Below are 115,343 nucleotides of genomic sequence, written 5' to 3' on the forward strand. Positions count from 1 at the left end.
CACATAATAAAAGAGCCAATTTAATCAACAATTCTGAGCTGAATAAAATTAAATACCAAAGCCATTTTTTTGATGCAGAGGTTTCAGGTAAATTCAATGAAAACGCTTATCCAAATGACGAGAAATTAGAGTTAAAAGTTGGTGCTCAAGTAATGTTTATCAAAAATGATTCATCACAAGAAAAAAGATATTTTAATGGTAAAATAGGAATTGTAACCGATATTTCTAGAGAAAATGTTACTGTACAATGTGCCAACGAAATAGATGAAATTGTTACAGAAAGAGAAAATTGGGACAACGTAAATTACTCAATTAACGAAGAAACCAAAGAGATTAAAGAAGATGTTATTGGTTCTTTTTCTCAAATTCCTTTGCGTTTGGCTTGGGCAATTACCATTCATAAAAGTCAGGGTTTAACTTTCGAAAAAGCCATTATAGATGCAGAAGCTTCATTTGCGCACGGACAAACGTATGTAGCTTTAAGTAGGTGTACTTCTTTAGAAGGGTTGGTTTTAAAAACGCCAATTACTAGCAACGCAATTATTAACGACCAAACTGTAAGTGTTTTTAATGAAAGTGTAGAAGAAAATCATCCTGATGAAACTGTTTTAAATGCTTCAGAAAAAGAATTTCAACTCAATTTAATTTCAGAATTATTCGATTTTCAACCATTTTTGTATCCATCAACTAGGTTAATAGACATTTTTTATAAAAATCAAACCAGTATTAAAGGTGATGTTATTGATCATTTACAAACCATAAAAGATGATGGAGTTGTAGCTTTAATGAAAGTTTCTAACGGATTTAAAAATCAATTAAATAAAATTTCGGAAGACAATGTCCTACCAGAAAATAGTTCTCAAATTCAAGAACGATTTACAAAAGCTGTAGATTATTTTTTAAATCAGACTAAAAATAACATTTTAAAACCATTAAATACAATTGAATTTTCTTCGGATAATAAAGCTGTAAAAAAAGATTTTACCACTCAGTTTGATTCTTTACAAGAAAAATTACTCGAAAAGTTATTTGCTTTAAATAAAATGACAAACGGATTTAAGGTTCAAGAATATTTAAAAGTTAGAGCTAAAGCTGTTTTACAAAAATCTGCTCCAACAGTTAAAAAGAAAAAATTATCTACCAGAAAAGATCCTTTGTTAGCTTTAAAATTACGTGAATTGCGTGATGAAATTCGAATAAATGAAAACATACCCGCTTTTCAAATTTTTACTCAAGAAACTCTTTATGCAATGTGTGATGCTTTGCCAAGAACAGAACAAGAGTTGCTAAAAGTTAAAGGAATGGGTAAAACTCGTGTATCTAAATACGGAGAAGAAATTTTAGAGGTTATTGAACAATATTGCAAAGAAAACGGAATTAATAAATTTAATGAGCAGAAAAAAGAAGATAAAAAACCAACCAAACAAATTAGTTTTGAGCTTTTTAAATCTGGCTTATCTATAAAAGAAATTGCCAAAGAGCGCAGTTTAACAGCAGGTACCATAGAGAGTCATTTGGCGAGTTTTATTCCTTCAGGCGATGTTGATATTTTAGAATTGATAGATATTAAAAAGTATAAAAAAATCTTGAAATCAATTGAAGAAACTGAGTTTAAAAACCTCACAGAACTCAAAGAAAAAGTAGACAACTCTTTTAGTTTTATGGAGTTAAGAATGGTTTTGTTGTCTATGGAGAATTAGAATTATTAGTAGCTATTTCCTGCTTTTCATTATATCTTTTTTTGTGAAAAACAAAAAAAGGATACCATTACAATCAGGGCTAAACTTTTTTGCCAACTATTTGTACCCCCTAAAAAACAAGTAATTACAAAAGATTTTCTTAACTTTAAAACATCAACCAAAAACTATAAATATGAAATTAGGTGCATTTTCTAGCAGTTTAGCTGTAAAAGACATTCATAAATCAAAAGCGTTTTACGAAAAATTAGGCTTTTCTGTTTTTGCAGGCGAAATTGAAAAGAATTATCTCATTATGAAAAATGGCAATGCTTTAATTGGTCTTTTTCAAGGAATGTTCGAAAACAATATTATGACGTTTAATCCTGGTTGGGATGAAAATGCCAACAAGTTAGGTGAATTTGATGATGTAAGAACCATTCAAAAACACTTAAAACAAGAAGGTGTAACTTTACAAACAGAAGCAGATGAAACAACTTCAGGACCAGCAAGTTTTGTAGTTTTAGATCCTGATGGAAATGCAATTTTAATAGATCAGCATGTTTAGGATTTAATTTAATTAAAAATAATTATTCTTCTAAAATTAAGGGTAAGAAGGCTAATAAAATGATAAAACTTGTAATTATTAAAGAGATAATTAAAGGTTTTGTAATACTTTTTGATTTATAATTCAAATCTTTGTTTAAGTTTTTATTCCAAAATAAACCTGTTAAAATAGAAGCTCCAAAAAGATTTAAAGTTAAAGACAAAAAGAATTGTATGTGTATAGTGTTTACAATAATGTAGATTGCAATTGTGTAAAGAATTCCAAAAATAAGCACTTGAATTCTTGCCTTTGGTTTATCCATTAGTTTTAAATTGTACATCATTAAAACTGCACCAAATATTACACTAAAAAATATCGAAAACCCTTTTATTGCATTTTTAGAATACAAAACAGGTAGTTCAAATTCATCAAAAACACTATCAGTTCTAATGTTTTCTTCTTTTGCTACTACAATATTTTCTTGTGACTTTTGATCAACAACTGCTTCGTTGATAGCACCAGCGTTTTCAGAGATTATTTCTCTTTTTTCGAGTTCCCAAATTACTGCTTGGATTGCTGCATCTGTATATTTGTATTTGTTTTCTAAGATGTTTTCTAATTCAGCATTAGATTTTTCACTAAATTTTAATGAGAAATTATTCTTTTTCATAAGTTTTTTTATCCTGTAACTTCAACCAATTTATTTCTGTAAGCAGTTAATAATTTCGATTTAGAAATAAATCCAACATAAGTATTGCCTTTAATTACAGGCAAATTCCAAGCACCACTAACTTTAAACTTTTTCATTACTTTTTCTACAGAATCTGTATGATGAATAATTTCTGGAGCTGCTTTCATAAAGGTTTGCACAGTTGTTGTAGTGTACATTTCTTTATCGAACATAATGGGTCTAATATCGTCCATTAAAACAATTCCTAAAAACTGATTTTCTTCGTTTATCACCGGAAAAAGATTTCGTGTAGATTTTGCAACCGCTTTTTTTAGCATATCACCCAATAACATATCTGGATATACCTTTTTAAAATTGGTTTCAATTAGGTCGTCAATTTGCATCATCATCATTACATTTTTGTCTTTGTTATGTGTAATGAGTTCTCCTCTTTGTGCTAATTTGTAAGTGTAAATTGAATTAGAGATAAAGTATTTGGTAAAGGCAAAAGAGATGGCTGCAACTAACATTAAGGGAACAAACAAATCATAACCACCAGTAATTTCTGCAATTAAAAATATGGCTGTTAAAGGCGCATGTAAAACTCCAGCCATTAAACCTGTCATACCAATTAAGGTAAAATTGGCTTCAGAAACTTGAAAACCTAAACCCATATTATTTATGATCTTAGCAAAGGCATTTCCAAGCGCACTTCCCATAACCAAAGTGGGTATAAAAATTCCGCCAACTCCACCAGCTGCAAAAGTGGTACTCATGGCTATTGCCTTAAAAAAAGTAATTAGTAATAATAGAATTATAACAATCCAAATATTGCTTTCATCAAAAGAAAAAGGTGTGTTACCAATAGCAGCAATGTGATTGCCTTTTAATAAATTATTGATTAAACCATAACCCTCACCATATAAAGAAGGCATCAGAAATAAAATAAAACCGATAATTAAACTACCAATAATTAATCTTTTAAAACGATTATCAAACTGATAAAAAAACTTTCTAATTAGAAAATATACTTTAGAGAAATACACAGAAATAATGCCTGTAAAAATTCCGAAAATAGCATAAAAACCTATTTCACTAATATCAAATTCATCATTTAGCTCAAAACCTAATAAAACATCAGAACCTAAAAAGAAATATGATGTTATAATTGCAGAAACAGAAGCTAATAACAAAGGCACTAAAGAAACAAAAGCAATATCTAAACTAAAAACCTCTAAAGCAAAAACAATGCCTGCAATTGGGGCTTTAAACATAGAAGACATAGCACCAGCAGTTGCACAACCAATTAACAACATTCTTGTTTTGGTGTTCATATGAAACAGCCTAGAAGTATAAGAAGCTAAAGCTGTACCAGCACTAACTGCAGGGCCTTGCAAACCTACAGAACCCCCAAAACCTACTGTAATAGGTGCAGTTATTAAAGAGGCAAAAATGTTATATTTTGGTATAATTCCTTTTCTTTTAGAAATGGCATATAGTGTTGTAGAAATTCCATGGCCAATATGTTTTTTAAGCCAAGTTTTTTTGATGATGGCAACTATAAATAAACCAATAATTGGAAAAATAAAATACAGTGAACTTTTGTAACTTTTAAAAAAATCTATAGATAAAAGCAGTTGAATATAATGCGTTAAATTTTTTAAAGTTACTGTACCCAAACCAGCTAAAAAGCCAACTAAAATACTTAAGATATATACAAACCTACGCTCTGAGATATTTTTATATCTCCAAAGTAAAATTCGTTTTAGGTATTTGTTTTTGGTTGGCATTGTTGTTAGAGCTAATGTGCTTTAATTTAAATACAAAACTACGGATATTTAATTTTGATTTTATGAGAAAAGACAGCTTTTAAAAAACTAACTTTTTACATATACTAACGATTTCTATTGCTTTACGTTCATTTGTAACCTCTAACTAAACATATGTTTCTATAAATTCTCCATTTTTACTGAGATTTTTTTAAGCTATATGCATATGATAATACTTATAATCATTTTTAAACGACTACAATCGTTTACAACCGAAAGTAATTGCTTTGTAACCGAATAAAATTTGTGATCTATTGCACCTTTGCAGTGTTGAATGGAACTAATGAAATTCGACACAATTTAAAACTTATCTTATGAATACGTTAAGAAACAAAGTACAGTTAATTGGTAGACTAGGTCAAGACCCAGAAATAATTACTTTTCAAGATGGTAATAAAATTGCAAAATTCTCTTTAGCTACAGATGATAGTTACAAAGATAAATCTGGTAATAAAGTAGAACGCTCTTATTGGCACAATTTGGTTGTAAAAGGAGGTTTAGTAAAAGTTGTAGAAAACTATGTAACAAAAGGAAAAGAAATAGCTATAGAAGGTAAATTAACAAATAGATCTTATGAAACTAAACAAGGCGAAAAAAGATATATCACAGAAGTTTTAGTGAATGAGCTGTTAATGTTAGGTAGTAATTAATCTTTTCAAAAAAGCCTTGATAGTAACATCAAGGCTTTTTTTTAACTCACTTTTTCTAATTCTAATTCAAGTTTAATTACCATTAACAATTCAGATTCATCAAAATAAGTTACAGAATTGGCAATTTTAAGAGCAGTTTTTAAAATTAAACTTTTAATACTCTCAGTAAATAAAGAAGGATGCTCATTTTTAAAATCTAAAAATTCTTGATAACAAGAATTAGAATCAAAAAAACCTTCATTATTTAACCAATCAAAAACAGTTTCTATTTGATAGGCTGCATCAGAATGATAATCATCATTTACAGCATCAATTTTTGTCCATTTATTTTTTACAATTTTCTTTAATGCCTTAAATTCAATCTCTTCAACTACATTATCTGCTGCTGCAATAGCATAAAATAATTTACCTAAGTTTTCATAAAAAGAGATAATTGTATTTTTTGCTGGTTTCATCATAATAATAAACTTTAATACTGCTTAAAAACTAATAAGCTGTTGTTTTAATAGTTTAAAATTAATCTGTTTTTTTCTTTTTTAATCTGATAAAAATCATTGTAATAAATTCTTATAAGTTGTATTTCGTTGTTTTAAAAGCTTCGGTTTGCAGCAATAATTTGTTAAAAACATCTTAATTTTTTTTGATTTAACTTTAGTATCATATTCAAAAAATAATTTTTAGTAACTTACAACATCAATTTAAAAAAATCACTTTCTATGCCAAATTATAAGCTACATATTAACGGAAAACAACGTTCTGTAACAGCTGATGAAGACACACCTTTACTTTGGGTTTTAAGAGACGAACTTAATTTGGTAGGTACAAAATTTGGTTGTGGTATTGCACAATGTGGTGCATGTACTGTACATATAGATGGCATTGCAACAAGAAGTTGCCAAATGCAGGTTTCTATTTTAGAAGATGTAAAAATCACTACAATAGAAGGTTTGTCTGATGATGGTAAACACCCTGTACAAGAAGCTTGGGCAGAGATTGATGTTCCACAATGTGGTTATTGTCAAGCTGGGCAAATAATGACAGCAAGTGCATTTTTAAGCGAAAATAAAAACCCTTCTTCAGAAGAAATTAGAGAAGCAATGCATGGTAACATTTGTAGATGTGCATCTTATAATAGAATTGAAAAAGCAGTAAAAGTGGCTGCTGATAAATTATCATAAACCATCTAAATCTGAAAAAAATGAAATCTCAATTGAATACAAATTTTAGTAGAAGAAATTTTTTAAAAACATCAGCTTTAGCAAGTGGAGGTTTATTAATAGGTTTTAATTTTTTAACAGCATGTAAGCCAGAAGCCAAAATGCCTGTAGATATTAATAACCTTAATTTTAATGATTTTAATGCTTTTATTAAAATTTCTGATGAAGGTTATGTAACTATTTTTTCTCCAAATCCAGAAATTGGGCAAGGTGTAAAAACGGCTATGCCAATGATTATTGCAGAAGAATTAGATGCTGATTGGAGTAAAGTAAACGTAACACAAGGCGCTCTAGATACTAAAAATTTTAGCAGACAACTTGCAGGGGGTAGTCAATCCATTCGTTTTGGTTGGGATGCTTTAAGACAAACAGGTGCAACAGCAAAGCAAATGTTAATTAATGCTGCTGCTATAAAATGGAATGTAGATGCAGCATCATTAAAAACATCAAAAGGAGTAATTACCAATGCAAAAGGAGCACAATTAACTTATGGAGATGTTGTAAAAGAAGCAGCTTTATTAGAAGTGCCAGAAAATGTAAAACTAAAAGAAACAAAAGATTATACCATAATTGGTAAAGATGCCATAAACGTAGATATTCATAAAATTATAACTGGTAAACCTTTGTTTGGCTTAGATTATAAAACAGAAAATATGATGATTGCTTCTGTTTTAAGACCACCAGCATTTGGTCAAAAATTGGTTTCTTTTGATGCAGAAAAAGCAAAACAAGTAACAGGTGTAATAGATGTTATAACAATAGGTGATAAAGTTAGAGAGTTTAATAATTCAGGTAAAAATAGTTGGACTTTTCAAATGTCTGAATCTGATAAAGTTGTTGTAATTGCAAAAAATACTTGGGCTGCCATAAAAGGTAAAAAAGCACTTTCTGCAAAATGGAAAACAGATTCTGAAGTTGAAAGTACAGAAAAGCATGATAAAATTTTGACTAAAATTTTAGATGGCAATAAATTAAATACAAGAAGAGAAGATGGTAATATTAAAAGTGCTTTTGCTAAAGCAGATAAAATAGTTGAGAAAATCTATCACTCCCCATTTTTACCTCATAATTGTATGGAGCCAATGAATTTTTATGCTGATGTTACATCTGAAAAGGTTCATTTAGCAGGGCCAGTACAAACACCAGAAGCTGCAGAAGGTGTTGTTGCAGATATGTTTGGTGTAGATAAAGAAAATATTCATGTAGAAATGACAAGAATGGGAGGTGGTTTTGGTAGACGTTTGTATGGCGATTTTGTTTATGAAGCTGCAGAAATATCTAATGCTATTAAAAAACCTGTAAAATTAGTATCTACCAGAGAAGATGATATGACAACTGGTGTTTATAGGCCAGCAATTAAATATAGAATAAAAGCAGCTGTAAAAGATGGTAAAGTAACTGCTTATCATTTAAAAGAAGCTGCCATTAATGGAAATATGTATGGTTTAATTCCTAACTTTTTTCCTGCAGGTTGTATACCAAATTACAAAGTAGAAACTGCAAATTATAAAAGTAACATTACAACAGGTGCTTGGAGAGCTCCTTATACAAATTTTTTAGCCTATGCAGAGCAAAGCTTTTTTAGTGAGTTAGCACAAGAAATGGGTAAAGATCATCCAGAATTATTATTAGAATTATTACAAAATGTAAAAAATACTACAGATAATAAAATTCAATATTCTGGTCAAAGAATGGAAGACACTATTAAACTAGTAAAAGAAAAAGGGAATTGGGGTAAAAGAGAAGAAGGAGTTTACCAAGGTTTTTCAGCTTATTATAGTCATAATACTCATGTTGCAGAAATTGCAGAAATTGTTTTACAAGAAGGTTTACCAGTTATTAAAAAAGTTACTGCTGCAGTAGATTGTGGAATTTTAGTAAACCCAACAGGTGCAAAAAATCAAGTAGAAGGTGGTGTCTTAGACGGAATTGGCCATGCAATGTTTTCTGATTTTTCTTTTAAAGATGGCAAACCAGAATATAAAAACTTCGATAAATATAGGTTGATAAGGATGCAAGAAACACCAAAAGTTGAAGTTCATTTTGTGCAAAATAATTTATCGCCAACAGGTTTAGGAGAACCAGGTTTACCACCTGCAGGTGGTGCAGTTGCAAATGCTATTCATAATGCTTTAGGTAAACGTTTATATAGCCAACCTTTTATAAAAGAATTAAAAAAGAGTACTATTTTAGGGTAAAAAGTAGTTTTTGATTTAAAATATAAAATTGCCAAAATAATTAAACTTTGACAATTTTAATTGAATTACTTTGGGGGAAGCAATATTGTTTCTTTGTTAGGCGTACAAATATAGTTGGATAGTTGATTTTGAATTTTCTATTTTCGTTAAATTGAAGTATAAACTCTTTAATTTGAAAAAAGTAATCGTTAAAAGAAAATTTCTTGAGCCAGTCTAAAAGTATTAGAATGTGCATCAACAATTATATTAATGTCTTTTGAGTAACCACCACCCATAGAGCACATTACAGGTGTTTTTAAGTCGAAACAGGTTTGTAAAACAAAACGATCTCTTTCTTCACAACCTTTAATAGTTAAAGATAATTTACCTAGTTTATCAGATTCTAAAATATCTACACCACATAAATAATAGATAAAATCTGGTTTTTCTTGTTGGATTAGTTTTGGTAAAGTGTCTTTTAATATCGATAAATAAATACCATCTTTTGTATCATTTTCTAAAGCAATATCTAAATCAGATTTTTCTTTTTCAAAAGGATAATTGCCTTTTCCATGCATAGAAAAGGTGAAAACAGAAGTGTCATTTCTAAAGATTTCTGCAGTTCCATTTCCTTGATGTACATCTAAATCAACAATCAAGATTTTATCTATTAAACCTTTATTTTGAAGGTATTTTGCGCCAATTGCTTGGTCGTTTAACAAACAAAAAGCTTCACCTCTGTTCGAAAATGCATGATGTGTACCACCAGCAATATTCATAGCAATTCCATTTTTTATTGCAAATTCAGAAGCTTTCATTGTGCCATTAGCTATTATCATTTCGCGTTCTATGAGTACTTCTGATAAAGGAAAACCGATTTTTCTAGCCGCTTTTTGATTTAAGGTAATGTTTAATAAATCAAAAAAATATTCGGGTTCGTGTACTGTAAAAAAATGTTTGTTATTTGGTATTTCAGGTTCAAAAAAGTTTTCTGGTTTGCAAGTTCCTTCATACAATAATTGTTGAGGTAGCAAATCGTATTTTTCCATAGGAAAACGATGCCCTTCTTTTAAAGGATGATTGTAAATAGGATGGTATGCTATTTTTAGCATAAAGAATTTTAATTACAAATATAAAATCAATTTTCACAATGATTTTCTTGCTAAAATTATAACAAGAAAATCATCATCAAAAAAGTATAAAATTTATTTTCTAACTAACAGCCTGCCCATTTTTAACAGCTTTTTCAGGCTCAACAAATGCTAGTTTTCCATCAGGAGTATCTGTCATTAAAATCATTCCTTGGCTTTCTACACCTCTAATTTTTCTTGGTGCTAAATTCACTAAAACAGAAACCTGTTGACCAATAATGGCTTCAGGAGAAAAGCTTTCTGCAATACCAGAAACAATAGTTCTTGTATCTATACCAACATCAACTTTTAATTTTAAAAGCTTTTTAGTTTTAGCAACCTTTTCTGCTTCTAAAATGGTTCCAATTCTAATATCTAATTTTGTAAAATCATCAAACTCAATAGTTTCTTTTTGTGGTTCTACTACTTTATTTTCTTGTTCATTAGCCAATTTTGTAGCTTCTAATTTTTCTAATTGAATTTCAATTGTTTTGTCTTCAATTTTAGAGAATAATAATTCAGCTTTATTTATTTGATGATTCGCAGGAATTAAAACATCTTCTTCAGTTACATTTTCCCAAGAAACATTTTCATCAAGATTTAAAATTCCTTTTAATTTTGTTGATGTAAATGGTAAAAATGGCTCAGAAACAATAGCTAAAGCTGCAGAAATTTGCAAAGCAACGTACATAATTGTTTGTACACGTTCAGCATCAACTTTTATCACTTTCCAAGGTTCTTCATCTGCTAAATACTTGTTTCCAAGTCTTGCTAAATTCATTAATTCTTGGCTAGCTTCTCTAAATCTGTATCTTTCAATAGATTTTCCAATTACATTTGGAAACTCTTTTACAGCAGCTAAAACATCTTCATCTACTTCTGTAAAATCGTTTGGAGTTGGTACAATTCCTTGATAATATTTGTTGGTTAAAACCACAACTCTGTTAATGAAATTACCGAAAATGGCAACCAATTCACTATTATTTTTAGTTTGGAAATCTTTCCAAGTAAAATCGTTGTCTTTACTTTCTGGTGCATTTGCAGTTAAAGTATAACGTAAAACATCTTGCTGATCTGGAAATTCTTCTAAATACTCATGCAACCAAACTGCCCAATTTTTAGAAGTTGATAATTTATTACCTTCTAAATTCAAAAACTCGTTAGCAGGTACATTATCAGGTAAAATATAATCTCCATGTGCTTTTAACATACTTGGAAAAATAATACAGTGAAAAACAATATTGTCTTTCCCTATAAAATGTACCAATTTTGTATCATCTTTTTTCCAATAATCTTCCCAGTTTTTTCCTTCTCTTGCAGCCCATTCTTTGGTAGATGAAATGTAACCAATAGGTGCATCAAACCAAACATAGAGTACTTTTCCTTCTGCACCTTCTACTGGTACAGGAATTCCCCAATCTAAATCTCTTGTTACAGCTCTTGGTCTTAAACCATCTTCTACCCAAGATTTTACTTGTCCGTAAACGTTAGGTTTCCAATCATTTTTATGCCCTTCTAAAATCCATTTTCTTAAAAAATCTTCGTGTTTGTCTAAAGGTAAAAACCAGTGTTTAGTCTCTTTTACAGTTGGTACATTACCAGTAATTGCAGATTTTGGGTTGATTAAATCTGTTGCATTATGGCTTGTACCACAGTTTTCACATTGGTCTCCATAACTTTCTTCGAAACCACATTTTGGGCAAGTACCAATTACAAAACGATCTGCTAAGAACTGATTGGCTTCAGCATCGTACAATTGTGCTGTAACTTCTTCTACAAACTCACCATCATTATACATTTTTGTAAAAAACTCTGAGGCAGTTTCATGATGAATTTTAGATGATGTTCTAGAATAATTATCAAAAGAAATACCAAAATCCGCAAACGATTTTTTAATTATTGTGTGGTATTTATCAATAATATCTTGAGGAGAAACACCTTCTTTTTTAGCTCTCATTGGTATAGCAACTCCATGCTCGTCAGAACCACAGATGTACGCAACATCTTTGCCAGTTAAACGCAAATAACGTGCATAAATATCTGCAGGTACATACACACCTGCTAAATGACCAATATGAATTGGCCCATTTGTATAAGGTAAAGCTGCTGTAATTGTATATCTTTTTGGAGTATTCATCCTATATTTCTTAATTTTAAGTACTTATTTTTGAAGTGCAAAAGTACGAAAAAGCAATTTTTAAATTGAATTGAAATTAATACATTTACTTAAATAAAAAAATTGCTTATTTTGAAAATGAAATCTCTTCTTATTATGTTTCTATTGTTGATGTTCTCACCAATAAATTCACAAGAAAAACAAGATTCTATTAAGGTAAAAAAGAATCCCATTGTTTTTGCTGATTTTTTTTTAGGATATACTAATGGGTATGTTAAAGGTCTTGGAGTTGGTGGTACTTTGCAATATCAAAATAAAAATAATTTATACTCTTTTAGAGCTTTTGCAACATTTGATGATAGAGAGGTAGATTATAGAATTATTGTGCCTATTTCTGGTATAAGTAAAACTTTAGAAGAGTATGCTTTTTTGTATGGTAAAAGATTTATAGAAGACGGTTTTTCGTATCATTTTTCTGGAGGAATTTCTTATAACGTATATCAAGAAAAAGATAGAACCTTTATCTTTGATGAGGAACTTATACTAAAAGAATCTTATGTAGGTTTTCCTTTAGAAATAGGATTAAATTGGTTTAAAAATAAGAAAGAGAGATTTGGCGTTTTTTATGGGTTAATTCCTGTTGGAAAACCCACAGGATTTGCACGTTCTATGGGGTTAAAATTATATGCAAATATTGCTAAAAAATCATATGTTGGCTTGGGTTTAAGTTTTGGTTTAGGTTGGCATAAAATTTATGATAATGAAAAATAGTATTGTGTTTTTATTATTGTTGATGGTTTTCTCATCAACAATTGCTCAAGAAAAATTAGCAACTCCACCTTATTTAAAAACGGGGGATACAATTGCGATTGTTGCGCCTGCAGGTATTTTAAAACCAGGTAGAAAAGCTGTGGTTTTACAAGCTAAAAAGTTAGCAGAAAGTTGGGGTTTAAAAGTGGTTTTGGGTAAAAATATGTTTAATCAAGGGAATCATTTTTCTGGTACAGATGATGAACGTTGTCAAGATTTTCAAGAGGCTTTAGATAATAAAAACATTAAAGCAATTTGGGCTGCAAGAGGTGGTTATGGTTCTGTAAGAATTTTAGATAAATTAGATTTTACAACCTTTAAACAATACCCAAAATGGATTATTGGTTATTCTGATATTACTGCATTTCACAACCACATTCATAATTTAGGTGTTGAATCTTTACACGCAATGATGGCAACTAGTTTAGAAGAAAAACCTCAAGAAATTAAACAAACCATTGCAACTTTTAAAAAGGCAATTTTTGGTGATGAAATTTCTTATACTTTTCCAACATCAAAAGAGAATAGAGTTTTATCATCTAAAGTAATTGAAGGACAAATTATTGGTGGTAATTTGGCAATTTTAACTTCGATGTTGGGTTCTGAAAGTCAGTTAAACACAGAAAATAAAATTTTATTTATCGAAGAAATTGGCGAGTACAAATATTCAATAGACAGAATGTTGCAAAGTTTAAAACGCGCTCGTTATTTTACCAAAGTAAATGCAGTTGTTGTTGGTGATATGTCTTTAATTAAAAAGAATTCTACAAAATGGGGGAGTTCTATTGAGCAATTAATCTTAGAAGCTATTCCAGAAGATATTCCAGTTATTTTTAATTTTCCTGCTGGTCATAATGCAGACAATAGAGCTTTAATTTTTGGTAGAAATGCTCAAATAAATGTTGATGGAAATCAGACAGTTTTAAAGTTTAAATAACTGATTAAAATGGCAGAGCACAATGAACTTGGTAAAAAAGGAGAACAATTAGCCATCGATTTTTTAATTAAAAACGATTATAAAATCTTAGAAAAAAATTACAGATATTTAAAAGCTGAGGTTGATGTTATTGCTCAAAAAGGCGACATTTTAGCAGCTATTGAAGTAAAAACTAGAACATCTGCTTATTTTGGAAACCCAGAAGAGTTTGTAAATCCGAAGAAAATAAAACTATTAATTTCTGCAATCGATAATTATGTTGTAGAAAGAGATTTAGATATAGAAGTTCGTTTTGATATTATTGCAATTATCACCAATAAAAAAGAAACAAAAATAGAGCATTTAGAAGACGCTTTTTTACATTTCTAAATGCTAAAAATTGTAATTATTGTGTAATTTGTTTTATTAAGATTAAGAGAAATATCATCTCTATACGTATCAAAAGCTTTATAGAGATAATATTTTTTTGCCAAATTTTAAATTATTTATCTTTTAAAAACTCTTTAACATCGTTAATTTCATTAGGTTTTGCAATAATCTTTTTGTTCTTATCTAGAACAAAATAAGAAGGCGTAGAAAAAACTTGATAAGTTTGTGCGGTTTCATTTTCCCATTTGTTTAAACCTAAAACATTATGCCAACCTCTTAAATTACTTTTTTGATAATTATCCCAAACAAAAGTGTCTTTTTCTAAGGCAAAAGCAATTACTTTTAGATTAGGTTTGGTTTTCATATAAGTATATAATTCAGGAATTTCTCTTAAACAATGAGAACAACTTGTGCTCCAAAAAACCAAAACATAAGATTCAGCATCGTTTAAAGTTGATAGTTTAAATTTCTTGCCATTTTCTGTCCAAGAAAAATCTGGAGCAATTCTGCCAACTTCTGCAGCAAATAAAGCTTGTTTTTCTTCTTTAAATTTTGCGTCTTGTAAACTTGGAGATAGTTTGTTGTATTGGCTTTCAAATAAATAATCTATTATGTCTAAATTTTTTGCAGATTCGAACTGTTCTATTAAAAATTCTATAATATCTCTTTTATAAGACTCACTTTTAATTTTAGAAAGTATTGTTTCTATAGCATTTTTATGTAAGATTTGTTGTTGCTGTAAATCTTCTGAATAATTGATGTAAAATATATAATCTAAAATTCTGTTGGTTAAAAATGATGAATTTACCAAAGCCTTATTAGAAAAATCTAGTTTGTTAAAATAAGTGCCTTTAATGTTATCTAAATAAGCAGTAACTGAGGTTAAAATTTCTGAAGGATTATTTCTAGAACTCGCTTTTATAAATGGCGCAATAAACATGTCTTTAGCATCTTCAACATATTTATTTTGAATAGAATCTACATTTTTATAAGCTTGCTTATAAGAATCTTTTAAGTCTAAACTTGGGTCTTGTAAAACCGCAACTTGAGTAGAATCTAATTTTTGTTGTGCAGCTGTAATATCATTTAAATAATTGGCATAAAAAATGTTTTCTGAAGATTCAGAAAAAACAACAGATTGCTGTGGATACTCAGGATTAAAAATAAAAGAAACATTTTCTTTATTGTAAAAAAAGTCTATAAAACCTGCACCTTCTAAGTTATAAGTTGCTCTATAAGCACCTGGTTTTGCAGAAGAAGGTAATCTAATTTGAAAGCTACTAACAACTTCTTTTTTACCGCCAATTAAAACTGAATCTGTTTTAATTGTAGTGTTATTTACAAAAACTTGTTTTGTGCCTTCTAATTTGTATAAAATAAGCCAATCTGTTTTTATTTTCGGACTCATTGTACCTTTTACAATATGTTGCCCAAATGTAATTGAAGAAATTAAAAGTAACAGGAATAGTATTTTTTTTGTCATTTTATTCAATTTTTGTCTATAAACACTTTTTCAAGAAGTGTACCAAAAATACAGTTTCTCTATTAAAATGGGTATATTGTAACGTTAAATTAAACGATTATGTCTTTTAATGATAAAATTATCTGGATAACTGGTGCTTCCTCAGGAATAGGAAAAGCATTAGCTATTGAATTGTCTAACCAAAATGCAAAACTGATTTTATCATCTAGAAAAAAAGAAGGTTTAGAATTGGTAAAAAATCAATGTAAAAATAAAGAGGACGTAAAAATTGTTATTCTAGATTTAGAAGATTATTCTAATTTACAGCTAAAAGCTGATGAAGCTATTGCTGCTTTTGGTAAGGTTGATATTCTAGTAAATAATGGAGGTATTAGTCAGCGTTCTTTAATCTCAGAAACAAATATAGAAGTTGATAAACGTATAATGGATATTAATTTTTTAGGAACTGTGGCTTTAACAAAAGCTATTTTACCACATTTTATCAAAAATAAAAAGGGTCATTTTGTTGTAACTACAAGTATTGTTGGTAAAATAGGAACTCCTTTACGTTCTAGTTATGCTGCTAGTAAACATGCTTTACACGGTTTTTTTGATAGTTTACGAGCAGAACAACATCAAAATAAAATTAATGTAACCTTGGTTTGCCCAGGTTTTGTAAATACCAATGTTTCTAAAAATGCATTAACAGGAAATGGAACTCCTCAAAAAAAAATGGATGTTGCTACAGAAAACGGAATTCAGCCAGAACGTTTTGCAAAACTTATGGTAAAAGCTATTAAAAATAAAAAAGAGGAAGTTTATATTGCTGGTGCAAAAGAGAAATTAGGTGTTTATGTAAAACGTTTTTTGCCTAAAATATTCTCTGTTATGGTTCGTAAATTGAGTGTTACTTAATCTATAGTATATTAATTGTATTTATAAGTTAAAACCAATTATATAACTTTTGTTTATGTTTGATATTCTGAAGTAATTTATTACCCACAATTTTCTTTATTTATTTTCATTTTAAAGTTTTTCTGAACGAATTTTTAACTCTTTATTCATTTGTTCAAAATCCTTTTTTGTTTTTTCTAAATTTTTTGAAAACAAATTAACCAATATCCCTGTAAAATTTTCACTTTGCTCAAAAGTTGTAGTTCCGTTTTTATTATCAATTAGTTTAAATTTATGTTCGCCATCAAAAAGACCTTTAAACCAAAGGTAACCAAGCCATTTTAATTCTGTATTTTTATTAAATATTAATACAACAGGTTTAAAACTTAATCCTTGTAGTTTTATTTTAATTTGTTCACCAACTTTTACTTTTCCAGTAACTGATGTAATAAAGGAATTCCATTCGTGGTAATTCTCAAAATCTGTAAGTATTTTCCAGATTTTCTCTTTATTTGCATTTATTGTTATCGAAGTTTTTATTTGTTTTGCCATAAGAATTTATTTATCAGGCAAAGTTCGTGTCAAATTAAATTATTACTCTTGATAAAAATCAAGAATTTTTTTTATTTCTAATTCGACTAAAAGTTTCAGGAGACATTCCTAGCATTGATGCAATATATTGTAATGGAACGTGATTAAAAAGTTCTTTATGATTCTCGAAAAGCTTGTTATAACGTTCTTCTGAATTAAGAGATAAATGACTAAATACCCTATCTTCTAATTGAACAAAACAGCTAGCAATAAATTGTTTTTCCATTTCTGGCCAATTAGGTACTAACTTATTCAAAAGCTTATAATTTTCTTTTTCTATTGTGTAAAGTTTACAATCTGTTAAAGCTTGAATATTCCATTTTGCACGTTGTTTAAAATTAAAACTGTACAAATCTGTTATAAAATATCCTTTTGTTGAAATCCATTGAGTAATCTCTTTATTGTTTGCATTGGCATAAACTCTAATAAAACCACTTTGAACAAAACTCAGTTTTTCACAATAATGACCAGATTTTATAAAATATTCTCCTTTTTTTAGTTCACTTTCTTTGAATAAGGATGTTATATTATCCATATACTGATTTGTAATCCCAAAATAAGAAGTAATATATTTTTGTAATTCTGTCAATTTCTTAGAGTTCTTTTTTTCAATAAATTTAATATTGGATTTTGGCTAACTAAAATATTCTAAACTTTCAAAATAAGTTACAATAGCTTCTTTCATTAATACAGTTTGTTCGCCAGGTTTTAAATTAGGTAATTCTGTAAGTGTTTTATAATGTGGCCAGCCATCATCATCAAAATAATCGAATTCATAATAACCATAAGGTTCTAATAATTTACAAATGGCAATGTGCATCAGATTCATTTTTTCGTCTTTCTTAAACGCTCTATGACCTTGCCCTAATTCTTGAACACCAATTAAATAGATAATTCCATCTACATTTAACTCATCACCTTCAGAAAAATCTGTAGTTAATTTATTAACCAAAAACGACCATTTTTCTTTTAAATTACTCTCTTTAGACATATAAATATTTAAAGTGTAAAGATACAATCTGCATTTTTAATTTGTAAAAATTAGATGTAGATTTACACAAATTATTTAGAATGAATGTAATAGACATTGTAATTGCTGTAATATTAATTTTTGCTGCTGTAAGAGGTTTTATGACAGGTCTTTTTTCTTCAATTGCATCTTTAGTTGCTATTGTAGCTGGTGTGTTTTGTGCTATACACTTTTCTTATTATGTAGAATATGAATTGAATGATTCTGTTTTAGAATGGTCTCATCAAACTAATAAAATTGTAGCCTTTGCAGTTACTTTTCTGTTTGTAGTATTGGCAATAATTTTTGTGGGTAAATTGCTTACTAAGTTAGCAGATATTACTGCTCTAGGATTATTAAATAAAATTTTAGGAGCAATTTTTGGTGCTTTGAAATGGTCTTTATTGCTAAGTGTTATTTTTTTGTTGTTCGATAAATTTAATAAAACAATACCATTTGTAGATAAAGAAATGTTAGATAGTTCTGTACTTTACCATCCTGTAAAATCTATTGTACCTACTTTGTTTCCTGCAATTTTAGATGACGATAATCCGTCTTTAAAGTTTATAAAATAAGTTTCTATACTAAAAAAGGCTTGCAATTATTGCAAGCCTTTTTTATACTGTAAATTAAATTTATAGTAAAGTAACTTTTCCACTACTTAAGTGATAAACACCACCTATAATTTTAATTTCACCATTTTCTTCCATTTCTTTAAGAATAGGGCTTTTTTCTCTTATTCTGTCTATTGTTAAACTAACATTGTTTTCTATTGTTTTGTTTACAAAATCAGAATTAGAAGAATCATGCTTTCCTTTAATTTGAGATTCTGATAGTTTTACTGCAGGTTGAATATTGTCTAACAAAGAAGTTATATTTCCTAGTTCTACATGATCGCAAGCTGCTTTTACAGCTCCACAACTTTCATGACCTAAAACCAAAACTAATTTGCTTCCTGCAACTTTACAAGAATACTCCATGCTTCCTAAAATATCAGTATTTTCGAAATTACCTGCTACTCTTGCTACAAATACGTCTCCAATAGTTTGATCGAAAATTAATTCTACAGGTACTCTAGAATCTATACAAGAAAGTACAATTGCTTTTGGATGTTGCCCCTCTACAGTTTGTGAGATTAATGCTTTATGGTCTATAGTATGTACTTCGTCTCTAATAAAACGAGCATTACCTTCTATAAAATCTTGTAACACTTTCATTGGTGTTAATTGATCTTGTACTTCTTTTGTTATGGCTAAATTTCTATGTGGCATAATAAGTTTTTTTAATTTAATTCGTAATTTGTTTTAACTTAAACTGATATTAGACTTTGGGTTTTCATTAAAAAACTTAAAAAAGCTTTCTGGGTTTTCTAAAACACCTCTTTTAGACACTAATTTAATATCAATATTTCTTTCTTTTGCTTTAAAAAGAAAATCATCTAAAATTTCTATAATATCATTATCCAAATATCTTGTAGCTATTAAGTTTATTTCTAGATAAGTATCTTTTGGTAAACTATCTAATTCTTTTAAAATAGCACCTTTGTTAAAAAAGGTAACTTCTTCTGCAAGAGTCATTTTAATTTTATGTTTTCCATTACTCTTATCTTCAATATGTAAAAAGTGTGAGTTTTGGTAACTCTTTATTAAAATAACAATTATACCAACTAATAAACCTAAACCAATTCCGTATAATAAATCTATAAAAACAATACCTAAAACAGTTATTGTAAATGGTATAAATTGTTTCCATCCAAGATCGTACATTTTTTTAAATAATGCTGGTTTTGCTAATTTAAAACCTACAATAAATAAAATTGCTGCTAAAACAGAAAGAGGAATTTTATTTAAAAGTGTTGGAATTAAAATTACTGAAATTAATAATAAAAGACCATGAATAATCGCTGCTAATTTTGTTCTACCTCCAGATTGTATGTTAGCAGAACTTCTAACAATTACTTGTGTTATTGGCAAACCACCAATAAGACCAGAAATTATATTACCTGTACCTTGAGCAAATAATTCTCTATTTGTTGGTGTTACATTTTTATGCGGATCTAATTTATCTGTAGCTTCTACACACAATAAAGTTTCTAAACTAGCTACTAGAGCAATTGTAAAGGCTGTAACCCAAATTGTAGGGTTTGTAATTGCAGAGAAATCTGGAAAATTAAATTGACCTAAAAAGCTGTTAAAATCGTCTGGTACAGGAACAGCAACTAAGTGATCTGCAGAAATATTCATATTACTGTCTTTGGTAAAAATATAAAAGATTATACCCACAGCAACAGCAACTAAAGGTCCTTGTATAATTTGAAAAATCTTTCCTTTTTTAGATAATACATTAGACCATAAAAGTAATATTAACATAGATATTAATGCAATAACTGTTGCACCAATACTAACATTACCACTAATTAAAGCGTTTATTGCTTTTAATAGTTCTGTTAAGGTGTTTTCACCATCTATTTGTAAAAAGGCAAAATCTCCTTGAGGATCTTTGTCCATACCAAAAAAGTGAGGTATTTGTTTTAAAATGATAATGATTCCAATACCTGTTAACATTCCTTTTATCACTGATGATGGAAAGTAATACCCAATAATTCCAGCTTTTAAAAGACCAAAAATTAATTGAATTACTCCACCTAAAACTACAGCAACTAAAAAACTTTCGTATCCTAAATTTTGTATTGCAGTAAATACGATAGCAGCTAAACCTGCTGCTGGTCCACTAACGCCAATTTTAGAGCCAGAAAGTGCACCTACTATAGTACCACCAATAATTCCAGCAATTAAACCAGAAAATAATGGGGCTCCACTTGCTAATGCTATACCTAAACATAAAGGTAGTGCTACAAAAAACACTACAATACTTGCAGGTAAGTCATTTTTTAAATATTTAAACATTGTATAATATATTATTTCTAAATTTTATTATTTAGATAGATTTGTTAAAAAAAAAAGATAATGATGTAATTGTTCTATGAAATTAAAACAATTGTTTTGGTGGTGGAGTATTTACTTCTAAGTATTTAGAAGCATATTTATGAAAAGAAACAATAGTTTTGCTTCTTTTTAAGTAAATTTTTTCTGAAAACGTAGGTTTGTTTTCAGAGGTATTTATCTTAATTTCAAAATCTTTGGTAGCTTCTTCTTTGTTTTCTTCTTCTTCGTTTAAATCAATAAATATAGCAACCTCCTTACTATCATCTATTAAAGAAATAAGAGATGGTACTATGAGATAGCCTAAAAGAATGGCTGTAAAAAAATATACAATTAAAGATTTCAATGAAATAGCCTTTATTTTTATGCAAGATAGTAAGAAAAATAAAATGTATTGTTAAATAAAGAACAAAATTAGTTGAGGTCTTTTACCTCGTCAGCAATAATCCAACCGAGTTTACCATCTGCTATTTTAATTTTTTTCCAATCATCTATAGCGTCTAAAACCACAACTTTTGTGCCTTCGTGTAAAGTGAAAACTTCTTCAGAATTTAAAGTGGGTGCATTTCTTATCTCTGTTTTTTCAGCAAAAATAATTGCTACTTTATTGTTTTTGGCAAAAGTATATTGGTTGTAAGTTATAAAAAAAGAAAATATTAAGAAGATAAAACTCAATGAACTCGTTATAAAATAAAAACGTTTTTTTGATGGAGTTGATGCAAAATAGAAGAACAAAAAGAAAATACCACCTAAAAAAGAAAATACTATTGCAACTATTGCCCATTGATTGTAAGACAGTTTCTGCAATATATTAATGTTAATTTTCTGAAATACAGTTTTAGGAAGCTCTTCAATATTATCTAAAGCCAATCGTTTTGCAAAAACTAGATTGTTCTGTACATCTTCATTTAAAGGGTTTAAAAGTAAAGCTTTTTCGTAATAATAAATAGATGGTCCAACTTTGTTAAGTTTATAGTAAGCGTTTCCTAAATTATAAAATAATTCGGATGACACTAAACCTTGGTTTTCTATTTTTTTATACAATTCAACAGCTTCTGCTAATTGCTCGTTTTTGTATAATTCGTTTGCGCTTTTAAAAAGTTCTTCTGTGTTTTGAGCAACCACAGAATTGGCAATTATCAATAATAAAAAAAAGATTTTTTTCATCTTATAACTGTTTATCTAATTCAACGATTACTTGTTTAGCTCTTTCAAACTCTTGCTTCATTTCTGTATCTGTTACAGGTGTATAACGTGCAAAATCAGAAGCTTTTAAAACATCTATAAATTGCTTAATAGTTGTTTCATCTATATTTTTTTCTGCTAAAATTTTAGTTATATTTTCTTTACTGATGTCACTCGTTTCAATATTTAACTTTGCTTTTAAATAGTTATGTAAAGCACGCTCTAAAGCTTCATAAAAAGCCTCTTTTTTACCTAACTGCTTTTGAGCTTCTGATAAATATTTTCTAGCTAATTTTTCTGCTTTTCTTAATTTAATTCCAACAACATCACTATTACGCTTTTCGTTGTTTCTGGCTATTAAAATACCAATAGGAATCATTAACAAAGGCAATAAAAGTAAGATGTAAAACAAGTAAGATTTGTAAAAATCTTTGGTTTCATTGGTTACAAAATCACTCTGTGTTTGTATGTATCTAAAGTTTTTACCTGTAGAAACTACTGCTTTTTTATTTACAGAATTAGAGTTACTTGTTACTAGTTCTTTGCCTTCTGTAACATCAACATATAAATCGTCTGTATTTATTATTTCGTATTTTTTAGACTTAGGATTAAAATAAGAAAAACCAACACTTGGCAACTTGTATTTACCTTTATATTGTGGTACAACAGTATAGGTGTCAGTTACAGAACCAGATAAACCATCTGTAGCAATTCTTACATTTTCTTTTCTTTCTGGTTGATATTTTTCTAATTCTGTAGGTGTTTCTACAGTTGGTAATTCAAATAATTTAAGGTTTCCTTTACCAGAAACTGCCACTTTTATTTGCGAAGATTCATTTGCTTTTAATACTTCTTTACTTAAAGAAACATCAAAATTAAATTGACCAACAGCGCCAGTAAAATTCTCTGGTTTGCCTTCTAGAGGTAAACTTTTAGGGCTTATTATTTTTTTAGCAGATGCAAATTCTTTCCTTATGTTTTTTGTAATTACGTTTCCAAAAAAATCAGCTCTACCTGTAGGAACTCCAATTACAATATCCATTTTCATTGGATCTAATGAGAGTTTACCTGTTTTAGTAGGTATTAAAAGCGCTTTTTGAAGTACAATATATCTATAATCTTCGCCATTGTATTTTCCCATTTTTACAGGAAAACCATTTACTTTTATTTCTTGATTCCAAAAACCATTGTACTGAGGTGCTTCTGTTACAGAAGTATCGTAAACACTTACGTTTTCGCTAACATACAATCTGTATTCTACATAAATACCTTCGCCTACATAAGGTCTAGATTTAGATATTTCTGCAACTAAATGAATATTTTGTTGCGCAATGTAATCTGGGTCATTTGGGTTTTCTGGTATATCTATTGGGTCTAAAACAATAATTTTCATCATTTTAGAATTAATAGTAGCACCATTGTATTTTATGCTTGCTGGGCCAATAATAAGTTCTCCTTTTCTTTTGGGTTTTAAGATGTATGTGTACGATTTAGAAAAACTTACTTTACCATTTACCCATGATTGATTAATAAGGTGGCTAGGCCCTTGAATAACTTTAAAATTGGTAAATTTTGGTGGTGTAAAATCGTCTGCACCTTGTTTATTTACAGAAAATTCTATTCTTAAACGTTGGTTTAACCCTAGTTTGTTTTTACTAACATTTACTTCTAATTCCGTGTTTTGGGCATAGAAAGAAAAGGTTAGTAAGCTAAAAAGTAAGAGTAAAAAGCCCTTTCTAACTCCACCAAAAGCGAAGAAAGTTTTATTTAAAAAAAGCTTCTTAATATAATTTTTATAATTCATAACAGATTCTCAAAAGTATGATTTTTCTTCTCTTTAAATAACAATTAAAGAAAGGTGTTACCAATCTTTTTCTTGTTTTATTTTTTTGCCTTTTGCTTTTTTGGCATTCATTTTCTTTTGTGTCTTTTTTTCCTCGTTGTTTAAGCTTTCTAACAACTGCTTAATTTGTTGAGGAGACATTTTTCCTTGTTGTGGTTTAGGCTTTTGTTGCTGATCTTTTTTATCATCTTTATTAGGATCTTTGTTTTTGTCTTTATCCTTATCGCCTTTACCATCTTTATCCTTGTCGTCTTTATCTTTTTTGTCTTTATCATCATCACCATCCTTCTTATCTTTATCTTTGTTTTTGTCGTCTTTATCCTTATTATCCTTGTCTTTTTTGTCCTTATTGTCTTTGTTATCTTTATTATCGTCTTTGTTATCCTGGTTTTGTTTGTCTAACAATTTTTGAGCAACTGCCAAATTATAACGAGTTTCATCATCATTTGGGTTGTTTCTTAACGAGTTTTTATAAGCATCTACTGCTGCTTGATAATTTTTGGTTTCCATCATAGAATTACCTAAATTATGGTAAGCTTCTGCTTTAGAAGATTTATCCTCGGCAGTTTTTGCAGAAAGTTCGTATTGAGGTGCAGCTTCTTTAAAGTTTTTATTTTGATATAAAGCATTTCCTAAATTGTAGCTTGCTTTATCGTAACTAGCATTATTACCTAGCGCTTTTTGATAGGCAACAGAAGCGTCTGTAAATTGTTTTTGTTCGTACAATTTATTGCCTTGTCTTACCATTTTTCTTGCCTTACGTTGCTGGGCAATTGAATCTTTTTGTGCTGTAATTTCTTTTGATGAAAACAGCATTAAGCAAATAACGAGTATGTTTAAAAATATTTTCATTTTAATTATTTTTTTGTTTTTTCATCATTAAATAAATCTACTTTTCTTACCCATTTTGTTTTTTTATCAAACAAGAAAACATCTAAGAGTAAAAACAGTATAGCAATGGCTAAAAACCATTGAAATTGATCTTTATAATCAGAAAACTGTTTTGTTTCAAATTCACTTTTTTGAGCATTGGCAATAATTTCTGTAATCCTTTTTACAGGTTCTTCAGTAATATTACCATCAATATATCTTCCATTAGCAGCATCAGCAATATCTTCTAAAACTTCTGGTGTACGTTTTGTAATTACGGTTTCGCCTTTATTGTCTTTTTTGTAGCCAATCATAGAGCCATTTACACGCATAGGAATTGGCCCTCCTTTTTCTGTACCTACACCAATTGTATAAATCTTTACACCTTCATTAGACAAATTTTGTGCCACTTGTTTTGTTTCTTCTTGATGGTCTTCTCCATCAGAAATAATAATTAAAAAACGATTGGTTTGTTCATCATTATTATAATAGGTTTTTGCTAATTCTAAAGCTTCATTTATGGCAGTTCCTTGGCTAGAAACCATATCTGGATTTGCATTTTGCAAAAACATATTTGCTGCTGCATGATCTGTAGTAATTGGTAAAAGCGGATAAGAATTACCTGCATAAATAATTACACCAACTCTATCTGAGCCTAATTGATCTATAATTTTAGAGATTATCTGTTTTGCTTTTTCTAATCTGTTAGGTGCAATATCTTCTGCTAACATACTTTTAGAAACGTCTAAAGCAAAAACAACATCTACACCTTCTCTTTTAACAGTTTTTAGTTTAGATCCCATTTTAGGATTTACTAATGAAATAACTAAAAAAGCGATACCTAAAATTAGCATTACCAGTTTTAGGGTGTTTTTAAATACTGATGAATTTGGTGCTATTTTCTTTAATAACTCAGGATTAGAAAATTTACTTTGTGTTCTTTTCTTCCACCATAAAACCAATAAGTAAATAACAATCATTATAGGTATGATTGCTAAGGCGTAAAAATAAATTGGTTCTTCTAAACGATACATAAAAGTGTGTAATTGTTGTATTTTGTAACTTTTTTAACTACTTATTTTGCGTTTTTAGATATTTATCAATCTAAATAAAACTCTTAAATAACGTGTTTCTTAACAAGAATTCTAAGATTAATAAACCAATTGCTAAAAAGACTAAATCTCGATACATTTCTTGGTAATTATAATATTTAAATTCTTCTATTTTAGTTTTTTCAAGCTTATCAATTTCGTCATAAATTTCTGCTAATTTATCGTTATTGGTTGCTCTAAAATATTTTCCATTAGTTTCTGATGCAATTTCTTTTAACAGAGCTTCATCAATTTCTACTTGTTGTTTTCTAAAATTTAACTGACCTGTTCTTGGATCTTTACTCCAAGGAAAATCTGCCATTCCATTTGTACCAATTCCAATAGTATATACTTTTATGCCTAATTCTTTGGCTAATTCTGTTGCAGTTCTTGGGTCTATATTTCCTGAATTGTTTACACCATCAGTCAATAAAATAATAATTTTACTTTTGGCTTTACTTTCTTTTAGTCTGTTTACACCAGAACCCAAACCCATTCCTATTGCTGTTCCTCCATCTAATTGGCCCCACTGTAAACGATCTATTGTTCTTTTTACAATACCTTTATCGCTAGTAATTGGTGTTTGTGTAAAGCTTTCTCCTGCATAAACTACAATTCCAATTCTGTCATTAGGTCTTTTATTTACAAAAGTAACTGCTACTTTTTTTAGTGCTTCTAATCTATTTGGTTTTAAATCTCTAGCTAACATACTTGCAGAAACATCAATTGCCATAACAATATCTATACCTTTATTGGTTTTTGTTCTTTTGCTAACAGAAACATTTCTAGGTCTTGCTAGTGCAACTATAATTGCTGCTATAGCTAACAATCTTAACACATATAAAATTGGTTTTAATTTTGATAAAAGCGATGATTTTGCTTTAAAACCTTTTATGCTAGGCACTGTTAATATTGCAGCATCTTTTTTTCTGGCAAAAAAATACCAAATGGCTAAAAGTGGAATTAACACTAACAACCAAAGAAACTCTGGATTTAAAAATTCAAAATTATTCCAATTCCTCATCTTTGCTTATTGGTTTTGGTTTTAAATTATGTACAACTTCTTCTGCATCTTTTCTATCTTCTTCAATTTCTAAAGCCATAGGCTTAGATTTTGCAAATTTCACTAAATCTGCTTCTTTAAATAATTCTTTAAGTTTTTTAATGTTTTCTTTAGTTGTATTTATGGTATCTGCATCATGAAAATCATTTAATACTTCTATAATTTCATCAGAAGTTTTTTCTAAAGCAGGTACTTTTAATTCACGTTCTATATAACCACGAATAATGTCTGTTAATTCGCTATAATATTGTTTTACTTGATTGTTTTGCCAAAGTAATTTTTCGTCTAACTCATTCAATTTGTACATAGCTTCTTCATAAGGAGCCAATGCAACATAAGTTGGGTCTTCTTCTTCAACTTTTCTTTTTCTGATAACAAACCAGTAAATCCAGAAACCAATAATTAATAAAGCTGCAATTAATAAATAGATGTACAATTTATAATCATCGAAAACTAAAGGTTCTTTTTTAATCGATTTTATTGGATATTTTTTGACCACTGTTGTATCTATAGCAACTGTAGCTACATTTACTAATAGAGAATCTGTTAAATAGGCTTGATTTCTAACAAAAACTTGTTGCTGAGGTATGTAAAACGCACCACTATCAAAACCTGTTAAAACATATTTTTGAATTAACATATAGTTAAGCGTATCTACTTTTGCAGAGTCTATTACCTCTAAACCTTTTAATTGTAGTTTTGGTAGAATTACGTTTTCTACATCTTTAACTGTAATTCGTAAATTAAACTGTTCACCAATTCTAATATTAGAAGTTTCTATTTGCGCTTTTACAATTGGGTCTTGGGCAAAGGCAACTGCTGAAATCAACAAAAAAATATGTAAAATGTATTTTCTCATTATCTTCCTTTATGTTTAAAATATCCTAATAATTTTTTCACGTAACTTTCGTCTACTCTTGTGTTTATGGTACCTGCACCACTTTTTCTAAAAGTACTGGTGTAATAATTTGTTAATCGTAAAGCGTTGGCTTTATAATTTGTTCTGATGGTTTTAGAGGATGTGTTTATCAATTGTACTTCTCCAGTTTCTGCATCTAACATTGGTACTACACCTAAATTCGGAATTTCCTCATCGTGTTTGTCATAGACTCTAATTCCTGTTAAATCGTGTTTACTACCTGCAATTTTTGCGCTTTTTTCGTAATCATCATCCATAAAATCAGATAACATAAAAACGATTGCTCTTTTCTTTAAAACACTAGATAAAAACTTTAAAGCAGCATCAATATTTGTTTTTTTGCTTTTTGGTTTAAACTCAATTAATTCTCTAATAATTCGTAAAACGTGACTTTTTCCTTTTTTTGGCGGAATAAAAAGTTCCACATCATCAGAAAATAAAACTAAACCTACTTTATCGTTATTCTGAGTTGCAGAAAAAGCAAGTGTTGCAGCAATTTCTGTAATAGTATCTTTTTTAAATTGGGTTGATGTACCAAATAATTCTGACCCAGAAATATCTACCATTAACATCATAGTTAATTCACGTTCTTCTTCAAAAACCTTAACATAAGGTTCATTGTAACGTGCTGTAACATTCCAATCTATAGTTCTAATATCATCACCAAATTGATATTGGCGTACTTCAGAAAAAGTCATACCTCGTCCTTTGAAAGATGAATGATATTCACCTCCAAAAATATCATTAGACAAGCGTTTTGTCTTAATTTCTATTTTACGAACTTTTTTAAGTATTTCTTTAGTATCCATTTTTGTAAGTATGCAGTTTGCAGTCTTCAGTTTACAATCAAAAAAAATCAGTTTTAAGCAGGTTTTACCTTTTAAAAACGGATTTAACTGAAAATTTCTATGGTACTTCTACTTCGTTTATAATTAGGTTAATTATTTCTACAGAAGTTACATTTTCTGCTTCAGCTTCATAAGTAATACCAATTCTATGACGTAAAACATCAAAAACAACAGCTCTAACATCTTCTGGAATTACATAACCTCTTCTTTTAATAAATGCATAACATTTTGCAGCTTTAGCTAAATTGATACTTCCCCTAGGTGAAGCTCCAAAACTAATTAAGTCTTTTAAATCTGCTAAGTTATATTTCTCTGGATAACGAGTTGCAAAAATAATATCTAAGATATATTTTTCGATTTTCTCATCCATATAAACTTCATTTACAACTTCTCTTGCTCTATTAATTTCTTCAACAGAAATTACAGGATTTACTTTAGCAAAACTACCAGATAAATTCTGACGCATTATAATTTGCTCGTCTAATAATTTAGGGTAATCAATAATTACCTTTAACATAAAACGATCTACTTGTGCTTCTGGTAAAGGGTAAGTACCTTCTTGTTCTACAGGGTTTTGAGTTGCCATTACTAAAAATGGTTCGTCTAATTTAAAGGTAGTATCACCAATTGTGGTTTGGCGTTCTTGCATTGCTTCTAAAAGTGCAGATTGTACTTTTGCTGGTGCTCTGTTAATCTCATCAGCCAAAACAAAATTTGCAAAAATTGGCCCCTTTTTAATTTCGAAGCTATTTTTTTGCATATTGTAAATCATTGTTCCAACAACATCTGCAGGTAATAAATCTGGTGTAAATTGAACTCTACTAAAAGAACCTTGTACTGCTTTAGATAAGGTGTTGATAGCTAGTGTTTTTGCTAAACCAGGTACACCTTCTAATAAAATATGTCCATTACCTAACAAACCAATTAACAAACTTTCTATCATTTGTTTTTGCCCAACAATAACCTTACTCATTTCTAGAGTAAGAATATCTATAAAAGCACTTTCTCTCTCTATTTTCTCGTTAATAGCTCTAACATCTACATCCATTGTGTGTAATAATTTAATATTAAATTTTTCAGATAAACAAAGCTACAATTTTAACAAAATTAATCTGTTAAAACAAGGTTAAAGATAATTCGTTATTTTTTTTTACATTAGAGGTTATTATTAAACGTGATATGAAAAAATTAACTGATAAATATATTTGGAAATCCTTAAAAAAAGGAGATTTAAATGCGTTTTCAGTTCTTTTTGAAAGTTATTATTCAAAACTTTATAATTATGGCTTAAAAATTTCAAAAAACGAGACTCTTACAGAAGATTCTTTACAAGATTTTTTCTTGTATGTTTATGAACATAGAGAGAATTTAAGCGATTTAGAAACTATTGCACCTTACCTTTTTTTATCATATAAACGCTTTTTAATGAGAATGATGAAAAAAAAATCAAGATTTAAATATTCAGATATTTCTAATGAAAATGTTGTTGATTTAGAGTTTACTGCTGATGAATTAATAACAAATCAAGAAACTGTAGCGTTTAATAATGCAAATCTAACGAAGTTATTAAACAACTTGCCTAAAAGACAAAAAGAAGCAATTTATTTAAAGTATTATAGTGGTTTGAAAGCAAGAGAAATATCCGAAATTATGAATATAAATTATCAAAGTGTAGTAAATTTGTTGCACAAAGGTATTAAGAGTTTAAAAGAGGATGTTTCTATTGCAAAATTATTTAACTAGCCTTTAACAGAAATTAAAGAGTATAAAAAAACAAAAGTAGTCTTATTATAATTATGAAGGATATTATGATTACAATGGATTGTTATTAAGATGACTAAAAGAAAATACAATGATATAAATGATTTTTTAGAAGATGAGTCTTTTGAAAACTGGGTATATCAAAAAAATGGTACAGATATTAACTTTTGGGAATTTTGGATAGCCAATAACCCAGATAAAAGTGATTTAGTAAACTCTGCTAAAGATTTAATTTTGGGTATATCTTTTAAAAATAATAATGTTTCTGAAGATAAAGTAGCATTAGAATGGCAAAAGTTACAATCTAAAATTAAGGCTAAAGAAGCAAAACCTAAGCAAAAAGTTATATTATTAAAAAAATTTAGTGTTGCTGCTACAATCTTAATAATTGTAACAACTGGGTTCTATTTTTTAAATAGAAACTCAAAGATTACACATAAAACACATTATGGAGAAATTTTAAAAGTAAAACTACAAGATGGTAGTGACGTTACTTTAAACTCCAATTCTAGTTTGTCTTATTATAAAAATGAAAGTAGAAAAGTCTGGTTATCTGGAGAAGCTTTTTTTAAGGTTGATAAAAAGAAAGTTACCAACGCAAAGTTTTGGGTTATAACCCAAGATTTATCTATACAAGTATATGGTACAGCTTTTAATGTAAGTACCAAAAAGAAAAAAACAGATGTTTTTTTAGAAGAAGGCGATATTTGGTTGTCGCTTAAAAATGGTGAGAAAAAACAAATGCTTCCAGGTAATTATATTTCTTATTCTGCCAAAGAAAATAGAGTTTTGGAAGATAAGGATATAGATAATTCTTCGCTAAAAACTTCCTGGAAAGATGGTACTTTGCTTTTTGAAAAGTTATCTTTGGAAAAAGCTATGGAAAAAATAGAAGAATCTTATGGCTATTCTGTAGTTTTTAAAGATGATAAAGCTAAAAATACTTTAATTACTGGAGCTGTGCCTTTAACAAATATAGATATTTGTATTGAGGCTATAGAAAAATCGGTAGATGTAACTATTATTAAAAAAGACAATAGTTTAATTATTAGCAAAAAATAGGTGTAACTTTATCTTATTAGATGATAAAAATAAATGTTCATAAAACTCTTTTATCATTTTTATTAATACTATTTATCTGCTTTAAAATAACTGGGCAAAATCAAGAGCAAAAACAAATTCCTTTATCTGTATTACTAAATAAAATTAGTAATAAACATAAAATATTTTTTACCTATAACGTAAATTTACTTTTAAATAAATTCATTTATGAAGAGGGTTTTAAAGATCTTTCTTTAGAACAATCTATTTCTTTATTAGAAAAAATAACTCCATTTGTAATCGATGATTTAGGTAATAACTATTATGTTGTATACTACAAAAAAGATGCAGAAAGTGCAAAGAGTAGAGAAAAAAATAAACTTATTTTAAGAAAAAATGTATCTGTAGATACCATTTATAAAGAGCAAAAAATTAAAGTAAAAGGCATTGTTTTAAGTTCGGATAATACACCACTTACTGGAGCAACTTTGCAAGAAGAATATTCTTTAGTTGGTATTACTACTAATAAAGACGGAATCTTTGAATTCGATATTCCAAAAAATAATTTAATTAAAGTTAGTTTTTTAGGACACGAATCTAAAAAGCTAACACTTACCGAAAATAAGTTTCATACAATAACATTATTAGCAGGTCAAGAATTAGAAGAGGTGCAGATTGTTGGTTCTAGAAATAAAAATAGAGTAGCAAATGACTCTCCTTTTGCCATAGATTTTATAGATTTAAAAAAAACAGCTTCTAAGAACAGTCAAGTAGAAGTAAATCAATTTTTGCAATATGTAATTCCTTCATTTAATGCAACAAAACAATCTGGTGCAGATGGCGCAGATCATATAGATCCTGCAACCATAAGAGGTTTAGGGCCAGACCAAACCTTGGTTTTAATTAACGGTAAAAGAAGACATCAAGCATCATTAGTAAATTTATATGGTACAAGAGGTAGAGGGAATTCAGGTACAGATTTAAATACAATACCAATATCTGCAATTAAAAGAATAGAGCTTTTAAGAGATGGAGCATCTGCACAATATGGTTCTGATGCTATTGCAGGTGTTTTAAATATTGTTTTAAAAGATTCAGACAACGAATTAAATGTAGGTTCTACAATTGGTTTTTACAATGCAGATACAGAAAGTATATTGCCAAATAAAACAGATGGATTTCTCTACAAATTAGCCTTAAATTACGGAACAAAAATAAATGAGGGTGGTTTTGTAAATATTACTACAGAAGCACTTTCTTCTGAAAAAACGTATAGAAAAGGTACAGAAATTAGAGAGAATTATGGGCAAGCAGGTATAAAAAATGTAAGTCTATTTTTTAATTCAGAAATACCAATTCATAATAACGCTAAGTTTTATGCAAATGGCGGTTTTAACTATAAAAATACAGAGGCTTTTGCATTTACACGTAAGGCTAATAGCGAAAGAAATGTGCTCGAAATTTATCCTGATGGATTTAATCCATTAATAACATCACAAATTGTAGATAATTCTTTTTCCTTTGGATTGATTACAAGTTTTAAAGATTGGAATATTGATGCCAACAATACTTTTGGTAGAAACAATTTTCAATATTTTATTAAAAATACTTTAAACGCAACTTTAGTCGAAAACTCCCCAACAGATTTTGATGCTGGTGGTCATCAATTGATGCAAAACACAACAAGTATTGATTTTTCTAAATATTTCCTAAAGGATAAATATGGATTTAATATTGCTTTAGGAGTAGAGCATAGGCTTGATAAATATAAAATATTTGCAGGTGAAGAAGCTTCTTATGAGTCTTATGATATTAATGGAAATGTTATAACCCCAGACACTCAATTTTCAGAATACCAAATGTTTAATGGAGTAATTAGACCTGGTGGTTCTCAAGGTTTTCCTGGTTATGCTATAGAAAATGAAGTAGATAGAGAGCGTTCTAATCTTGGTGTTTATGTAGATACAGAAGTTGATTTTTCTAAAAAATTTATGATTGCTGGTGCTTTACGATATGAGTATTACAGCGATTTTGGAAGTACTTTAAATTATAAACTTGCCTCTAGAATAAAACTAAATAATAAATTTAGTGCAAGAACCTCTTTTAGTACAGGGTTTAGAGCGCCATCTTTAGCTCAAATTTATTACAATTTAACCTTTACAAATTTTATTGGTAATGCAGCAACAGAATCTTTACTAGTTGCAAATAATAGTGCAATTGCTAGAAGGTTTAATATTGATAAATTAAAAGAAGAAAAAGCTAAGAATTTTAGTTTAGGGTTTACATCAAAATTAAGTTCAAATTTTAATATGGCTATAGATGCTTATTATGTGGCAATTAAAGATAGAATTATATTAAGTGGTAATTTTGATGCAAGTATTTTAGGAGGAAATATAGATAATGTTCAATTTTTTGCAAATGGTGTAAACACTAAAACTAAAGGAGTAGATTTAGTTTTAAATTGGCAAAAAAAATTAACAAAAGGATCACTTTCTTTTGATTTTGCTGGTAATATAAATCACATGGTTATTGATGAAATTAATAACAAAATGTTAGCAGAAGAAATTTTCTTTGGGCAAAGAGAACAACAATTTTTATTAGCATCAGCTCCTAAAAATAAATTTAGTTTTGGGGCTAATTATCAACTTAAAAAAATAACTACCGCTTTAAAAATAACGAGATTTAGTGAGGTTAAGCTAATTGATTGGCAAATAACTAATGATTTAGCAGATTATAATAACTCAGTTTCAGAAAGATTAACTGCAGCTACAGATACTTATAAAGCTAAAGTTACTACAGATTTGCATTTAGGATATCAATTAAATAAAGCTTTAAATCTGCAAGCAGGCGCAAATAACTTGTTTAATGTTTATCCTACAGAGCAAGATAATTTTACAGATAGTGGTGGTAAATGGGATGCTACACAAATGGGAGCTAATGGTGCTTTTTATTATTTAAAATTCAATATAAATCTATAAATATTAAATAGTTAATACAGTTTTATTAATTTCTTTAAAAAAAATTAATTTTTTTAGAGTATACTTTTTCTTTTTTTGTCTTCTTAAATAAAACAGCTCTTATCTTGTAATCTACAAATTAGGGGTGTTTAAATTTTATTTAACAATCAAATAACTTATTTATGAAACAAAAGTATCTTTTAAAATTAATGACGATTACTTTTATGTTTATGCTTCCTATTGGATTAATAGCACAAACTATAAAAGGGAAAGTAACTGATGCATCAGGGGGCGTTTTACCTTACATGAATGTATTAGTAAAAGGAACTACAAATGGAACTGTAACAGACGATAATGGAGAGTTTAGCGTTAACGTTAAAAGTTTACCAACAACATTAGTAGTGTCTTCTATGGGGTTTGCAACTAAGGTTGTAAAAGTTACATCAACTAAATACTTAACTATTATTGTAGAAGATGATAATGCTTTAGAAGAAGTTGTTGTAATTGGTTCTAGAAACCCAAATAGAACAGCTGTAGACTCACCTGTGCCTATAGATATTGTAAATGTAAAAGAATTAGCATTGAGTTCACCTCAAGTAAATTTAAATCAAATTTTAAATTTTGTTGCGCCATCTTTCACATCAAATACACAAACAATTTCTGATGGTACAGATCATATAGATCCTGCATCTTTAAGAGGTTTAGGGCCAGATCAAGTATTAGTTTTAATCAATGGAAAAAGAAGACATACTTCTTCTTTAGTAAATGTAAATGGTACTTTTGGTAGAGGTAGTGTAGGTACAGATTTAAATGCTATACCTGCTGCATCAATTAAAAGAATTGAAGTTTTAAGAGATGGTGCTGCTGCACAATATGGTTCTGATGCAATTGCTGGGGTTATAAATATTGTTTTAAATGAAACTGTAAATGAACTTTCTTTAAATGTAACCACAGGTGCTAATTTTAGTAAAAATGCAAACGGACAAACTGGTGGTGTAGATGGTGAAACTATTAATATTAGTGCAAATTATGGTTTGCGTATTGGCGAAAATGGAGGTTTTATAAATTTTACTGGAGATTTTGATTTTAGAGAAGATTACAGTAGAATGAAAGAATGGGAAGGAGATATTTTTAACCTTTACAATACTGTAGAAAGATTTGCTAGTAATGATGGTTATGATTTATCTCAATTATTAGACGATGATGTAAGTGATGTAATTCAGTATGCAAATGCTGCTGGTATTAATTTAAATGGAGCTTCTACAAAAGCAGATTTACAAACAGTTTTATCTGCAGATAATACTACTGCAGAATTAGCAGCAAGAGGTTTAGAGCGTAAAGATTTTAACATGAGAGTAGGGCAATCTAAAGTTCGTGGAGGTAGATTTTTTGCCAACTTTAAATTACCTTTAGATGATAATGAAACTGAAATCTATTCTTTTGCTGGTTTAGGTTCTAGAGATGGTAATTCTGCTGGTTTTTACAGATTACCAAACCAAAGTAGAACATATACACCTGCGTATATTAACGGGTTTTTACCAGAAATTAATTCTACAATTACAGATAAGTCTTTAGCTGTAGGTATTAAAGGTAAAATAGGTGAATGGAATGTAGATTTTTCGAATACTTTTGGTAAAAATTCATTCGATTATATTATTGGTAACACCTATAATGCGTCTATGGGTAATTCTTCTCCAACAACTTTTGATGCAGGTGGGTTTGCTTTTTCTCAAAACACAGTAAATTTAGATTTAAATAAATTTTTCGAAAATACGTTTGAAGGTTTAGGTGTTGCTTTTGGAGCTGAGTATAGATTAGAGAACTACGAAATTATTGCTGGTGAAACAGCTTCTTATTCACAATATACAGCTAATGGTGAAGCTATAACAACTTCTACACAAGTACCTTTAACAGACTTCTTTGGAGCTAGTAGACCTGGTGGATCTCAAGTATTTCCTGGTTTTAGCCCAAGTAATGAGTTAAGTAGAGGTAGAAATAGTGTAGCAGGTTATGTAGATTTAGATGCAACTTTATCAGAGCAATTCTCTTTAACTGCAGCTACTCGTTTTGAAAATTATTCAGATTTTGGATCTACAGTTAATTTTAAGTTGGCATCAATTTATAAAGTATCTGATAATTTTAGAATTAGAGCTTCTTTTAATACTGGTTTTAGAGCGCCATCTTTACATCAATTAAATTATAATGCAACTTCTACTATTTTCGATCAAAATGGAGATCCGCAAGAAGTTGGTACTTTTGCTAATGATAGTAGAGCAGCAAAATTATTGGGTATCCCTCAGTTAAAAGAAGAAACATCTAGTAGTTTTAGTGCAGGTTTTACTGCTAAATTACCAGAGTCTAATATTACATTTACTCTAGATGGTTATGTTGTTAATATAGATGATAGAGTTGTTTATACAGGGCAATTTCAAGGTCCAGGAACAGGTACAGAGTTAGATAATCTTTTAGCGCAAGCAAATGCTTCTGCAGCATCTTTCTTTGCAAATGCAATAGATACGCAGTCTAAAGGTTTAGATTTTGTAATTACACATAAAGCTGATATTGGTTCAAACTCTAGATTAACATCAGATTTATCTGCTACTTTATCTAAAACAGAACAAGTTGGTGACATAAAATCTTCTGAAGTTTTAAAGAATGCAGGTTTAGAAAGCACTTATTTTCCTGAAGATAGTAGAGTTTATTTAGAAGAAGCTGTGCCAAGAACTAAGTTTAACTTAACAAATAACTTTACTTCTGGTAAATTTAATATCTTTTTAAGAAACGTGTATTTTGGTGAGGTAACAGAAGCTACAACAGTTGTTGCAAATCAACAGGTGTTTAGTTCTAAGGTAGTTACTGATTTGTCTTTTGGTTATAAAGCGTCAGAAGATTTAACTTTAACTATTGGTGCCAATAACTTGTTAGATGTTTATCCAGATATGGCAGATGCTGCTTATGGTAACAGAAGTTCTGGACGTTTTGATTGGTCTAGAAGAGCACAACAATTTGGTATTAGTGGTAGATTTTTATTTGCTAGACTAAGTTTTAACTTAAAATAATTAGAAATATTTTTATAAAAAAGGCGACTATTTATATAGTCGTCTTTTTTTATTTTTGATATTTTAATAATTTAAATTCGTTACTGAATTCGCCGTAAGTAAAGTAGTTAATCCAATCTCCAAGATTAATGTATTTACTATTTTCATTTAGTTGAATTTCTAAGGGCAAATGTCTGTGACCAAAAACAAAATAATCGTAATGATTTGTTTCTAACTTGCGTTTGCAATATTGTACTAACCATTCTTTTTCTTCACCTAAAAATTTAAAGTCTTCATCTCCAGAAATCATTTTGTTTTTAACAGACATAAATTGACCTAATTTTACACCTAAATCTGGGTGTAACCATTTAAACATCCATTTAAATAAAGGAAACGTAAACACTTTTTTCATTCGTTTAAAACCTTTGTCTTCTGGCCCTAAACCATCACCATGACCAATAAATACTTTTTTATTGTTGATTATAAAAATTTGTGGTTTATGATAAACAGTTATGTTTAGTTCTTTTTCAAAATAGTCATTCATCCAAAGATCATGATTGCCTACAAAAAAATAAATAGGTATTCCAGAATCTCTAATTTCTGCTAATTTTCCTAAAACTCTAACAAATCCTTTAGGAACTACAGTATCGTATTCGAACCAAAAATCGAACAAATCACCAACTAAAAAAATGGCTTCTGCATCTTCTTTTATCAAGTTTAACCAAGCTACAAATTTCTTTTCGCGAGGAAAACTTTTTTCAGGAGTAGGAGCTCCTAAATGTTGGTCTGAAGCAAAATAGACTTTCTTATTTTTAGTAGTGTTAATTTTAATCATCTTTGCAAAGAAAAGCTATTCCTCTTTACTTTCCAACTCCAAAACTTTTTGTAGCATTTTGTCGTCTTTATGTATAATTCTATAAAAACCCACATCACCAAAAAGTACATTTGCAATAGATGCATTTAAGTATTTTTTTAAGCTTGTTTTGGTTTTAAAAGAAGGATTTGCTCTGTCTTTTATTTTTGATAAATAAGTGTCAAAAACAGAATCGTCTGTATCAAAACCCTCAGAAAAAGTATCAATTGTCCATTTTGATAATAAAGTTCTGTTATTATCAACATAATCAAAAGCAAAATTATTTACAGTGTTGTAATAGAAATTAGACATATAAGAAGTAGTATCTATGGCCACAAAAACATCAGGAATTATACCTCCACCACCATAAACTATTTTACCTTTTGGTGTTTTAAATTGTAAAGAATCAATTACTTTAATACTGTCTTTACTTAATAATTCTCCGTTTGCAATTCTATTTTGATAATCTTTTCTGTAATCTTTATCACCATTTTTAGCATATGGTTTTTGTATAGAACGTCCTGTAGGTGTATAATATCTTGCAGTTGTTAAACGTACAGCAGAGCCATCACCTAAATCCATTTCTATTTGCACTAAGCCTTTACCAAAAGATCTACGACCTATAATTGTACCTTTGTCATTGTCTTGCAATGCACCAGCCACAATTTCTGATGCTGAAGCCGAGTTTTCATCAATTAAAACATATAAGCCACCTTTTTCAAAAGAACCAATTGAGGTTGCAAAAAACTCATCAATTTGTTCTTTATTGTTTTTTGTGAAGACCATTAGTTTATCATCTTCTAAAAACTCATCTATAATTCTGTTGGCAATGTCTATAAAACCACCACCATTTCCACGTAGATCTAAAACGAGATCTGTCATTCCATCATCAATTAAACTATTAAGTGATGATTTAAATTCTCTGTACGTATTTCTAGCAAAACGATCTAATTTTATATAACCAATAGAATCGTTTATCATATAAGCTAAATCTACACTTTTAATGTTTACTTTTCCGCGAGTAATATCTACTGTAAATAAAGAATCGTTGCTTTTTCTATAAATTTGAAGTGCTACTTTGGTTTCTGGTTTCCCTTTTAAGTATTTTGGTACAATACCTGTTTTAAAATTTTTACCATATAAAGTATCATTATCTGCCATTAAAATTCTGTCTCCAGCTTTTATACCAGCTTTTATACTTGGTCCACCTTTAATGGGTTGTACTACTGTAATAGAATCTTTTATCATTCTAAACTGAACTCCAATACCAACAAAATTACCTTGCATGTTTTCTATGTTGGCTTGCTGGTTTTCTTTTGGTATGTATATAGAATGTGGATCTAATTTACCCAACATTTGTGTAATTGCTCCATCTAAAAGATCTTCTGTATTTACATCATCTACATAATCTTGTTCAATAAAATTAATAAGTTTTTTAATTTTTTGTTCTTGCGATTGGTTTTTAGAGAGCGATAATAAATTGTTTGAATTTCCTCCGAAAAACACACCAATTAAAATGCCTAAAACCACTGCAATTGCAAAATATATAGGTAAATTATTTTTATTCATAAGGTAAGTACTTAATTTCTACACCAGCTTTTTCTAAAAATTCTAATCCTGCTGGGTCTTTGTATGCATTTGCATAAACAACTCTTTTAATTCCTGCTTGATGTATCAGTTTGCTGCAATCTGTACAAGGAGATAAAGTTATGTATAAAGTAGCATTTTTTGCAGATTGTGTAGAGGATGCCACTTTTAAAATAGCATTTGCTTCTGCGTGTAAAACTTCCCATTTAGTTTTTCCTTCTCCATCTTCGCAGCAATTATCAAAACCAGTTGGGGTTCCGTTAAAACCATCAGAAATAATCATTCTTTCTTTTACAATTAAAGCACCAACTTGTTTTCTTTTACAATGAGATAATTTTCCCCATTCACGAGCCATCTTTAAATAGGCCATATCGTATTTTAGTTGCTTCTTTTCATTCATAAAAAACGAAATTAAAAAGATTTAAAGGATTAAGCCGTTAATAATTAGACAATTTTTTTACCAAAACACTCTGTCTACCATCATTTGTATAGCAAAACCAATTACAATCGATGAACAGACTAAAATCCAATCTCTTTTATCTACTTTTAATGGATTTTGAAATATAGTTCCTAGAATTAAAATACCTAAAACTATAATTATTTGTGCAACTTCAATTCCGAGAGCAAATTCAACTAAAGGCATAAGTTTATTTTCTTCTTGACCAATCATCATTCTAAAATAATTAGAGAAGCCTAAACCGTGAATTAGCCCAAAAAATAAGGCGAAAAATAAGTTCGTGTTGTTTTTTTTAGAAGATGAACTTTTGGAATTTAAAATATTTACAAAACCAGTAATAAAAATGGTTAACGGGATTAAAAATTCTATTAATTCAATACTAATATTTACAATTTTATAAGCAGATAACGCTAGTGTTATTGAGTGCCCAAGTGTAAATAATGTAACTAACCAGATTACTTTTTTTATTTCGTAATAAGTAAAAACAACAGCTAAAACAATTAAAAATATAATATGATCGTAAGCAGAGAAGTCTAAAACGTGATTTAGACCCATTTTAAAGTAAAGAATAAAATCTTCCATTTTTAAAATTTGAATTAATGAAAACCAAAGATATTAAAAACTGTAAGCGAATTAAATCAAAATTTAAGTTAAACCTTATAGGTTTTGTTAAAATTTAAAGAAAACAAAAAAACCGTAACAAATAAATGTTACGGTTCTTGTACTGAAGATGGGACTTGAACCCATACGAGCATTACTGCTCACTGGATTTTAAGTCCAGCGTGTCTACCAATTCCACCACTTCAGCATGAAATTTTATAAAAGGTTTAGAGCGAAAGACGGGATTTGAACCCGCGACCCTCACCTTGGCAAGGTGATGCTCTACCCCTGAGCTACTTTCGCAGTCTTGTTTTTTAAAGAACATAAACTCTAAATTATTAGAGCGGTGCAAATATAGTAAGTTTTATAAATCTGGCAAATACTTTTTCATTTTTTTTATAATTTATTTTAGAAATGTAGGTTTTCTCTTTTTCACTTAGTTTTTTATGAGGTCGATTTTCAATTTAATGTTAGTTTTACATCAATTAAAATTATATATTTAAATTTGATACTTGATTTTAAAAAAAATATTATGAAATTATATCCTTTAAAATTTGCACCAATTTACAAGTATAGAATTTGGGGTGGAGAAAAATTAAAAACGGAATTAAATAAAAATTATACTGAAGAGAATATTGGTGAGTCTTGGGAAATTTCTGATGTTTCTGGTGATGAAACTGTTGTTGCTGATGGTGATTTAGAAGGTAAATCTTTGAGAGATTTAACAAATGAATTCAAAGGTGATTTTGTTGGTAATGCAGTTTATGAAAAATTCGGGGAAGAATTCCCGCTATTAATAAAGTTTATAGATGCTAAAACTCCTTTATCTATTCAGGTGCATCCTAATAATGAAGTTGCTAAAGAACGTCATAACTCATTTGGTAAAAACGAAATGTGGTATGTAATGCAAGCTGATGAAGATGCTGAGCTAATTGTTGGTTTTGATGAAAAAATAGATGCAGAAGGTTATAAATCGCATTTAGCGAATAATACTATTTTAGAAGTAATGCATCATGAAATTGTAAATAAAGGTGATACTTTTTACATACCAACAGGTCGTGTGCATGCAATTGGAGCTGGAGTTTTGTTAGCTGAAATTCAGCAGACGTCTAATATTACGTATCGTATTTATGATTATGATAGAGTAGATGCTAAAACTGGAGAAAAAAGAGAGTTGCATAGTGATATGGCTATGGATGTTTTAGATTATGAAGTGCATGAGAAATATAAAACAGAATACAATTTAGAAAAAAATGTTTCTAATGAATTGGTTTATTCTCCATATTTTAGAACAAACATTTTAGATATTAATAGAACAATAGATAAGGATTACTCAGAAATAGATTCTTTTGTAATTTATATGTGCGTAGAAGGTTCTGTTGATTTAATATCTGAAGGGAAAACCTATACTATTAATACTGGAGAAACTTTGTTGTTGCCAGCTGCTATAAAAACGATTCAGCTAAAAGCAGCAGATGCAAAGGTTTTAGAAGTATATTATTAAAAATAAAAATACTTTTTCGCGCTTTTTATTGAGTTTGATGAGCGCGTTAAGGATTGAAGCATTTGTTTAAGCTCTTTTTGTTTTGCTGAATTTTATTCAGCAAAACAAAAAAGCGAGTGCTGAAAGCCTGACTTTAATGCAGCTTGCTTGCTGCATAAAGTAACGCCCAAATTGTTTTTTAAGCAACGTTTATTACTTCTTGTATTTGTGGAGCGTATTTTTTAATAGTGGCTTCAACACCATTTTTTAAGGTCATTTGATTTACAGAACATCCTGTGCAAGCGCCTTCTAATTGTACTTTTACAATGGCGTCTTCTATAGAAAGTAATTTTATGTTACCACCATCGCTTATTAAAAAAGGACGAATTTCATCTAAAGCCTTTTCTACATTATTATGTGTTTCTTGTGCTGTCATAAATCTATTTTTTTACTGAACTGCAACCACTCATTGTTGTAATTCTAACAACTTCTGTTGGTGGTAAATTTGCATTTCTTTTTAATAATTGAGCTACCATTTCTTTGGTAATATCGCTAAATGATTTTTCTAAAACAGTATCTTCTTGTAAAGCTACTGGATGCCCAACATCTCCAGCTTCACGAATACTTTGTACTAAAGGTATTTCTCCTAAAAAGGTTGTATTTATATCTTCTGCAAGGTTTTTTGCACCATCTTTACCAAAGATATAATATTTATTGTTAGGTAATTCTTCTGGCGTAAAATATGCCATATTTTCTATGATTCCTAAAACAGGAACTTTTATGCTGTCTTGCTGAAACATTGCAACTCCTTTTTTAGCATCTGCTAAAGCAATGTTTTGTGGTGTAGAAACTACAACTGCTCCACTTATTGGTAAGGCTTGTACTATTGATAAATGTACATCTCCTGTTCCTGGAGGTAAATCTATTAAAAGAAAATCTAATTCGCCCCAAGCAGCATCAAAAATTAATTGTTTTAAAGCTTTAGAAGCCATAGGTCCTCGCCAAATTACGGCTTGATCTGGATTTGTAAAAAAACCTAAAGACAATAATTTAACTCCATAATTTTCTATCGGTTTCATTTTAGAACGACCATCTACATTTACAGAAAGAGGTTTTTCTTTTTCTACATCGAACATAATGTGTTGTGATGGTCCATAAACATCTGCATCTAAAACACCAACACTAAAGCCCATTTTGGCTAAAGAAACTGCTAAATTAGAGGTTACTGTAGATTTACCAACACCTCCTTTACCAGAAGCAATTGCAATAATGTTTTTAATATTTGGTATTTCTTTACCACGAATTAAATTCGGGTCTTCTTTTGGGGCAGTTTTCTCTACTTTTAAATTGATTTTTACGTCAATTTTTTCATCAACATTAGTTTTTATGGCTTTGGTAATTTCAGCTTCAACTTTCTTTTTTGCTTGTAAAGTTGGGTTGCTGATAGTAACATCTACATTTACTTCATCACCAAAAATAACAACATTTTTTACATTGTTATTTTCTATTAAACTTTTACCCTCTCCAGGAGCTGTAATTGTTTCTAATGCGTTGTATATATCTTGTTTTTTAAAACTCATTTCTTCGCTTTTGGCTTATAACTAAAGTTATAAGTAACTTTTAGTTTTTACTTAGTCTACCATACAAAGATACGCCTTACAAATTATAAAATAAAGTAAATAAATTATGTTTGTCTATGGATTGATAGGTTGCTATTATAAAGTAAATAGTATAAAAATAGATGATCTGTTTTTTGCACCTATTTCCTGATTTTTGAAAAATTAAGATAAATGTTCTGAAGGATTCCAAAAAACTTTTTCTAAATCTTGAATTTGATTATCAATTACAACAATGCCTTCGTTTTCTAATAATTGTTGCATTAAGTTTGTACCATCAAAATGATGTTTGCCTGTTAATAATCCTTTTTTGTTTACTACTCTGTGTGCAGGAACATCTTCTAAATTATGGGCTTTATTCATAGCCCAACCAACCATTCTTGCAGATCTTGCTGCTCCTAAATAAATGGCAATGGCTCCATAACTTGTAACTCTACCAAAAGGAATTTTTCGAGCAACTGTATACACTTTTTCAAAAAAATTATCTGACTCTTTAATCATAATACAAATCTTTATTTTGAAGTTTTTCTATGATGTCTAAAGAAATTGAATCAATCAATTTCTCAGAATCTTTAATTTCTTTATTGATTATTTTCTTGTTAGAAACCATATCATTTACAGTTTTAAAAGATTTTTGATACCAATCTTTCCATGCATCTATAATTTTTATTTGTGTTGTTAAAGAGTCTCCTTTATTAATAGCTATTTTACTTTGTTTTAATTCTTCGTTTAAACGACTTACAGCAGCTTTTTCTAAGTCAGATAAAATAGATTTTGCAGTATTTTTATCAGCATTTAATAAAGTGTATGCAGCAATTAAAGCAGTTGTTCCTACATTTTTTAAAGTTGTTTTAGACACTTTATCTATTCTGTCATTATCTGTATGGTAAAACTGATCTGTAAAATGCCAAAACAAAACACTTGGTATGTTTTCTCTTAAAAAAGGAACGTGATCACTTCCACCTTCAAACGGATTTGAGCTAACAACCCAGTTTGCTCTTTTGCCCTGGGCTTTGAATTTATCAATTAAAAAATCGTTTAAATAATGAGGCTTCATTTGTTTTAAGTTCATTTTAGAACCACCCCATTCAGTGTGTTTGTCTTTTCCACGTGTCCAAATTGCACTTGGATCTGGCATTTTTTCTATCAAGAAAGTTCCTCCTGTTTTTTCAGTGTCTTCACCAACCATATCTAAAGAAATTCCCCATTTAATATCTTTTGCTCTAATAGAATCTTCTTGCACATATCTTCTAGTAGATACAATTTCATCTCCCCATAAAAAGGTTAATGTTCTTTTAGGCTGATATTGTTTTTGTTTAATAAATTTTGCAGTTAACGAAGCCATTTCTAGAGCAACACCAACTCCTGTAGCATTATCATTTGCACCAGGTTCTTGTACGTGAGCACTAAAAACTAAACGTTCTTTTGGTTTTTCTTTTCCTTTAATATCAGCAATAATTGTTAACTCTTCAGAAGGATAAATATTTGTTTCAACCTTTACATTTAGGGTTACTTTTCCTTTTTCTAAAGACTTTTTTAAACGCTCTTTTGCTGAAAAAGACATTGCAATTGCCCAAGGTTTGTTCACAGAATCGTGAGGAATTGCACGAAACTGAATAGAAGTTGTATTTTTTTCTGGCTGTAAATAATCAGGATTATTGTAAGTCATAATACCTGCAGCTTTTCCGTTTACAATTGCAGATTTATAAATTCTATAAGGACTCGTTTCTGCAAAAACAATTTTCCCTTTTACATCAATATTAGTTATGTTTTTAAAATCTTTTATATGTACAACATCAGCAGAGATCCCTTCTTTTGGAGTGCTGTAAGAATTTAGAGCAATCATATTTCTGTTTGTAGCATGTGATAAAAGTGTCTCTTCTTTACTGCCTTCAAATTCAACAATTGCATTCACAGATTCCCAAGTAGGTTTTTTAAGCGGTCGTTTTTCAATTCTATAAGTTAAAACATCATTTTCTGTGGCATTTTCTTCTAAAACATAACCTGCTTTTACAAGTGCTTCTTCAATTTTATAAATACTTTTATTAAAACCAGAATTACCAACAACTCTCCAGTATTTTTCAACAAAAGAAGTAGTTTCATAAGCTAAATCTCCAGTAAATTGGTCATTAATAACATTAGCATAATTTGATGTATTTAATGTTATAGGTTTATTATTTGTACAGCTGATAAATACTATTGTAATGCATAAAAAGTAACTTAATTTTTTGAACATAACCTGGTTTTAGAAGTTATAAAAGTAGTTTTTTTAATTCAAAATTTCTGCAACTCTTTTCTGTAATTCAGGAATTACATTTTTTTCAAACCATGGATTTTTTGTCAACCAAAAACGGTTTCTTGGTGATGGATGAGGTAATGTAAAATATTTAGGTAAATATGCTGGATAATTATCTACAGTTTCTGTAAGTGTTCTTTTTGCTTTGTTTTTTAAGTAATAGTTTTGCGCATACATTCCTATTAAAATGATTAACTCTAAATTTGGCATTCTATCAAATAATTGCTGATGCCATTTAGGAGCGCATTCTTTTCTTGGTGGTTTGTCTCCACTTTTCCCTTTTCCTGGGTAACAAAAACCCATAGGCACAATTGCAAATTTTACTTTATTGTAAAAATCTTCATCAGAAACATTGAGCCATTTACGTAATTGTTTTCCACTTGCATCATCCCAAGGAATGCTAGATTTGTGAACTTTTGTACCTGGAGCTTGCCCCACAATTACAATTTTAGAATTTAGGTGAGCAGAAACTACAGGATTTGCTCCTAAATCTAAATGCGGTTCGCAAAGTGTACATTTTTTTATTTCTGATAAAAGGTTTTGCATATATTACTTTAATTCTAATGCATCACCATCAAAAGACAAACCACTAAAACCAGTTTTCATAAAGTTTCTAATATTTTGGTGTGATGTTCCATCTTTATCCTCTAAAACACCTCTATAATGTTCGCCAAAACAAGCTAATGCTTCTTCTTTTGATAATTGTTGATGTGTAGCAAAAGCAAATAATTTACAAGAACCAGAATTTTCTTCGGCTTTATTTTTGATTTCACCATTTGTAAATGCAGTTGGTGTAAAGTTGTAATTCTCTTCTATTATTTGCATGGTTTCTGCAAATAAAATTGATTCTGGGTTTTCTTTTAATTTGGTTTTGAATTCTAAGATAGACATATTATGTTTTTGAGTAATTTGCACAAATTAAATCAAATTTAAAATAAAAGTAACACTCTCTGTTATAAACATTCCAGTTTTTACGTTATATAAATATAATGACCAAACAAGATTTTAAGTTTCAAGTATTTTCTTTGTCAGAACGATTGTTTCCTATGGTTGCTCGTTTGTTGGGTAACAATTCTAAAGCAGAAGATGCTATACAAGAAATTATGCTAAAATTGTGGCAGAAAAGAAAAAAGATAGAAAATCATCCAAATATAAACGGATTTGTAATCTTAACTGCACGTAATTATTGTATTGATTTGTTAAGAAAAAAAACGTTGGTTTTAGAGGATTCAACATCCGAATTAAAGGTTTTAAAATCAACAGGTGATATTGAAAGTCTTGAATGGAAAGAGTTAAATAACATCATCTTTAAAATTTTAGAACAATTGCCTAAACAGCAAAAAGAGGTTTTTTTAATGAGAGATGTAGATGGTTATGAATTTACAGAAATAGCAGCAGCTTTGAGTCTTAAAATGGAACATGTTAGAGTTTTACTCTCTAGAGCAAGAAAACAAATAGGGGTTGCATTAGAAAAAAATTACGATTATGAGCGAGGAACATATGAATAACTTGGTAAAAAAATACAAGGCTGGTGAAAGTTCTTTAGAAGAAGAAAAACTTTTATTTGATGCTGTGGATGAATCAAACCCTGAAATGAAATCAGTGGCTACTTTTATTCAAAAAAACAGAATTACTGCTCCTGATAATTTAAATGATAAATTATGGGAATCCTTTGAGAAAAGAAGGTCAAAATCAAAGAGACTAAAGATTGGGGTATTTTCTGTAGCAGCATCTATTGCATTATTGGTTACCTTTTATATTAATATGAATCATCAAAATAAATTATCTACTAGCGAAAAACAAGCTTTATTAAATGAAGCGAAAAATATGTTTGCTGATGTTAATTCATCAGAAAATCAACATCGAATTATATTAGAAAGTGATTTAGTGGTCGTTTATTCTAAAACTAAATAAATTTCAATTTAAATAAGATTATTAACTATTAAATATATAAAAATGAAAAAATTATTATTTACTGCTTTTTTACTAATGTGCTTTATTTCTGTAGTTAATGCACAAGATAAAGAAGAGGAAAAATCGGAAGAAAATATTTATGTAAAAGTAAAAGATGGCAAAAAACCTGTAATTTTTATTGATGGTAAAAAGTTTGATTTTCCAATGGAATTAATAGATCAAAGTAAAATAGCGTCTATTAATGTGATTAAAGGTAAAGAAGCAATAAAAAAATATAATGCACCAAATGGTGCTATTTTAATAACAACAAAAGCTTTAAAAAAATTAGACTTTTCTAATGCGAAAATAATAGAAAATGGAGATTTAAAAGAAGATAACCCTGCACCAATGATTATAATTGATGGAAAGGTTTCAACCAAAAAATCTTTAGATATTTTAACTCCAGAAAAAATTGAAAAAATGGAAATTTTTAAAGGAGAACAAGCAATGAAAAAATACAAAGCGAAACATGGAGTAATTGTAATTACTACTAAGAAATAGTAAAGCTAGATTTAGATTTGCATCAAAATAGAATCCAACTAAATAGTTTTTGAAAAGGCTTTTTGGTTGGTAAACAGATAATTACTTTACTATAAATTGATACAAGTTTTCAATAATATTTTTTAACTCTTCATTATCTTCAATTAAATCAGAATAACTATAATTTGAATCGACGACAAAGCTTGCTAATTTAATTTTGTAATTATTTTTTAGAGTTCCAGATTCTGCTTTAAAAACTTTAAAATCCTTTTTTGGAATTTTATTGTTTAAAAACAAGTTTTCATAAAAATCTCCAAGTCCAATTTTTTTATAGTCATTTCTTGAAAAAACTATTTTACTTCCAATTTGGATACTTTTCTCTGTCTTTAATATTTCAGACATAAAGTCTTGTATGATTTTTTTGGGAAGTAAATTCTCAATCTCTTTTAAATCAGTATTTTGATAGGTGAAATTTTTGTTTTTATTCGAAATATTTTTTAAAGCTATTCTTCTTTGATCCTTTTTTGATCCTTTTTTTACGTTATCATTATCAGCTAATAAAAATATTTTGTTTGATATAGCAAATGAGTTTATCTTTTCTTTAACTTCATCTTTATTAAACTCTCCTTCTCCTTCTCCTTCAATATTTTCATCATCAAAAAGATAATGTTCAATTAAGTTTCCTCCATATTCAAAGAAAGCAAAGTCAATATCTTCTATTAAATGTTTATTATTTACTTCACTTTCCGTGTAAAGTTTTAAAAATTTAGATAAGTATTTTCTGTCTGTTGGTCCTTCAACCCAAATTGAGCTATTGGATAAAAAAACAGATGAGGCTGTAACTCCGAGTAAATCTAAAGTTTCTTTATTTGGTTTTATGTTAGTCTTTATCAAATGTTTGTTTTCTTCAATTTTTTGAAATTGAAAAATTGAAATATCATCATTCAATAAAGTTAAATCTAATAAGTGATTAGAATGTGTTGTGAAAAAATATTTTAGATTCTTTTTTTTAAGAAACTCATCATTTAAAATTGTTTCAATAAATATTTTTTGGAAGGCAGGGTGCAAGTTCATTTCAGGTTCTTCTATATAAAAAGAATCATTTTTTGATGCTGTAAATATTGGAAATAATAGTATAATTAGAGCTTGAATTCCATCCCCTAATTCACTTACATTTCTGAAATCCTTATTATCGATTGCAATTGTTACTAGTTGTGGTTGATCATCTTCAGCAAGTAATTCAACTCTTTTATTATTAAAAAAATATTTACTTAAAAAAAATTGAAATTTTTCAATATTCCTTTTTTTAGGTGAGTTTTGAAGTTTGTATATTCTATTCCATAAATCTAAACCTGTGTCAATTTTTACTTTACTTGGTATTTTATTTGAAAAATAAAGGGTTCTAACTACATCTGTAAAACTTCCTAAATTTAAGCCTGTAGTCTTAAGTAAACTTCGCAAAATTGGAATATAAATTTTGTTACTAATATTATTTTCTTTAGTAAAATTTAATTCATTTTGCAGTTCTTTTACCTTTGTTAAATATAAATTAAAGTTAATAATATCATTTTCATGAGAGTATATGGTTTTACCTCTAACGTTTAAATCGTTTATAAATTCAGTAATTTTATCCTCATCATCTTTACTATAATTAGAAATTAAATGATCTGTTATTCGAATAATATTAGACAATTTAAAACTTGGGGCTAAACTATTATTTAAACTCCTTTCAATTTCTTCAATTTCAGTAATTAATTCAGAGAAAATTTTATTCTTGGATATATTTTCAAAAGGGTATTGTAATTTTATTAAACCTCTTAAAAACCTACTTTTTCCAGAATTATTTTCCCCTACAAAAAAGTTTATTTTGTTTATTTCTAATTCTGTATTGATAGTATTATCACTTTCAATTTTTAGAAACTCATTTTCTAAATCATCAATATAAAACTCTGGATTTTTGAATTCTTTAGGAAAGGCAATGTGATTGGTTGTTTTTATGATTATTTTCATAGCATTTTAACTTAATTACTTCTTCCCTTCAACAATTATAACAATCTCACCTTTTGGTGGTTTTTTAGTAAAATGAGTCAAAACTTCTGTGGCTGTTCCTCTTACAGTTTCTTCGAACATTTTTGTGAGTTCTCTAGAAACAGAAACTTTTCTGTCTGCACCAAAATATTCAATAAAGTGCCCTAATGTTTTTACCAATTTATGAGGTGATTCGTAAAAAATCATTGTTCTTGTTTCTTCAGCTAAGAGTAAAAAACGAGTTTGTCTTCCTTTTTTAACAGGTAAAAATCCTTCAAAAACAAATTTATCATTAGGTAAACCAGAATTTACCAAGGCTGGCACAAAAGCAGTTGCACCTGGTAAACATTCTACATCAATATCATTTTCTACACAAGCTCTAGTTAATAAAAAACCAGGATCTGAAATTGCAGGAGTTCCAGCATCAGAAATAACAGCGCAAGTTTCTCCGCTTTTAATTCTATTTAAAATCCCTTCAATTGATTTATGTTCATTGTGCATATGATGACTATGCATTTGAGTAGCTATTTCAAAATGTTTTAACAATTTTCCACTTGTACGTGTGTCTTCTGCTAAAATAAAATCAGCTTCTTTTAAAACACGAATGGCTCTAAAAGTCATATCCTCTAAATTACCAATTGGTGTAGGTACTAAAAATAGTTTACTCATTGATTATAGTTTTTAGTTTTAAGTGATTAGTGTTTAGTTAACTCATCATTCAAAACACATAATTTATAACTTATTATATAGATTCATAAGTTTCTACAGTAATGTCTGCAACAACATTTCCTGTATGATTTGTAGAAAGAGGTTCAAAAAGTAAAATATGTACTTCTTCTTTGGCAACAGGTTTGTGTTCTATACCTTTTGGCACAATGTAAAATTCGCCTTCATTTATGGTGATAATTTTATCGCGTAAATGCATTTCTAAAACTCCTTTTTTTACTAAAAATAATTCATCTTCATTGTCGTGTTTATGAAATACAAACTCACCTTTAACTTTGGCTAATAAAATTTGTTGTCCATTTAATTCACCTATTTTTTTAGGAGTCCATTTATCTTCAAATAAATTGAATTTCTCTTGAATGTTTACTACGCTCATAAAAACAAATTTACAAAGATTTTAATGGATAAAATGTGTAATTTTGCACATCAAAATAAAGATTCTTGCTTAGGTAAGAATGTTAGAAATAAAAATTTCAAAAGAAATGTACAGAAGTCATTCTTGTGGTGAGTTAAGAGCATCACACATAAATACAGAAGTTACACTAGCAGGTTGGGTACAAAAATCAAGAGACAAAGGTTTTATGGTTTGGGTAGACTTGCGAGATAGATATGGAATTACACAGTTAATTTTTGATGAAGAGCGTACGCCAGCAGCAATGATTGAAAAAGCAAAATCTCTTGGTAGAGAATTTGTAATTCAAGTAAAAGGTACTGTTATTGAGCGTGAATCTAAAAACAAAAATATTGCAACTGGAGAGGTTGAGGTTTTAGTTTCTGAGTTAGAAATTTTAAACGCAGCAAAATTGCCACCTTTTACCATAGAAGACAAAACTGATGGAGGAGAAGACATCAGAATGAAATATAGATACTTAGATATTAGAAGAAATCCTGTTAAAGACAGTTTGATTTTTCGTCATAAAGTAGCTATGGAAGTTCGTAAATACTTGTCTGATCAAGAATTTATAGAAGTAGAAACTCCGTATTTAATAAAATCTACTCCAGAAGGCGCAAGAGATTTTGTGGTGCCTTCAAGAATGAATGAAGGTCAGTTTTATGCATTGCCACAATCACCTCAAACTTTCAAACAATTGTTGATGGTTGGTGGAATGGATAAATATTTTCAGATTGTAAAGTGTTTTAGAGACGAAGATTTACGTGCAGATAGACAGCCAGAATTTACACAAATTGACTGTGAAATGGCATTTGTAGAGCAAGAAGATATCTTAAATATTTTTGAAGGATTGACCAGACATTTACTAAAAGAAGTAAATAATGTAGAGGTGGAGAAATTTCCAAGAATGTTGTATGATGATGCCATGCGTTTGTATGGAAATGATAAACCAGATATCCGTTTTGGAATGGAATTTGGCGAGTTAAATGCAGTTACACAACATAAAGATTTTGGTGTTTTTAATAATGCTGAATTAGTGATTGGAATTGCTGTTCCTGGTGGAAATACATACACAAGAAAAGAAATAGACAACATTATTAAATGGGTAAAAAGACCACAAGTTGGTGCTCTTGGAATGATTTATTGTAGAGTTAACGAAGATGGTTCTTTTAAATCTTCTGTAGATAAGTTTTACAATCAAGAAGATTTAGCAAAATGGGTTGAAGTTACAGGTGCAAAACCTGGAGATTTAGTTTGTGTTTTATCTGGAGAAACGAATAAAGTTAGAGCACAAATGTCTGCTTTACGTATGGAATTAGCAGAACGTTTAGGATTAAGAGATCCTAAAGTATTTGCACCTCTTTGGGTTATCGATTTTCCATTATTAGAGTTAGATGAAGAAACTGGTCATTACCATGCAATGCACCATCCATTTACATCACCAAAACCTGGTCAGTTAGAATTACTAGATTCTAAACCAGGAGAAGTAAAAGCAAATGCTTATGATTTAGTTTTAAATGGTAATGAAATTGGTGGAGGTTCTATTAGAATTCATGACAAACAAATTCAGGCAACAATGTTAAAACACCTAGGTTTTTCTGAAGAAGAAGCAAAAGCACAATTTGGTTTCTTAATGGATGCTTTTGAGTATGGAGCACCACCTCATGGAGGTTTGGCTTTTGGTTTAGATAGATTGGTTGCTATTTTAGGAGGTCAAGAAACTATTAGAGATTTTATTGCTTTCCCAAAAAATAATTCTGGTAGAGATGTTATGATTGATGCACCTGCTTTTATTGATGATGAGCAATTGCAAGAGTTGAGTTTAAAGCTAGATATACAAGAGTAAAATATTTCAACATAAAAGAAAACCCTGTAGTTATTTATAAACTATAGGGTTTTTTGGTTTAACAATTTTTAGTACTTTTAAAATATGAAAAACCTACTTACATTTTTAGTATTATTTGTTTCGATAACATTATTCTCTCAAGAAATTACTGGTGATGAATTATTAACGAAAGCCATTCAATTTCACGACCCAAATGGAAATTGGGAAACCTTTAAAGGCGAGTTGTTTGTAACTATGGAAACTCCTAAAAATGGTGATAGAAAAAGTAAAATAAATATTGATTTACCCAAACAATATTTTTCTGTTGTAGCTAAAAGAGATACAATTATCACTGAATTTATTGTTGATAAAGATAGTTGTAGTTTCAGCTTAAATGGAAAACAAAATTTATCAGCACACATAAAGAAAAAGTATAGTTTAAATTGTGAACGAGCTGAATTGTATAAAAATTATTACACATATTTATATGGTTTACCAATGAAATTGAAAGATGATGGTACTGTCATTCATCAAAAAGTAGAAAAACGTCAGTTTAAAGGAAAAGATTATTTGGTGCTAAAAGCAACTTATAATAAAGAAGTGGGTAAAGATAGTTGGTATTTTTATTTTAATCCAGATACTTATGCAATGGAAGTATATCAGTTTTTTAAAGAAACAAAAGATAGTGGCGAATATATTTTATTGTCTGGTTTAGAGACAATTAATCAAGTAAAAATGCCTAAAATTAGAGCTTGGTATTATAACAAAGACAATAAATATTTAGGTACAGATATTTTATCAATCAAAAAATAAATCTCTAATAATTTAATTTAAACTTGATATAAGTTATCATTTTACCAACTTCTAAATATTGGTTTTCGTAAAAAGTTTGCGTTTCTGTTACTTCTTTTGGTGCGCCTTCGTTATTATACACATTATGGTTTGCGTATATAATTTCATGGCCTTCACCATGTAATAAACCTAAAGTATAACCATGCATAAACTCAGAATCAGTTTTTAAATTCATAATACCATCTTGGTTTAAAATAGTGTGGTATTTCTTTAAAAACTTAGTGTTTGTCATTCTATGCTTGGTACGTTGAAATTTTATTTGCGGATCTGGAAAAGTAATCCAAATTTCTGAAATTTCATTTTCAGCAAAAATAAAATCGACCAATTCAATTTGTGTTCTAACAAAAGCTACATTGTCTAAATTTTCTTCGATAGCAGTTTTGGCACCTCTCCAAAAACGAGCGCCTTTAATGTCTATACCAATGTAGTTTTTATTCGGGTTTTTACGAGCTAAAGCAATAGTGTATTCACCTTTACCACAACCCATTTCAACAACAATAGGATTGTTGTTGTTAAAAAAAGAATGCCATTTACCTTTATGAGAAAAGTTATTTAAAACTTCTTCTCTTGTTGGCTGAATGACATTTTTGAACGTTTCATTTTCTTTGAAACGTTTTAATTTATTTTTGCTTCCCAAGTTGTAGAATTATGCTCTGTCTTCTGTACCTTCTTTTAAAAACTTTCTAGATTGGCTCATCCAATAGTAAAGTAGAACTAAAAGTACTACTAAAAATAACCAGTTTATGCCATTAGACAACCACCAACCATAATCTGATGTAGCAACATCTAGTCGTAATTTTTTAAAAGGTAAGAATAAAATATCAGTAAATAAACTACCAATCCATCTAAATATATTGCTTGCTATCATAACTTAATTATCTTTACACTGCAAAAATAACAAAAGAAATAATGCTAGCCAATTTTTTAAACAAATCTAAGCCAATCAATTTTATTGTTTTCTTAATTTTCTTTTTTATTGGGTTTGTTTTTAGTGTTTACACCGCTTTTTTTACTAATAATTTTCTTTTTGATAATTTATTAAAAAGTGGAGCAATACTTCTTTTCTTTTTAATAATTTTTTTTCTTTTCAATTTTATTAATTCTAAAAATAAATTAACATTCGATAATTCTTATGCTTATTTTCTATTTACAGGGTTAATTGTTATGATTTTACCAGAATTAATTGGTTATAAAACTTTAATTTTATCAGTTATTTATTTACTTTTTTTAAGAAAAATATACAGTTTACATACAGCTAAAAGAATATTAGAAAAGCTTTTTGATAGCGGGTTTTGGTTGGGTGTTTTTTTTATTTTAGAACCACTCTCTGCTTTATTATTTATTTTGGTTTATGTAGCTATTTATGTGCATAATAAAATTACGATACATACACTTTTAGCTCCAATTATTGGTTTTTTAGCACCTTTATTAGTTTATTTTGCTTACTTTTTTTGGTTTGATAAAATTGATGAGTTTACAGACCTATTTAATTTTAATATAAATTTTGATGTTCAGTTTTATAGTAAAATAAAATATCTGTGGATTTTATATAGCACCTTAATATTTGCAGTTTTTGCAATATTTTTAAAATCGATAAATACGCTATCAGTTAACAATAAATTTAAAAGAAGTTGGATTTTATTAATCTATAATTTCTTTGTTATAATTCTTTTCTTGATGTTTCTGCCAGAAAAAAATGGTTCTGAACTAATATTTATCTTGTTTCCTACAGCAATTATTTTGGCAAATGGTATTGAGTTAATTCAGAAAAACATATTTAAAAATATGGTGCTTTATTTTTTTTTAGTGAGTAGTATTGTTTGTTTTTTACTATAATTTTTCACCAAAAGCCAAATCTCCAGCATCACCTAAACCAGGTACTATATAACCTTTATTGTTTAATTCTTCATCTATAGCAGCAATCCATAAATGAGTGTTTTCTGGAAAATGTTTTTCAATAAAGTCTACACCTTCTTTAGAGCCAATTACAGCAACAATATGAATCTCTTTAGGAATTCCATGTTTTTTAATCGCTTCATAAACTGCCACTAAAGATTGCCCAGTTGCTAACATTGGGTCTGCTAGTAATAATGTTTTGTTTTTTATTTCTGGTGATGCAAAATACTCAACAACAATTTCAAAATCAGCATTATTTTTTGGATGATGTCTATAAGCAGAAATAAAAGCATTTTCTGCTTTATCAAAATAATTTAGTAAACCTTGATGTAAAGGTAAGCCTGCTCTTAAAATTGAACATAAAACCAAATCATTATAAGATAATTGAACCTTCTTTTTACCTAAAGGTGTTTCTATATAAACACCAGAATAAGAAAGACTTTTACTTAATTCATAACCTAAAACTTCTCCTACTCTTTCTATGTTTCTACGAAAACGTAAAGCATCTTTTTGTATCTTTTCATCTCTTAATTCTGATATAAAAGTGTTTAATACAGAATTATTTTCGCCAATATAATGTATGTGCATTTCTTGTAAATCTTAAAAACAAATATAATTTATTACTACTAAAGTTTTCTTTTGATATTTTTATTTCTCTAAAACTTTTAAAAATTGAATTATTAAAGTAATTTTTAATGCTTTTTTATATTATTATCCTCAATTTTGAAACTTAATTTTCATGAATTTATTTGTTGTATGAATAAAAGAATATTAGCATTAATAGCAGTTTCTATAGCTACATTAATTTATGGTGTAAACTATACAATTGCAAAAGAAGTTATGCCTGTTTATATAAAGCCTTTTGCTTTTATTTTATTAAGAGTTGCTGGTGGTACATTGCTTTTTTGGTTTGCTGGTTTATTTATTAAGCAACAAAAAATAGAAAAAGAAGATTATAAAAAAATAGTTTTAGCAGCCTTTTTTGGCACAGCATTAAATATGCTAGCTTTTTTTAAAGGACTAAGTTTAACAGCGCCAATTAGTGCTTCTGTAATAATGGTAACTTCACCAATAATGGTGCTTGTTTTTTCGAGTATTTTAATAAAAAAAGCAATTGGTTTACAAAGAATTTTAGGAATTTTTATAGGTTTAGCAGGTGCTATTTTATTAATAACTTATGGTAACTCTTCAAGTGCAAATGCAGCCAATAGTAATCTTGGTAATTTTTTGGTCTTTGTAAATGCTGCATCTTATGGTTTGTATTTAGTGTTGGCAAAAGATTTAATTTTAAAATATCATCCAATAGTATTTGTAAAATGGTTGTATTTATTTGGGCTGTTTTTTGTAATTCCTTTTTCTTTTAATGAGTTAAAAGAGGTCGTTTGGCAAGATATACCTATAAATATTTATTGGAATATTGGTTTTGTAATTGTCTTTACCTCTTGTATTACCTACCTTTTTAATTTATATGGCTTATCAAAATTAAAACCTACAACAGTTAGTGTTTTTATATACTTACAGCCAGTAATCGCAACAATTTATGCATTAATTGTTGGTAGTGATTCTTTAAATTTTGTTAAAATAGTAGCTACAATTATTATCTTTTTAGGTGTGTTTTTAGTTACAAAAGAGGTTGATAAAGCAACCAAATAAAACTTATATTTGCAGTTCATTTAAAATGAAGTTTGTATGATTCAATCTATGACTGGTTATGGGAAATCTGTGTTGCAATTGCCAACTAAAAAAGTAACCATAGAAATAAAATCTTTAAACAGTAAAAACTTAGATTTAAACGTTAGAATACCTTCTTACTACAAAGAAAAAGAATTAGCTGTTCGTAAAAAATTAGCAAAATCTTTAATAAGAGGTAAAGTAGATTTTTCAATTTTTGTTGAAATGACTGCAGATGAAACATCTACAACTGTAAATAATAGCGTTGTTAAAAAATACATAGAACAGTTAAGAAATACACTTGTTATTGATTCTGAATATGATGTAGAATTGCTAAAAATGGCAGTTACAATGCCAGATGCTTTAAAAACTGAACGTGAAGAGTTAGATGAAAATGAGTGGAATCTGATTGATACAAGTATAGACGAAGCTGTTAAAGAAATTGTACAATATAGAACTGATGAAGCTGCTTCTTTAGAAATAGATTTTAAAGAAAGGATTGATAATATTAAAAAATATTTAGAAGAAGTTAAAGCTTTAGATGCAGATAGAATAGAAAACGTAAAAACGCGTTTACAAAAAGCAATTAACGATTTAAAAGTAGATACTGATGAAAATCGTTTTGAGCAAGAACTAATTTATTATCTAGAAAAATTAGATATTAATGAAGAAAAAGTGCGTTTAGCAAATCATTTAGATTATTTTTTAGAAACATTAGCTACACCAGATTCTAATGGAAAAAAATTAGGATTTATTGTACAAGAAATGGGTCGTGAAATAAACACAACAGGTTCTAAAGCTAATTTTGCACCAATGCAAAAAGCGGTAATTCAAATGAAAAATGAATTAGAACAGATTAAAGAACAAATTTTAAATGTGCTTTAATTAGTTTTTAGTTGATGGTTTTTAGTTAGTAGTAAAACCCATCAACCAAAAATTAGCAACTAAAAACAAAATTTATGTCAGATTTTAAAGGAAAGTTATTCGTGTTTTCAGCACCTTCTGGTTCTGGTAAAACTACTATTGTTCGTCATTTACTAAAACAAGAAAAATTTAATTTAGAGTTTTCTATTTCAGCAACTTCTAGAGCGCCAAGAGGTGAAGAAAAAGACGGAGTAGACTATTATTTTATAGACCTTAAAGAATTTAAAACTCATATTAAAAATGATGATTTTTTAGAGTGGGAAGAAGTTTATAGAGATAATTTTTATGGTACTTTAAAAACAGAAATAGAGCGTATTTGGGCTTTAAAAAAACATGTTATTTTTGATATTGATGTTGTTGGTGGCTTAAGAATTAAAAAGAAATTTCCAGAAGAAACTTTATCTGTTTTTGTAAAACCACCAAGTGTAGATGAACTTAAAATACGTTTAAAAAAACGATCTACAGAAAGTGAAGACAAGATTAATATGCGAATTGCAAAAGCTTCTGTAGAGTTGGCAACAGCACCTCAGTTTGATAAAATTATTAAAAACTATGAGCTAGATGTTGCTTTAAAAGAAGCAGAAGAATTAGTTGGCGAGTTTTTAGAGTTAAAATAAAAAAACAAGAATAAAGAAGAGCATCTATTCTCAATGCTTTTTTTCTATCATCTTAAGAAAAATGAAAATTGGTTTATATTTTGGTACATTCAATCCTATACATGTTGGGCATTTAATTATTGCAAATTATATGGTAGAAAATTCAGATTTAGACGAAATTTGGATGGTTGTTACACCTCATAATCCATTTAAAAAGAAAAGTTCTTTATTAGATAATTATCATAGATATGAGTTGGTTTACAGAGCAACAGAAAATTATGCTAAAATAAAACCTTCTGATATTGAGTTTAAATTGCCACAACCCAACTATACAGTGCATACTTTAGCTCATATATCAGACAAATATGCTGATAAAGAGTTTTGTTTAATTATGGGCGAAGACAATTTAAAAAGTTTCCATAAATGGAAAAACTATGAAACCATTTTAGAGCATCATCATATTTATGTGTATCCAAGAATTGCTGATGGTACTGTAGATCATAAATTTAAAAATAGTGATAAAATTCATAAGGTTGATGCACCAATTATTCAATTGTCATCAACAATGATTAGAAACGGAATTAAAGATAAAAAGAACATAAAACCAATGTTAACCAAAGAAGTTTGGGAATATATAGATGAAATGAATTTTTATAAAAAATAGTTTCGTTATTTTTACGTTTAACTCATAAATACTAATATATTTTAGTGGATAAAAAAGCCAAAAAAAAAGGAAAACTAAAACAAAAACTAACTGACAAATACAGATTAGTAGTTTTAAACGAAAATACTTTTGAAGAACGTTTTTCTTTAAAACTATCTCGTTTAAATGTATTTGTATTGGGTGGTGTTTTATCTTTTTTATTGATTTTAGTTACTACATTTATCATCACTTTTACACCTATTAAAGAATATATTCCTGGTTATTCTTCTACAGAATTAAAAATTAAAGCTACTAAATTGGCTTTTCAAACAGATTCTTTAAAAAGAAAACTAGATATTATAAACGACTACACAAAAGCTTTACAACCTATTTTAAATGGAGAAATAGAACCAGAAATTATAGATTCTGCTGCCTTTTCTTTAGGTAAAGTAGAAATTAAAGATAGCTTATTACATGCTACAAGAGAAGATTCTATTTTTAGAGAAAAAATAGAAAGTCAAGATCGTTTTCCTATTCAAAATAATGCAGATACTAACGTAGAAATTGTGTTTTTTGCGCCATTAAATGGTATTATTTCTCAAAGTTTCGACCCTAATACTAAACATTTAGCTGTAGATATTACTGCACCAAAAAATGCACCAGTAAAAGCTACTGCAGATGGTACTGTGATTTTTTCTGGTTGGACCACAGAAACTGGTTATGTTCTTATCTTAAAACACGACCATGATTATATGTCTGTTTACAAACACAATGGAAATTTATTGAAACAACAAGGAGATTTTGTAAAATCTGGTGAGGTAATAGCAAGTGTGGGTTCTACAGGAGAGTTATCTACAGGCCCACATTTACACTTTGAACTTTGGAGTGGTGGTTATGCAGTAAATCCTACAAATTTAATTGATTTTAGATAATGAGTATAAAATCTGTATTTGCAATTCCGTTTGCTAAAATTTCTATAAAAAGAGTTTATAAATGGGCAAATAACCCTTATAAAACTCAAGATAAAATATTTAAAAAGTTAATATCAAAAGCTAAGAACACAGCCTTTGGTAAAGATCATGATTTTGATAATATTACATCTTATGATGATTTTAAAAAACGTGTAAAAGTTTCAGATTACGAAGGTTTAAGAGGGTATGTAGATCGAATTGTAGAAGGTGAATCTGATGTGCTTTGGCCAGGTAAACCCTTATATTTTGCAAAAACTTCAGGTACAACTTCTGGAGCAAAATATATACCTATTACAAAAGATTCTATGCCAACGCATATTAAAGCTGCAAGAAATGCTTTGTTGTTTTATATCGTAGAAAAAAATGATGCTAGTTTTGTAAATGGTAAAATGATATTTTTACAAGGTAGCCCAGTTTTAACTGATAAAAATGGAGTAAAACTAGGTAGGCTTAGTGGAATTGTAGCACATTATGTGCCTAAATATTTGCTTAAAAATAGATTGCCAAGTTGGGAAACCAACTGTATTGAAGATTGGGACACCAAAGTAAATGCAATTGTAGAAGAAACTATTAATGAAGATATGTCTGTAATTAGTGGAATACCTTCTTGGGTACAAATGTATTTCGAAAAACTGATTGAGAAAACTGGTAAAAAGGTTTCTGAATTATTCCCGAATTTTAACTTCTTTATTTATGGAGGCGTAAATTTTGAACCTTATAAAAACAAGTTTGAAAGTTTAATTGGTAAAAAGATCGATTATATAGAATTGTATCCTGCATCAGAAGGTTTTATTGCATATCAAGATTCGCAAACAGAAAAAGGAATGTTGCTGCAATTAAACTCAGGTATGTTTTACGAATTTATACCTGCAACTGAATATTTTGATGAAAACCCTACAAGAATATCCATCAAAGATGTAAAAATGGGTGTAAATTATGTTATCATTTTAAATACAACTGCTGGTTTGTGGGGTTATAATATTGGTGATACTGTAGAATTTACATCAACAAAACCTTATAGAATTAAAGTTACAGGTCGTATAAAACATTTTATATCCGCCTTTGGCGAACACGTTATTGGTAAAGAAGTAGAAAAAGCATTAAATGATTCTATTTTAGGAACTAACATTAATATTAGTGAGTTTACTGTGGCTCCACAAGTAAATCCGGAAAGTGGTTTGCCTTTTCATGAATGGTTTATTGAGTTTGAAAATGAGCCAGAAGACATAGAAAATTTTGCATTAAAGGTTGATGCTTCTATGCAAGAGCAAAATATTTATTATTTTGATTTGATTGAAGGTAAAGTATTACGTCCTTTAATCATTAGAAAAGTAAAAAAAGGAGGTTTTCATAATTACATGAAATCTATTGGTAAATTTGGTGGCCAGAATAAGATTCCGCAATTATCTGATAACAGAAAAATTGCTGATGTTTTACAAGGTTTTTTAAAGAATTAAAAAATGGGAGGAGATTATTTATTTATAGGATTAGCAGTATTTCTAGTTATTGCATATTTTTACAACAAATTTAGAAGCAGACGTTAATGAGTACAATTAGAATTACAAAACAGTTTAATTTTGAAACAGGGCACGCATTATATGGTTATGATGGAAAGTGTAAAAATGTGCATGGCCATTCTTATAAACTTTCTGTTACTGTTACTGGTACTCCAATAGATGATAATACAAATGTAAAATTTGGTATGGTTATCGATTTTGGAGATTTAAAAAAGATTGTGAATGAAGAAATTGTAGATCTTTTTGATCATGCAACTGTTTTTAATAAAAACACACCTCATGTAGAATTAGCACATGAATTGCAAAAGAGGGGGCATCATGTTATTTTAGTAGATTATCAGCCAACTAGTGAAATGATGGTGATTGATTTTGCAAAGAAAATTAAGAAACGATTGCCAGAAAACATAAAATTACATTCTATAAAACTGCAAGAAACAGATACTAGTTTTGCAGAATGGTTTGCTAGCGAAAACTAGTTTTAGCATATTAGTAACATTATAACACAATAGTGTTAGGATTTACACGTTATATTTGACAAAAATTTATTCTTATGAAAAATCTAAAATATATTTTATTACTTTTTTTATCTGCAACAATTTTAAGTTGTAGTGATACTGATAATGAACCACAATATTTATTATCGAATGCAAATATTGCAGGGACTTACGAAGTAAGTAGTTTAACTGGTAACGAAAGCGAAACTGCAACTTCCTCTTCTGGAGCTGTTGTAGATTTAGCTACATCAACAATTGTTGGTGCAAACTTTCAAATTTCTTTTGATATTACAGCAAGCGGAACTTATGAAGTTAGTGGGTTGTTCAGAGAGATAAAAACTACCACACCAAATGGAGGAGCAACCACAACAGACGAAGAGCTGTTAACTATAGATTCAGAAGGTACATATCAAATAAATACTTTAAATAACACCATTAATTTTATTCCAACTACTGGAGATTTTTTAGAAGGTACATTTAATATTGAAACCTTTACCGAGAATATAATAAGTATTACACAAGATAGCGAAACTGCTGAAGGTTCTAATACTATTTATAAAACGCTAAATATAGGTTTTACTAGAAACGAGTAACAAATAACATAAAAAATCAGAAAAGTTATCTGTATAGTTTTTCTGATTTTTAGTTGATTTTAGACAATTATTTTCCGTTAAAAGTATTCATTGTATTTGCTAAACCAGCAGTACCAAAAGAAGTAATTACTTTGGCTGATGTTGGTAAACGCTCTATTAATTGGCTTGTTTCTTCTTTATCCCATTCACCAAGTACAAAATCTACTTGTCTTCCTTTAGAGTAATTAGCACCTACACCAAAACGAAATCTAGGGTACTTATTTGTACCTAATTTCTCTTGGATGTCTTTAAGGCCATTATGGCCACCATCACTACCTTTTGCTTTAATTCTAATAGTACCAAAATCGATATTTAAATCATCAGTAACAACTAATATATTATCGATTTCAATTTTTTCTTTTTGCATCCAATATTTAAGTGCTTTACCACTTAAATTCATGTAAGTACTAGGCTTTAGTAGTATAAAAGTTCTGCCTTTAAAACGAAATGTAGCAACATCGCCTAATTTTTCGGTTTCGAAAGTAACATTATGTTCTTCAGCAACTTCATCAACAATTTTAAAACCAATATTATGACGAGTGTTAGTGTATTTGTCGCCAATATTTCCTAAACCAACAATTAAAAACTTTTTCATTAATTCTTCTTTAGTTTCTTTTTTAAAGTTTAATAATTTAAAAAAGAAGTTTTTAAAATACATTTTACAAAAATAGTATAAGTTCTTGAAATAAGTTAAAGACAAGAAAAAAGCGTTACATTTCTGTAACGCTTTAAATTATATTCTATTTACAGAAATTTATTCTGCAGCTGCTTCAGTTTCTTCTTCTTCCTCTTCACCAACAGTTGCGTTACGAGAAGTTCTTACTTGTACAATAACTGTGTTGTCTGGGTGCATGAATGTATAATCATCATTAGCTAAAGACGTTACAAATAATTTATTTCCAATTTTTAATTTAGAAATATCTGCTGTTACAAAGTCTGGTAAGTTTACTGGTAAAGCTTTTACTTTTAATTTACGGTTTGTAAAACGTAAAGCACCACCATTTAATACACCAGGAGAAGTACCTGTTAATTTTACAGGAATGTTCATTGTAATTTCTTTATCATCAAATAATTGATAGAAATCGATGTGTAAAATTTTATCAGTTACTGGGTGAAACTGAATGTCTTGTAAAATTGCGCTAATTTTTTGTCCATCAACATTAATACTTGCAGTGTATACATTTGGAGTATAAACCAAGTTTTTAAACGCTTTTTCTTCTGCTGAAAAGTGTATTGGTGTTTCTCCTCCGTATATAACGCAAGGAACCATACCAGCATTACGTAAGGCTTTAGTAGCTACTTTACCCACGCTTTCTCTTTTTGATCCTTTAATTGTAATTGATTTCATTACTTTTTATTAAAAATTTACATTAAAAATTGTCCACTAATTGAAGTGTTATCTTGCACTTTGTGCATAACATTCGCAAATAATGGGGCGCAAGATACTACTTTTATTTTAGATGTAGCCTTTTTTAACGGTATTGTGTCAGAAACAATTAACTCTGTTAAAGCAGAGTTTTCTATTTTTTCATAAGCACCACCAGATAAAATTGGGTGAGTACAAATAGCACGTACGCTTAAAGCTCCTTTTTCTTTCATTAAATTGGCTGCATGAGCTAGTGTTCCTCCTGTATCAATCATGTCATCAATTAAAATAACATTTTTACCCTCTACATCACCAATTAACTCCATATGACCAATTACATTTGCTTTTTTACGTTGTTTGTAACAGATTACTACCTCAGACAATAAGTGCTTAGAATATGCGTAAGCTCTTTTAGAACCACCCATATCTGGAGAAGCAATTGTTAAGTTGTCTAACTGTAAGCTTTCTATGTAAGGTAGAAATATAGAAGATGCAAATAAATGATCTACTGGTTTTTCGAAGAAACCCTGAATTTGATCTGCGTGTAAATCCATTGTCATAATTCTTGTTGCCCCTGCAGATTCTAAAAGTTTTGCAACTAATTTAGCACCAATTGCAACTCTTGGTTTGTCTTTTCTGTCTTGTCTTGCCCATCCAAAATAAGGCATAACAGCAGTAATATGTCTTGCTGATGCTCTTTTTGCAGCATCTAACATTAGTAACATTTCCATTAAGTTGTCTGCATTCGGAAAAGTAGAACCAATAATAAAAATACGTCTTCCACGAACTGATTCTTCAAAAGCGGGTTGAAATTCTCCATCACTAAAGTGTGTAATGATTACATTTCCTAAATCTGTGTTATATTCCTTTGCAATTTTTTCTGCTAAAACTGTACTTTGTCTACAACCAAATAGCTTTGGTGCAAGTTGACTATTTACCATGAAATAAGATTTTTTGTTGTGTTGTTGTAAGTATACAAAAGTAGATATTATTTGTTGAGTTTGAAATTAATTTTTCTATTTAAAAACTAAAAATATTTAGTAGATTTGCAAACTCATTTTCAAGCTTTGCTCAAGTGGCGGAATTGGTAGACGCGCTGGATTCAAAATCCAGTTCTTTCGAGAGTGTGGGTTCGATTCCCACCTTGAGTACAATAATAAAGGGTTAATTAATTGTTTTTCAATTTTTTAACCTTTTTTTTATTTTAAAAAACTCTAAAACAGTACCAGAAATTGTGTTTTTTGTTGTTATTTTCAATTATTTAATTCAAAGATTGTTGTATTTTGGTTAAAAGTTTACAATTATGATTTTAAAGAATATTTTAATAGTTATAAATTGTTTGGGGTATAAACAATTCCCAGACGCTTACGACTTACTTATGTTTGGCCTTGGGTCTTTTATCTTAATTATAATTTTAGGCCTTTACTACAATAGAATTCCAGAAAGTAATAGAATAAAATCTGATCTTCAAAATCCAATTTATCAATCAAAAGATGTTTTATTTCAAACTAGGCTAAACAAAGCAAATTATTTAGTTTCAGAAAAGAGAACATCAACGGGTATAAGCTTAATGATATGCTTAATAATTGCAGTTGTTATCTTTACACCAGTTTATAAATTATTAGGGACAGGATATTTTTTGTAATTTTATTTTTATTTATTCTAAATAAATACTTATTTTTGTTGCGTGAGTATTTTTACAGACATACAATTTAATATAAAGTTACAGCAAATAACTTTTTGTAATTATCAGTTAATGATAGATGATAAAAGTATGCAACTCACTTTTCCTCAATTATTACAATTACGTAATAAAATTAATAAAATTACTTCTCCAGAAAACCTAGAGCAAATTATTCAAAACGAAAATTTTGTGTTGTTATTTATTGCTGATAGAAAACACTTGGTTTTTTTAGAAATACCTAAATTATTAGACCTACAACAAGAAATTTCTCTTTGTTTTAATAGTTACTAATTTAAGTTCCCTTTTATTTAGATTACTTTTAAATTTAGTTGTTGCTGTAATGCAGCTTTGTATTTGTTGTATCTTTGATTAGAAATACACAATTTATGAAAACAGCAATAAGAAGACAAATGACTATTAATCCTGATGTAATGGATGTTTTAAATGGTCAAATAGCACTAGAAATGCACGCTTCTGCCTCTTATTTAGCAATGGCTTCTTGGTGTGATCAAAGAGAGTTACTAAATAGTAAAGCTTTTTTTTACAAGCAAGCTGAAGAGGAAAGAGCTCATGGAATGAAAATTTTTAACTTTATAAACGAAACTGGTGGTGCAGCAATATCACCTTCTATACCAGAAGTTAATAACGATTTTGAAAGTTTAAGAGAAATTTACGAAAAATCTTTAGATCAAGAAATAGCAGTAACACAATCTATTTACAAATGTTTTAAAGCAGCTAGAAATGCAGACGATTTTGCATCAGAAGTGTTTTTACAATGGTTTGTAAATGAGCAAATAGAAGAAGAAGATACTGTTAGAAGTATTCTAGATGTATTCGATTTAATGGAAGGTATGCCATTAAAAATGATAGACGAAAGATTGCCTACAGAGTAACATAAGTCTAAAACAAAATAAAAAAGCCAAAACAAATACTTGTTTTGGTTTTTTTATTTTAGAGTGTTTTTATTAAAAAAAATATGAATCGATTTTTGTATCTTTGGTTTATTGCGAAATCGATTGAAATGTATATAGACTTACTAACTTTTTTAAAATTCTTAATAAAACGCAATCCAGAATAAGGCTTCTTTTTGTAAATCCTGCGTATGCAGTAATCTTAAATTAGAAAAGAATAATTATTAACAAAATTTCTGCTATAGTTTATTATCGTTAATAGGTAAAAGCAAGAAATATAAATAATAAAAATATGCCTTTTTATCATAAATTAGGGGAAATTCCACCAAAAAGACACACCCAATTTCGTAAAAAAGACGGAAGTTTATATTACGAACAATTGTTTGGTACCATTGGTTTTGATGGTATGTCTACCAACTCATATCATGAGCACAGACCAACAATGGTCAAAGAAATCAGAAAACAATATTCTGTAAAACCAAAAATAGCCAAAGCAAATAACATTCAATCGTATCGCTTTCGCGGATTTCAAGTTCCGTCAGAAAACGATTATTTAGAAAGTAGAAAAGTAGTTTTAACAAACTCTGATTGTAATATTATTTTGTCTGCACCAAAAAAATCAACAACAGAATATTTTTATAAAAATACAGATGCAGATGAGGTTATTTTTATCCATAAAGGATCAGGAAAACTAAGAACACATCTTGGAAACCTCGATTTTAAATACGGAGATTATTTAGTAATTCCACGTGGAATTATCTACAAATTAGATTTCGATGATGACAATAACCGTCTTTTTATAGTAGAATCTTACAGTCCAGTTTATACACCAAAACGTTACAGAAACTGGTTTGGTCAATTATTAGAACATGCCCCTTTTTGCGAACGAGATTTAAGAAGGCCACACGAATTAGAAACTTATAATGAGTTAGGCGAATTTTTAATCAAAGTTAAAAAACAAGGCGAAATTATAGAAATGGTTTATGCTTCTCATCCTTTTGATGTAGTTGGTTATGATGGCTATAATTTTCCTTATGCATTTTCCATTCACGATTTTGAGCCAATTACAGGTCGTATTCATCAACCACCTCCTGTGCATCAAACTTTTGAAACTAATGCCTTTGTAATTTGCAGTTTTGTACCTCGTTTATATGATTATCATCCAAATTCAATTCCTGCACCTTACAATCACAGCAATATAGATTCAGATGAGGTTTTATATTATGTAGATGGCGATTTTATGAGCAGAAACGATATTGATCAAGGTCATATTTCCTTGCATCCTGCAGGTATTCCTCATGGTCCACATCCAGGAACCACAGAAAAAAGTATAGGTAAAACAAAAACCGAAGAATTAGCAGTTATGGTAGACACTTTTAAACCTTTAATGGTTACAGAAGAAGCTATGAAAATTGCTGATGAAGATTATTATAAGAGTTGGTTGGAGTAAAAGAATTATTAGAAGCTATTTCCTGCTTTTCGCACTCGCTTTTTTTGTGAAAAACAAAAAAGAGCTCAAACAAATGCTTCAATCAGGGCTAAACTTATTTGTAGATAAACAGATTAAGTAAACAAATAGCTTATCCAAAAACATAAGACCTTTTAAGTTTTTAAAACCTGAAATGTCTGCTAAAACATAAAAAATGTCAAAAAAAATAAAACCAGTAAACTACGGTTTAGAAAAAATATTTGAAGGTGCACAAGATTTTCTTCCATTGTTAGGTACAGATTATGTGGAATTTTACGTTGGTAATGCAAAACAAGCAGCACATTTTTATAAAACTGCATTTGGTTTTCAGTCACATGCTTATCGTGGATTAGAAACAGGATCAACAGATTCTGTGAGTTATGTATTAACGCAAGACAAAATAAAGTTGATGTTAACCACTCCACTAAACAGTAAATCACCAATAAATGATCATATTGTAAAACATGGAGATGGAGTAAAAGTAGTGGCGCTTTGGGTAGAAGATGCAAGACAAGCGTATAAAGAAACCACATCTAGAGGCGCAAAATCGTACATGGAACCCACAGTAGAAAAAGATGAGAATGGAGAAGTAGTAAGAGCTGGAATTTACACCTATGGAGAAACTGTGCACATGTTTGTAGAGCGTAAAAACTACAATGGCGCATTTTTACCAGGTTTTCAAAAATGGGAATCAGATTATAATCCGCCAATTGCTGGTTTAAAATACATAGATCATATGGTTGGTAATGTTGGTTGGAATCAAATGGATGTTTGGGTAAAATGGTATGAAGATGTTATGGGTTTTGAAAACTTTTTATCATTTGATGACAAACAAATTCATACAGAATATTCTGCATTAATGAGCAAAGTAATGTCTAATGGAAATGGACGTATCAAATTCCCAATAAACGAACCAGCAGAAGGAAAAAAACGTTCTCAAATAGAAGAATATTTAGATTTTTACGAAGGTGCAGGTGTACAGCATATTGCAGTAGCAACAGATAATATTATAAAAACAGTAACTCAATTACGTTCTAATGGAATCGAATTTTTGTCAACTCCACCAGAAGAATATTACAAAGCTGTTCCAGGAAGATTAGAGGAGTTTAGCCATGAATTAAGAGAAGATATTGAAAAATTAAAAAGTTTGGGTATTATGATAGATGCAGATGAAGAAGGTTATTTATTACAAATTTTCACAAAGCCAATAGAAGACAGGCCTACATTGTTTTTTGAAATTATTCAAAGAATGGGAGCCAAAGGTTTTGGAGCAGGAAACTTTAAAGCTTTGTTTGAATCTATAGAAAGAGAACAAGCAAAAAGAGGAACTTTGTAGTTTTTTCGTTAAATTAGCTGAATCATTAAATTTTTTTTACTATTTTTCGTAATTCATTGAATATATTTTAATAAAAAACGAAAAAATATGAAAAAAATTACATTTTTGATTTTAGTGTTGTTAGCATTTTCAGGATTTGCTCAATTTCCAGAAACTTTTGATAAAGAGTTACCTACATCTTGGGCAGTTTTTCTTGGAGATAATGGCTTAGGTGCTACAAGAACTTGGGAGTATAGTACTTACGAATATATGCTTGTGCTTTGGGATGAGGATACTAATGGAGGTACAGCAGAAAACTGGTTGGTTACACCCAAATTTAATGTTAGTTCAAGTAATTCAGTTTTAACATTTCTATTAACTGATTTAAATGAAGGAGAATATGGTTCTAATATATCAGTAAGAGTATCAACTAAAGAAAGTCAGACAACTATTTCAGATTTTACCACAAAAACAACTATTTTAGAAAGTGATATAATAACTGCAAGTGTATTTCAAAATTTCAGCGTAGATTTATCTGAATATATTGGTTCTGATGTTTATGTTGCTTTTGTTATGACTAATAATAATGGAGATGCATGGGTTTTAGATACTGTAGATTTAGTGCCAAATGCTACTGCTCCAAATCCGGTAATTACACCAATGCCAGCTAATAAAGCAGTAGATATTTCAATAGATGCTACAGATGGTTCAGATGATGATACTGATCCAGATAATAGGGTAGATTTTAGTTGGTTGGCTGCAACAACAGGAGATGCTGCTACTTCATATGATGTGTATTTAGGAGACGCTTCAGATGCATTATCTTTATTAGGATCAACAGGTAATTTAAGTGTTGGTATTACAGGTATGGCATATTCAACCACTTATTATTGGAAAATTGTTGCTAAAAATGTTGGAGGTGAGGCAGTAGGTTCTGAAACTTGGAGCTTTACTACAGAGAGTAATCCTGCACTATCAATAGAAACTAATGAGTTGAAAAATGTTAGTATTTTTCCAAATCCTACAAAAGGTTTTATCAATATAAAATCTGATGAAAAACCAACTAAAGTTACAATTTATAATCTTTTAGGTAAAAAGGTTACAACTATTAATAAAAGTGAACTCAAAGAAGATGTTGTTGATATTTCAAATTTATCAAAAGGAATTTATTTGATGAAAATATTAATAGAAAATACTACAAAAACTATTAAAATTATTAAAGAATAGTTCTGTTACTTTTTAAAATAGAAGTTAATGAATTTTAGAAATTAAATTAAAGAAACAAGGTTTTGAAAAAAATCTTGTTTCTTTGTTTTTACTTAGATTTTATTAAAATGAAAAGAGACGAAATTTTAAAAGCAATAGAAGAAAAATACGAAAAATTAGGTGTTCCTGTAGATGCTATGTTAGAGGGTTTACTTCATAGTACACCAATAACTTATTGGGATTATATTCAGACAGATGCATTGTTGGGCTTACAAACTCCAAGAACAAATCAGCCAGATGAAATGGTGTTTATTATGTATCATCAAGTAAATGAATTGTTGTTTAAAATGATTTTGTGGGAAATTGAGCAAGTTGCGAAACCAATTGAAATATCTACAGAAAAATTCTCAATGCATTTAAATAGAGTCAGTCGTTATTTTGATATGCTTTGTAACTCTTTTAATGTAATGACAGAAGGTATGGAAAGAGAGCAATATCTTAAATTTAGAAATACATTAACGCCTGCAAGTGGTTTTCAATCAGCTCAATATCGTAAAATTGAATTTGCATCAACAGAGCTTATTAATTTAATTGATGCGAATTACAGAGAAACCATCAATAGGCATTCTTCATTTAGAAATGCTTATAATCATTTGTATTGGCAAGCAGCAGGTAAAAATTATACTACAGGTCAAAAATCAACTTTATTAAACCTTTTTGAGAAGAAATATAAAGGAGAATTCATTGATTTTATGGAAGATTATAATGATATAAACCTTTCATTAAAATTTAAACAATTGCCTATAGAAGATCAACAAAATGAAGCTTTAGTAAAAGCAATGCGTCATTACGATTATACTGTAAATGTAAAATGGGTTATGGCTCATTATAATGCAGCAAGTAAATATATTGGTGGTAGCGATTCTGAATTAAAAGCTACTGGAGGCAGCAATTGGCGTAAATATATGCATCCAAAATATCAAAGAAGAATTTTTTATCCGTATTTATGGAGTAAAGAAGAATTAGAAAATTGGGGAACATTTTAAATCGAAAAACAATATTTTTATTTGAAAATTTTAGATTGATGGACTTTATAATATGTGAAAATTATTTCCAGTTTTTTGTGTATCAGTAATCTAAATAAATAGTTAAAAAGGTGTTTACAAATTGTTAGTGAACCACTTTTTTTAATTTTGGAACGGTAATTGTCATTACTTTTTTATATGTTTGATTTATATGAAAAAGTATATTCTTTTATTATTCGTTTTATTTTTTACCACAATAACTTTTTGTCAAGAAAAACCTGTTGCCTTTAAAAGTGGAGAATGGTTGCGTTATAAAATGAGCTACAGTGGTTTTCTAAGAGCGGGGTCAGCAATTTTAGAAGTAGAAGAAAAAGAATTTAATGGTAAAAAAGTATTTCATACCAAAGGTACAGGTTGGACTTCTGGAATGATTAAATGGTTTTTTGAAGTAGATGATAAGTACGAATCTTTTTTTGATAAAGATTCTGTTAAACCCTATTTATTTAAAAGAAAAATTGATGAAGGTGGTTATAAAAAACACAGAATAACTGCTTTTAATTACGATTATAATACTGCTTATATTCAAGATTTTACCTTGCAAAAAGATACTACAGTTGCATTTTCTAAAGTACAAGATATGCTGTCTTCGTTTTATTATTTAAGAAATAAAGACGTATCAAAATTAAAAAATGGAGATGAAATTAAATTGGATATGTTTATGGATTCTCAAATTTATCCTTTTAAGTTACGTTTTTTAGGTCGCGAGGTTTTAAAAACTAAGTTTGGTAAAGTGAAAACATTAATTTTTAGGCCTTTAGTGCAATCAGGTAGGGTTTTTAAAGCTCAAGAAAGTGTAACGATTTGGATTACTGATGATTTTAATAAAATACCCATTAAAATGAAGGCAGATTTAGCTGTGGGATCTTTAAGAGCAGAATTAGAACAATATAAAGGTTTAGCCAATGATTTTGGCAAATAGAATTAGAAAATCTACCTCTTTTTAATAAGCAAACCATTCTTTTTCCATTTTCTTTTTTCTCTTTTTGTCATTTCTAATTCAATTACTGTATTGTCAAAAGACCCTGTATAAAATGTATTAGCTTCAAGTTTTGTGCTGTTACCATCTAATGTGTAGAAATAAGGATTTATATAGGAATATAAATGTGTTCTATTTTTTAAATTTTCGTCTTTTCTTTTGTTAAAGTCATAATTCAAGATTTTTTTATCTAAATAATAAATTGATAATCTAACCTGGCTGTTTTCATCAGAATCATAAGAACCTGCTAGTGCAATAGGTGCAGAAGGATAAACGATATCTCCCACATTTACCATAATACTATTTTCTTTTAAAACACTATAAGTAGCTATAGTTCCATCTTTGTGTTCTATTTTAATAGAATTGGATTTAGACTTATAGCCATATTTTTTTGTATTATCTGATTTTTCTTCATCAGAAACACTAAGAACTACACCTTTTCTTATAGCTAAAACAGTATCATTAAGTTTTGTTAGGAATTGCCATGATTTCCAGTTTTTAGGTGCTGAATTTCCGAATTTTTTCCCTAAAAAATTAAGATTACGTACTTTAACTTTTTCGCCTTTTTTAAAAGGTAAAATATACTTAAAAGTTTCTTCTGGTTCAGATTTTACATCACCATAAAATATTTTAGATCTATAAGAAAAATTAATGCTTTCATCACTATTTAAGGGGTTTAGCGTGTAAATTTGACCACCATAACCTTTTAAAGTTTTCTTTATTACACTTGCAGAAGCATTTTCTAAGCTCGTAAAAGTTAAAATTATTAAAACACTTCCAGGAACATCAGAAGAATAATTAAATGTAATGGATTTGTCATCGTTTCTTTTGTAACTAATACTTTGAGAAAAAATAAAGTTATAACATAAAAAACAAAGGAAAGTAAGATATATTTTTTTTGATTTCATTTTTAGTAATTTTTTTACTAAAGTAATAAAAATCGTTTTCGGAAGTTATTCTTTTAGATTAAAAAGGAATCATTTTTATTTGTACTTTTGATTCTTATCTAAAACAGCATATTTTTCTTGAAAAAAGTATTCATCCTTTTCGCCCTTATTATATCATTTTTATCTTGTAAAAAAGAAGAAGTAAAACCAGTTGTAATTGTAAAAGAAGAACCAAAACCTGTTATTAAATTTGGTTATAATGTAGATGATTATAAGGTTATTCATGATACAATTAAAAGTGGAGAAAGTTTTGGGATAATTTTAGACAGGCATCATGTAGTGTATCCTAAAATTAACCAAATTGCAGCTGTTGTAAAAGATACTTTTGATGTAAGAAGAGTTAGAGCAGGTAAACCTTACACAATTTTAGCAAGTAAAGATTCTACAGAAAAAGCACAAGTTTTTATTTATAAACATGATAAAATAAACGCTACAATTTTAGATTTTAAAGATTCGTTAATTACTGCAAAACAATATCAAAAACCAATTAAAATAGTAGAAAAAGTAGCAAATGGTGTAATCAGTGCTAATTTTACGTATTCTATGGATAGTTTAGGGTTAAAACCAAATTTAACTTATAAAGTTGCAGATATTTACGCTTGGACCTTAGATTTTTTAAGATTACAAAAAGGCGATAAGTTTAAAATAGTTTATGAAGAAAAATTTATAGACGATTCTACTTTTGCTGGCTATGGTAAAGTAAAATCAGCGGTTTTTAATCACAATGGAAGAGATTTATACGCTTTTCGATTCTTAGCAGATTCTACATTAAACATTCACGAATATTATGATGAAAATGCAAAGATGTTAAGAAGTCAGTTTTTAAAATCTCCTATAAAGTTCCAATACAGAATATCTTCAAGATACAACTTAAGAAGAAGAATTGCATATTATGGTAATAAAATAAAACCACACAGAGGTACAGATTTTGCTGCAAAAATAGGTACACCAATTATAGCTACAGCAAGTGGTACTGTTGTAGAATCTACAAGAAGAGGTGGTAATGGGAAATTTGTAAAAATTAAACACAACAGCACCTATTCTACTCAGTATTTACACATGAGAAATCAAGCAGTAAAAAAAGGGCAATATGTAAAACAAGGTGATGTTATTGGTTATGTAGGTATGACAGGTAATACTGGAGGTCCACATGTTTGCTATCGTTTCTGGAAATATGGTAAACAAGTAGATCCTTTAAGAGAAAAATTACCAGCAGCAGAACCAATGAAAAAAGAGGTGAAACCAGCCTTTTTTGATTACATAAAAATGTTAAAATATCAATTAGATTATAAAAGGGTTCCTGTACAAGAACCAGAAGTAGTTAAAGAAATAATAGCACAAAATTAAAAAAATGGCTTTACCAAACAACAACCCAACAAAGACAGCTTCGTGGCAAAAACTTACAAATCATTTTAATGATATTAAAAACATCACCATAAAAGATTTGTATAAAGATGAAAATAGAGTGTCAGATTTTTCTTTAGAATTTGATGATTTATTAGTAGATTTTTCTAAAAATAGAATTACAAAAGAAACTATTGATTTATTAGTAGAATTGGCTAAAGAAGTTGGTTTAAAAGAAGCAATCGAATGTCAGTTTAATGGAGAAGAAATCAATGTTACAGAGGGTAGAGCAGTTATGCATACTGCTTTAAGAAGCACTTCTGATGAACCAGTTTTGGTTGATGGTAAAAATATTAAACCTCAAATACAAACTGCTTTAAGAAAAATTAAAAGTTTTTCTAACAAGGTAATTTCTGGAAAATGGAAAGGATATACAGGTAAATCTATTACAGATGTTGTAAATATTGGTATTGGTGGTTCTGATTTAGGCCCAGATATGATTGTTGAATCTTTAAAGTTCTACAAGAATCAATTAAATACACACTTTGTATCTAATGTAGATGGAGATCATGTATCAGAAATTATAAAAAACTTAAATCCAGAAACTACACTTTTTGTAATTGTGTCAAAAACATTTACAACACAAGAAACAATATCAAATGCAGAAACTATTAAGAATTGGTTTTTAAAATCTGCTACTATTTTTGATATTCCTAAACACTTTGTAGCAGTTTCTACAAATTTAGAAGCAGTAGATAGTTTTGGTATTGATAAAAATAATGTTTTCCCAATGTGGAATTGGGTTGGTGGTCGTTTTTCTTTATGGTCTGCAGTAGGTTTATCAATTAGTTTATCTGTTGGTTTTGATAATTACAGAGCTTTATTAGATGGTGCAGAAGAAATGGATATTCATTTTAGAAATGAAGAATTTGAGAATAATGTTCCTGTAATTTTAGCATTAATTAGCATTTGGTATAACAACTTTTATATGGCAGAAACAGAAGCAGTTTTACCATATTCTCAATACTTAAAGAAACTACCAGATTATTTACAGCAGGCAGTTATGGAAAGTAATGGTAAAGGTGTAGATAGAAATGGCGATAAAATAGATTATCAAACAGGTACAATTGTTTGGGGTAGTACAGGTACAAATATGCAACATGCATTTATGCAATTGGTGCACCAAGGTACAAAGTTAATTCCTGCAGATTTTATTGGTTATAAAGAATCATTATATGGTTTGTCTGATCATCATAAAAAATTAATGGCAAATTACTATGGGCAAATGGAAGCTTTGGCTTTTGGTAAAACAAAAGAAGAGGTGCATTTAGAATTGCAGTTTTCTGGTGATGAAGATAAAATTAACAAACTACTTCCTTTTAAAGTTTTTGAAGGTAACAGACCAAGTAATGCAATACTTTTCGATAAACTTACACCTAAGTCTTTAGGGAAGTTAGTTGCCTTATATGAACATAAGATTTACGCACAAGGAATTTTATGGAATATCTATAGTTATGACCAGTTTGGAGTTGAATTAGGTAAGGAATTAGCTAAAAAACTTTTAGGTAAATAAAAAGAGGGTATACTTTTTAAGATTTTGTTAATTTTTTAACATAAAAAACTAACAATTATCAATAATTAAAAAAGCGATTAAAACACTGTTTATTAGTGTCTTAATCGCTTTTTTTTACTAAGATAATACCTTAAATTTGTGTTAAATGTTAATCTTAAATTAACATTAGAATGCAAAGAAAAATTCAATTTTGCAAAACATTTAATAAACAAATTAAACAATGAGAAATTTTAAAAACTTATTATTCGTAGCTTTACTTTTAGTGTCTGCTACAATTCTAGGACAAACTAAAATTACAGGAGTAATTGTTGATGAAACAAACCAACCTTTACCTGGAGCAAGTGTTCTTGAAAAAGGAACAACAAATGGAGTGTCAACAGATTTTGATGGTAATTTTACATTAAACGCTAAATCTAATGCAGGTACTCTTGTAATCTCTTTTATTGGTTACAAAACAAAAGAAGTATCGTTTACTTCAGCAAAAACAGAGCTAGGTACTATTAAATTAGCAGAAGATGCTATTTTAGATGAAATAGTTTTAACAGCTACATCTTTTGCAATTGGTAGAAAAACTCCTGTTGCAGTTTCTACTGTAAAATCTGCAGATATTGAAGCTAAATTAGGTCTTCAAGAATTTCCAGAGATTTTAAAATCAACTCCTGGTGTATATGCTACTAAATCTGGTGGTGGTTATGGAGATGGAGAAATTAATTTACGTGGATTTAGAACTCAGAATATTGCTGTAATGATTAACGGTATTCCAGTTAATGATATGGAAAACGGAGCTGTTTATTGGTCTAACTGGGCTGGTTTATCAGATGTAACTTCTGCAATGCAAGTACAAAGAGGTTTAGGAGCATCTAAAGTTGCTGTACCATCTATTGGAGGTACAATTAACATTATATCTAAATCTACAGATGCTACTAAAGGTGGTTCTATAATGATGAGTACTGGTAATGATGGTTATCAAAAATATGGTATGACATTATCTACAGGTTTAATGGATAATGGATTTGCTGTTACTGCTTCTGCTTCAAAAATTTCTGGAGAAGGATATGTAAACGGATTACAATTTGAAGGTTTTAACTACTTTTTAAATGTTTCTAACCAAGTTAACGATAGTCATAAATTATCTTTCAATGCAATTGGTACAATACAAGAACATGGTCAAAGGTTTAATAGAAGAACTATAGAACAATATAGAGCAACAGAACAAGGTGGTCAGAGATTTAACCCAGATTGGGGTTTTAGAAATGGTAAAGTAGAAAACTCTTCTTTTAATTTTTATCATAAACCACAGATTTCTTTAAATCATGATTGGATTATTTCTGATGCTACATTTTTAACTACTTCTGTATATGCTTCTTTTGGATCAGGAGGAGGAAGAAGAACTCAAGGTACTAAGTTTGCAAATGATTCTTACAGATTAGGAGATATTGATCAGCCAATTGATTTTGATCAAATAGTTGATGAAAATATTGCAAATGGAGCAAATGGAGCTACAGATATATTTGCAGCTTCTAAAAACTCTCACGAATGGTATGGTGTTTTATCTACTTTAAAGACTGATTTATCAGAAACATTAACTTTATCTGGTGGTCTTGATGCAAGATATTATATAGGTTCTCACTGGTATGAAGTTACAGATCTTTTAGGTGGTGAATACTACTATAACTCAGATTTAGATGAAAGAACAGGAGGTCAAGCTTTAAAAGTAGGAGATCGTTTTAATAAAGATTACGATGGTAAAGTTGGTAGATATGGTGTATTTGGTCAGTTAGAATATAGTAAAGACGATTTATCTTTATTCGTTTCTTCTTCTGTGTCAAACTCAATATACAGCAAAGTAGACAGAATGTCTTTTGGTGATGAAACAAGAGAGTCAGAAACTGCTAATTTTTATGGATACAGTATTAAAGGAGGGGCAAATTACAACTACTCAGATACACAAAACGTATTTGCAAATATTGGTTACTTCTCAAGAGCACCTATTGCAGACAACGTATTTAACAGTGATTATGATGTAGATTTATACGAAGGTGCTTTAAACGAAAAAGTATTTAGTGTAGAGTTAGGTTATGGTTTTAAAACTCAAGTATTTTCTGCAAATGTTAACTTATATCACACAGCTTGGATAGATAGATTTATGACATTCTCTTTACCAGGAGCAGATGGTGAGTTTATTACTTCTAACGTTACAGGATTAGATGCATTACACCAAGGTTTAGAAATAGACTTCTTGTTTAAACCAATAGAAAAATTATCTATTACAGGTATGGCTTCTTTAGGTAACTGGAGATGGAAAGATAACGCGTCTGCAAGTACTTTTAATGAGACAACAGGTGAAATTATAGCAACATCAACAGTATATGCTAAAGATTTAAAAGTATCTGATGCTGCACAAACTACTTTTGCATTTGGTGTTCAGTATGATTTATTAGAAAGAACAAATATTTCATTAGACTATAACTATGCAGGTGATAACTATGCTACTATGAATGTTACTTCAAGAACAGATGAAGAAGATGCAGGTGTTGATACATGGAAATTACCTAACTATCACTTATTTGATTTTGGTATTAGACATGGTTTCGAAATTGCAGGTTTAGAATCTACAGTATCTGGTAATGTAAATAACATATTTAATGTAGAATATATTTCAGATGCTAATAACGGTTCTAATTCAAGCTATGATACTGCTCAAGTTTATTATGGTGCAGGAAGAACATTTAGTTTAGGATTAAAAGTTAAATTTTAGATAACAAATAATATACAAAATGAAAAAAATACTTTTATTATTAACAGTTTTTTCAATGGTTTTCACTTCTTGTGATCCATTAGAAGATATCTATACAGAAGTAGATGCAGAATCTAATGCTGTAGTAGGAGACGTAGTTTATACATTAACCGATGATGATTACGAAGAATTAGAATTATCTTATGGTAGTTTTAGTTCAGAAGATGATGCTAAAGCAGCTTTACCAGCGTTCTTAGCAGATAAATACCCAGTTTGGGGAAAAGGTTCTTCTGCATTAATCGAATATCAATTATATATTGGTAACGCTTTTGATTTAGATAATTATAATTTAGATCAAGATGATTATACTTTTAGTGGAAGTGATTTATTAGGTTTTGAATCTACTTCAACTCCATCAGATTATCTAGCAGATATTATTAGCGATAATTTTAGTTCTCCAAATGAAGGAGATTATGTAGCAGCTTCATATTTCCAATTCACTGGTTCAACTTACACAGTTACTCCTACAATTTCTTTTGATGAAAATTTTGATTATGGAACAACAGCAGGTGATTTAACAACTGTAAGTAGTGGTGATTGGGAAGCGCATTCAGGTGCTGGAAATGGCCCTATTGGATTTGATACAACTAGTTTATCAATGACAGATTATCCTTCTTCAGATATAGCAGGATCTTTAACAGTTGATAGTTCTGGTTCTGAAGATGTAACAAGATATTTCACAGAAATATCTTCAGGAATTGTTTACGCAAGTACTTTAGTTAATTTAAGTGAAGTAAATGACGGAACTTATACTTTTCATTTAAGAGATAGCGATTTCGCAGTAGGATATGTAGCAAGAGTTGGTGCTAAAGATGATGGTTCTGGAAATATCTTGTTTGGTATTGGAGCAAGTTCAAGTACTTTAACTTACGGAACTACGCCTTACGCATTAAATACAACATATCTTTTAGTATCATCTTATAATATTGAAAATGGTGAAGCTAACTTATATATTTTACCATCAGTAGAAACAACTCAACCAGTTACTCCAGAGGCTTCAAGTTCTGGTACATCTGGAGCAATTGTTTCTGGTGTTTCTATTCGTCAAGGTGGTGGAGGACCAACTGGTGTTTTTGATGGAATACGTATTGCAAATACTTGGTCTGCACTTATGACTAATGATGTTTTAGCTGATGAAGTAGTAGGAGGTAAAGTTGAATCTAATGTAATATATACATTTGATGGTACAGATTGGGTTTTACCAACTAATGATTATTATGCTGTTACAGAAGCAGATTTTACATCTATGGGAATTACGTCTTTTGGAAGTTCTACTTCTGCAGATGACTATTTACCAGCATTCTTAAATCTAAAATTTCCTTATGCACAAGAAGGTACAACTTTAGATGTAGTTTATGATTATGTTTCAAGTTCAAGTGGAGCACAAGTTCGTGGAGATTTATATACAAAAGAATCAGGAGTTTGGTCTAGTTTCGAATCTACAATTACTGCATCTTTACAATTGGCACATGATGGTTCTTCATGGGTACCAGATAATACAATTAAACACGAATTAGATGCAGATGATTATGCATTAATTATAAGTACTTATAAAACTGTAGCAGGTTATGAAACTTCAGTTCAAAACCTTGAAGCTTATGGTAATATTAGTACTTTTAATTGGACAGAAGAGCAAATAGATGCTGCATTAAATACAGTTATAGTTAGCAATTATCCAGGTATGGAAGAAGGTCAAAAATTTGCAATTACTGTTTATGTATATGATGGTTCTTCTCATAACATAGTAATCAATTATATTTTAGAAGGTGGTGTTTACGTAAGAAACGACTAATTCTTTAAATTATAAATATTTTAAAACCACCTCAACAGAGGTGGTTTTTTTATACATAAAATTGTAACTTTACAGCATTAAACGATACGTATTATGATGAAAAATGTTCACTCTTATTGGGCTTATTTAGTGTTACTTATTTTAATTTTTGCTGTTGTAAACGCAATAATTGGTTTAGTACAAAAAAAACAATTTACAGATAAAGATTTACGAATTGGTTTATTTAGTTTAATTGTTTCTCATATTCAATTATTAATAGGTTTAGGTTGGTATTTTATGTCTCCTTGGTACAAAGCGTTAAAAAGCGATGCAGGTGAAGTTATGGCAGATAAAACAGCAAGATTATTAGCAGTAGAACATCCTATAATGATGATTATTGCAATTGTATTAATTACCATAGGTTGGTCTAAACACAAGAAAAAAACAGAAGATTCTGCTAAATTTAAAACATTTGCAATATTTTATGGTTTAGCATTATTAATAATTCTTTCAAGAATTCCTTGGAGTAACTGGATATAATTAATGAAAATTTTAAGTTATTTTTTATCATCAATATTTACTTTAGTATTCTTTTTACTATTGTTAATTTTTCATCCTATACAATGGTTAGGTTTAAAATTAGGTGGGTCTAATGGTCACCAAAGTGTAGTAAATATTATGAATTGGTTTTTAGTAAAGAGCTTACTAATATTAGGTGTACCAGTAAAAGTTAATAATAATTATAAAATTCCAGAGGGTAAAACCATCATTTTTGTATCTAATCATCAAAGTATGTTTGATATTTCACCAATAATTTGGTATTTTAGAAAACATATTCCAAAATTTGTGTCAAAAAAGGAACTCAGTAAAGGCATACCAAGTATCTCATTTAATCTAAGAAATGGTGGTGCAGCATTAATTGATAGAAAAGATCCAAAACAAGCCATAACAGAATTGATTAATTTTGCAAAAAACATCAATAAAAATAATTGGTCTGCAACAATTTTTCCAGAAGGTACAAGAAGTAAAACAGGTAAACCTAAAAAATTTGCACCAAATGGCTTAAATATACTTACAAAGTATAATAAAGAAGGATATGTTGTACCTTTAACCATCAATAATTCTTGGAAAGTTTTTAAATATGGTAAGTTTCCATTAGGTTTAGGCAGTCCTATTACAATAACTGTGCATGAACCTATAAAGATAGATGCAATGCCATTTAAAGAATTGTTAGTAAAAACAGAGTCAGTTATTACAGCTCATATAAAATAAAATTATGTCTATAAAAAATGTAAGAAAAGAAGTTATGCTAACTTTAGAACAAAAGATGCAGAGCTTCATGGAAACCTATTTAATACCTGCTGAAAAAATTTGGCAGCCAACCGATTTTTTACCTAATTCTCAAAGCAATTCTTTTATAACAGAAGTAGAAGAGATTAGAGAAATATCTAAAGAATTACATGACGATTTTTGGGTGGTTTTAGTAGGAGATACTATTACTGAAGAAGCATTACCAACTTACGAATCTTGGTTGTTAGATTTAGATGGTGTTACTCAAGATCCAGATAACAGTTGGGCAAAATGGGTAAGAACTTGGACAGCCGAAGAAAACAGACATGGAGATGTTTTAAACAAATATTTGTATTTATCTGGACGCGTAAATATGCGCGAAGTAGAAATTTCTACACAGCATTTAATTGCAGATGGTTTTGATATTGGTACATCTACAGATCCATATAAAAACTTTGTTTATACTACTTTTCAAGAGTTGGCTACTTATGTTTCTCATAACAATGTAGCTAAAATTGCACGTAAAAAAGGACATAAAGCATTGGCAAAAATGTCTAAAATTATTGCAGGAGATGAAATGCGTCATCACCAAGCTTATGCACATTTTGTAAAAGAAATTTTTCAAATAGATGCCAGTGAAATGATGTTGGCTTTTCAACATATGATGAAACACAAAATTGTAATGCCAGCAATGCATTTAAGAGAATCTTTTGGAGAAAAAGGAAGTTTGTTCGACGATTTCTCTACAGTTGCACAAAGAATTGGCGTTTATACAGGTTTCGATTATGTAGATATTTTAAAGAAATTGAACACAATGTGGGAGATTGATAAAATAACAAATCTAACTCCAGAAGCAGAAAAAGCACGCGATTATTTAATGAAGCTTCCAGACAGAATGTACAGAATTACAGAAAGAATTAAAGTCCCAGACACAGACTTTCAGTTTAAGTGGATGTTACAACCAAGTTAGTTTTAGAAGCTATTTCCTGCTTTCCACTATATCTTTTTTGCGAAAAGCAAAAAAGGATGTCGTTGCAATCAGGGCTAAGCTTGTTTGCTGATTTTAGTTAGTTTCAGAAAAAATATTTATTTTTTAGTTTGTATTAGAACTCAAAAACAAAAATTTAAAGACCCTTCAGGTTTTCAAAACCAGAAGGGTCTTTTTTTATAAACTATTTAAGTTATTCTATCATTTTAAAGAAGAATATTAAAATCATCTTTATCATTCAAAAATCCCAATTGTTCTCTAATTTTTTGCTGATTGCTTTTTATTAAAGTCGCTTCAATTATTCCGATTTCATTTTTAGGGAGATTAGAAATTTCATCACCCAAACAATCAATAATTACAGAATTTCCAGAATAGGCATAATTATTGGCATCAGTACCAGTTCTATTTACACCAATTGTATAGCTTATATTTTCTATGGCACGTGCTTTTAAAAGTGTATTCCAAGCTTTAATTCTTTTTATTGGCCAATTTGCCACATAAATTAAAACATCGTAATTTTCTGTGTTTCTAGTCCAAACAGGAAAACGTAAATCATAACAAATCAAAGGACAGATTTTCCATCCTTTATATGTTACAATTAATTTTTTATTTCCAGAAGTGTATTCTTTATCTTCACCAGCCAAAGAAAAAGAGTGTCTTTTATCATAAGTTTCTATTTTACCAGAAGGTTTTACAAAAACTAAACGATTATAATACTTTAAGTCATCTTCAATTACTAAGCTTCCAGTAATAGCTAAATCATTTTCTTTAGCAATTTTTAGCATCCAAGAAATAGTTTTCCCATTCATTTTTTCAGCTACATTTTTGGGTTCCATCGTAAAACCAGTGGTAAACATTTCTGGTAAAACCACTAGATCTGTTTCTTTAGGTAGACTTCTAATTTTTTCATCAAAAAAGGCAAGATTTTTAGTTGGATTTTCCCAAACCAAATCTGCTTGAATACCAACAACTCGCAATTCGTTTTTCATCAAAATAAAATTAAAGATTAAAGAGGTATAAATGTAAGTTTTTGTAATTTAGAAAACCAAAAATTAACGATGCAATCTTTTATTTCAGAAACTTTAGATGATATTTTACAAACCACAAAATCATTTGAAAATGTGGTTTTTATACTGCCTTCTCAAAGAGCAAAGGTTTTTGTAAAGCAAGAGTTTAAAGATAAGATTAGTATTGGTTTTTTGCCAGAAATGCTAAATATAGAGCAATTTATTCAGCGAATTTCTGGCGTGCAAAAAGCAGAAAGCATACAGCTTTTGTTTTATTTTTACGGAATTTATAAAAGCGTAGAAAAAAATCCGGATTCTTTTGATGTTTTTTCTTCTTGGGCAATAACAGTGTTGCAAGATTTTAATGAAATTGATCAACATTTGGTAAACACTAAAGACATTTTTATCTATTTAAGAGATATAGAACGTTTAAGAAAATGGTCTGTAAAAGGTACTTTTAAAGAGACAGAATTAATTAAAGACCATAATTCGTTCTTAGAAAAGCTAAATAATTATTACGATTCTTTTTATCAATTTTTATTGAATAAAAATATTGGTTATCAGGGTTTAATGTATAAAGAAGCTTCTAAAAAAATAGATGGTTTTTTAGATGAAAATAGTAATAAAAAGTTCTTTTTTATTGGCTTTAATGCGTTAAACAATGCAGAAGAATTATTGTTTCAGAAAACTTTAGAAAGAGGCAATTCCGAAATTTATTGGGATATTGATGAGGCCTTTTACAACTCCAATCATCAAGCAGGTAAATTTATTAGAAGGTATAAAAGCGAATGGAAGTATTACGAAAAAAATCAACTTAAATCTTTAACAAATTCGTTTACCCAACCTAAAAATATTGAGGTAATTGGTGCAGCAAAAAATACAACACAAATAAAATATATTGGTGAAATATTAGAAAAATCTACCAATTTTAAAAATACAGCTTTGGTTTTAGCAGACGAAACTTTGTTGCCAATAACTTTAAATTCTTTGCCTAAAAACATTAATGCAATTAATATAACAATGGGTTATCCTTTAAAAGATGTGCCTACAACAAGTTTGTTATTTGCTGTTTTTCAATTGTATATTTCTCAAGAAAAATTGCAGAAAAATATTGTTAATGAGTTTTATTATAAAGATGTAATTCGCTTTTTAAAGCACCAAAATATTTATGGATTATTAGATAATATTGATGTTTTTACAACTCAAATTGCTAAAGAAAATCAGACATTTATATCAGAAGGTCTTATTCAAGTATTTTTAAAAGAAGAAAAAGTAGCAGTTAAAACAGTAATCTTAAACTTCTTTAAACCTTTTAGTTCTGTTGTTATTTTTATAGATTATATTTTAGACTTAATTAACCTTTTAAAAGAAGAAGTTAATACACTAGAAAAAGAATATTTATTTCGTTTTTATACCGCTTTTACACAATTAAAAACATTGCAAAATGAGTTTGAATATTTTACAGATTTAAAAACTTTATCGCAGTTTTTTAGACAATTAATTTCTTCAGAAAGTTTGTCTTTTCAAGGTGAACCTTTAAAAGGTTTACAATTAATGGGGATGTTAGAAACACGTGTTTTAGATTTTGAAAACATTATTTTAGCTTCTGCAAACGAAGGTGTTTTACCAGCAAGTAGTCAGCAAAATTCTTTTATTCCTTTTGATGTAAAAGTTGAATTTGGTTTACCAACTTATAGAGAAAAAGATGCTATTTTTTCGTATCATTTTTTTAGATTATTACAAAGAGCAAAAAACGTATTTATTTTATATAACACAGAACATGACGTTTTTGGAAGTGGAGAAAAAAGCCGATTTGTAACACAACTAGAAATGATGAAAACAGATATTGTGCAGAAATTAGTATCGCCCAAAATTGTTTCTCAAAAAACTGAATTAAAAGAAATTGAAAAAAATGATTTGGTTTTTGATCGGTTAAAAGAGCTAGCAAAACAAGGCTTTTCTCCATCATCATTAACCAATTATTTGCACAATCCTGTTTCGTTTTACAAACAGAAAATTTTAAGAATTAAAGAATTTGATGATGTAGAAGAAACAGTTGCTTACAACACTTTGGGTACTGTAGTTCACGAAACTTTAGATGAGTTGTACAAGCCATTTATGGGTAAATTTTTAAAGTTTGATGATGTTGTAGTAATGGAAAAATCTGCCAAAGATTTGGTGGTAAAACATTTTAAAATCCATTTTAAAAATGGAGATATTTCTACAGGTAAAAACCGTTTAATTTTTGAAGTTGCCAATCGTTTTGTTGTTAATTTTTTAGCATTAGAAAAGAGAATTTTAAAGGATGAAAATAATCAACTAAAAATTATTGCAACAGAAGAAAATTTATCTGCAGAAATTGAAATCGACGGAATTGATTTCCCCATAAAATTGCACGGAAATGTAGATAGAGTTGATGAGTTAAATGGAGAATTAAGAATTATTGACTACAAATCTGGAATGGTAAAATCTTCTGAATTAAAAGTATTAGATTTTGAAGAATTAAGAGCTAAAGAACAATACAAAGCCATTCAGGTTTTATTGTATGGTTATCTATTCACAAAAAGTAAAAAGTTCGATTTTTCTAAGAATTTAAAAGCCGGAATTTATTCTTTTAAGAACCTTAATTCAGGTTTTTTGAGTATCAATTTTTCATCAAATTATAGAAATCCTGACACCAATATCACCGAAGAAAAATTAGAAGAATTTATTGAGGAATTAAAAACATACATTCAAGAGATTTACAATCCAGAAATCGATTTTATAGAACCTGCTGATTTGAAATACTAGATTTATATCATTTCAAATAGAAAGAAATTGAGTTGAGAAATTTTTAATATTTATTCTTTATCTTTATAAAATGGAGTACAAACACGACCAAATTAATATTGAATATTCAGCAACAGACAAAGAATCTAACAGCGTTAGAATAATGTGTGTTTTTCTTATTTTAATTTTTGCTTTAGTTCCTTTAGCAGAAATAGTTGCAGATTTAGAGTATAACACCATATCTCATCATTCAAGAACAACTTGTTTTATTGGTGGCTGGTCATCTGGCCCATTATCCTTCAAAGAAATAAAATAAATTACTTCCCTTTTAAAATCAATAAAGGTAAACTTGTATGGAATTCTTGTTTAAGAACTGTGTTTTTTTCCCAAAGTTTTTTGAAAAAGCCTCGTTTACGTCTAAAAACACATAACATATCTGGGTTGTGTGTCTGAAAATGTTCTAAAACTCCTTGAAAAGTAGTTGCATTTTCGGTTACTGTTAAAGTGCTTTTTAATTTTTCTAAATCTTTATTTATTATTAAATCTTCTTCAGAATAACTAGGCGTTTTTACTAAAAGTAAATTTACAGTTGTCTCAAATTTATCAACAATAAATTCTAAAGGTTTTAAAGCAGTTTTGCTTTTTACATTTCCAGATTTAAAAGCCATTAAAATACTTTTAACGGGTTTGTATTTGTAGTTTTCTGGTACTGTTAAAATGGTAATATCTGTTTGTTTTACTAAGCTACCAGCAGTTTTTCCTAAAAACACTTCTTCTTTAATAGAGTTACTTTTAGCACCAACAATAATTAAATCTATGCCTAATTCTTCATCAATTGCCAAAACACTATCTACAACAGTACCTTTTGCAGAGATTAAATTTACATCTACATCTTTTTTATCTACAGATTTAACAATAGTTCGTAAATATAAATTTGTTTCACGTTCAATAATCCTATTAATATTAATCATAGTTCCTGCTTTAGATTGAGCACTGTAAGCTCTAAAAACAAAAACTTTTGCATTAATTTCATCAGCAAAATCAATAGCGTATTGTAAAGTGTTTGCTGCGCTTTCTGTAGATCCAATAGGTACTAAAATGTGTTGCATAGTAGGTGAAATTTAAGTTGCAAAGTTACTATTTTTTAATAAAGTAATAATTGTTGAGCTTGTTAAGATACTTACCTTTGTAAAAAAGAGAATTCATTGAAAAATGACATCAGTTTTAAGCACATTAATAAATTAGCAATCCCTGCTTTAATTGCTGGTATTGCAGAACCTTTATTGTCTATAACAGACACTGCTATTATTGGTAATATAAACGAAAACGCAACAGAAAGTTTGGCAGCAGTTGGTATTGTTGGTGCATTTATTTCTATGTTAATTTGGGTTTTTGGGCAAATAAGAAGTGCTATTTCTTCTATTGTTTCTCAATATGTGGGTGCAAATAAAATAGACGAAATTAAATCGTTACCTGCACAAGCTATTGCAATTGTTGTTGGTGGTAGTTTTTTAGTTTTGGCAATTTCTTATCCGTTTGCAAAACAGATTTTTCAGTTTTATAATGCATCTGGTAGTGTTTTAGAATACTGTATTGCTTATTTTAAAATTAGAATTTTTGGTTTTCCATTTTCACTTTTTGTATTTGCTATTTTCGGAGTTTTTAGGGGTTTACAAAACACTTATTATCCAATGATAATTGCTATAATTGGAGCCTTGCTTAATATTGTCTTAGACTATGTTTTTGTTTATGGAGTTGATGGTTACATACCAGCAATGTATATTGAAGGTGCTGCTTATGCAAGTGTAATTGCACAATTTATAATGGCCATAATAGCTTTAATTCTGTTGATAAAAAAAACAGATATATCATTAAAAATTAGCTTTCCATTACATCCAGAAATACCAAAATTATTAGGGATGATTGGTAATCTTTTTATTAGAACCATTGCATTAAATACAGCTTTATATTTTGCAACATCTTATGCAACAGATTATGGAGCAGCTTACATTGCTGCCTATACAATTTGTTTGAATATCTGGTTGTTGGGTGCTTTTATGGTTGATGGTTATTCTAGTGCAGGTAATATTTTGGCGGGTAAATTATTAGGTGCAAAAGAATATAAAAAGCTAATAATTTTAAGTAATAAATTAACCAAATATGGTTTGTTTACTGGTGTTATAATTGCAGTTGTTGGTTTTCTTTTTTACAATGCAATTGGCACAATATTTACAAAAGAAACTTTGGTTTTAGAAAAGTTTTATCAAGTTTTTTGGATCGTTATTATTACTCAACCTATAAATGCGATTACTTTTATTTTTGATGGTATGTTTAAAGGTATGGGTTTTATGAAGTATTTGCGAAACGTATTAATTCTATCTACAGGATTGGTTTTTATACCAACTTTACTATTTTTTGATTGGTTAGATTACAAGTTAATTGCCATTTGGATTGCTTTTACACTTTGGATTTTAGCGAGAGGAATTCCGTTGATTATTAAGTTTAGAAATCAGTTTTTGCCACTTGCTAATTCTTAGCATCTCTTTTGTAGACGCTTTATTATTTACTTATCTTGTAAATCTTAAATCACTAAAAAAATGAAATTAAAATATATTTTCTTTATTAGCTGTTTTGGAATACTTATTGTTGCTTGTACAAAAGAAAAAACTTTACAAGAATATATGATAGATTCTTGGCAAACTACATATTTAAAAATAGAAATGCCAACTTATGAAAAATCTGATTCTCTTGAAGTTTTTGAAGATAAATTTGATAATAACCCTGAGTTAATTGCCCAATCTAAATACAATGCAGATGGTACTTTTAACGCTTGGTTTATCAATAAAGAAAATAAAAGAATTTCTGATTCTGAAGGCAAATGGCATGTAGAAAATGATTCTCTTTTTGTAGAGTTTTTTTATGATGGTAGGAATATGAAAATAAGTTATCACATTACAAAAACCAATGAAGGTTTTATTGGTAAAAGCAATTTTGATTGGGATAATGATGGCGAATTTGATGATGCCTTAACCATGAAAACGAAACGTATTAAATTAGATTAAAAATTGGTTAACTTTAAAAAAATATCTTTAAGAATACGTATCTTTTTATCCATGATTGTATTGGTGATTTTAGCATCAATATTAATTTTAGTGGTTACAGTTTATCAATATGATGAGCAAACTAAAGATTATAATATTCAGCGTTTTGAGCGTAAAGAAGCTACCACAAGATTAACAATAGATTTAGAGTTAAATATAAAAACCACATATCCTGTAAAGACAGATAATTTATCAAAAATATTTCAAGAACGTATTTACGAAATATCATCAATCAATAAATTAAATATTTCAATTTTTGATTTACATGGTAACTTATTAGTATCATCTAAAACAAATGCTTTCGAAACTACAGAAATAGAGCCTTTGCCCTATGATATTTTAAATGATTTGGCACAAAATTCTAATCACAGAATTTTAATTCCGGTTGTTAAAAATGGTATGGGTTACCAAACTTCTTACACGTATATAAACGACCCTAAATTTAAACGAATAGGTATTTTAGAATTGCAGTTTACACAAGACAATTCAGAAGTAGAACATGAGCTAAAAGAATTTATTTCTAGATTAGGTTTAGTGTATTTGTTAATGCTGTTTATTGCAATTGCAATGGCGTATTTTTTATCGAGTTATATTACAAGATCTATTAAAACTATTTCTGATAAAATGCAACAAACAAGAATTAACGAGCGTAATGAAAAAATTATGCTAAATTCTGCAAGTTCTGAAATCGAAATTCTAGTAGAAGCCTACAATAGTATGATAGATCAGCTAGAAGAAAGTGCTGTTAAATTAGCGAAAAGCGAACGTGAACAAGCTTGGCGAGAAATGGCAAAACAAGTGGCGCATGAAATTAAAAATCCGTTAACACCAATGCGTTTAACAGTACAAAGTTTTGAACGTAAATTTAATCCTGAAGATGAGAAAATTAAAGAAAAGTTGGCAGAATATAGCCAAACTTTAATTCAGCAAATAGATGTTATGAGTTCTATTGCTTCTGCTTTTTCAGATTTTGCAAAAATGCCAACTCAAAAAAGAGAAAAAATAGATGTAATTAGTGTAGTAAAATTAGCATTAGATATTTTTAATGAAGATTTTATTTCTTACACAACAGAGTCTGCAGAGCTATTTGCAACTTTAGATAAAACACAATTGATTAGAATTGTAACAAATCTGGTAAAAAATGCTTTACAAGCCACAGAAAAAGAAGAAAACCCTGTAATTGATGTTAAAGTTGTATCAGAAAAAAATAATATAAAAATTACAGTTTCTGATAATGGTAAAGGAATATCTAAAGAAGTAAAAGATTTAATCTTTGAACCAAAATTTACGACAAAATCTAGTGGAATGGGCTTAGGTTTACCAATGATAAAAAATATTATAGAGGCTTATGATGGTATTATTTCTTTTAGTTCTAAAGAAGGAATAGGTACTGTTTTTACTGTAATTTTACCAAAAGAATAGAAAATTACCTTTTTTGTTTTATGCTGTTTTTATCAGTAAAAAACATGAATTTAAAATTATAAAAAATGAAATTTAATAACATATTAGTAGAAAAAAGTGATGCTTTAGCACAAATAACGATCAACAGACCTAAAAAATTAAATGCTTTAAATAAAGAAACTATTACAGAATTAAGTAATGCTTTTAAACTTTTAGAAGAAGATGAAGTTGTTAAAGTAATAATATTAACAGGTTCTGGAGAAAAAGCATTTGTTGCTGGTGCAGATATTTCTGAATTTGCTCATTTTTCTATTGATGAAGGCCAATCTTTAGCAAAAAAAGGCCAAGAAATTTTGTTTGATTTAGTAGAAAATTTATCTATACCTGTAATTGCTGCTGTAAATGGTTTTGCTTTAGGTGGTGGTTTAGAATTAGCAATGTCTTGCCATTTTAGAATAGCATCTAACAATGCAAAAATGGGATTGCCAGAAGTTTCTTTGGGTGTAATACCTGGTTATGGAGGCACACAACGTTTGCCACAATTAGTTGGTAAAGGTAAAGCAATGGAAATGATTATGACTGCTGGAATGATTTCCGCAGATGAAGCTAAAAGTTTTGGTTTGGTAAACCATGTAACAGAACAAGAAGATTTATTGCCTTTAGCAGAAAAATTGGCAGGTAAAATTATGCGTAATTCATCTGTGGCTATTGCTACTGCAATAAAAGCTGTAAATGCTAGTTTTAAAGACGGTGTAAATGGTTTTGATGTAGAAGTTAAAGGTTTTGGAGATTGTTTTGGTACAGATGATTTTGCTGAAGGTACAACAGCTTTTTTAGAAAAAAGAAGACCAGATTTTCCAGGTAATTGAAAATATTAATAAATAAAAAAACGAGCCTATTAAGGCTCGTTTTCTTTTTAGATTTAAATCTTAATTGGGTTAAACTTTTTTAAATTTCAAAATCGTTGCTAAAGCTTCTTCCATTGTTGTGTAAAACAACAGTATAACTCCCTTTTACATCTTGGTCTAAACTGTAAACTCTATTTAGAATGTCGTCACCTTTTACAGTTTCTGAAAAAATAATCTCATCATTAAAATAGATATAAATTTCTGATGGTTTTTTATCAAAAGCAATTTTAGAAATCATTAACTTGTTTTCTTCGTTTCTAATAACTGGCTTAAAAATTACTTTCTTAGAATCTTCATTAAAGGTTACAGAATCACCTTTTACAGTTAATGTTTTAATTACAATTTCAAAATCCTTTTCTAATTCTAAAGTATAATTACCATCATTTAATTTAGAGAAATTAAAAAACTTTACAAGATTACCTGCTTTGTTTATATTTTCGAAATGAAGAACAACTCCGTTTTCATCTTTTATTGTTAATTGTTGTCCTTTCTTTGCTCCTTTAAATACTACTTTTGTTTTGTTAGCATTTAATACATTTTTCAATTCTGAATTGTTGGCGTAGTTTACTAATGTTCCGAACATAAAAACTACTACTAATACTGTTTTTTTAATTGTTTTCATAATATAAATTTTTTAAGATTTATACTGCAAAGTTATAGCAGAACTTTAGTTTATAAAACAACATAATTGGCACATTTATATTCTATATTATCAAGTTAAAATACACTAAATTTTCATAGGGTTAATATAGTATATATTTGTACTAATTTTATATACTTTTCAAAAAGTGTGATTTATTCTAAATTTAGTTTTTAACGCAAAAAAAAACGAACCAATTAAGGTTCGTTTTCTAGATTTATTTCTAAATCTGATAATTAACTAAAAACTATCTTTTATATTTTAAATTCGTTACTGTAACTTCTACCATTGTTTTGTATAACAACTTTGTAATTACCTTTAAGTTCTTCGTCTAATTTATAAACTCTGTTTAAAATAGTATCTCCTTCTATAGTATCAGAATAAATGATTTCATTGTTATAATATAAAGCAACATCTAAAGGTTCATTATCGAAAGCAATTTTTGTAATCATTAATAAATTATCTTCATTTCTAACCACTGGTTTTAAAATTACTTTTTCAGAAGCATCATTTAAAAATACTTTTCCTGCTTCAATTTTTATTGATTTTACAACAATTTGAAAATCTTTTTCTAATTCTAAAGTATAACTACCATCTAAAAGCTGAGAGAAATCGAATGTTTTAATAAGTTTACCTTCTTTGTCTACATTTTCAGTATAAAGTATAACTCCATCAATATCTTTTATAGTTAACTGTTGTCCTTTCTTAACCTCGTTAAAAACAACTTTTACATTTTTAGTGTTTAATACATTTTTACTATCTGTATTGTTAGCATAATTTAATAAAGTTGCTAACATAAAAACCACTACTAATACTTGTCTTTTAATCGTTATCATAATATAATCTCTTTAAGATTTATGCTGCAAAGGTATGTTAGAAGTTATGTTCTGAAAACAACACAATTGGCAACTTTATGTGTTATTTTAACTGTTATGTATTAAGGTAATATTTAGTGTGTTAATTTAGTATATATTTAGAGCAATTTTACATACTTCCTAAAAATCAATTTTCACCAATATTTAAAATTAGAGCAAAAAAAAACGAGTCTGTTAAGACTCGTTTTATAGATTTAAACATAAAAATCTATTAATTAACTATAAACAATACTTTATTATATTTTAAACTCGTTACTATAATTTCTACCATTGTTTTTTACCACAACTTTATAGTCACCTTTTTCATTAATATCTAATTTATATACTCTGTTTAAAATTTCTTCTCCTTCTACAGTTTCAGATAAAATAATTTCATTATTGTAATAAAGATCAACTTCTAATGGTTGGTTATCAAAAGCAATTTTAGTAATCATTATTAAGTTTTCTTTTTTTCTTATTACAGGTTTTAATATCACCTTTTTAGTGTCTTCAGCAAAAATTACTTTATTATCTTCTATTTTTAAAGACTTAACTATAATTTGAAAATCTTTTTCTAATTCTAAAGTATAGTTACCATCTTTAAGTAAAGAAAAATCAAAAGTTTTTATAAATTTACCAGCTTGAGCAACATTCTCAGAATAAAGTACAGTACCATTAATATTTTTAATAGTTAGTTTTTGTCCTTTTTTTACTTCATTAAAAACTACTTTTACTTTGCTAGCATCTAATGTGTTTTCTGATGTTGTGTTGTTTGCATAGTTTGTAAATGTACCTAACATTAAACTTGCTACTAATACTGTTTTTTTAATTATATTCATTACTCTTTATTTATATACTTTTTTCTAAATTGATAAATTTATTTGTAAAAAACTTTATATCAATTGTTTAATATAAAGTGTGCTTTTTATTTATCAATACTTTATTAGCACACTGCAAAGTTATACATGAAAAGAAGGTTTAAAAACAACAGAATTGGTTAATTTATGTGCTAAATTAACACTTTGAGGGGGCTTGTGTTTTAGTGGGGTTAATTTAGAACATAAAGATGATAATTTTATATAGATAGTATTATTTCTATGTCGTATTTTTGCACCATGATACAGAAAAAACCAACTCTAGAAAAAATCACCCCCAATTTTGGAAGTTCTTTTTTATTAAAAAAGCACGTAGAGTTTTTAAAAACAAACAGACCTTTTTGGCATTTTCATCCAGAAATAGAATTGGTGTACGTTAATAAAGGTAAGGGAAAAAGGCATATTGGTAATCATATCAGTTATTTTAACAATAGTCAATTGGTATTAATAGGTTCTAATTTACCTCATATTGGTTATTTAGATCGTTTAACAACCAATGGTTCAGAAACATTAATTCAGTTTTTACCAGATTTTTTAGGAAAACAATTTTTTAAAATTCCAGAAATGGCAGCTATAGATGCTCTTTTTGAGCGAGCTAAAAAAGGAATTCGTTTTAATATAGAAATTAAGCAAAGAATTGGAGCTAAAATAGAAAGATTAGTGGAATTAGAAGGCCCACATAGAATAACATCTTTTATAGAAATATTATACGATTTAGCTACAACAGACGATTATACGTTGTTAAATGCAAACGGATTTGCTTTTGAAAGTGCGCATCAAGATAGTAATAAGATAGAGGTTATATATAAACATATTAACGAGAATTTTAAAGATCATATTAGTTTAGATGAAGTTTCTGAGTTAGTGAGTATGACTGTGCCTGCTTTTTGTAGATATTTTAAAAAATCTACAGGAAAAACTTTTACTAAATTAGTAAATGAATATAGAGTTGTACATGCAACAAAATTATTGGCAGAAAGCAATATGAATATTGCAGAAATTAGCTTTGAGTGTGGCTTTAATAATTTTTCTCATTTTAATAAATTATTTAAAGAGTTTACAGGTAAAAGTGCATCTGTATATAGGAGTGAGTTAAAAGATTTAATACAATAGACTCAATATTAAATAACATACCTCAAAATTTAAACACAAAAAACTCCTTAACAAATTATTGTATTTGTTAAGGAGTTTTTTGTTTATATCACCTTTTTAAAAGGTAATTTTAAAGTTTACCATTCCACTCATCATAAAATTGTTTTAAATAAAGTTCCATAAATTGATGTCTACTTTCTGCAATTTTTTTACCAGTTTCAGTATTCATTTTATCTTTTAATAAAAATAGTTTTTCGTAAAAGTGATTTATAGTAGGCGCATTAGAATTTTTATATTCTTCTTTGGTCATGTTTAAATTGGGTAAAACTTCAGGATCATACAAAGCCCTGTTTTTAAAACCACCATAATTAAAACAACGAGCAATACCAATGGCACCAATAGCATCTAAACGATCTGCATCTTGTACAACTTCTAATTCTTTTGATGTGAATTTGTCTTTTTCTTCTTCCAAAGAGTTTTTAAAAGAGAGATGTTTAATAATATTTACAACATGTATGCCTATTTCTTTAGATACTTTTTGAGCAATCAAAAAATCTTTAGCCTTTTTAGGGCCTAACTTTTCATTACCATTATTAAATTTAGGATCTGCAATATCATGTAATAAAGCAGCTAAAGAAACTACAAATAGATCTACTTGCTCTTCTTTAGCTATTAATAAAGTGTTTTTAAAAACACGTTCTATATGAAACCAATCATGGCCACCTTCTGCACCTTTTAATTCTTCTTTTACAAATGCAATTGTATTCTCTATAATTTTTTCTGGATTCATAATTATTTTTTTGAAGCAATTTGTTTTTTCAATTTTTTAATATCTAAAAAGAAAAAAACTTGCATAGGAATAAAAAATAAAGGTAATAAAGATCCAAAAGAAAAGCCTTCTTGGTAGGTTTTATAAAATGTTACTATAAATAGTAAAACAATTATACAGCCATGAAAAAGAGATAGTTTGTGTTGTGTTTTCAATTTTTTAATAAGTTCTTCTTTTGTATAAGGAGTTGGTTTAAATGCCATATTTGTTTACTGATTTATAAATATTTCTATCACTTTTTAATATTTCTACGTTTAATCAAAAGAAATTAAATATAAAAAAATCCACTTAAAAAGTGGATTTTAAAAAGTCTTTTACTTTAAAAAGATTTCGATAATTTTTTAACAGTGCTCATCATAAGCAGCAGCCAAGTTCTGTGCAATCATCTGTGCAGAACGACCTTCAATATGATGACGCTCTAACATATGTACTAAATTTCCATCTTTAAATAAAGCTATTGCTGGTGATGAAGGTGGAAAAGGAATCATATACTCTCTTGCTTTTTGTGTAGATTCTTTTTCTACACCAGCAAAAACAGTGGTTAAGTTTGTAGGTGTTTTCTCTGCACCTAAAGAAGCAATTGCTCCTGGTCTTGCAGTACCTGCAGCACAACCACAAACTGAATTTACCATTACTAAAGTTGTGCCTTCTTTAGCCATTGCTTTTTCTACATCTTCTGCAGTATATAATGCTTCAAAACCAGCATCAATTAACTGATTACGCATTGGTTTTACTAATTCTTCTGGATACATAATAATCTATTATTTAGGTTGCAAATATAACTATAATAATACAAATTTCAATTTCATTACAAATACAAGTATTGATAGATATATCAATAAAATTGATATTTTATATTCAGCTAAAAATCGCGATGATTTCTTATATTTGAAGCTTAAATTATATATTTTATATGGGGAATTTTACCAAATGGTTAGGTGCAGGCTTGGGTTTTACATTCGGAGGTCCAATAGGTGCTGCAATTGGTTTTGCCATTGGAAGTTTTGTAGACGGATTTGAGGCAGATGTTTTTAAACAAGAACAGATAGATTATAATAGAGATAGAACAAATAATAATTCAGAGAATTCTAATACACAATCTGGCGATTTTGAAATGAGTTTATTGGTTTTGGCATCTGTTGTTATAAAATCAGATGGTAAAATAGATCAACGTGAGTTAAACTTTGTGCGTTCTCAATTTTTAAGTATGTATGGTAAAGAGCGTGCTAATAATGCTTTTAAGTTATTTAAAGGAATTGTAAAAAAAGATGTTTCTTCACGTCAAGTATGTATTCAGATTAGAGAACATATGTCTCACGCTTCTCGTTTACAATTGCTACATTTTCTTTTTGGCATAGCAAAAGCAGATGAATTTGTTTCACAAAGTGAAGTAGATGAAATTAAAAAAATAGCAGGTTATTTATACATTAATCAAAATGATTATGAATCTATAAAGGCCATGTTTTATGATGCATCTGGTAATGCATATAAAATCTTAGAAATAGATAAATCTGCTTCTAATGATGATGTAAAAGCAGCTTATAGAAAAATGGTAAAAAAATATCATCCAGATAAATTAAGAGATCTAGGTGAAGAGCATTTAAAAGGTGCAAAAGAAAAATTTCAAAGCATTCAAGACGCTTACGAAAAAATAAAAAGCGAAAGAGATCTTTAGGTTTTAATAAGGTTTTAACATTTTTTTTACTGCTGATTCTTAAAAATTAAGTATTTAGGGTAATTTTTTTGTTAAAAAATTTTATTATTATAAAACTTCTTCTATATTTATAGCATAATATAAAAATCTTATTATGATGTCCCCCCAAAAAAATCATAATTCGTTGCTATGTATTGCATACGATTTATACCTGCATTTCTTCCAAGAAAGAAAACATTTTCATTCTTTTTTAGTAAACAAACAATTTTTTAAACTAGTTAGCTCTTACAATACTGCACTATCTGTTATTGTAACAAGAACTGACTATGAAAAAAAATATTCACTTAATTATTAATTCCAATAGTAACTCTAAAAGGTTTTAGAAAAAAGCCTAAATAATATTGGGAAATTTTTCTAAAGTAATTTTATAGTATTCATCTAAAAAGCTAATTTTTTAATTAGCAATAGCTATTAAGTGAAACTTATTAAAAAAAATAAAAATGTATAAGAATTATAATAAACATATAATTAGAAAAGTAATTTTCACTTTTTTAATTTTAATAAATATATCAACTACAAGTTTTGCAGTTCATAATAAGCCTTCTATAAAAGAAAGTATATTCACTTCATTAACAGCAAATTTAGTAGCAAATAACGACGATTTTTCATCTACAGTAATTAATGGTTTAATTGGTGGTGTACCAGGTAACGTTTTTGCAAATGATACTTCAGATGGAGCTACTGCAACATCAACTTTAGTAATTCCATCAATAGTTTTAGATGGTAATTTAGCAGGTGTAACTATTTCTGCTAATGGAAATGTAAATGTACCTGCAGGTACACCTTCTAGAGTTTTTACAGTAACCTATCAAATATGTGAAAATGGAGAACCAGCAAATTGCGAAGAAGCACTAATTATTATAGTAGTAAATGGAGATAGTGATGGGGATGGAGTTTTAGATTCTGATGACCTATGTAATAATTTTGATGATACTTTAGATAACGATTCTGATGGTATACCTGATAGTTGTGATGATGATGATGATAATGATGGCTTTTCTGATGTTAGCGAAGGCTGTACAGCACAAGTTTCTAATACATATCAAAAAATACACTTTGCAGATGGTAGTATAGATACTACAGATGATACAGATGTAAACTTAGTATATTCTACAAACATTAATTATGTAGATAGAATTGGTGGAGAAGAATCACCAGATAATTTATTGTTTTTAACAGGTTTCGATCCTATAGGAGGTCAAGCAAAAATGGTGTTTAATGTTAGAGATCCTTATGTTATAAATGTATATGAATTTATAACATTTAAAGCTTATTTATTTGATAATAGAAGAGATTTTTCTGGTGATTATGATTTGCCCATTAGAGCTACAATAAATACGGTTTCTGCAGGTGCTTTTTCTGTAGATCAATTATTATCAATAGCACAAACAACAGATTTAGATGCTGGTAAATGGATAGAAGTAGAATATAAAATTCCAGTTTCTGGATCAACAATAAAAGAAATAGCTATTAATAATATAACTTTTGAGATAGAAGTAAACTCAGAAGGTGTTAAAGATACTTTTGATGCTACAACATCTGAAGTTTTTGGAGTAATTCCTTTAGAGTTAATTTCAGATATAGAAGGTCAAGATTGTTCTAATAGTTTAGATTGCGACTCAGATAATATACCAGATTATCAAGATAGTTCAGATTGTGGTGTTATAGAACCACCAGTTTCAGATTTTATCCCAAATACATTTACACCAAATGGAGATGGTACAAATGATGTCTTTGAGATCCCTGCCTTATTAAATTATCCAAATTTTAAAATAGAAATATTTAATAGATGGGGTAATAAAGTACATGATTATAGTAATAATGGTAATGTAAACCCACTTTGGTGGGATGGTTATTCTGATGGAAGACTTACTTTAAATAGTGATAAACCTTTACCAATTGCCACCTATTATTATATCATATATTTTAATGATGGTGTAAAAGAACCAATACAAGGTTGGGTATATTTAAATAGATAATGCAATAAAAGATGAAAAATATTATACTAATTATTGCAGTTATTTTATGTACAGTTTCTGCAAAATCGCAACAAAATCCTCAATACACACAATATGTGTATAACATGAATGTTATAAACCCTGCTTATGCTGGTTCTTTAGATGGTTTAACTTTAAATTTTTTAGCAAGAACACAATGGGTGGGTATAGATGGCGCACCACAAACTATTACAGTAGGTGCCCATAAAGCTTTAAGAAATAATCTAGGTTTAGGTTTGTCTGTTATAGTAGATAAAATTGGCCCAGTACAAGAACAAAATATTTACGCAGATATTTCTTATACAATAGATCTTAATAATAATTCAAAATTAGCATTTGGTTTAAAAGGTGGTGTTACTGCTTTTAATCTTTGTATGTCTTGTTTAAATTCTACAGACCAAGAAACTTCAGAATTTTTAAATAGAAGTGCAAATAAAACTTTGCCAAATATTGGAGCAGGACTTTTCTATTATACAGACTCATTTTATTTAGGTTTTGCAATGCCTAATTTATTAGAAATGTATCATTTCGAAAAAACAGGTAATCAAGTAACAAATGGTTCAGAGAAAACACATTATTTTTTAAACTCAGGTTATGTGTTTGATGTTTCTAGAAATGTAAAACTAAAACCATCAATAATGGTAAAAGGAACACAAGGTGCCCCATTATCTGTCGATTTTTCTGCAAATGCATTGGTTAATGAAAAAGTAGAATTTGGGTTGTCTTATAGATTAAGCGAATCTTTATCTGCCCTAATCAACATTAAAGCTAGAGATAATTTAAGAATTGGGTATGCTTACGATCATACACTTACCAGTTTAGGTGGTTTTAATTCGGGTAGCCACGAAATTTTCTTGCTATTTAATATTAATTCAGAAAGAAATAGAATTAGATCTCCTAGATTTTTCTAGCATAAAAAAAGATGATTATGAAAAAATTACAACAATTAGCTTTTTTGTTTTTGCTTAGCTCAATTACTCTTTTGGGGCAATCTAATGAAACAAGATTAGCAGATAGCTATTTTGAGAACTTATCTTACGTAAATGCAATTCAAGAATATAAAATTTTAGCAGACAGAAATCCAAATGAATATGTTTTAAAACGGTTAGCAGATAGTTATTATGCAAGTTTAAGAATGAAAGAAGCAGCAGTAACTTATGCTAGGCTTTTTACGCTATATAACATTAAAGACCAAGAATATATTTTTAAATATTCGCAATCTTTAAAAAGTATTGGCAGGTATGCAGATGCTTTGTATTGGATGGAAAAATATCAGAAAACAAACAAAGAAGCTAACCCAGCAAACCATTCTGATAATAACTTAACAGATTCAGCTCAAGAAATATTTGTAAGTGAAAATAGACCATCAAAAGAAAATATTGCTTCACAAAACAACCCAAGAAATGTTGGCGTTTTTAGTGGGTCATCTAGATTTACTTTACAGAATTTATATTATTTAAACACACCTTTTTCAGATTTTGGAGTTACAGAATATCAAAATAAAATACTGTTTTCATCACCAAGAAAATTAAAAGCAATTTCTACGGATGTTGACGAAAGTAACAAAGCCAATTTTTTAGACATTTATCAAGTTAACGAAGCTGATATTTTTTCAGAAGGAAAAAAACAACGATTTTCTAACTTGGTAAATGAGAAGTTTCATGAATCTTCTATTTCTTTTTCACCAAATTATAAGGTGATGTATTTTACTAGAAATAATTATAATTACGGTAATTATAAAGTTGATGGTAGAGGTTATATTAACCTAAAGATTTACAAAGCAGAATTTATAAATAACAGATGGCAAAACATTGTAGAATTACCTTTTTGTAGTGATAATTATTCTGTGGGTCATCCCTCTGTTAGTAAAGATGGTAAGCTTTTGTATTTTGTATCTGATATGCCAGGAAGTATAGGTGCAACAGACCTTTATGTAGTAAATATAAATGCAAATGGTAGCTTTGGTATGCCAAGAAATTTAGGAAATTCCATAAATACAAAAGGTAGAGAAATGTTTCCTTTTATTGCAGATGATAATACTTTATATTTTTCTTCTGATGGGCACAAAGGAGCAGGAAATTTAGATGTTTTTGAAAGTAAAATGGTGTATCAACAATTTCAAACTCCAGTAAATTTAGAAGCTCCAATAAATTCAAAGGCAGACGATTTTGCTTTTTCTATCAATCAAAGCACTCAAAGAGGGTATTTATCATCTAATAGAGTAGGAGGTAAAGGAGATGATGATATTTATAGTTTTGAAAGAGTTTATGAAAATATGCCAGAACAAGTACCAGAAAAATGTAATGAAATCGTTACTGGAACTGTAAGAAATTTAAAATTTCAAAAATATATTTCTTTTGCTAATTTAGTTTTAAAAGATGTAAATGGTAATACCATAAAAAATACAAAAGCAGATGAATTTGGTAAATTTTCGTTAGAGTTACCTTGCAATCAAAGTTATGTAATTACAGGTTCTAAAGAATATTACAAACCAGATACTAAGAACTTTAAAACTAAAGAAGCTTTAATTATAGATTTAAATTTAGAAATTGTAGACGATTTTGTGTATAATCTAAATAAAGAAATTATTATTAAAATAAATGATATTTATTTCGATTACAATAAATGGAATATAAGACCAGATGCAGCAAGAGAACTAGATCATATTATTGCTGTTATGAATAAGTATCCGAGTTTAAAAGTTACTTCTACTTCACATACAGATGCAAGAGGTACCTCTTTTTATAATAAATCATTGTCGCAAAAAAGGGCAGATGCTACTGTAGATTATATAATTTATAGAGGTATAAGTCCAGATAGAATTACTGGTAAAGGTTATGGAGAATCTAGATTAACCAATAAATGTGTAGACAACGATTTTCATTTTAACAGAGTGTATTGTTCAGAAGACCAGCACCAAGCCAATAGAAGAACATCTTTTGTAATTCAGAATATTGATGAAATAAAAGCAACAACAAGATATAGGTAGTTTCTATTTATTTACAAGAGAAAATCCTTTAAAGAATTGAAATTACTTTTTTTATGGCTAAAATCAAGAAAATCCTTAATTTCGCAATCTTATCAGAAAAGTGATAAAATGTAAGCGAAAACTTTAATTTTTAGAGGATTATATATTGCAAAATAAAAACTCTTTTAAAAGTTAAAGTTTACATCTGACCATTAATTTAAATTAAAAAAATCCAGATGAAATTTCCTGAATATAAAGGACTTGATTTACCAAAAGTAGCAGAAGAAATTCTAAATTATTGGCAAGAAAATAACATTTTCGAAAAAAGTGTAACTTCTAGAGAAGGTGCTAAACCATTTGTGTTTTTCGAAGGTCCACCTTCTGCAAACGGACTTCCAGGAGTACACCACGTTTTAGCAAGAGCTATTAAAGATATTTTTCCTCGTTATAAAACGATGAAAGGATACCAAGTAAAACGTAAAGCTGGTTGGGATACTCATGGTTTACCAATAGAATTAGGTGTAGAAAAAGAATTAGGTATAACCAAAGAAGATATTGGTAAAACAATTTCTGTAGAAGATTATAATGCTGCTTGTAGAAAAGCAGTAATGCGTTACACAGATATTTGGAACGATTTAACTCAGAAAATGGGTTATTGGGTAGATATGGATGATCCATATATAACCTATGAACCAAAATATATGGAGTCAGTTTGGTGGCTTTTAAAACAGATTTATAACAAAGAATTAATTTACAAAGGCTATACAATTCAGCCATATTCACCAAAAGCAGGTACAGGTTTAAGTTCTCACGAGCTTAATCAGCCAGGCACTTATCAAGACGTAACAGACACTACAATTGTTGCTCAGTTTAAAGCAATTGAAAGTACACTACCAGATTTTTTACAAAAATTTGATCATTTAAACTTTATAGCTTGGACAACTACTCCTTGGACATTGCCAAGTAACACAGCTTTAACAGTTGGACCAAAAATAGATTATGTTGTTGTAGCAACTTATAATCAATATACTTTTGAGCCTATTCACGTTATTTTAGCTAAAAACTTAGTTGGTAAACAATTTGGTGGAAAAAACAATGTTCAAGCAGAATCTGTAGATGAATTAAGTGCCTATAATAAAGGTGATAAAAAAATACCATATTTAATCTGTACAGAATGTAAAGGAACAGATTTAGTAGGTATTAAATACGAGCAATTGTTAGATTATGTTTTACCTAACGATAATCCTCAAGATGCTTTTAGAGTAATTTCTGGAGATTTTGTAACTACAGAAGATGGAACAGGAATCGTACATACAGCACCAACTTTTGGAGCAGATGATGCTTTGGTTGCAAAACAAGCAAGTCCAGAAATTCCGCCAATGTTGGTAAAAGATGCCAATGATAATTTAGTGCCTTTAGTAGATTTACAAGGTAAATTTAGACCAGAAGTTACTGAGTTTGCAGGTAAATATGTAAAGAACGAATATTATGCTGATGGTGAAGCTCCAGAAAAATCGGTTGATGTAGAAATTGCCATTAAATTAAAAACAGAAAACAAAGCCTTTAAGGTAGAAAAATACAAACACAGTTACCCAAATTGTTGGAGAACAGATAAACCAATTTTATATTATCCATTAGATTCTTGGTTTATTAAAGTAACTGATGTAAAAGATAAAATGCATTCTTTAAACAAAACCATAAACTGGAAACCAGAATCTACAGGTACTGGACGTTTTGGAAACTGGTTAGCAAATGCAAACGACTGGAATTTATCTCGTTCACGTTATTGGGGAATTCCATTACCAATCTGGAGAACAGAAGATGGTAAAGAAGAAATTTGCATTGGCTCTGTAAAAGAATTAAAATCAGAAATGGCAAAAGCTGTAGAAGCTGGTGTTTTAGCAAAAGATATTTTCGAAGATTTTGAGGTTGATAACAATTCTGATGAAAATTATGCAAAATTAGATTTGCATAAAAATATTGTTGATGAAATTACTTTAGTTTCATCTACAGGACAACCAATGAAACGTGAATCAGATTTAATTGATGTTTGGTTCGATTCTGGTTCTATGCCTTATGCACAATGGCATTATCCGTTCGAAAATAAGCAGAAAATTGATGGAAACGAATCTTATCCAGCAGATTTTATTGCAGAAGGAGTAGACCAAACTCGTGGTTGGTTTTATACTTTACATGCAATTGCAACTATGGTTTTTGATTCTGTTGCCTATAAAAACGTAGTTTCTAATGGTTTGGTTTTAGATAAAAACGGACATAAAATGTCTAAACGTTTAGGTAATGCTGTAGATCCTTTTACAACTTTATCTAAATACGGAGCAGATGCCACAAGATGGTATATGATTTCTAATGCCAATCCTTGGGATAATTTAAAATTCGATTTAGAGGGTATAGAAGAAGTAAAACGTAAGTTTTTCGGAACTTTATACAATACCTATTCTTTCTTTAGTTTATATACAAATATTGATGGTTTTTCTTATGCTGAAGGAGATATTCCTCAAAACGAAAGACCAGAATTAGACAGATGGATTTTATCAGAATTGCATACTTTAATTAACAAAGTAGATAAATTCTATGAAGAGTATGAACCTACAAGAGCAGCAAGAGCTATTTCAGATTTTACTGGCGAATATTTAAGTAACTGGTATGTACGTTTAAGTAGAAGACGTTTTTGGAAAGGAGATTATCAAACAGATAAAATTTCTGCATATCAAACTTTGTATACGTGTATGCTTACCATTGCAAAATTAGCATCGCCAATTGCGCCATTTTTTATGGACAGGTTGTACCAAGATTTAAATGCTGTAACTGGTAAAGAAACATCAGAAAGTATTCATTTATCAGAATTTCCAAAATTTGATAAAAGTTTTGTTGACCAGAGTCTAGAACGCAAAATGGAAAATGCACAAACCATATCATCTTTAGTATTATCATTAAGAGCTAAAGAAAAGATAAAAGTGCGTCAGCCATTACAAAAAATTATGATTCCTGTTGATAATCCTCAGCAAAAAGAAGAGATTTTAGCAGTGTCAGATTTAATTAAGCATGAAGTAAATATTAAAGAAATCCAATTAATGGAAGATGCTTCAGACATATTAATTAAACAAATTAAGCCTAATTTTAAAACTTTAGGGCCTAAGTTTGGTAAAGATATGCGTTTTATTGCAGCAGCAGTTAAAGGGTTTAATCAAGAAGATATTAACAAAATAGAAAAAGATAAAAACATTTCTGTTGAAATTAATGGAAAAAATATTATTTTGGGGCTCGAAGATGTAGAGATATCATCTAAGGATATAGAAGGTTGGTTAGTGGCTAATGAGGGTTCTATAACAGTTGCTTTAGATGTTACTATTACTGAAGATTTACGTAAAGAAGGTGTTGCTAGAGAATTGGTAAACAGAATTCAGAACGCACGTAAAGACACAGGTTTAGAAGTAACAGACAAGATTAAGTTAACTGTTTTAAAATTCGAGAACTTACAACAATCTATCTCAGATAATAAAGACTACATAATGAGTGAAACATTAACCAAAGAATTGGTTTTTGTTGATAAATTAACCAATGGAACAGAAATTGAATTCGACACCATTAAAAGTAAAATATTTATAGAAAAAGTGTAGTACTATGTCAGAAGTTAAGGTAAAATATACAGAAGAAGATTTACAAGAGTTTAAAGCAATAATCGAAAAAAAAATAGGAAGAGCTAAAGAAGATTTAGCTTTATTGGAAGCATCTTATAAAAATGATGCAAACAATGGTACAGACGATACTCTGTCATCTTTTAAATCTTTTGATGAAGGTTCTGAAGTAATGAGTAAAGAAGCAAACGTTCAATTAGCAATAAGACAAGAAAAATTTATAAGAGATCTTAAAAATGCTTTAATGCGTATAGAAAATGGTACGTATGGTGTTTGTAGAGTTACAGGTAAGTTAATTCAAAAAGAGCGTTTAAAATTAGTGCCTCATGCTACTTTAAGTATAGAAGCAAAGCGTAAGCAATAAACTTCTGCCTAAACAAAATAAAGAGTCCGAATTTTAATATTTTTAGTATTAAAATTCGGACTTTCTTTTTCTATACTTCTTATCTTCTATTAAACAAGATGATTTTCTTATTTTTGATTTTATGAAAAAGATTAACTATTTGTTTATTTTCTTTGTTTTAGGTTTTTTAATTTACCATTCTTTTTTTAAGAAACTTGAAATTGAGAAAATACAAGAACATCATTCTAAGTTAGTAAAAGACCATCCATTTAATACAAAAAAACATCTTTCAAAAGAAGAAAGAATATCTGTTGGTTTGCCACCAAATGAATATTTTGCAGATCAATACTTATTAAATATAAACCCACATACAGGAAGAACACACCCTGAAAATTTATACAATCTTCAAGGAAAATTAAAAAGAGAAAGAGCAAACCTACAAAGAACTCCTGGTGATGCAATTGATAATAATTGGGTAGAAAGAGGTCCCAATAATGTTGGTGGTAGAACTCGTATGGTAATGTTCGATCCTAATGATGTTACTCACAAACGTGTTTTTGCAGGTGGAGTAAGTGGAGGTCTTTGGGTAAATGATGATATTACTGATGAAAATTCATCTTGGATTCAAGTTGGCATATCAGATAATCTTGCTGTAACTTGTATGGCAGTAGATCCTAACAATTCGCAAATAATGTATTTGGGTACAGGAGAATTGTATAGCCCACAACAAGCCTTAGGAAATGGAATCTGGAAATCTACTGATGGTGGTGCAACTTGGAATAATGTTTATCAAATAAGAGGTACAACTTCTGTAACAAGTTATATTAATGTGCCAGGAACTTATTTTATGACAGATATAATTGTTAGAGATAAAGATGGAAATTCAGCTACAACAAACGATTCTGAAGTTTTTGCAGCAATTGGGGGTAGTTTTTACAGTTCTAATCCTATTAGTACTTCGATTGGTTTAAATGATTATGGGATTTATAAATCTACGGATGAAGGTTCTAACTGGTCTAAATTAGCTTTAGATGTTAATGGCAATTCAGTAGCGCCAAATGATTTTGAATTAGGTACAGACAATACACTTTGGTTAAGTACAACAAGAAACGCTTATTCAGATGGTGGAGGCAGAATTTATAGCAGTTCAGATGGAACATCGTTTACATTAAAACATACCATTACAAATGGCAGAAGAACAGAAATTGCAGTTTCTAAAACAAATGCAAACACAGTTTATGTTTTGGGAGAAATTGGCACATTAAGTGGGTCTAATTTAGTGGCACCTTTTATATCACTGTTAAAAACCGATGATGCTTTTGCATCTACACCAACAGCACTTTCTTTACCAAATGATGCTACAAGTAGTATTCCTGCAGAAGATTTTGCAAGAGGTCAAGCATTTTACGATTTAGTAGTAGAAGTAGATCCAACAAATGATGCAATTGCTTATGTAGGAGGTATAAATTTATTTAGAACCACAGATAGTGGAGTTTCTTGGCAGCAAATTTCAAAGAATTCACCAACAGGCAGTTTGCCAGGCATAACTGTTTCTTATGTGCATTCAGATCAACAGAGTTGGACTTTTCATCCAACAGATGCAAATATTGCAGTTTTAGGTTGTGATGGAGGTGTCTTTTATGCCAACTCACTGTCAGCAGCTTCCTCAAGTTCATCAGCAATAGAAGAAAGAAACAAAGATTATAATACAATTCAGTTTTACAATGCTGCAATTAGTCAAACTACAGATCCAGAATATATTATTGGTGGTACTCAAGATAATGGAAATCTATTTTTTGATGAAGCTTCAAGTGGAATAAATTCAGCAATAAAAACTAATAGAGGAGATGGTACACATTGTTTTATAGACAAAGAAGGTTCTTATATGGTTATTTCGAATTTGTACAATAACATCACTAGGTATAATTTACCTTATACTGGTTCTGGCGTTTCAATTTCATCAGATAGTGATTCTGGTACTTTCGTAAATGCTATGGCTTTAGACAATTATTTAGATGTTTTATATACAAATGGTTACGATGCTGAAAATGAAATTGGTTATTTAACAAGATTTACAAATATAACAACTGCATCATCTACAAGAACAGATATTTCAGATCCTCTAATAACTAATATTTCTGCTTTAAAAGTTTCGCCTTTTACAACAACATCCTCAAAAGTGTTTTTAGGTACTAGATCTGGTAAATTGATAAAAGTTGAAAATGCAAATACAGTAAGCCCAACAATAACAGACATTTCTTCTAATGATTTTTTAGGGAACATTTCATCAGTCGAATTTGGTGCTTCAGAAAATGAAATTATAGTTACTTTTTACAATTTTGGAGTAGAAAGTATTTGGTATACAGATAATGGAGGAACAACTTGGGCAAATAAAGAAGGTAATTTTCCTGATATAAATGTGAGATGCATTTTAATGAATCCTTTAAATAATGATGAGGTTATTGTGGGTTCAGAATTAGGAGTTTGGAATACAACTAACTTTAAAGATCCATCACCAAATTGGCAACAATCTTATAATGGCATGTCTAATGTTGTGGTTACTTCTTTTAGTTTAAGAACTGCAGATAATACCATTTTAGCAAGTACTTTTGGTAGGGGTTTTTATACAGGTCAATTTAAAGGTAATGATTTAACAACTTGGTTGGGTACTATAGATTCAGACTTTACAAATGTAAATAATTGGTCTAATGGTTTACCAACAAATGCTGTTGATGTTAAAATACCTACAACTTCAAATCATCCAATTATTAACACAACTGTTTCTGTAGCAAATATTTCTATTGATGAAAATGCGACTTTATTAATTACAGAATCTGGAGCCTTAACAATCGAAGAGAATTGTACAAATCAAGGGACGTTTACCATAAACTCAACTTTAGCAACCTCAGGAAGTTTAATTGTTAAAGGAACATCCACAGGAAAAATTACTTATAATAGGTATGCTTCTAATAATTGGCATTTAACAAGTGCGCCAATGTTAAATGATTTATATGATAATGATTGGGTTGCTGAAAACTCCATTCAATCTAGTTCAGTGAATACAAATTCTAGAGCTATTGGAACTTATAATAATGATTCTGGTTATTGGGAATATATGCAGGTAAATGATTCAGAAAATTTTACTGCGGGTAAAGGTTTTTCTATAAAAAGAACCACTGCAGGAAATTATATCTTTTTGGGTGATGTAGCAACAGAAACTGTAAATGTTACTATTGATAAAGGTACAGCAACTTCCTACAATTTATTAGGAAATCCATTTCCATCTTATTTAGCAATAAATGAAACTGCAGATTTTTCAAATAACTTTTTAAATGAAAATGAAACTGTTTTAGAAGAAAAGACCATTTATGTTTGGAATGGAAGCGATTATGAAACCAAAAACCAAGCTTCTTCTGCTGTAAATTTAGCTCCAGGTCAAGCATTTTTTGTGATTTCTAATTCAGATGGAGGTTCTGCAAATTTTACAGAAAATTTACAACAACATCAATCAGAAAATTTTTTAAAGCAGCAATCGAGACCAGAAATAAGACTTTTTTGTAAAAATGGAACACAAGAAAAATACACAGATATTTTTTACATAGCTTCTGCTACAACTAATTTTGATAATGGTTATGACAGTTCTTTATATGTAGATAGCTCATCAAATTTTGAAGTTTATACACAACTTATCACTGGCGATAATGATAAAAAACTAGCTATACAATCTATACCAACAGATTTTTCTATAAGTATTCCTGTAGGTATTATTGCTGATAAAAATTCAGATTTAGAAATTAGTGTAAATACCAAGAATATACCTGCAGATTTAAACGTTTATTTAGAGGATAAACAGTTGGACACTTTTACACTTTTAAATGATGAAAACAGTACTTATCAATTAACAACAACTGAATCTTTAAACGGTTCTGGCCGATTTTTTTTACATACATCATCAGAAGTACTAAGTGTATTAAATCCTGTTTTTAATAAAATTGGTTTATATGTTTTAGATGATGAAATTAAGATTCAAAATTTGAATTCTGAACCAAGTTTAATCAAGATTTATGATATAAATGGCAAATTAATATTACTTAAAAAGTTAAACAAAAATCAAGATAAAGTTGCTGTAAATGATTTTTCTAAAGGAATTTATGTGGTTGTTGTTGAGCAAGATAACAGTACTTTTACAAAGAAAATAATTATTCAGTAATAAGAGCAATGAAGTATAAGTTTGTTTTATTTTTTTTAATGAATTCAGTGATTCTTTTTGCTCAGAAAAAAGTATTTAAGCAATTTCAAACATTTGCAAATGAGGTTAATATTTTTACATCAGGTTTAGATAATTTGGTGTTAGAAAACTCAACATCAGATTTTATAGAAGTGTATTTGTATGCAGAAAGTTACGATGATCAATTGATTATTATTGATGAAAAAAGCAAAGAAGTAAACATAAAATTTGCGTTCGAAGGTACACAAACAAGAGAAGTTGTGTTTAGAAAATTTATAACAAAAAGACTACAAAGAGCCAATGTTATTGTAAAAATACCAAAAGGAAAAAAAGTATTCGTTTTTGGAGAAAATGTAGATTTAGAAGCAAAAAACCTTAAAAATGAATTGGCTATTTATATAGAAAACGGAATTGTAAAACTAAATAAAATACAGGTAAATACAATCTTAAAACTGTATTCTGGTAATGTATATGCATCTGTAAAAGGCACAAATTTAGACTTAGTTTCAAAAAAAGGTAAAATTAAAATTGATGATGATTTTTATGAAGAAAAACATAAAAGAGAGTTAGAAAATTCAAATAAAAAACTCTCAATAAACTCTATAAAAGCTAATATTTATCTATCAAGTAATTAAACACAATAATATTCTTATTTTTGTGACTTCAAAATTAAAAAAATGTCAAAAAAGAACATTGCAATTCTTACTATTTTAATAGCAATTATTTTAGATCAAGTTATAAAAATATACATTAAAACAAATTATATTTTAGGTGATGGTTTTGAGGTTTTTAGTTGGTTTAAAATTCATTTTGTAGAAAATAACGGAATGGCAATGGGTTTTGAATTTGGTGGTAAATCTGGTAAGCTGTTTTTAACTCTTTTTAGAATTGTTGCGGTTGGCGCCATTATTTATTGGTTGGCAGGTAATATAAAACGTAAAGTACACAATGCAGTAATTATTGGTATTTCTTTAATTTTTTCTGGTGCAGTAGGTAATATTATAGATTCAATTTTTTACGGAGTTATTTTTGATTCTTCAGAGCATAAAGTAGCCACGCTTTTTGCAGACAAACCTTATGGAGAGTTGTTTTATGGTAAAGTAGTAGATATGTTTTATTTTCCTATTTGGTCTGGTAATTTACCAGAATGGATTCCGTTTGTGGGTGGAGATTTATTTACTTTTTTTCAATATATATTTAACCCTGCAGACTCTTACATAACCATTGGTGTAGCAATTCTTTTTATTTTTAGCAAACAAGCTTTTCCTAAAGAAGACAAAAAATCTGACAAGAAAATAACAGAAACTTCTTCAGAACTTTAAAATTTCTTAAAATAAACTATCGTATTTTTTACTAACTTGTGTTGGGTTTAGAGTTAAATTTCTAACTTGCATAAGTATGAAGATTTCAAGATATATTCTCATTTTTTTTATTGGTTTTTTTATTGCCAAATTTTGGTATCAAAAAGACAATAAACATCAGCAAAAAGAAGAAATAAAAGTTGTTTTGAACTCCATTAAAAACATGAGTAAACTGGTTGTTTCAAGTGCTAGTTTCTCTGAAGTCTACAATTTTAAAGATTCAAAAAAATATTTTTATGATTATGTTTCTTTTGATAAAGAAGCAATTGTTACCGTAAACGCTAATGTTGAGGTTGGGTATGATTTATCTAAATTAGAAATACAAATCGATTCTGTAGGTAAAAAAATCATCATTAATAAAATACCCAAAGAAGTTATTTCTATTGCACCAGATGTAAAATATTTCGATTTAAAACAAAGTCAGTTTAACACATTTTCTAAAGAAGAGTTGAATAAAATTAACGAAAAAAGTATCTTTAAAATTAAAGAAACCATTGGTTTAACTGACTTAAAAAAAGAAGCAAAAACACGTTTTTTCGAAGAAATTTCTAAGATTTATCAGTTATCAGCCATATATGGTTGGCAAGTTGTAGATAATACAAAATCTGATTTTTTATCGGAATTAGACAAGCAATTAGATTAACTAAAATCATACAAAAAAAATATTTTTGAGAATGCCAACTTCTTTAGAACTTCAAATAAAAACCTTACCAAATTCACCAGGAGTTTATCAATATTTTGATAAA

110 protein-coding genes and 3 tRNA genes (2 of these 113 cut by a window edge) are annotated in these 115,343 nt (G+C 28.9%); 63 read left to right on the forward strand and 50 right to left on the reverse strand.

What is annotated here, in order from left to right; genetic code table 11:
* Together ACJJVK_RS05785 and ACJJVK_RS05790 are read left to right on the forward strand one after the other, a co-directional pair.
* Window positions 1-1,700, forward strand: the 3' portion of a protein-coding gene (locus tag ACJJVK_RS05785) for a helix-turn-helix domain-containing protein (RefSeq protein ID WP_405564083.1). Its footprint begins 706 nt before the window's first position; the window shows 1,700 of its 2,406 coding nt (coding positions 707-2,406); the start codon falls outside the window, past its left edge; its stop codon occupies window positions 1,698-1,700.
* 172 nt (window positions 1,701-1,872) lie between these two features.
* The gene (locus ACJJVK_RS05790; RefSeq protein WP_405564086.1) at window positions 1,873-2,244 is read left to right on the forward strand and encodes a VOC family protein; all 372 of its coding nucleotides are present in this window, start codon (window positions 1,873-1,875) and stop codon (window positions 2,242-2,244) included.
* 22 nt (window positions 2,245-2,266) lie between these two features.
* Here the strand turns inward: ACJJVK_RS05790 and ACJJVK_RS05795 are convergent, their stop codons facing one another.
* Both ACJJVK_RS05795 and ACJJVK_RS05800 read right to left on the reverse strand, forming a co-directional pair.
* Complete coding sequence (locus ACJJVK_RS05795; RefSeq protein ID WP_405564089.1) at window positions 2,267-2,893, reverse strand: hypothetical protein; 627 nt, start codon at window positions 2,891-2,893, stop codon at window positions 2,267-2,269.
* An 8-nt stretch (window positions 2,894-2,901) separates the two neighbouring features.
* Window positions 2,902-4,683 carry a chloride channel protein gene (locus ACJJVK_RS05800; protein ID WP_405564091.1) on the reverse strand — a complete coding sequence of 594 codons (1,782 nt, stop codon included), beginning with the start codon at window positions 4,681-4,683 and terminating at the stop codon, window positions 2,902-2,904.
* 353 nt (window positions 4,684-5,036) lie between these two features.
* Here ACJJVK_RS05800 and ACJJVK_RS05805 point away from each other — a divergent pair, with 353 nt between their 5' ends.
* Window positions 5,037-5,372 carry a single-stranded DNA-binding protein gene (locus ACJJVK_RS05805; protein ID WP_215994599.1) on the forward strand — a complete coding sequence of 112 codons (336 nt, stop codon included), beginning with the start codon at window positions 5,037-5,039 and terminating at the stop codon, window positions 5,370-5,372.
* Between the two features lie 41 nt (window positions 5,373-5,413).
* On the opposite strand, the gene ACJJVK_RS05810 is transcribed toward ACJJVK_RS05805, so the two are convergent.
* Window positions 5,414-5,830: a hypothetical protein gene (locus tag ACJJVK_RS05810; protein WP_405564093.1), complete on the reverse strand. Its 417-nt coding sequence runs from the start codon at window positions 5,828-5,830 to the stop codon at window positions 5,414-5,416.
* Between the two features lie 258 nt (window positions 5,831-6,088).
* Between ACJJVK_RS05810 and ACJJVK_RS05815 the strand changes: the two genes are divergently transcribed.
* A complete protein-coding gene (locus tag ACJJVK_RS05815) occupies window positions 6,089-6,550 on the forward strand; it encodes a (2Fe-2S)-binding protein (protein WP_405564096.1) in 462 nt (153 codons plus the stop codon).
* Window positions 6,551-6,570: 20 nt separating this feature from the next.
* Complete coding sequence (locus ACJJVK_RS05820) at window positions 6,571-8,787, forward strand: molybdopterin cofactor-binding domain-containing protein (RefSeq protein ID WP_405564098.1); 2,217 nt, start codon at window positions 6,571-6,573, stop codon at window positions 8,785-8,787.
* A 188-nt stretch (window positions 8,788-8,975) separates the two neighbouring features.
* Here the strand turns inward: ACJJVK_RS05820 and ACJJVK_RS05825 are convergent, their stop codons facing one another.
* Together ACJJVK_RS05825 and metG are read right to left on the reverse strand one after the other, a co-directional pair.
* Complete coding sequence (locus ACJJVK_RS05825) at window positions 8,976-9,878, reverse strand: histone deacetylase (RefSeq protein ID WP_405564101.1); 903 nt, start codon at window positions 9,876-9,878, stop codon at window positions 8,976-8,978.
* 100 nt (window positions 9,879-9,978) lie between these two features.
* Window positions 9,979-12,033, reverse strand: coding sequence for a methionine--tRNA ligase (gene metG, locus ACJJVK_RS05830; RefSeq protein ID WP_405564103.1), 2,055 nt, complete (start codon window positions 12,031-12,033; stop codon window positions 9,979-9,981).
* 117 nt (window positions 12,034-12,150) lie between these two features.
* Between metG and ACJJVK_RS05835 the strand changes: the two genes are divergently transcribed.
* The 3 genes from ACJJVK_RS05835 to ACJJVK_RS05845 are packed head-to-tail and all read left to right on the forward strand — an operon-like array spanning window position 12,151 to window position 14,128.
* Window positions 12,151-12,783 (forward strand): hypothetical protein, encoded by a 633-nt coding sequence (locus ACJJVK_RS05835; RefSeq protein WP_405564104.1) that lies wholly within the window; start codon window positions 12,151-12,153, stop codon window positions 12,781-12,783.
* Complete coding sequence (locus ACJJVK_RS05840; protein WP_405564107.1) at window positions 12,773-13,759, forward strand: LD-carboxypeptidase; 987 nt, start codon at window positions 12,773-12,775, stop codon at window positions 13,757-13,759. The genes ACJJVK_RS05835 and ACJJVK_RS05840 overlap by 11 nt, the downstream gene beginning before the upstream one ends.
* A 9-nt stretch (window positions 13,760-13,768) precedes the next feature.
* Window positions 13,769-14,128: a YraN family protein gene (locus ACJJVK_RS05845; protein WP_405564109.1), complete on the forward strand. Its 360-nt coding sequence runs from the start codon at window positions 13,769-13,771 to the stop codon at window positions 14,126-14,128.
* 112 nt (window positions 14,129-14,240) lie between these two features.
* Here the strand turns inward: ACJJVK_RS05845 and ACJJVK_RS05850 are convergent, their stop codons facing one another.
* Window positions 14,241-15,611: a TlpA family protein disulfide reductase gene (locus ACJJVK_RS05850; protein ID WP_405564111.1), complete on the reverse strand. Its 1,371-nt coding sequence runs from the start codon at window positions 15,609-15,611 to the stop codon at window positions 14,241-14,243.
* Window positions 15,612-15,710: 99 nt separating this feature from the next.
* Here ACJJVK_RS05850 and ACJJVK_RS05855 point away from each other — a divergent pair, with 99 nt between their 5' ends.
* A complete protein-coding gene (locus ACJJVK_RS05855) occupies window positions 15,711-16,505 on the forward strand; it encodes an SDR family oxidoreductase (protein WP_405564114.1) in 795 nt (264 codons plus the stop codon).
* A gap of 111 nt (window positions 16,506-16,616) precedes the next feature.
* Here ACJJVK_RS05855 and ACJJVK_RS05860 read toward each other — a convergent pair whose 3' ends face one another.
* The 3 genes from ACJJVK_RS05860 to ACJJVK_RS05870 are packed head-to-tail and all read right to left on the reverse strand — an operon-like array spanning window position 16,617 to window position 18,066.
* Window positions 16,617-17,036, reverse strand: coding sequence for an SRPBCC family protein (locus ACJJVK_RS05860; protein ID WP_405564116.1), 420 nt, complete (start codon window positions 17,034-17,036; stop codon window positions 16,617-16,619).
* Window positions 17,037-17,094: 58 nt separating this feature from the next.
* Complete coding sequence (locus ACJJVK_RS05865; RefSeq protein WP_405564119.1) at window positions 17,095-17,664, reverse strand: Crp/Fnr family transcriptional regulator; 570 nt, start codon at window positions 17,662-17,664, stop codon at window positions 17,095-17,097.
* Window positions 17,665-17,709: 45 nt separating this feature from the next.
* Window positions 17,710-18,066: a hypothetical protein gene (locus tag ACJJVK_RS05870; RefSeq protein ID WP_215994610.1), complete on the reverse strand. Its 357-nt coding sequence runs from the start codon at window positions 18,064-18,066 to the stop codon at window positions 17,710-17,712.
* Between the two features lie 80 nt (window positions 18,067-18,146).
* Here ACJJVK_RS05870 and ACJJVK_RS05875 point away from each other — a divergent pair, with 80 nt between their 5' ends.
* Complete coding sequence (locus ACJJVK_RS05875; protein ID WP_215994611.1) at window positions 18,147-18,659, forward strand: CvpA family protein; 513 nt, start codon at window positions 18,147-18,149, stop codon at window positions 18,657-18,659.
* Window positions 18,660-18,719: 60 nt separating this feature from the next.
* Here the strand turns inward: ACJJVK_RS05875 and ACJJVK_RS05880 are convergent, their stop codons facing one another.
* The 11 genes from ACJJVK_RS05880 to ACJJVK_RS05930 form a co-directional block, all read right to left on the reverse strand.
* A complete protein-coding gene (locus ACJJVK_RS05880) occupies window positions 18,720-19,355 on the reverse strand; it encodes a carbonic anhydrase family protein (protein ID WP_215994612.1) in 636 nt (211 codons plus the stop codon).
* A gap of 33 nt (window positions 19,356-19,388) precedes the next feature.
* Window positions 19,389-20,990 (reverse strand): SulP family inorganic anion transporter, encoded by a 1,602-nt coding sequence (locus ACJJVK_RS05885; RefSeq protein ID WP_215994613.1) that lies wholly within the window; start codon window positions 20,988-20,990, stop codon window positions 19,389-19,391.
* Window positions 20,991-21,072: 82 nt separating this feature from the next.
* Window positions 21,073-21,372, reverse strand: coding sequence for a hypothetical protein (locus ACJJVK_RS05890; RefSeq protein ID WP_405564123.1), 300 nt, complete (start codon window positions 21,370-21,372; stop codon window positions 21,073-21,075).
* 68 nt (window positions 21,373-21,440) lie between these two features.
* Complete coding sequence (locus ACJJVK_RS05895) at window positions 21,441-22,193, reverse strand: tetratricopeptide repeat protein (protein ID WP_405564125.1); 753 nt, start codon at window positions 22,191-22,193, stop codon at window positions 21,441-21,443.
* A 1-nt stretch (window position 22,194) separates the two neighbouring features.
* On the reverse strand, window positions 22,195-24,015 hold the full coding sequence (locus tag ACJJVK_RS05900) for a BatD family protein (RefSeq protein WP_405564128.1): 1,821 nt from the start codon (window positions 24,013-24,015) through the stop codon (window positions 22,195-22,197).
* Window positions 24,016-24,072: 57 nt separating this feature from the next.
* Window positions 24,073-24,906 (reverse strand): tetratricopeptide repeat protein, encoded by an 834-nt coding sequence (locus ACJJVK_RS05905; protein WP_405564130.1) that lies wholly within the window; start codon window positions 24,904-24,906, stop codon window positions 24,073-24,075.
* Between the two features lie 5 nt (window positions 24,907-24,911).
* Window positions 24,912-25,958 carry a vWA domain-containing protein gene (locus tag ACJJVK_RS05910; RefSeq protein ID WP_405564132.1) on the reverse strand — a complete coding sequence of 349 codons (1,047 nt, stop codon included), beginning with the start codon at window positions 25,956-25,958 and terminating at the stop codon, window positions 24,912-24,914.
* Between the two features lie 70 nt (window positions 25,959-26,028).
* On the reverse strand, window positions 26,029-27,039 hold the full coding sequence (locus ACJJVK_RS05915) for a vWA domain-containing protein (protein ID WP_405564135.1): 1,011 nt from the start codon (window positions 27,037-27,039) through the stop codon (window positions 26,029-26,031).
* The gene (locus ACJJVK_RS05920; protein ID WP_405564136.1) at window positions 27,023-27,937 is read right to left on the reverse strand and encodes a hypothetical protein; all 915 of its coding nucleotides are present in this window, start codon (window positions 27,935-27,937) and stop codon (window positions 27,023-27,025) included. The genes ACJJVK_RS05915 and ACJJVK_RS05920 overlap by 17 nt, the downstream gene beginning before the upstream one ends.
* Window positions 27,937-28,806 (reverse strand): DUF58 domain-containing protein, encoded by an 870-nt coding sequence (locus tag ACJJVK_RS05925; RefSeq protein WP_215994620.1) that lies wholly within the window; start codon window positions 28,804-28,806, stop codon window positions 27,937-27,939. The genes ACJJVK_RS05920 and ACJJVK_RS05925 overlap by 1 nt, the downstream gene beginning before the upstream one ends.
* Before the next feature lie 97 nt (window positions 28,807-28,903).
* Entirely contained in the window at window positions 28,904-29,893 is a 990-nt protein-coding gene (locus ACJJVK_RS05930) for a MoxR family ATPase (RefSeq protein WP_215994621.1), read from the reverse strand.
* A gap of 131 nt (window positions 29,894-30,024) precedes the next feature.
* Here ACJJVK_RS05930 and ACJJVK_RS05935 point away from each other — a divergent pair, with 131 nt between their 5' ends.
* The 4 genes from ACJJVK_RS05935 (at window position 30,025) to ACJJVK_RS05950 (ending at window position 37,663) form a co-directional block, all read left to right on the forward strand.
* Window positions 30,025-30,588, forward strand: a complete 564-nt coding sequence (locus ACJJVK_RS05935; RefSeq protein WP_405564138.1) for an RNA polymerase sigma factor — start codon at window positions 30,025-30,027, stop codon at window positions 30,586-30,588.
* Window positions 30,589-30,678: 90 nt separating this feature from the next.
* Window positions 30,679-31,668, forward strand: coding sequence for a FecR family protein (locus tag ACJJVK_RS05940; RefSeq protein ID WP_405564141.1), 990 nt, complete (start codon window positions 30,679-30,681; stop codon window positions 31,666-31,668).
* A gap of 20 nt (window positions 31,669-31,688) precedes the next feature.
* Window positions 31,689-34,625: a TonB-dependent receptor domain-containing protein gene (locus tag ACJJVK_RS05945; protein WP_405564143.1), complete on the forward strand. Its 2,937-nt coding sequence runs from the start codon at window positions 31,689-31,691 to the stop codon at window positions 34,623-34,625.
* 161 nt (window positions 34,626-34,786) lie between these two features.
* Window positions 34,787-37,663, forward strand: coding sequence for a TonB-dependent receptor (locus ACJJVK_RS05950; protein WP_405564146.1), 2,877 nt, complete (start codon window positions 34,787-34,789; stop codon window positions 37,661-37,663).
* 49 nt (window positions 37,664-37,712) lie between these two features.
* Here ACJJVK_RS05950 and ACJJVK_RS05955 read toward each other — a convergent pair whose 3' ends face one another.
* The 6 genes from ACJJVK_RS05955 to ACJJVK_RS05980 all read right to left on the reverse strand — a co-directional run bounded on the left by ACJJVK_RS05955 (window position 37,713) and on the right by ACJJVK_RS05980 (window position 41,442).
* On the reverse strand, window positions 37,713-38,477 hold the full coding sequence (locus ACJJVK_RS05955) for a UDP-2,3-diacylglucosamine diphosphatase (protein ID WP_405564147.1): 765 nt from the start codon (window positions 38,475-38,477) through the stop codon (window positions 37,713-37,715).
* 15 nt (window positions 38,478-38,492) lie between these two features.
* Entirely contained in the window at window positions 38,493-40,064 is a 1,572-nt protein-coding gene (locus ACJJVK_RS05960) for a S41 family peptidase (protein WP_405564150.1), read from the reverse strand.
* On the reverse strand, window positions 40,057-40,482 hold the full coding sequence (locus tag ACJJVK_RS05965; protein ID WP_215994628.1) for a dCMP deaminase family protein: 426 nt from the start codon (window positions 40,480-40,482) through the stop codon (window positions 40,057-40,059). The genes ACJJVK_RS05960 and ACJJVK_RS05965 overlap by 8 nt, the downstream gene beginning before the upstream one ends.
* Before the next feature lie 57 nt (window positions 40,483-40,539).
* A complete protein-coding gene (locus ACJJVK_RS05970) occupies window positions 40,540-41,121 on the reverse strand; it encodes a HupE/UreJ family protein (RefSeq protein ID WP_405564152.1) in 582 nt (193 codons plus the stop codon).
* A 140-nt stretch (window positions 41,122-41,261) separates the two neighbouring features.
* Window positions 41,262-41,347 (reverse strand) — tRNA-Leu (locus ACJJVK_RS05975).
* 23 nt (window positions 41,348-41,370) lie between these two features.
* Window positions 41,371-41,442: transfer RNA gene (locus tag ACJJVK_RS05980), tRNA-Gly, on the reverse strand.
* 229 nt (window positions 41,443-41,671) lie between these two features.
* Here ACJJVK_RS05980 and ACJJVK_RS05985 point away from each other — a divergent pair.
* The gene (locus tag ACJJVK_RS05985; protein ID WP_405564154.1) at window positions 41,672-42,643 is read left to right on the forward strand and encodes a type I phosphomannose isomerase catalytic subunit; all 972 of its coding nucleotides are present in this window, start codon (window positions 41,672-41,674) and stop codon (window positions 42,641-42,643) included.
* Window positions 42,644-42,821: 178 nt separating this feature from the next.
* Here ACJJVK_RS05985 and ACJJVK_RS05990 read toward each other — a convergent pair whose 3' ends face one another.
* From ACJJVK_RS05990 to ACJJVK_RS06015, 6 genes are all read right to left on the reverse strand, one after another.
* On the reverse strand, window positions 42,822-43,058 hold the full coding sequence (locus ACJJVK_RS05990) for a NifU family protein (RefSeq protein ID WP_405564157.1): 237 nt from the start codon (window positions 43,056-43,058) through the stop codon (window positions 42,822-42,824).
* Between the two features lie 4 nt (window positions 43,059-43,062).
* Window positions 43,063-44,202, reverse strand: a complete 1,140-nt coding sequence (locus tag ACJJVK_RS05995; protein ID WP_405564159.1) for an Mrp/NBP35 family ATP-binding protein — start codon at window positions 44,200-44,202, stop codon at window positions 43,063-43,065.
* Window positions 44,203-44,403: 201 nt separating this feature from the next.
* Window positions 44,404-44,739 (reverse strand): MGMT family protein, encoded by a 336-nt coding sequence (locus ACJJVK_RS06000; RefSeq protein ID WP_215994633.1) that lies wholly within the window; start codon window positions 44,737-44,739, stop codon window positions 44,404-44,406.
* Entirely contained in the window at window positions 44,732-46,474 is a 1,743-nt protein-coding gene (locus tag ACJJVK_RS06005; RefSeq protein ID WP_405564162.1) for a M28 family peptidase, read from the reverse strand. Before ACJJVK_RS06005 ends, ACJJVK_RS06000 begins: the two co-directional genes overlap by 8 nt.
* Before the next feature lie 33 nt (window positions 46,475-46,507).
* The gene (locus tag ACJJVK_RS06010; protein WP_405564164.1) at window positions 46,508-47,080 is read right to left on the reverse strand and encodes a uracil-DNA glycosylase family protein; all 573 of its coding nucleotides are present in this window, start codon (window positions 47,078-47,080) and stop codon (window positions 46,508-46,510) included.
* A 3-nt stretch (window positions 47,081-47,083) separates the two neighbouring features.
* Window positions 47,084-47,425, reverse strand: coding sequence for a HopJ type III effector protein (locus ACJJVK_RS06015; RefSeq protein ID WP_405564166.1), 342 nt, complete (start codon window positions 47,423-47,425; stop codon window positions 47,084-47,086).
* 98 nt (window positions 47,426-47,523) lie between these two features.
* On the opposite strand from ACJJVK_RS06015, the gene ACJJVK_RS06020 reads away from it, so the two are divergent.
* The 3 genes from ACJJVK_RS06020 to ACJJVK_RS06030 are packed head-to-tail and all read left to right on the forward strand — an operon-like array spanning window position 47,524 to window position 48,988.
* Window positions 47,524-48,042 carry an RNA polymerase sigma factor gene (locus ACJJVK_RS06020; RefSeq protein ID WP_405564169.1) on the forward strand — a complete coding sequence of 173 codons (519 nt, stop codon included), beginning with the start codon at window positions 47,524-47,526 and terminating at the stop codon, window positions 48,040-48,042.
* Window positions 48,020-48,448 carry a hypothetical protein gene (locus ACJJVK_RS06025; protein WP_405564170.1) on the forward strand — a complete coding sequence of 143 codons (429 nt, stop codon included), beginning with the start codon at window positions 48,020-48,022 and terminating at the stop codon, window positions 48,446-48,448. Before ACJJVK_RS06020 ends, ACJJVK_RS06025 begins: the two co-directional genes overlap by 23 nt.
* A 42-nt stretch (window positions 48,449-48,490) precedes the next feature.
* A complete protein-coding gene (locus ACJJVK_RS06030) occupies window positions 48,491-48,988 on the forward strand; it encodes a hypothetical protein (RefSeq protein ID WP_405564173.1) in 498 nt (165 codons plus the stop codon).
* A gap of 81 nt (window positions 48,989-49,069) precedes the next feature.
* Here the strand turns inward: ACJJVK_RS06030 and ACJJVK_RS06035 are convergent, their stop codons facing one another.
* From ACJJVK_RS06035 to ACJJVK_RS06045, 3 genes are all read right to left on the reverse strand, one after another.
* The gene (locus tag ACJJVK_RS06035) at window positions 49,070-50,977 is read right to left on the reverse strand and encodes an ATP-dependent nuclease (RefSeq protein WP_405564176.1); all 1,908 of its coding nucleotides are present in this window, start codon (window positions 50,975-50,977) and stop codon (window positions 49,070-49,072) included.
* Between the two features lie 15 nt (window positions 50,978-50,992).
* Window positions 50,993-51,664, reverse strand: coding sequence for a 16S rRNA (cytidine(1402)-2'-O)-methyltransferase (rsmI, locus tag ACJJVK_RS06040; protein ID WP_405564179.1), 672 nt, complete (start codon window positions 51,662-51,664; stop codon window positions 50,993-50,995).
* Between the two features lie 73 nt (window positions 51,665-51,737).
* Window positions 51,738-52,097, reverse strand: coding sequence for a cupin domain-containing protein (locus tag ACJJVK_RS06045; RefSeq protein ID WP_215994640.1), 360 nt, complete (start codon window positions 52,095-52,097; stop codon window positions 51,738-51,740).
* A gap of 106 nt (window positions 52,098-52,203) precedes the next feature.
* On the opposite strand from ACJJVK_RS06045, the gene aspS reads away from it, so the two are divergent.
* On the forward strand, window positions 52,204-53,958 hold the full coding sequence (aspS, locus tag ACJJVK_RS06050) for an aspartate--tRNA ligase (RefSeq protein ID WP_405568317.1): 1,755 nt from the start codon (window positions 52,204-52,206) through the stop codon (window positions 53,956-53,958).
* A gap of 84 nt (window positions 53,959-54,042) precedes the next feature.
* Window positions 54,043-54,750, forward strand: coding sequence for a DUF6503 family protein (locus ACJJVK_RS06055; RefSeq protein ID WP_405564182.1), 708 nt, complete (start codon window positions 54,043-54,045; stop codon window positions 54,748-54,750).
* Between the two features lie 4 nt (window positions 54,751-54,754).
* On the opposite strand, the gene trmB is transcribed toward ACJJVK_RS06055, so the two are convergent.
* Both trmB and ACJJVK_RS06065 read right to left on the reverse strand, forming a co-directional pair.
* Entirely contained in the window at window positions 54,755-55,426 is a 672-nt protein-coding gene (gene trmB / locus ACJJVK_RS06060) for a tRNA (guanosine(46)-N7)-methyltransferase TrmB (RefSeq protein ID WP_215994642.1), read from the reverse strand.
* Window positions 55,427-55,435: 9 nt separating this feature from the next.
* Window positions 55,436-55,657: a DUF6341 family protein gene (locus ACJJVK_RS06065; RefSeq protein WP_215994643.1), complete on the reverse strand. Its 222-nt coding sequence runs from the start codon at window positions 55,655-55,657 to the stop codon at window positions 55,436-55,438.
* 41 nt (window positions 55,658-55,698) lie between these two features.
* Between ACJJVK_RS06065 and ACJJVK_RS06070 the strand changes: the two genes are divergently transcribed.
* On the forward strand, window positions 55,699-56,625 hold the full coding sequence (locus ACJJVK_RS06070) for a DUF6427 family protein (protein WP_405564185.1): 927 nt from the start codon (window positions 55,699-55,701) through the stop codon (window positions 56,623-56,625).
* On the opposite strand, the gene upp is transcribed toward ACJJVK_RS06070, so the two are convergent.
* Window positions 56,620-57,273 carry a uracil phosphoribosyltransferase gene (gene upp / locus ACJJVK_RS06075; protein ID WP_405564187.1) on the reverse strand — a complete coding sequence of 218 codons (654 nt, stop codon included), beginning with the start codon at window positions 57,271-57,273 and terminating at the stop codon, window positions 56,620-56,622. The genes ACJJVK_RS06070 and upp overlap by 6 nt on opposite strands.
* Before the next feature lie 168 nt (window positions 57,274-57,441).
* Between upp and ACJJVK_RS06080 the strand changes: the two genes are divergently transcribed.
* The 8 genes from ACJJVK_RS06080 to ACJJVK_RS06115 all read left to right on the forward strand — a co-directional run bounded on the left by ACJJVK_RS06080 (window position 57,442) and on the right by ACJJVK_RS06115 (window position 64,094).
* The gene (locus ACJJVK_RS06080; protein WP_405564189.1) at window positions 57,442-58,338 is read left to right on the forward strand and encodes a DMT family transporter; all 897 of its coding nucleotides are present in this window, start codon (window positions 57,442-57,444) and stop codon (window positions 58,336-58,338) included.
* Between the two features lie 48 nt (window positions 58,339-58,386).
* On the forward strand, window positions 58,387-59,241 hold the full coding sequence (locus ACJJVK_RS06085) for a YicC family protein (protein ID WP_215994705.1): 855 nt from the start codon (window positions 58,387-58,389) through the stop codon (window positions 59,239-59,241).
* 74 nt (window positions 59,242-59,315) lie between these two features.
* Window positions 59,316-59,897, forward strand: a complete 582-nt coding sequence (gene gmk / locus ACJJVK_RS06090; protein WP_215994647.1) for a guanylate kinase — start codon at window positions 59,316-59,318, stop codon at window positions 59,895-59,897.
* Between the two features lie 61 nt (window positions 59,898-59,958).
* Window positions 59,959-60,540 (forward strand): nicotinate (nicotinamide) nucleotide adenylyltransferase, encoded by a 582-nt coding sequence (nadD, locus tag ACJJVK_RS06095; RefSeq protein WP_405564191.1) that lies wholly within the window; start codon window positions 59,959-59,961, stop codon window positions 60,538-60,540.
* A gap of 44 nt (window positions 60,541-60,584) precedes the next feature.
* Window positions 60,585-61,451, forward strand: a complete 867-nt coding sequence (locus ACJJVK_RS06100; protein WP_405564193.1) for a M23 family metallopeptidase — start codon at window positions 60,585-60,587, stop codon at window positions 61,449-61,451.
* Window positions 61,451-62,947, forward strand: a complete 1,497-nt coding sequence (locus ACJJVK_RS06105; RefSeq protein ID WP_405564195.1) for a GH3 auxin-responsive promoter family protein — start codon at window positions 61,451-61,453, stop codon at window positions 62,945-62,947. The genes ACJJVK_RS06100 and ACJJVK_RS06105 overlap by 1 nt, the downstream gene beginning before the upstream one ends.
* Window positions 62,948-63,033: 86 nt before the next feature.
* The gene (locus tag ACJJVK_RS06110) at window positions 63,034-63,483 is read left to right on the forward strand and encodes a 6-carboxytetrahydropterin synthase (RefSeq protein ID WP_215994651.1); all 450 of its coding nucleotides are present in this window, start codon (window positions 63,034-63,036) and stop codon (window positions 63,481-63,483) included.
* Between the two features lie 74 nt (window positions 63,484-63,557).
* Window positions 63,558-64,094, forward strand: a complete 537-nt coding sequence (locus ACJJVK_RS06115; protein ID WP_405564199.1) for a hypothetical protein — start codon at window positions 63,558-63,560, stop codon at window positions 64,092-64,094.
* Between the two features lie 67 nt (window positions 64,095-64,161).
* Here the strand turns inward: ACJJVK_RS06115 and pth are convergent, their stop codons facing one another.
* The 3 genes from pth to ACJJVK_RS06130 form a co-directional block, all read right to left on the reverse strand.
* The gene (gene pth, locus ACJJVK_RS06120; RefSeq protein WP_405564202.1) at window positions 64,162-64,728 is read right to left on the reverse strand and encodes an aminoacyl-tRNA hydrolase; all 567 of its coding nucleotides are present in this window, start codon (window positions 64,726-64,728) and stop codon (window positions 64,162-64,164) included.
* Window positions 64,729-64,887: 159 nt separating this feature from the next.
* Window positions 64,888-65,481, reverse strand: a complete 594-nt coding sequence (locus ACJJVK_RS06125) for a 50S ribosomal protein L25/general stress protein Ctc (RefSeq protein WP_405564204.1) — start codon at window positions 65,479-65,481, stop codon at window positions 64,888-64,890.
* Window positions 65,482-65,498: 17 nt separating this feature from the next.
* Entirely contained in the window at window positions 65,499-66,440 is a 942-nt protein-coding gene (locus ACJJVK_RS06130) for a ribose-phosphate pyrophosphokinase (RefSeq protein ID WP_215994655.1), read from the reverse strand.
* 128 nt (window positions 66,441-66,568) lie between these two features.
* Between ACJJVK_RS06130 and ACJJVK_RS06135 the strand changes: the two genes are divergently transcribed.
* From ACJJVK_RS06135 to ACJJVK_RS06175, 9 genes are all read left to right on the forward strand, one after another.
* A tRNA-Leu gene (locus ACJJVK_RS06135) sits at window positions 66,569-66,650 on the forward strand.
* A gap of 152 nt (window positions 66,651-66,802) precedes the next feature.
* Entirely contained in the window at window positions 66,803-67,144 is a 342-nt protein-coding gene (locus ACJJVK_RS06140) for a hypothetical protein (protein WP_405564207.1), read from the forward strand.
* Between the two features lie 111 nt (window positions 67,145-67,255).
* Window positions 67,256-67,474, forward strand: a complete 219-nt coding sequence (locus ACJJVK_RS06145; RefSeq protein ID WP_405564209.1) for a hypothetical protein — start codon at window positions 67,256-67,258, stop codon at window positions 67,472-67,474.
* Window positions 67,475-67,569: 95 nt separating this feature from the next.
* Window positions 67,570-68,076 (forward strand): ferritin, encoded by a 507-nt coding sequence (locus ACJJVK_RS06150; RefSeq protein WP_405564211.1) that lies wholly within the window; start codon window positions 67,570-67,572, stop codon window positions 68,074-68,076.
* Window positions 68,077-68,386: 310 nt separating this feature from the next.
* The gene (locus ACJJVK_RS06155; protein WP_405564213.1) at window positions 68,387-69,544 is read left to right on the forward strand and encodes a homogentisate 1,2-dioxygenase; all 1,158 of its coding nucleotides are present in this window, start codon (window positions 68,387-68,389) and stop codon (window positions 69,542-69,544) included.
* A gap of 193 nt (window positions 69,545-69,737) precedes the next feature.
* The gene (hppD, locus tag ACJJVK_RS06160) at window positions 69,738-70,898 is read left to right on the forward strand and encodes a 4-hydroxyphenylpyruvate dioxygenase (RefSeq protein WP_405564216.1); all 1,161 of its coding nucleotides are present in this window, start codon (window positions 69,738-69,740) and stop codon (window positions 70,896-70,898) included.
* 87 nt (window positions 70,899-70,985) lie between these two features.
* Window positions 70,986-72,104, forward strand: coding sequence for a choice-of-anchor J domain-containing protein (locus tag ACJJVK_RS06165; protein WP_405564218.1), 1,119 nt, complete (start codon window positions 70,986-70,988; stop codon window positions 72,102-72,104).
* Window positions 72,105-72,211: 107 nt separating this feature from the next.
* The gene (locus ACJJVK_RS06170) at window positions 72,212-73,129 is read left to right on the forward strand and encodes a tryptophan 2,3-dioxygenase family protein (RefSeq protein ID WP_215994662.1); all 918 of its coding nucleotides are present in this window, start codon (window positions 72,212-72,214) and stop codon (window positions 73,127-73,129) included.
* Between the two features lie 190 nt (window positions 73,130-73,319).
* A complete protein-coding gene (locus ACJJVK_RS06175; RefSeq protein WP_405564221.1) occupies window positions 73,320-74,087 on the forward strand; it encodes a DUF3108 domain-containing protein in 768 nt (255 codons plus the stop codon).
* A gap of 11 nt (window positions 74,088-74,098) precedes the next feature.
* On the opposite strand, the gene ACJJVK_RS06180 is transcribed toward ACJJVK_RS06175, so the two are convergent.
* A complete protein-coding gene (locus tag ACJJVK_RS06180; protein ID WP_405564223.1) occupies window positions 74,099-75,052 on the reverse strand; it encodes a peptidoglycan DD-metalloendopeptidase family protein in 954 nt (317 codons plus the stop codon).
* 117 nt (window positions 75,053-75,169) lie between these two features.
* Here ACJJVK_RS06180 and ACJJVK_RS06185 point away from each other — a divergent pair, with 117 nt between their 5' ends.
* The 7 genes from ACJJVK_RS06185 (at window position 75,170) to ACJJVK_RS06215 (ending at window position 84,836) form a co-directional block, all read left to right on the forward strand.
* Window positions 75,170-76,438 (forward strand): peptidoglycan DD-metalloendopeptidase family protein, encoded by a 1,269-nt coding sequence (locus tag ACJJVK_RS06185; RefSeq protein ID WP_405564226.1) that lies wholly within the window; start codon window positions 75,170-75,172, stop codon window positions 76,436-76,438.
* A 4-nt stretch (window positions 76,439-76,442) separates the two neighbouring features.
* Window positions 76,443-78,008: a glucose-6-phosphate isomerase gene (pgi, locus tag ACJJVK_RS06190; RefSeq protein ID WP_405564228.1), complete on the forward strand. Its 1,566-nt coding sequence runs from the start codon at window positions 76,443-76,445 to the stop codon at window positions 78,006-78,008.
* Between the two features lie 220 nt (window positions 78,009-78,228).
* Complete coding sequence (locus tag ACJJVK_RS06195; RefSeq protein WP_405564230.1) at window positions 78,229-80,766, forward strand: TonB-dependent receptor; 2,538 nt, start codon at window positions 78,229-78,231, stop codon at window positions 80,764-80,766.
* Window positions 80,767-80,785: 19 nt separating this feature from the next.
* Window positions 80,786-82,597: a hypothetical protein gene (locus ACJJVK_RS06200; protein WP_405564232.1), complete on the forward strand. Its 1,812-nt coding sequence runs from the start codon at window positions 80,786-80,788 to the stop codon at window positions 82,595-82,597.
* A 96-nt stretch (window positions 82,598-82,693) separates the two neighbouring features.
* The gene (locus ACJJVK_RS06205) at window positions 82,694-83,116 is read left to right on the forward strand and encodes a hypothetical protein (protein WP_405568320.1); all 423 of its coding nucleotides are present in this window, start codon (window positions 82,694-82,696) and stop codon (window positions 83,114-83,116) included.
* 3 nt (window positions 83,117-83,119) lie between these two features.
* Entirely contained in the window at window positions 83,120-83,848 is a 729-nt protein-coding gene (locus ACJJVK_RS06210) for a lysophospholipid acyltransferase family protein (protein ID WP_405564234.1), read from the forward strand.
* Window positions 83,849-83,852: 4 nt separating this feature from the next.
* The gene (locus tag ACJJVK_RS06215) at window positions 83,853-84,836 is read left to right on the forward strand and encodes an acyl-ACP desaturase (protein ID WP_215994670.1); all 984 of its coding nucleotides are present in this window, start codon (window positions 83,853-83,855) and stop codon (window positions 84,834-84,836) included.
* A gap of 224 nt (window positions 84,837-85,060) precedes the next feature.
* Here the strand turns inward: ACJJVK_RS06215 and ACJJVK_RS06220 are convergent, their stop codons facing one another.
* Complete coding sequence (locus ACJJVK_RS06220; RefSeq protein ID WP_405564236.1) at window positions 85,061-85,843, reverse strand: amidohydrolase; 783 nt, start codon at window positions 85,841-85,843, stop codon at window positions 85,061-85,063.
* Between the two features lie 69 nt (window positions 85,844-85,912).
* Between ACJJVK_RS06220 and ACJJVK_RS06225 the strand changes: the two genes are divergently transcribed.
* Both ACJJVK_RS06225 and ACJJVK_RS06230 read left to right on the forward strand, forming a co-directional pair.
* Window positions 85,913-88,651: a PD-(D/E)XK nuclease family protein gene (locus ACJJVK_RS06225; protein WP_405564239.1), complete on the forward strand. Its 2,739-nt coding sequence runs from the start codon at window positions 85,913-85,915 to the stop codon at window positions 88,649-88,651.
* Window positions 88,652-88,721: 70 nt separating this feature from the next.
* On the forward strand, window positions 88,722-88,946 hold the full coding sequence (locus ACJJVK_RS06230; protein ID WP_405564241.1) for a hypothetical protein: 225 nt from the start codon (window positions 88,722-88,724) through the stop codon (window positions 88,944-88,946).
* A gap of 1 nt (window position 88,947) precedes the next feature.
* On the opposite strand, the gene ACJJVK_RS06235 is transcribed toward ACJJVK_RS06230, so the two are convergent.
* Entirely contained in the window at window positions 88,948-89,739 is a 792-nt protein-coding gene (locus ACJJVK_RS06235; RefSeq protein WP_405564243.1) for a universal stress protein, read from the reverse strand.
* Between the two features lie 96 nt (window positions 89,740-89,835).
* Between ACJJVK_RS06235 and ACJJVK_RS06240 the strand changes: the two genes are divergently transcribed.
* The 4 genes from ACJJVK_RS06240 to ACJJVK_RS06255 all read left to right on the forward strand — a co-directional run bounded on the left by ACJJVK_RS06240 (window position 89,836) and on the right by ACJJVK_RS06255 (window position 94,001).
* Complete coding sequence (locus ACJJVK_RS06240; RefSeq protein WP_405564246.1) at window positions 89,836-91,167, forward strand: MATE family efflux transporter; 1,332 nt, start codon at window positions 89,836-89,838, stop codon at window positions 91,165-91,167.
* A 60-nt stretch (window positions 91,168-91,227) separates the two neighbouring features.
* Window positions 91,228-91,692 carry a hypothetical protein gene (locus ACJJVK_RS06245; RefSeq protein WP_405564248.1) on the forward strand — a complete coding sequence of 155 codons (465 nt, stop codon included), beginning with the start codon at window positions 91,228-91,230 and terminating at the stop codon, window positions 91,690-91,692.
* A gap of 51 nt (window positions 91,693-91,743) precedes the next feature.
* A complete protein-coding gene (locus ACJJVK_RS06250) occupies window positions 91,744-93,153 on the forward strand; it encodes a sensor histidine kinase (RefSeq protein WP_405568322.1) in 1,410 nt (469 codons plus the stop codon).
* A gap of 65 nt (window positions 93,154-93,218) precedes the next feature.
* On the forward strand, window positions 93,219-94,001 hold the full coding sequence (locus tag ACJJVK_RS06255) for an enoyl-CoA hydratase/isomerase family protein (protein WP_405564250.1): 783 nt from the start codon (window positions 93,219-93,221) through the stop codon (window positions 93,999-94,001).
* 79 nt (window positions 94,002-94,080) lie between these two features.
* On the opposite strand, the gene ACJJVK_RS06260 is transcribed toward ACJJVK_RS06255, so the two are convergent.
* The 3 genes from ACJJVK_RS06260 to ACJJVK_RS06270 all read right to left on the reverse strand — a co-directional run bounded on the left by ACJJVK_RS06260 (window position 94,081) and on the right by ACJJVK_RS06270 (window position 96,373).
* The gene (locus tag ACJJVK_RS06260) at window positions 94,081-94,662 is read right to left on the reverse strand and encodes a hypothetical protein (RefSeq protein ID WP_405564252.1); all 582 of its coding nucleotides are present in this window, start codon (window positions 94,660-94,662) and stop codon (window positions 94,081-94,083) included.
* Between the two features lie 272 nt (window positions 94,663-94,934).
* Window positions 94,935-95,516: a hypothetical protein gene (locus tag ACJJVK_RS06265; protein ID WP_215994679.1), complete on the reverse strand. Its 582-nt coding sequence runs from the start codon at window positions 95,514-95,516 to the stop codon at window positions 94,935-94,937.
* 275 nt (window positions 95,517-95,791) lie between these two features.
* Window positions 95,792-96,373: a hypothetical protein gene (locus tag ACJJVK_RS06270; RefSeq protein ID WP_405564255.1), complete on the reverse strand. Its 582-nt coding sequence runs from the start codon at window positions 96,371-96,373 to the stop codon at window positions 95,792-95,794.
* A gap of 276 nt (window positions 96,374-96,649) precedes the next feature.
* Between ACJJVK_RS06270 and ACJJVK_RS06275 the strand changes: the two genes are divergently transcribed.
* Window positions 96,650-97,522 carry an AraC family transcriptional regulator gene (locus ACJJVK_RS06275; RefSeq protein WP_215994681.1) on the forward strand — a complete coding sequence of 291 codons (873 nt, stop codon included), beginning with the start codon at window positions 96,650-96,652 and terminating at the stop codon, window positions 97,520-97,522.
* 109 nt (window positions 97,523-97,631) lie between these two features.
* Here ACJJVK_RS06275 and ACJJVK_RS06280 read toward each other — a convergent pair whose 3' ends face one another.
* The 3 genes from ACJJVK_RS06280 to ACJJVK_RS06290 form a co-directional block, all read right to left on the reverse strand.
* The gene (locus ACJJVK_RS06280; RefSeq protein ID WP_405564257.1) at window positions 97,632-98,291 is read right to left on the reverse strand and encodes an HD domain-containing protein; all 660 of its coding nucleotides are present in this window, start codon (window positions 98,289-98,291) and stop codon (window positions 97,632-97,634) included.
* Window positions 98,292-98,293: 2 nt separating this feature from the next.
* A complete protein-coding gene (locus ACJJVK_RS06285; protein WP_405564260.1) occupies window positions 98,294-98,533 on the reverse strand; it encodes a hypothetical protein in 240 nt (79 codons plus the stop codon).
* 138 nt (window positions 98,534-98,671) lie between these two features.
* Window positions 98,672-99,082, reverse strand: coding sequence for a BrxA/BrxB family bacilliredoxin (locus tag ACJJVK_RS06290; RefSeq protein WP_405564262.1), 411 nt, complete (start codon window positions 99,080-99,082; stop codon window positions 98,672-98,674).
* A gap of 161 nt (window positions 99,083-99,243) precedes the next feature.
* Between ACJJVK_RS06290 and ACJJVK_RS06295 the strand changes: the two genes are divergently transcribed.
* From ACJJVK_RS06295 to uvrC, 11 genes are all read left to right on the forward strand, one after another.
* Window positions 99,244-100,005 (forward strand): TerB family tellurite resistance protein, encoded by a 762-nt coding sequence (locus ACJJVK_RS06295; protein WP_405564263.1) that lies wholly within the window; start codon window positions 99,244-99,246, stop codon window positions 100,003-100,005.
* Between the two features lie 479 nt (window positions 100,006-100,484).
* A complete protein-coding gene (locus tag ACJJVK_RS06300; protein ID WP_405564265.1) occupies window positions 100,485-102,023 on the forward strand; it encodes a gliding motility-associated C-terminal domain-containing protein in 1,539 nt (512 codons plus the stop codon).
* An 11-nt stretch (window positions 102,024-102,034) separates the two neighbouring features.
* Window positions 102,035-102,952, forward strand: a complete 918-nt coding sequence (locus ACJJVK_RS06305; protein ID WP_405564267.1) for a type IX secretion system membrane protein PorP/SprF — start codon at window positions 102,035-102,037, stop codon at window positions 102,950-102,952.
* Between the two features lie 17 nt (window positions 102,953-102,969).
* Window positions 102,970-105,030 carry an OmpA family protein gene (locus ACJJVK_RS06310; RefSeq protein ID WP_405564270.1) on the forward strand — a complete coding sequence of 687 codons (2,061 nt, stop codon included), beginning with the start codon at window positions 102,970-102,972 and terminating at the stop codon, window positions 105,028-105,030.
* Window positions 105,031-105,239: 209 nt separating this feature from the next.
* Window positions 105,240-108,647 carry an isoleucine--tRNA ligase gene (gene ileS, locus ACJJVK_RS06315; RefSeq protein WP_405568325.1) on the forward strand — a complete coding sequence of 1,136 codons (3,408 nt, stop codon included), beginning with the start codon at window positions 105,240-105,242 and terminating at the stop codon, window positions 108,645-108,647.
* Window positions 108,648-108,651: 4 nt separating this feature from the next.
* A complete protein-coding gene (locus tag ACJJVK_RS06320; protein ID WP_405564273.1) occupies window positions 108,652-109,029 on the forward strand; it encodes a TraR/DksA family transcriptional regulator in 378 nt (125 codons plus the stop codon).
* Between the two features lie 121 nt (window positions 109,030-109,150).
* Window positions 109,151-113,218, forward strand: coding sequence for a T9SS type A sorting domain-containing protein (locus ACJJVK_RS06325; protein ID WP_405564275.1), 4,068 nt, complete (start codon window positions 109,151-109,153; stop codon window positions 113,216-113,218).
* Between the two features lie 8 nt (window positions 113,219-113,226).
* Window positions 113,227-113,871: a hypothetical protein gene (locus ACJJVK_RS06330; protein ID WP_405564277.1), complete on the forward strand. Its 645-nt coding sequence runs from the start codon at window positions 113,227-113,229 to the stop codon at window positions 113,869-113,871.
* A gap of 42 nt (window positions 113,872-113,913) precedes the next feature.
* Window positions 113,914-114,558 (forward strand): lipoprotein signal peptidase, encoded by a 645-nt coding sequence (locus tag ACJJVK_RS06335; RefSeq protein ID WP_405564280.1) that lies wholly within the window; start codon window positions 113,914-113,916, stop codon window positions 114,556-114,558.
* Between the two features lie 76 nt (window positions 114,559-114,634).
* Window positions 114,635-115,240 carry a DUF4230 domain-containing protein gene (locus ACJJVK_RS06340; protein ID WP_405564283.1) on the forward strand — a complete coding sequence of 202 codons (606 nt, stop codon included), beginning with the start codon at window positions 114,635-114,637 and terminating at the stop codon, window positions 115,238-115,240.
* A 31-nt stretch (window positions 115,241-115,271) separates the two neighbouring features.
* Window positions 115,272-115,343: the 5' end (the start) of an excinuclease ABC subunit UvrC gene (gene uvrC / locus ACJJVK_RS06345; protein ID WP_405564284.1), read on the forward strand. Its footprint extends 1,734 nt past the window's final position; the window shows 72 of its 1,806 coding nt (coding positions 1-72); it begins with the start codon at window positions 115,272-115,274; its stop codon lies beyond the right edge, outside the window.

Origin of the sequence: Polaribacter sp. Asnod6-C07 (assembly GCF_045063625.1) — a bacterium.
GTDB classification, from domain to species: Bacteria; Bacteroidota; Bacteroidia; order Flavobacteriales; family Flavobacteriaceae; genus Polaribacter; species Polaribacter vadi_A.

What these genes read in the sequence shown, in the direction of transcription:
- ACJJVK_RS05790 (WP_405564086.1), top strand. Translation starts at nt 1,873, where the DNA reads ATGAAATTAGGTGCATTTTCTAGCAGTTTAGCTGTAAAAGACATTCAT.
- ACJJVK_RS05795 (WP_405564089.1), bottom strand. Translation starts at nt 2,893, where the DNA reads ATGAAAAAGAATAATTTCTCATTAAAATTTAGTGAAAAATCTAATGCT.
- ACJJVK_RS05800 (WP_405564091.1), bottom strand. Translation starts at nt 4,683, where the DNA reads ATGCCAACCAAAAACAAATACCTAAAACGAATTTTACTTTGGAGATAT.
- ACJJVK_RS05805 (WP_215994599.1), top strand. Translation starts at nt 5,037, where the DNA reads ATGAATACGTTAAGAAACAAAGTACAGTTAATTGGTAGACTAGGTCAA.
- ACJJVK_RS05810 (WP_405564093.1), bottom strand. Translation starts at nt 5,830, where the DNA reads ATGATGAAACCAGCAAAAAATACAATTATCTCTTTTTATGAAAACTTA.
- ACJJVK_RS05815 (WP_405564096.1), top strand. Translation starts at nt 6,089, where the DNA reads ATGCCAAATTATAAGCTACATATTAACGGAAAACAACGTTCTGTAACA.
- ACJJVK_RS05820 (WP_405564098.1), top strand. Translation starts at nt 6,571, where the DNA reads ATGAAATCTCAATTGAATACAAATTTTAGTAGAAGAAATTTTTTAAAA.
- ACJJVK_RS05825 (WP_405564101.1), bottom strand. Translation starts at nt 9,878, where the DNA reads ATGCTAAAAATAGCATACCATCCTATTTACAATCATCCTTTAAAAGAA.
- metG (WP_405564103.1), bottom strand. Translation starts at nt 12,033, where the DNA reads ATGAATACTCCAAAAAGATATACAATTACAGCAGCTTTACCTTATACA.
- ACJJVK_RS05835 (WP_405564104.1), top strand. Translation starts at nt 12,151, where the DNA reads ATGAAATCTCTTCTTATTATGTTTCTATTGTTGATGTTCTCACCAATA.
- ACJJVK_RS05840 (WP_405564107.1), top strand. Translation starts at nt 12,773, where the DNA reads ATGAAAAATAGTATTGTGTTTTTATTATTGTTGATGGTTTTCTCATCA.
- ACJJVK_RS05845 (WP_405564109.1), top strand. Translation starts at nt 13,769, where the DNA reads ATGGCAGAGCACAATGAACTTGGTAAAAAAGGAGAACAATTAGCCATC.
- ACJJVK_RS05850 (WP_405564111.1), bottom strand. Translation starts at nt 15,611, where the DNA reads ATGACAAAAAAAATACTATTCCTGTTACTTTTAATTTCTTCAATTACA.
- ACJJVK_RS05855 (WP_405564114.1), top strand. Translation starts at nt 15,711, where the DNA reads ATGTCTTTTAATGATAAAATTATCTGGATAACTGGTGCTTCCTCAGGA.
- ACJJVK_RS05860 (WP_405564116.1), bottom strand. Translation starts at nt 17,036, where the DNA reads ATGGCAAAACAAATAAAAACTTCGATAACAATAAATGCAAATAAAGAG.
- ACJJVK_RS05870 (WP_215994610.1), bottom strand. Translation starts at nt 18,066, where the DNA reads ATGTCTAAAGAGAGTAATTTAAAAGAAAAATGGTCGTTTTTGGTTAAT.
- ACJJVK_RS05875 (WP_215994611.1), top strand. Translation starts at nt 18,147, where the DNA reads ATGAATGTAATAGACATTGTAATTGCTGTAATATTAATTTTTGCTGCT.
- ACJJVK_RS05880 (WP_215994612.1), bottom strand. Translation starts at nt 19,355, where the DNA reads ATGCCACATAGAAATTTAGCCATAACAAAAGAAGTACAAGATCAATTA.
- ACJJVK_RS05885 (WP_215994613.1), bottom strand. Translation starts at nt 20,990, where the DNA reads ATGTTTAAATATTTAAAAAATGACTTACCTGCAAGTATTGTAGTGTTT.
- ACJJVK_RS05895 (WP_405564125.1), bottom strand. Translation starts at nt 22,193, where the DNA reads ATGAAAAAAATCTTTTTTTTATTATTGATAATTGCCAATTCTGTGGTT.
- ACJJVK_RS05900 (WP_405564128.1), bottom strand. Translation starts at nt 24,015, where the DNA reads ATGAATTATAAAAATTATATTAAGAAGCTTTTTTTAAATAAAACTTTC.
- ACJJVK_RS05905 (WP_405564130.1), bottom strand. Translation starts at nt 24,906, where the DNA reads ATGAAAATATTTTTAAACATACTCGTTATTTGCTTAATGCTGTTTTCA.
- ACJJVK_RS05910 (WP_405564132.1), bottom strand. Translation starts at nt 25,958, where the DNA reads ATGTATCGTTTAGAAGAACCAATTTATTTTTACGCCTTAGCAATCATA.
- ACJJVK_RS05915 (WP_405564135.1), bottom strand. Translation starts at nt 27,039, where the DNA reads ATGAGGAATTGGAATAATTTTGAATTTTTAAATCCAGAGTTTCTTTGG.
- ACJJVK_RS05920 (WP_405564136.1), bottom strand. Translation starts at nt 27,937, where the DNA reads ATGAGAAAATACATTTTACATATTTTTTTGTTGATTTCAGCAGTTGCC.
- ACJJVK_RS05925 (WP_215994620.1), bottom strand. Translation starts at nt 28,806, where the DNA reads ATGGATACTAAAGAAATACTTAAAAAAGTTCGTAAAATAGAAATTAAG.
- ACJJVK_RS05930 (WP_215994621.1), bottom strand. Translation starts at nt 29,893, where the DNA reads ATGGATGTAGATGTTAGAGCTATTAACGAGAAAATAGAGAGAGAAAGT.
- ACJJVK_RS05935 (WP_405564138.1), top strand. Translation starts at nt 30,025, where the DNA reads ATGAAAAAATTAACTGATAAATATATTTGGAAATCCTTAAAAAAAGGA.
- ACJJVK_RS05940 (WP_405564141.1), top strand. Translation starts at nt 30,679, where the DNA reads ATGACTAAAAGAAAATACAATGATATAAATGATTTTTTAGAAGATGAG.
- ACJJVK_RS05945 (WP_405564143.1), top strand. Translation starts at nt 31,689, where the DNA reads ATGATAAAAATAAATGTTCATAAAACTCTTTTATCATTTTTATTAATA.
- ACJJVK_RS05950 (WP_405564146.1), top strand. Translation starts at nt 34,787, where the DNA reads ATGAAACAAAAGTATCTTTTAAAATTAATGACGATTACTTTTATGTTT.
- ACJJVK_RS05955 (WP_405564147.1), bottom strand. Translation starts at nt 38,477, where the DNA reads ATGATTAAAATTAACACTACTAAAAATAAGAAAGTCTATTTTGCTTCA.
- ACJJVK_RS05960 (WP_405564150.1), bottom strand. Translation starts at nt 40,064, where the DNA reads ATGAATAAAAATAATTTACCTATATATTTTGCAATTGCAGTGGTTTTA.
- ACJJVK_RS05965 (WP_215994628.1), bottom strand. Translation starts at nt 40,482, where the DNA reads ATGAATGAAAAGAAGCAACTAAAATACGATATGGCCTATTTAAAGATG.
- ACJJVK_RS05970 (WP_405564152.1), bottom strand. Translation starts at nt 41,121, where the DNA reads ATGGAAGATTTTATTCTTTACTTTAAAATGGGTCTAAATCACGTTTTA.
- ACJJVK_RS05985 (WP_405564154.1), top strand. Translation starts at nt 41,672, where the DNA reads ATGAAATTATATCCTTTAAAATTTGCACCAATTTACAAGTATAGAATT.
- ACJJVK_RS05990 (WP_405564157.1), bottom strand. Translation starts at nt 43,058, where the DNA reads ATGACAGCACAAGAAACACATAATAATGTAGAAAAGGCTTTAGATGAA.
- ACJJVK_RS05995 (WP_405564159.1), bottom strand. Translation starts at nt 44,202, where the DNA reads ATGAGTTTTAAAAAACAAGATATATACAACGCATTAGAAACAATTACA.
- ACJJVK_RS06000 (WP_215994633.1), bottom strand. Translation starts at nt 44,739, where the DNA reads ATGATTAAAGAGTCAGATAATTTTTTTGAAAAAGTGTATACAGTTGCT.
- ACJJVK_RS06005 (WP_405564162.1), bottom strand. Translation starts at nt 46,474, where the DNA reads ATGTTCAAAAAATTAAGTTACTTTTTATGCATTACAATAGTATTTATC.
- ACJJVK_RS06010 (WP_405564164.1), bottom strand. Translation starts at nt 47,080, where the DNA reads ATGCAAAACCTTTTATCAGAAATAAAAAAATGTACACTTTGCGAACCG.
- ACJJVK_RS06015 (WP_405564166.1), bottom strand. Translation starts at nt 47,425, where the DNA reads ATGTCTATCTTAGAATTCAAAACCAAATTAAAAGAAAACCCAGAATCA.
- ACJJVK_RS06020 (WP_405564169.1), top strand. Translation starts at nt 47,524, where the DNA reads ATGACCAAACAAGATTTTAAGTTTCAAGTATTTTCTTTGTCAGAACGA.
- ACJJVK_RS06025 (WP_405564170.1), top strand. Translation starts at nt 48,020, where the DNA reads ATGAGCGAGGAACATATGAATAACTTGGTAAAAAAATACAAGGCTGGT.
- ACJJVK_RS06030 (WP_405564173.1), top strand. Translation starts at nt 48,491, where the DNA reads ATGAAAAAATTATTATTTACTGCTTTTTTACTAATGTGCTTTATTTCT.
- ACJJVK_RS06035 (WP_405564176.1), bottom strand. Translation starts at nt 50,977, where the DNA reads ATGAAAATAATCATAAAAACAACCAATCACATTGCCTTTCCTAAAGAA.
- rsmI (WP_405564179.1), bottom strand. Translation starts at nt 51,664, where the DNA reads ATGAGTAAACTATTTTTAGTACCTACACCAATTGGTAATTTAGAGGAT.
- ACJJVK_RS06045 (WP_215994640.1), bottom strand. Translation starts at nt 52,097, where the DNA reads ATGAGCGTAGTAAACATTCAAGAGAAATTCAATTTATTTGAAGATAAA.
- aspS (WP_405568317.1), top strand. Translation starts at nt 52,204, where the DNA reads ATGTACAGAAGTCATTCTTGTGGTGAGTTAAGAGCATCACACATAAAT.
- ACJJVK_RS06055 (WP_405564182.1), top strand. Translation starts at nt 54,043, where the DNA reads ATGAAAAACCTACTTACATTTTTAGTATTATTTGTTTCGATAACATTA.
- ACJJVK_RS06065 (WP_215994643.1), bottom strand. Translation starts at nt 55,657, where the DNA reads ATGATAGCAAGCAATATATTTAGATGGATTGGTAGTTTATTTACTGAT.
- ACJJVK_RS06070 (WP_405564185.1), top strand. Translation starts at nt 55,699, where the DNA reads ATGCTAGCCAATTTTTTAAACAAATCTAAGCCAATCAATTTTATTGTT.
- upp (WP_405564187.1), bottom strand. Translation starts at nt 57,273, where the DNA reads ATGCACATACATTATATTGGCGAAAATAATTCTGTATTAAACACTTTT.
- ACJJVK_RS06080 (WP_405564189.1), top strand. Translation starts at nt 57,442, where the DNA reads ATGAATAAAAGAATATTAGCATTAATAGCAGTTTCTATAGCTACATTA.
- ACJJVK_RS06085 (WP_215994705.1), top strand. Translation starts at nt 58,387, where the DNA reads ATGACTGGTTATGGGAAATCTGTGTTGCAATTGCCAACTAAAAAAGTA.
- gmk (WP_215994647.1), top strand. Translation starts at nt 59,316, where the DNA reads ATGTCAGATTTTAAAGGAAAGTTATTCGTGTTTTCAGCACCTTCTGGT.
- nadD (WP_405564191.1), top strand. Translation starts at nt 59,959, where the DNA reads ATGAAAATTGGTTTATATTTTGGTACATTCAATCCTATACATGTTGGG.
- ACJJVK_RS06105 (WP_405564195.1), top strand. Translation starts at nt 61,451, where the DNA reads ATGAGTATAAAATCTGTATTTGCAATTCCGTTTGCTAAAATTTCTATA.
- ACJJVK_RS06110 (WP_215994651.1), top strand. Translation starts at nt 63,034, where the DNA reads ATGAGTACAATTAGAATTACAAAACAGTTTAATTTTGAAACAGGGCAC.
- ACJJVK_RS06115 (WP_405564199.1), top strand. Translation starts at nt 63,558, where the DNA reads ATGAAAAATCTAAAATATATTTTATTACTTTTTTTATCTGCAACAATT.
- pth (WP_405564202.1), bottom strand. Translation starts at nt 64,728, where the DNA reads ATGAAAAAGTTTTTAATTGTTGGTTTAGGAAATATTGGCGACAAATAC.
- ACJJVK_RS06125 (WP_405564204.1), bottom strand. Translation starts at nt 65,481, where the DNA reads ATGAAATCAATTACAATTAAAGGATCAAAAAGAGAAAGCGTGGGTAAA.
- ACJJVK_RS06130 (WP_215994655.1), bottom strand. Translation starts at nt 66,440, where the DNA reads ATGGTAAATAGTCAACTTGCACCAAAGCTATTTGGTTGTAGACAAAGT.
- ACJJVK_RS06140 (WP_405564207.1), top strand. Translation starts at nt 66,803, where the DNA reads ATGATTTTAAAGAATATTTTAATAGTTATAAATTGTTTGGGGTATAAA.
- ACJJVK_RS06145 (WP_405564209.1), top strand. Translation starts at nt 67,256, where the DNA reads ATGATAGATGATAAAAGTATGCAACTCACTTTTCCTCAATTATTACAA.
- ACJJVK_RS06150 (WP_405564211.1), top strand. Translation starts at nt 67,570, where the DNA reads ATGAAAACAGCAATAAGAAGACAAATGACTATTAATCCTGATGTAATG.
- ACJJVK_RS06155 (WP_405564213.1), top strand. Translation starts at nt 68,387, where the DNA reads ATGCCTTTTTATCATAAATTAGGGGAAATTCCACCAAAAAGACACACC.
- hppD (WP_405564216.1), top strand. Translation starts at nt 69,738, where the DNA reads ATGTCAAAAAAAATAAAACCAGTAAACTACGGTTTAGAAAAAATATTT.
- ACJJVK_RS06165 (WP_405564218.1), top strand. Translation starts at nt 70,986, where the DNA reads ATGAAAAAAATTACATTTTTGATTTTAGTGTTGTTAGCATTTTCAGGA.
- ACJJVK_RS06170 (WP_215994662.1), top strand. Translation starts at nt 72,212, where the DNA reads ATGAAAAGAGACGAAATTTTAAAAGCAATAGAAGAAAAATACGAAAAA.
- ACJJVK_RS06175 (WP_405564221.1), top strand. Translation starts at nt 73,320, where the DNA reads ATGAAAAAGTATATTCTTTTATTATTCGTTTTATTTTTTACCACAATA.
- ACJJVK_RS06180 (WP_405564223.1), bottom strand. Translation starts at nt 75,052, where the DNA reads ATGAAATCAAAAAAAATATATCTTACTTTCCTTTGTTTTTTATGTTAT.
- pgi (WP_405564228.1), top strand. Translation starts at nt 76,443, where the DNA reads ATGGCTTTACCAAACAACAACCCAACAAAGACAGCTTCGTGGCAAAAA.
- ACJJVK_RS06195 (WP_405564230.1), top strand. Translation starts at nt 78,229, where the DNA reads ATGAGAAATTTTAAAAACTTATTATTCGTAGCTTTACTTTTAGTGTCT.
- ACJJVK_RS06200 (WP_405564232.1), top strand. Translation starts at nt 80,786, where the DNA reads ATGAAAAAAATACTTTTATTATTAACAGTTTTTTCAATGGTTTTCACT.
- ACJJVK_RS06205 (WP_405568320.1), top strand. Translation starts at nt 82,694, where the DNA reads ATGAAAAATGTTCACTCTTATTGGGCTTATTTAGTGTTACTTATTTTA.
- ACJJVK_RS06210 (WP_405564234.1), top strand. Translation starts at nt 83,120, where the DNA reads ATGAAAATTTTAAGTTATTTTTTATCATCAATATTTACTTTAGTATTC.
- ACJJVK_RS06215 (WP_215994670.1), top strand. Translation starts at nt 83,853, where the DNA reads ATGTCTATAAAAAATGTAAGAAAAGAAGTTATGCTAACTTTAGAACAA.
- ACJJVK_RS06220 (WP_405564236.1), bottom strand. Translation starts at nt 85,843, where the DNA reads ATGAAAAACGAATTGCGAGTTGTTGGTATTCAAGCAGATTTGGTTTGG.
- ACJJVK_RS06225 (WP_405564239.1), top strand. Translation starts at nt 85,913, where the DNA reads ATGCAATCTTTTATTTCAGAAACTTTAGATGATATTTTACAAACCACA.
- ACJJVK_RS06230 (WP_405564241.1), top strand. Translation starts at nt 88,722, where the DNA reads ATGGAGTACAAACACGACCAAATTAATATTGAATATTCAGCAACAGAC.
- ACJJVK_RS06235 (WP_405564243.1), bottom strand. Translation starts at nt 89,739, where the DNA reads ATGCAACACATTTTAGTACCTATTGGATCTACAGAAAGCGCAGCAAAC.
- ACJJVK_RS06245 (WP_405564248.1), top strand. Translation starts at nt 91,228, where the DNA reads ATGAAATTAAAATATATTTTCTTTATTAGCTGTTTTGGAATACTTATT.
- ACJJVK_RS06250 (WP_405568322.1), top strand. Translation starts at nt 91,744, where the DNA reads ATGATTGTATTGGTGATTTTAGCATCAATATTAATTTTAGTGGTTACA.
- ACJJVK_RS06255 (WP_405564250.1), top strand. Translation starts at nt 93,219, where the DNA reads ATGAAATTTAATAACATATTAGTAGAAAAAAGTGATGCTTTAGCACAA.
- ACJJVK_RS06260 (WP_405564252.1), bottom strand. Translation starts at nt 94,662, where the DNA reads ATGAAAACAATTAAAAAAACAGTATTAGTAGTAGTTTTTATGTTCGGA.
- ACJJVK_RS06265 (WP_215994679.1), bottom strand. Translation starts at nt 95,516, where the DNA reads ATGATAACGATTAAAAGACAAGTATTAGTAGTGGTTTTTATGTTAGCA.
- ACJJVK_RS06270 (WP_405564255.1), bottom strand. Translation starts at nt 96,373, where the DNA reads ATGAATATAATTAAAAAAACAGTATTAGTAGCAAGTTTAATGTTAGGT.
- ACJJVK_RS06275 (WP_215994681.1), top strand. Translation starts at nt 96,650, where the DNA reads ATGATACAGAAAAAACCAACTCTAGAAAAAATCACCCCCAATTTTGGA.
- ACJJVK_RS06280 (WP_405564257.1), bottom strand. Translation starts at nt 98,291, where the DNA reads ATGAATCCAGAAAAAATTATAGAGAATACAATTGCATTTGTAAAAGAA.
- ACJJVK_RS06285 (WP_405564260.1), bottom strand. Translation starts at nt 98,533, where the DNA reads ATGGCATTTAAACCAACTCCTTATACAAAAGAAGAACTTATTAAAAAA.
- ACJJVK_RS06290 (WP_405564262.1), bottom strand. Translation starts at nt 99,082, where the DNA reads ATGTATCCAGAAGAATTAGTAAAACCAATGCGTAATCAGTTAATTGAT.
- ACJJVK_RS06295 (WP_405564263.1), top strand. Translation starts at nt 99,244, where the DNA reads ATGGGGAATTTTACCAAATGGTTAGGTGCAGGCTTGGGTTTTACATTC.
- ACJJVK_RS06300 (WP_405564265.1), top strand. Translation starts at nt 100,485, where the DNA reads ATGTATAAGAATTATAATAAACATATAATTAGAAAAGTAATTTTCACT.
- ACJJVK_RS06305 (WP_405564267.1), top strand. Translation starts at nt 102,035, where the DNA reads ATGAAAAATATTATACTAATTATTGCAGTTATTTTATGTACAGTTTCT.
- ACJJVK_RS06310 (WP_405564270.1), top strand. Translation starts at nt 102,970, where the DNA reads ATGAAAAAATTACAACAATTAGCTTTTTTGTTTTTGCTTAGCTCAATT.
- ACJJVK_RS06320 (WP_405564273.1), top strand. Translation starts at nt 108,652, where the DNA reads ATGTCAGAAGTTAAGGTAAAATATACAGAAGAAGATTTACAAGAGTTT.
- ACJJVK_RS06325 (WP_405564275.1), top strand. Translation starts at nt 109,151, where the DNA reads ATGAAAAAGATTAACTATTTGTTTATTTTCTTTGTTTTAGGTTTTTTA.
- ACJJVK_RS06330 (WP_405564277.1), top strand. Translation starts at nt 113,227, where the DNA reads ATGAAGTATAAGTTTGTTTTATTTTTTTTAATGAATTCAGTGATTCTT.
- ACJJVK_RS06335 (WP_405564280.1), top strand. Translation starts at nt 113,914, where the DNA reads ATGTCAAAAAAGAACATTGCAATTCTTACTATTTTAATAGCAATTATT.
- ACJJVK_RS06340 (WP_405564283.1), top strand. Translation starts at nt 114,635, where the DNA reads ATGAAGATTTCAAGATATATTCTCATTTTTTTTATTGGTTTTTTTATT.